The following is a 109,532-nucleotide window of genomic DNA, read 5'->3' as shown; positions in this document are numbered from 1 at the left end:
TTATTCCAAATCCGAAGAGATGCATGACAAAGTGGTAGGTACGTTCATTGAGCGTGAATACTATCTTTCATAACAGATCTAACTATTGGGAGCATGACCCATGCTCTGGCTGAATTTAAAGGACACGATGAAGCTATCGTTAAACAGGTCCAACAACATAAAGTATGGATAAAATCACTGTTGTTATCTATTTTCTCAACCAATCAGGGAAATGCAGAGAGCAAAGCAGAAGCACTGATAACATTTATAGAAGGAATGATAATAAGAGCTGAGTTTGGTGAGATTTCAGGTCAGGAAGAATGTTATCGAACAATGGCAGAACGATTCATTTAGAATGTGTTCCAATTGAAGGTTTTCCGGTCTCTTAGCCAGCAATGCTGACCAAGAGACCGATTACCATAAGAACAAAAAACGTTCAGAGATTACCCTGGTGTTGGGTTAGTTTAAAGCTAATTACCTTCCGTCTTTCAAGCTACTACTTTGTTGGCTTCGTTCACTTCCCCCCTGTCACATAGTTGACTATGCTCCTGAGAGTCTTTCCCTTACCGCCAGATGCAACTCGAAATCCATTAGGTATATTCAAAATAATGAAAATTATTTGTCTAAATAAAAGGCAGTGATAACTCACTCCCCGGTTATCTGACAAAATCTTAATTATAACTTATATTTTTACAGCCAAATTAATACACCAGACTCATGACAAAATCAACAAATAAAAGCTCAAATGTTGATTTAGCTACACAATATTCGCGTTTTTATTTAGCTATCAAAAAACACAAAATGATTAATGTTATTTTATCTAATTGATTTATATCAATAAAAATTTAAAATATTGTATTTATCACTAAATGCAAAAAAATAAGCATATTTTACAAAATTTATTGCATAGATAATGTGAATATGAAAAGTACTACTGTATAAATATACGGAATTTATAGTATCCTTTTAATCACGATAAAGTTTAAATTTAAGGCTAACCATCAACCATTTCATCAATATACCCCCATGAGTTTCGAGTTGTATTACGGCAATAAAGGAGCGCAGACAACAAAGAATTAACATGGAAAACAGTGGATATAGCAGGATATTATACTACATTAGGCAGGATTTTATCGATGAAATAGCATGGAGAAATGCTCTCCATGCGGTTGATTAATGTGCAGCCTTAACAACCCAGCGATTGAACAAATAACGCGAGCCATAGGCAGGAAAGACGTTAAACAAAGCAAAGAAGATTTTAATTAAGATCTGCACTACCATCATTCCAATGATCTGATTGGTAGGAAGTTTTCCGTAGAATGCAACAAAACAGAAAACAAAACTATCAAGGATTGAGGCTATAAACGTACTAAAAAACACCCTTAGTGCCAGAAACCGGGAGTTTGTCATGTCTTTTAACTTACACAAGACATACGAATTAACCAGCTCTGAGACTAAAAATGACAATGAAGAAGCAAAAATCGCCGACAGGATGTGATTCATCAAAGCATTATACTGCTCATTCAAACCCCAGCCCGGAATGGCCGGTAGAGCCGTCGATATACTTAATAACGAGACAATAATCAGGTTAGAAGCCAGAGACATGTATATAGCTTTTCTTGCCAGCCGGAATCCGTAAAACTCACTGAGCAAATCAATAACTAAAAATGAGAACGGATAAATGAAAGTACCCGGAGTCACAATAATATCAAAATATTCGATATAGACAGGTTTCGCTGCTGCTATATTACTGAAAGTATAGAAAATTGTTAGTAACAGAGCGAGAAGTGAATAAACAACCCAGGACTTTTCGTTACGCTCCTCAATTTCATAGATTGAGGGTGAATTTGGAAAACTAGAGTATATTTTTCTGTAGAGCGATTTCGTTTCGTGACTATCGAAGTCATCTGCTATTTCACTCTTTTCTAACTCCTTCACATTGATTTTTAAAACTTTTCCTGTTGATAAAATTAATACATTGGCTGTATTATCGTAACTGTTAAATCCCAATAATTTATATTTTTTTCCCATACCCAAACCGCTCTTCCATTATATCTCCAATCACTGCAAAATCGTCTGAATTCTCAACACAAGACTCATTGATATGAAACTTTTTCTGTTTTGGATCGAAACATAATTTAGGGTTGTCGCTCTGATAATTACCTCTCCTGACTATTAGTAAATCACCAGCATTATATTTACCCGAAAAATCATTCTCAAGTAAAATAGCGACAACATTAGGGCCAGAACCAAAATAATAAGTTAGTGTTCTTCCAACAATAAGTGTGCCAATTTTACTTTCATAAAACTCGGTAGTAACACACTCAGATTGCATAAACAGCGGGACAGCACACGGATTCATATTCCCTTCATAAGAAACAATTGCATCAATGCGCTCTTTTTCTGCAATATCAATCGCTTCGATCTCACTGTAAGAAATACCAAAAAAATTAGATACTTTTTGGATTGTTGAGGAGTGAACACTTTGTACTCGACCATCTAAAATATTGTAGATCGTTGTTCGATTAAGCCCCGTTCGGTCACAAAGTGACACCCGGGTTTCCCCTCTAGAATCAAGTAAATACTGTAAATTTTTTCTCAGGTATTCCATTTTTTGTTTTTTATACATAGCAATGCCTAGGAAAATATGTAACCATCTAATTTATATGACCTTTTAGAATAAACATTTTTTATCAAACTTCGGAAGAGTGAAGAACACTCTTGCCATAAGACATAAAAAATGATAGCAATTTATTTGCCAACCTTATTATTTAATAATACAACTAAATTGTTTTTTATGGAAAATATTAATTTTTCGGGTTATATTTTGATTAACACCATTAAAAAATAATAATAAAAATACAAAAATAATATTAAATAAAGTGAATATGACTTATGCCAATGCTTTTTATTAAAAACTCGCCCATTCCATCTCAAAATTATGACTTCTATTTAAAGATCAATGAGGAATAACATATAGATATATTGGTTACTATTTACAAAATAAAATTTACCACATGTAAACTATATGAGATAAAAATGAGTTCACTCTATAAAAATAATGAACCCTACTTGAAAGGGTTGATCGCTATGATGGAACATCTCAGCGATCCTTGGGGCATTAAGGATTTAGAGTCCCGTCATATCTATATGAATAAAGCAGCCTATCTATACACCAATACACCTGAAAATTTTGACGTAGAGGGTAAACTTGACTGTGAATTTCCAGCTCACTGGTCTGAAGATCAATTTACACAAGATTTAAAAGAGCATGACCGGAGAACCGAAGAATCAAAAGACAGGGTTTCCATCATCGAAACCCATTATTGGTATGGAAAAAATAGTCTCGCCCCTTTTATCAGCGAAAAATTTCCTGTGTACAACGATGAAAAAGAGTGCATTGGCATTGTCTGGAATGCCAAGCCACTCAGTAGCCTTTCTCCTCTAAAATATATTAATCAACATAAACCCAGCGTGTTAACAACAGAGGCCGAAACAAACTTGTTTACCAAAGGGGAACTGGATGTCATCTTTTTGATGTTGCAAAGGCGTTCAAGTAAGGAAATAGCTCAGATTTACAATGTCACTCCTAAGACAATAGAAAATCGGATATATAACATCTATCAGAAAGCGAATGTTCACTCGCATCAGCAATTTGAAGAATTTTGCAGGCATTTACAATTAGATAGTTATATTCCTGAACGTCTAATTGAGAAAGGCGTTCTATTTATCTAAAAATCAGGGAATGATCGATGGTAGTGGTCAAAATTGAACACAGCCCACTAAGCCGAGTACCACAACAACAACGTTTATCTTTGCTGAGCGTGGCTATCGTCCATATGGGCATGTTAACCGCATTGGATCAATTTATGTTAGGTGCTGTCCTCGGCAACGCTATGGCACTGATCGATGCATTTATTGCTATTTTTATTGGCAGTCTGATATTTGGTATTGTCACTTTTGGCCTCGGTTTTGCCGGCATGCGTGAAGGCTTATCCGGTAGTTTATTAGCCCGGTGGTGCGGTTTTGGACGAATAGGCTCCGTGTTGATCGGTCTTGTTATTGCCGTCAGTTTATTAGGCTGGTTTGGCATTCAGAATGCTATTTTTGCTAAATCCCTTAACTTTGCTTGCGGGGATAAACTTGGCTTTAGTCTTGCGGCAATCATATCCGGTGCTTCATTGACGACTCTTGTCGCTTTTGGTTTTAAAGCATTACGATTCACCGCCAGAATTGCTGTACCCATGTTTATCTTGTTAATTGTTTATATTTCCACCATTGTACTACCCGGTAATTCTGGCCAGAACTGGTATGAAATTATGCAACTACCTCATTCAGATGAAACTTTATCTATCAGTGCAGGTATCACCATAGTTGTTGGTGGCGCAATTGTCGCCAGTTTGATGACTCCTGATCTGACTCGTTATACCAAATCAGGGCAACATGTTTTTGGGATCACGCTGTTGACGATTCTTGCCGGTGAGTTTGTTATTAATGGGCTGGCTATTTTAATCGCGAAAGCACTAAATACAGCCGATGTTGTCACCATTATGTCCCAGGCCGCGGGTGGTGCAGGTTTGTTCGTCGTAGTGTTTTCAACATTAAGGGTGAATGACCTGAATCTGTACTCTTCATCATTGGGCGTTATCAATGCTATCGAAGGAATTTCTGGGAAAAAGCTACGTTACCCTCCAACAACAATAGTAATTGGGACATTGGGAACCCTATTTTCCATTTTGGGTATTCTAGATCGATTTGTGGATTTCCTCACTGTGCTCGGCGTTGTTTTCCCGCCAATTTTGGGAGTCATGTTGGTTGATTATTATATTTTACGCTCTTATCGAAAGGTATTGGATGAAAGTAGACAAAAAGGACAACTTCCTCCAGAAATATCGGTTATAGGCTGGGCTGCTATTATTGCCAGTCTCGTTGGCAGTATTATTGGGTTAACTATTGAGTGGGGAATACCAGCACTTAATTCATTACTAATAGCAAGTGGAGTTTACTGGTTCACTAAATCTGCTCTTAAACGCTTACCATAGTTATCCCCAAATATTGCTCCCTAATAAGGGAGCAATATACTTTTCGTCTTTCAATTTATTCTCTTACCAACAAGCCCTATCTTTAAGCTCATTGTGTTCGTAATAAAAAAACCTTAGCTCTTACTATGCTTTTCAGCGTATGTGTCACTATTAACCCATTGATGATCTGCTTCCCATGTAAACAGCCACTTACGCGTAGGCCCAGCCATTACGTTCAGGTAATAACTATCATATCCGGCAATTGTTGCTACAGGATGATACCCTTTCGGGACCATCACAACATCTTTGTTATACACCGCCATTGTTTCATCTAATAAGCGATCATCAGTGTAAACACGCTGTAAACAAAAGCCTTGTGGTGGGTTCAGACGATGATAATAAGTCTCCTCCAAATAGGTTTCCTGAGGTTCATTATCAGTATCATGTTTATGACTAGGATAGGAGCTGGTACAACCTTCATCAGTATAAACTTCCACGACCAATAAACTATCAGCTGGCTGATGATCAGGAAGGATGTTATGAACATAACGACGATTATTCCCATTCCCCCGCTGTTCAGCCCCAATATCCTGCGGTGTAATTAAGCGGGTTGGATAATTTCCTTTCCCTTTTGCCTGACAAACCGCCAGTTCTAAATGGGTTTGAGCAATAATCTCTATCACCTCATGTGGCGCGATATAAACAGCATAAGGTTTTTTACGCTCAAACGGACTCATACGATCACCAATCTGTTCAAATCTCTGCTGAGTAGTGCTCACTGTTGCTTTTCCTGCAACTAAAACCAGACAGGTTTCATTTTCAGAAGCAGCCAATGTTATTGACTCCCCCTCATCCAGCTCGTAAACATCAAAATGAACATATCCCCAGTTTGCGATTTCTGGCGAGATATGTTGTGTCCGCTTGTTTTGATCGGGTTTATGATATTTTGACAACAGCTTCGACATACAATCTACCTCAAGGTCACTTTTTAATGTCAGTGTTCACAGCAGCCCTGCCTCTTTAGCAAGCCGATGTAAATTTTTATACCCCAATGTGGCGTAAGTCAGCGGGTGTGCAACTGCAGGGTCCTGCTCTGCTTCAACAACCAGCCAGCCGTGATAGTCGTTGTTTCTCAATTCATTGAAAATAGCTGAATAATTTACACAACCATCACCCGGCACAGTAAAAACACCACTTAACACTGCATCCAGAAAACTGGTTTTCCGGTTTTTAACATCTTCCAGTACCTCCGGCCGTATATCTTTGCAATGTACGTGGTTAATTCGTTTACCCCAGCGTTTTGCTACAGTCAGTGGATCATCTCCGGCAAAGGTTAAATGTCCTGTATCCAGCAACAGCCCAACCTCTTCACTCGTGTTTTCCATCAGATGATTAATGTCTTCAGCACTTTCAATCACTGTGCCCATATGATGGTGGTAAGCAATCTGAACCCCATGAGACTGAGTATAACGGGCAAACTCTGTTAATTTTTCCCCATACTCCTGCCAGCGCTCTGCCGGAAAAAGGGGGCGTAAATACACGGGCTTAGTCTGGTCACCGTGTATGCAGTCTGTCACTTCGGCAAAAACCATCACCGTCGCTCCCAGTTCACGCAACAACGTTAAATGTGGCTGAACAGCTGCAATTTCTTCTTCGACGCTACGTGTCAACAATTGCCCGGAATACCAGCCAGATACCAATTTCAGATAATGAGAAGCCAAAATAGGCCCTAATATCTGCGGTTGGCGGGGGAATTTATTACCCAATTCAAAACCCGCAAACCCTGCCTGACGCCCTTCTGATAAACAGGTTTCCAACGATGTTTCTGCTCCCAGAGAAGGCAAATCATCATTAGTCCATGTCAGAGGGTTGATGCCAAGTTGAACGGTCATGACGGTTCTCCTGTATATTGAGGATTCAGTTCTTCTTTTACATTTTTCTCATCACGCTGACGCCAGTCGTTAATCAGATTGTGGTAGTTCTTTTTTACTTGGAGAACGAGTGTCTCATCATCAATTTCACCAGCCAGCCATTTCTGTGATGCTTTACCGAATAATGTGCGACCAACGGCAAAACCTTTGACAATGGATTTACCTGCTGCCGCATTAAAACCTGCCTTGAGTGTTTTTGCGGGTGCATCCAGCCCCAGGATCACAACTCCGCGACAATCAGGATCCCGTTGCATAATCAAATCTTCAATTTGATCCCACGTTGTAGACTGCATGGGAGGCAATTTCCACCAATCAGGCTTAATACTAAGATTGTAGAAACGCTTGAGTGCACGTAGATAAAATTCATCTGAACAAGTCATTCCGGATGGCAGGATCACCTCTAAGAGTAGCTCATGGCCTGACTGGCAACAGGCTGCATAAACTTCCTTCACTATTTCTTCCTGCCCCAGACGCAGAGTGCTGTTATCTTCAGGGTGGAAGAACACCAGACATTTCACGATATGTTCCAATGGCCAACTGACCAGCTGGGAACCAATATTTCCATGTTCTAAACAGAGTGGACGGGAGCCGGGTAATTCAATCGGACGCCCTATCCATAACCCCTGCCCGGTCGCAGCATCAAGAACGTCCTGCCCAAAAGTACTGTCACATAATATGCCTGAGTGACCTTTTAGATTAGCTTCTGCACTCACTTCTTGACTGGCTTGGAATAACAATTTTTTCAGAGGTGGAATGAGATCGAGACTAGCATTCACTTCACGGGCCATTTCAACAAACTGAATCCGGTGGTCAAACGCCATGACACACAATTCCTGCCATTGCTTATGATGGCTACTCACGCGATGAAGGTGATTCAGGTGAGTATCTAAATCAGGGCGATAACCTACTGTTGTTGGCGCAAGTTTTTTTGCTCGCACGATATAGTTATCTAGTTCTGTTTTATCCGGCATTGCAGGTGCACAGCCATGCCGTGAAACGACCAAAGCGCCGCAGGCATTTGCATAAGCACAACTTTGTTCCCAACTTTCGTTATTCAGATACCCTCGCAATAAGCCAGACATAAACGCATCCCCCGCCCCCAACACGTTCAGTATTTCTACTTTAACGCCTTGAATAGTGATCCCTTCATCAAGAGTTTCAGGAATATTCCTGGTAAATACAGAGCACCCTAGTGCCCCACGTTTACAGACCAGAGTGGCCGAACTCAGTTCCCTGATGCGGCGTAAGGCATCTACGGTATTTTTTGAGCCGCCAGCAATATGAAATTCTTCTTCTGTACCCACTATCAGATCAAATTGAGAGAGTACTTCCTGTAATTGAGTAGTCACCTGCTCCGAGGCAATATAGCGGGTTTCGCCATCACCCAGTGAAGTCAGCCCCCACAATACAGGGCGATAGTCGATATCAATAACTGTTCTTACACCATTACGGCGGGCATATTGTAATGCGGTTAGCACGGCATCTCTGGTTTTTGGGTGAGAAAGATGAGTTCCGGTAATCGCCAAACAGCGGGCAGAAGCAATATATTCCTCACTGAAATCATCGCGGGTAATCGCCATATCAGCACAATTGTCACGGTAGAAAATTAGCGGGAAAGTTTCTTTATCTTTTATACCGAGTAACACCAAAGCCGTAAGACGCTCTTTATCAGTAATTAAATGGCTGGTATCACACCCTACTCTCTCCAGCTCTTCACGCAGAAAACGCCCCATGTGTTCATCACCGACTCTGGCCAACATGGACGATTTTAATCCCTGACGCGCGGTACCATAAGCTACGTTGCCAGAAGAGCCTCCCAGATATTTAGAGAAACTCGTCATGTCCTCCAAACGGGCCCCTATCTGCTGACCATATAAATCAACCGCAATACGTCCCATACAGATAACATCAAACTTTTTATGTTGCTCCATCGCTCCACCTCTTACCCATGTGCGTTTTGCTAACTTATGTTGCTAACCCATGTATGTCGCTCACTGCGAGATTTAATTAATTTCAGTGACGTTAACCCAGCGTTTTTGTTCATGAGAGCAGACAATTGCATCCAGAATGCGAGAGACTTTCCAACCTTCGGTAAAGTCGGGCCAGATGTCCTGATCCAACGCAATACCATCAACTAAATCTTTCACTTCCACTGTTTTCTGGTCATTGAAGCCAATGCCATGCCCGGCGCCGTGACAGAAAGGAGCATAATCCGGATGTTCCGGCCCGACCAAAATGGTCTTAAACCCCTGGCGATTGGCCGGTTCATCGTGCCGATATAGTTTCAGCTCAGCCATTCGTTCCTGAGTAAAACTCAGAGTGCCTTTAGCCCCTGTGACGACATAAGTCAGCCCCATTTTGCGGCCACAGGCTATGCGGGAAGTTTCAATCACGCCTGTAGCCCCACTATCAAAACGTACCATTGCATGAGCCTGATCTTCGTTTTCAACGGGGATCAATACAGCAGAACCCGATATTTCAGGGCGTGCTTTCACAATTGTTTTCATATCACCACAAACAGTTGTGATATCTCCCACCAGATACTGCGCCATATTAATAATATGTGCGCCAAGATCACCCAATGCGCCCAAACCAGCCTCATTCTTAAAGCAGTGCCAATGAATCGGACTCAGGGGATCAGCCATATAATCTTCATTATGCGTACCGTAAAAATGCACAACTTCGCCAATCTCACCATTCGATATAATCTCTTTAGCCAGCTGAGCTGTCGGGTTTTTCATATAATTAAATCCCACCAGTGTCTTTACTCCGGCGATGTTGGCAGCTGCCACCATCTGTTTTGCATCATGGGAATTCAAGGCTAGTGGTTTTTCGCAATAAATATGTTTACCGTGCCTAATGGCTTCTAATGCCATTTCTTTGTGCAAAAAATTTGGTGTACATATATCAACGACATCAATATCAGGATGAGCAACCAGTTCTCGCCAATCGCCCGTTGAGCGTAGAAAACCGAGTTCTTTTGCTTGGGTCTGAGCAAGCTCCGGTGTGATCCCGGCAATCATTGCACGTACTAATTTTCCTTTTAATGGAAATACCGTCGGTGCTTGCGCATAGGCTATAGCATGGGCACGCCCGATATAGCCCGCACCAATCAGGCCAATCCGAATTTCTTTCATATTATTTGGATTCCCCGTCACTCAGATTTTCTAGGCGTTTTCACGATAAATGGAGCGCTTAGACAATATTTTACTGATTTGATAAGCGACATATCCCAGAATTCCGGCTGCAAGCAGATAGTAAAGTGTCATTACATAATTCGGCACATTCTGAGCCAGAAAAACGTACATTGAGACAGCAGCCAGTGTAATTAGCCATCCCATAGGTTTCACCATTGACCACGGAGTAATATCTACCTGTTTTGTATACACCTCTTCATAACTTTCAGCAGGGAAGAAATAACCGACTGTCAGCATAAAAATGACATTCAGCACAAATAAGATGCCGACTAAATGGAAGAAATGGATATCAATATGCAGGATAAAGTTACAAACAATATATGCTGACATACCAAACAGCAGCCCCAATTTTGCCGCAATCGGAGGAACACGTTTTGTCATCAACCCAACCAGCACGACACTGAGAATAGGAGCATTAAAAATCCCCTGTAATTGCTGGATTAGGTAAAACAAACCATCAGGTGCATTTGCAACGAGTGGAGCGATCAGCATAGTTACCAACGCCAGACCAATACCCAAATATTTTCCTACAGCTACACTTCGAGCTTCACTGGCATTCGGGTTAATTCTCTGTTTGTAAATATTGACGGTAAATAAAGTAACAGAGGAGTTCAGGCCACCACTGAATGTAGAGAATACCGCTCCAACAACTACCGCAGCAAAAAAGCCAACCAGAATTTTAGGCAAAACTAATTGTACTAATGCGGGGTAGGCATTATCGGGGTTATCTATTTGTCCATTGAAAATATGGAATGCAATAACACCCGGTAAAATAATGATAGAAGGAATAAGCAGTTTTAATACAGCGCATAACATTACCCCTTTTTGCCCTTCCGCCAGATTCTTTGCACCCAATGATTTTTGTACAATGGATTGGTTGGTGCACCAGAAGAACATGTTGGAAATGATCAATCCGGTAAATAGAGTTGAAAATGGAACAAGTGAATCTTCACTGCCAATGGAGTTAAATTTATCAGGGTGGGCCTGATAAACATCGGTCAGGCCTTGCCAGGCATTGCCATTCCCGACATACAGTAAGGCAAAAACAGTAACGATGCCTCCACCGATAATTAACCCGATACCGTTGATAGTGTCAGCCACTGCAATCGCTTTAATCCCGCCAAAAATAGCGTAAATTGCACCCAGTCCGCCGACACCCCAAACCATAATCCATAATGCAGTGGTTTTATCGACATTGAATACCTGAGAAACCTGAAATAAACTTTCCAGCGCAATAGCTCCGGTATATAACACGATAGGCAATAACGAAATAACATACATGGCCAGAAATAAAACAGAGGTAATTAGTAAAGTATTTTTGTCAAATCTCCGTTCTAAATATTCTGGAATTGTTGATATTCCCAATTTTAAATATTTGGGCAGGAAGTAAATGGCAAACAGTACAATAGTTAAGGCTGCTATAACTTCCCATGCCATAACAATAAATCCCGTTCTGAATGCCAGCCCATTTAAACCAACCAGATGTTCTGTAGACAAATTCATTAATAGCATGGAGCTGCCGATATAAACTCCAGTCAGAGAGCGCCCACCAAGAAAATAACCTTCAGTGGAATCAATTAAATGTTTATTCCTTGTTTTATAATAAGCAATCCCTGCCACCAGCAGGGTAAAACCAATAAAAGAAAGAAAAGCTGACATGTAATGTTCCCCTGTTTTTCTGTGGTCTATACACTTCGTCTTTCAAGTTGTCTCTTTGTTGGCTGTGCTCGCTCACCCCGGTCACCGTTTTTATAAACATACGGTTATCTATGCTCTAGGGGATGAACTCCCTTGCCGCCGCGATGCAGCTTGAAATTCATTGTGTATATAATTTGATTTCTTTACCGGACAAAAGGGATTCAAGCGCCTTATCAGCAAGATATAATGCCTGTTCGCCATCAAAACCGGTTGTTTCTGGAATGGCTCTGCCAGCCATAACATCGACAAAATGATCCCATTCCGCGATATATGCCTCACGATAACGTTGCAGGAAAAAATGTTCTGGTTTAGCGGAAAGACACCCGTTGTCTCCCCATAACTCCACACTGTTTTCCTTAATATTACCGGCTGTCAGTAAGCCTTTTTGACCATGCAGTTCAAGGCGCTGGTCATAGCCATACCCCGAACGGCGGCTGTTAGCGATGCTCACCATAGCGCCTGAAGGAAATTTCATCACAATAAACGCAGTATCAATATCACCGGCTGAGCCAATGGCAGGATCAACCAGATTACTGCCCTGTGCATAAATAGCACACGGCTCTTCTCCGATGATAAAACGGGCCATGTCAAAATCATGAATCGTCATATCCCGAAACATACCACCGGAAACCCGGATATATTCAGCGGGTGGCGGAGCAGGATCACGGGATGTGATCATCAGGGATTCTGCCTTACCGATTTTTCCTGCATGAAACAGATTTTTCATCTGACGGAACTGAGGGTCATAGCGACGATTAAAGCCGACAAACAGAGGAACCTGGCACGCTTTTACCACAGCAAGGCATTGCCGCACCCGTTCAAGCTCAAGGTGAACCGGCTTCTCACAGAAAATCATTTTATTATTGCGGGCAGCCTGTTCGATTAAATCAGCATGCGTATCTGTTGCTGAAGCAATCAGTACACCATGAACCTCCGGATCAGACATGGCTTCTTCGGTTGTTTGTATTTTAACCTGATATTTCTGTGCCAGTGTTTCAGCATTTACCTGATAAGGATCAACGACAGAGTAGAGACAGGTTTCTTTATGGCTGGCAATGCTAACCGCATGCACCAGACCAATTCTGCCAGCACCAAATAATGCAATATTAAACATGAATGCTCCTTGATACCTCTGTATCCCCGTCGTCTTTCAGATTGCTGCGTTAGGAGCCACCTTCTGAAATCCATCGGGTATATCTGCTTTGGGTTTGAATAAAAATATATCAACCAAAATATTTATTTCAATTTAACAAACATTGGAAATTTTATTTTTTAGAGGCGGTTAGCATTTTGAGATGAAAATGATGTAATTAGTGTTATATCTATCACGAAAAACAAGCTATCAGATCTGAATAAATCAATAAAAATACATTAAAATCATACGGTAATAGTAATAAAGCACTCAACTACAGAAAAGTTGAATGCATTGAAATTACAATTGTGGCGAAGAGATAAAGAAGGTGTTTGGAATGAAATAAACATTCCATTCCTTATATAAAAAGAGCTATTTCACGGCCAGATGAAAGGCATGAAGCAATATATAAGAATACTAGTACTGTCGAGTATATTTCTCCACATACCGCCTGATATTTTCAGCCGCAGTGGTAACCGCCGGGTTATCTGCAACCTGCGCTGTTCCTGTTCTCCACCATGATTCATAATCGTGGGTCATGGTTTTCGGCAACACTTTAATATCAATCAGAGTGGCACATGGTTGTTTACGGGCGTCCTGCAAAGCAGTAATCAATTGTTGTTCGTTATGCACCCGATAACTTTTGCAGCCGTAACTTTCTGCATTTTTGGCAAAATCCACCGGAACCAGTGCGCCATCCAGCCGACCACTTTGTTGATTACGATAACGATTTTCTGTCACAAAGCTGCCCATGCCCTGACTCATCTGTAAGTTATTGATGCAGCCAAACCCTGCATTATCAAATAACAGCACAGTAATTTTGATGTTTTCTTGAATCGCCGTTTGTAGCTCACTGTGTAACATCATATAAGACCCATCCCCCACCATTGCATAAACTGGCTGGTTAGGGCAGGCAATTTTTGCCCCCAGTGCTGCGGCAATTTCATATCCCATACAGGAATAGCCATATTCAAGGTGATAGGTATCCGGCTCTTTGGGTTGCCACAGGCGTTGCAAATCCCCCGGCAAAGAACCGGCTGCACCAACAATAATGGCGTTATCTTCCAGATACTGATCCATCAGCCCAAGTACACGCGTCTGCGCCAGATTAGTCTGCAATGCATCACTGTATTCATGTAATTTCTCATCCAGATGATCTGCAATTTCTGGTCTGTCTCCGGCCTGATACTGGATAGAAAACAGCCGTGACAGTTCCTCCTGCCAGACTGATTTAGCCTGAGCAACCTCCTGTTGCCAACCGGAATGCCATCCCGTTTTTGCTAATGCCTGAGTCATCGCAGATAACCCTTCTCTTGCATCAGAAATCACTGCGACAGCATCCAGTTTGTAGGCATCAAACTCTGCCACATTAATGGTAAGAAATTCAGCTTGCGGATTTTGAAACAAGGATTTGGATGCCGTTGTGAAATCAGTAAAACGTGTGCCGACACCAATGATTAAGTCCGCATCCTTAGCCAGCAAATTAGCCGCCAGACAGCCAGTTGTACCGATTCCACCGCAATTCAACGGATGTACCGCAACAATGGCACTTTTTCCTGCCTGTGTTTCTGCAAATGGGATATTAAAAGTTTCTGCAAACTGGCGGAAAGCTTCATGTGCGCCGGAGTAACGTACTCCTCCTCCGCAAATCAGTAATGGCTTTTTCTTACGTTTTATCAGCTCTACGGCATCCTGAATACGGGATAAGGAGGCAGGCCGGCGTTCAAGATGATGTACCCGTTTCTGGAAGAAGTAATCAGGGTAATCCCAAACTTCTCCCTGTACATCCTGTGGCAAGCAGACAGTCACTGCACCGGTATCCGCCGGATCAGTCAATACCCGCATGGCCTGAATCATCGCTGCCATTAATTGTTCAGGTCTGGATATGCGATCCCAGTAGCGAGAAACAGGCCGGAAACAATCGTTGGTACTGATAGTGCCATCCCAATACTGTTCAACCTGCTGTAAAACAGGATCCGGCTGGCGGCATGCAAAGGTATCTCCCGGTAATAACAGTAGTGGGATACGGTTAGCCGTCGCTGTAGCTGCGGCTGTAACCATATTGGCAGCGCCCGGCCCGACAGAGGAAGTGACAGCAAAAATCTGTTGCCGTTTTTTCTGCCGGGAAAAGCCGGTGGCTATGTGTGCCATTCCCTGTTCATTGCACCCCTGATAGATTCGAAGATGCCCCGGATCCTGTTCCAGAGCTTGCCCCAACCCCACAACATTACCGTGACCAAATATGGTGAAAACACCACAGACAAAGGGTAATTCCTCTCCATCAACGTTGATATACTGCTGATTGAGAAACCTGACCAAAGCCTGAGCCATAGTCATTTTTTGAGTGTGTCTTGTCTGGGAAGAGGTTGCCGATGCTTTCATGGAGCTGATATTTACAGAGCCAGTATTTATGGGCTTGGTATTCATAGGATTACTCCATCGTTGGCATGACAAAACTGCTGCTATGGTGTTCCAGACGAACGCTGGCAGGCCAACGGCTAGTGACTGTTTTCATGCGGGTATAAAAACGTACACCATCATTGCCATGTACATTCAGCGGACCGAAAATAGAACGTTTCCAGCCCCCAAAACTATGGAATGCCATAGGAACAGGAATAGGAATATTGATGCCAACCATACCAGTCTGTACATCTTCACTGAACTGACGGGCAGTTTCACCATCACGGGTAAAAATAGCAGCGCCATTACCGTATTCATGATGGTTAATCAATTTCAGTGCGGTGTGATAATCAGGTACGCGCACAATGGATAGTACAGGCCCAAAGATTTCTTCTTTATAAATTTTCATCTCTGGGGTGACATAATCAAACAAAGTTGGCCCCACGAAATAACCATTCTCATGGCCCGTAACCTGATATCCTCGCCCATCCACCAGTAGCTTTGCTCCCTGTTCCACACCACTGTTAATGTAATCACAGATTTTTGACCGATGTTGTTCAGAAATGACCGGCCCCATATCGTTTTCCCGCCCCTCGCTGATCCCTGCACCAACAACCATTCTGTCAATTTGCTGCTGAAGTTTTGTTACCAGCTCATCCGCTATTTCATCCCCTACGGCCAGAACAACAGACAGTGCCATACAGCGTTCTCCTGCGGCACCAAAGGCGGCCCCTATAATGGCATTTGCAGCCATTTCCAAATCAGCATCCGGCATAAGAATACTGTGGTTCTTCGCGCCACCCAGCGCCTGACAACGCTTACCATGTGCTGATGCCGTTGCATAAACATACTCGGCAACCAGTGTTGAGCCCACAAAACTTACAGCCTGAACATGCGGATCAGTCAGCAAGACATCAACGGCTTCCTTATCCCCTTGTACGACGTTGAATACACCATCCGGCAACCCCGCTTGTTGTAACAATTTAGCCAGTTCAATAGAGAGAGAGGGGTCTTTTTCGGAGGGTTTGAGAACAAACGTGTTTCCTGTTGCTAACGCTATCGGGAACATCCACATTGCAACCATAGCAGGAAAATTAAATGGGGTGATCCCTGCGCATACGCCCAGTGGCTGCATCAGGGAGTGGCTATCCACTCCTGCCCCTACATTGGCAGAGTGCTCGCCTTTTTGTAAGTGAGGAATACCACAGGCGAACTCAACCACTTCAAGGCCACGTGTCAGTTCCCCCACGGCATCAGAATAAATTTTCCCATGTTCTTCGGAAATCAGACGAGCCAGATGCGACTGATTTTCCTCAAGGAGGGACTTAAATTTGAACAAGATTCTGGCTCTTTTCAATGGCGAGGTTTTAGACCATTCCTGAAAAGCCTGATGGGCAGATTCGATAGCGAATTTTGTTTCATGAGCTGTGCTCAATGCAACCTGCCGAATGGATTGCCCCGTCGCAGGGTTAAAAACAGGTAAGGTTCGAACACTTTGACTACTGATAAGTTTCCCGCCAATAAAATTTTTAATCTGTTCCATTTTGAGCCTCTCTCAATACAATTATATGCACTTCGTCTTTCAAGTTGCCTCTTTGTTAGCTGCGCTCATTCACCCCGGTCACCGTTTTTATAAACATACGGCTATCTATGCTCCCGGGGATGAACTCCCTTGCCGCCGCGATGCAGCTTGAAATCCATTGTGTATAGGCCTAACCACATACAGGCTGAACCACGTAAGATGAGTTGAATCATTATGAATTGAATCACGATGCTAAAGATATATGAAATATACATTTCATTTTCAATGAGAATTGAAATACTATTTTATTAATGTGATCAACACGCTATTTTTTGTGCAATTACAATTTATTAGGGATACATTATGTCTGCTGCATCAAATCTGCCCGAACTACAAGAACAAATTCGCTCGCGTTATGACGAGTTAAGTAAGCGGTTACAGCAAGTTGCAAGGTATGTTCTGGATAATACCAATAGCGTGGCATTTGATACGGTTGCGGTTATTGCAAAAGAAGCCGATGTTCCACCTTCTACTCTTATCCGATTTGCCAATGCCTTTGACTTCAACGGATTCAATGAGATGAAACAGTTATTTCGCATAAATCTGGTAGAGGAAACCGCCAGTTATACCGACCGTGCCCGTCTGTTCAGAGCACTAGACGGTGATAACCAGCAAGTGGAAGACCCACTACATATTTTGCAGGAGTTTGCCCATTCCAATGCGCAGGCTATGCAGCAACTTGCCGCCCGAACCCCGGCAGAAGACTTAAATAAGGCAGTAGATTTACTGGCAATCGCTCAAAATATCTACATTATCGGGCTTCGCCGTTCGTTCAGTGTCGCATCATACTTAGCCTATGCCCTGAGCCATCTGGAATGTCGCCCGTTATTGGTAGATGGTCTGGGAGGTATGTTCCGCGAACAAATGAATATGATTGGGGCAAATGATGTAGTTGTTTCCATCAGCTTTACCCCCTATGCCGAAGAAACCGTGATGGTCAGTGAAAGAGCGGCACAGGCTGGAGCAAAACAGATTGTGATTACTGACAGCCAAATCAGCCCATTAGCAAGTTTCAACGATGTCTGTTTTGTGGTGAAGGAAGCAAAAGTTGATGCATTCCGCTCCCAGTCTGCCACGTTGTGTCTGGTGCAATCACTGGCTGTCGCTTTGGCTTACCGGCAGGAAAATGCCGGATAATTATCCTATATCCTATGGATTTCGAGTTGCATCGCGGCGGCAAGGGAGTTCATCCCCGGGAGCATAGATAGCCGTATGTTTATAAAAACAGTGACCGGGATGAATGAGCGCAGCCAACAAAGAGGCAACTTGAAAGACGACGGGGATATTAATTTCAGGTTGTTGGCTGACGGGTTGCAACCTGAAATATATTGCTTAATGAAACAGAAAATAATCCCTCATCAAAAACTAATTATTTCCATCAAATTATAAACTGTGATTATTTTTTCATTCCAATAATCACCAATCACGTTCTATTCATTCTTTAAGTCAATAATCAATATTTATTATGAGTTATTTCATACAGAGGTGTTTTAACATAAAAATATTTTATGAAAATACGGCATCATAAATAAAATCTATAATACGATCAGGCTGCAAAATTTTTCTTAAATCAAAGAAAACACCGCAATAAACTGTTCAAAAAAATAACAGCCAGTTTATTCCGGTGCTCTTTCTCTTATTATGGAGAGATTTGATTAATTAATATATTAATACAAATATGTGTTTACTATTCTTCGTTTTCATCTATATCGGTTTGGGATTGGTTGCCGATAGAAATAAGATCATCCAACAATTCTAACAACTGAGTTAATTTTTCTGGGGAAAAAGCAGCTTCAATTGCTTTATAGCCTTCATCGACTTCTCCTTTTGCCTGTTCATACAGCTCCTGACCTGCCGGAGTCAGAGAAACGTACAGCTTCCGCTGGTCATTCATTGGTTTTAAGCGAAAGATAAGACCGTCACGTTCCATGCGGGTCAGAATGCCCGTCAAACTTGGGCGTAAGATACAGGTAAGGTTAGCCAAATCATGAAAATCAATCGAGCGGCTGCTTGCGAGTACGCGAACAATACGCCATTGCTGTTCAGTCAAATTATAACTCTTCAATATCGGGCGGAAAAAACCCATCGAGGTTTCCCGAGCTTGAAGCAATGCTAATGTCAGGGATTCATGCATAAGTAAAGGTGACTCTTAAGTTAACCACGGGCAATTCTCTATAAGTTGAACGCATGCGCTACCGATTATAGACAACATTAAAGTCGAAAAGACTAACATGCTCATAACTATCCACAAAGGAAAAAGAATTCAATATTAACAAATAAATAAAATTATTTTGCCATAAAAAGTTAACAGAAAGTTAAACACAATACCAAATGACCCTGTTAGATAATATAACGGTTTGATCTTTATGTACTAAAAATAATCACGAACAGAATGTTGTTACAGAGATCACAATTAAAATTAACAATTGACTTAACATATTGAACATCATCGCTCCTTGATTTATTAATATATTAATAATTTATCTTGCGATACATCGCTCAGCTTGCAAGGAGTTGTTAATGAAAGGCACCGTCTTTGCCGTCGCTCTCAACCACAACAGTCAGCTCGATTTTTGGCGTAAGGCATTTCACGAAGCGCCATATAACGCGCCTCCTCAAACTCCAGTTTGGTTTATCAAACCCCGTAATACAGTGATTACGTCCGGTGATGTTATTCCCCACCCTATTGGGGAAACTGTGCAAAGCGGCGCGACGCTGGCACTGTTTATCAGCACAAATAAAGTCGGCAAAGCTGCCCGCAAAGTTTCTGCCAAAGATGCCGAACAATACATAGCCGGTTATGCACTGGCGAACGAAGTCAGCTTACCGGAAACTTCATTTTATCGCCCTGCCATAAAAGCAAAATGCCGCGATGGTTTTTGCCCAATTGGTCAAATGTCGGATGTAAAGACTATAAACTCACTGGATATCATCACCGAGATAAATGGGCAGGAAGTTGATCGCTGGTCAACTCATGATCTGGTGCGTTCCGCATCAGAGCTTTTATCCGCATTAAGCGATTTTACCACCCTGAATGAAGGGGATGTGATTCTGCTGGGAACGCCTCACCAGCGTGCCATTCTGCACCCCAATGATACTGTTACAATCAGGGCTGATGGTTTTCCCATTTTACAAAACACCGTTGTATTGGCCGGAGGTCAGGCATGAAACACGCCAGAATTCACTATCAGGGGCAGGATCTACATGTCACTGTTGATGAACAGGAGAATGTACTACTGCCTGATGGCAGCCGGATCAGCGGGCTTGATGTCGTATGGCTTCCGCCAGCCACCGGAACACTGTTCGCATTAGGTCTGAATTATGCCGACCATGCCACCGAACTGGAATTTAAGCCACCGGAGGAGCCTCTGGTATTTATCAAGGCAGCCAACAGCTTCACTGGCCACCGTCAGGTTTCCGTCCGTCCTGACCATGTGGAATATATGCATTATGAAGCAGAATTAGTTGTTGTCATTGGTAAGCCAGCCCACAAAGTTTCCAGAGCTAATGCCATGGATTACGTTGCAGGCTATACCCTCTGTAACGATTACGCCATTCGTGATTATCTGGAGAATTATTATCGCCCCAATCTGCGTGTAAAAAGCCGTGACACGTTAACGCCTATCGGGCCGTGGATTGTTGATAAGCAGGAGGTTGCTGATCCGCATAATCTGATCTTGAGTACTTGGGTTAATGGTGAATTACGCCAGCGTGGCACCACCGCAGATTTGATTTTTGATATCCCCTTCCTGATTACCTATCTGAGCGATTTCATGACATTACAGCCAGGAGACATGATCGCCACGGGCACACCCAAAGGTTTATCCGATGTAGTTCCCGGAGATGAAGTGATTGTGGAAATCGAAGGTATCGGACGTCTGGTAAATCATATTGTCAGCCAGCAAGCATATGAGGAAAACCTGTCATGACCACAATTAATCATTGGATCAACGGTAAAAACGTTGGCAGCAGTACCTATTTTGAAACAGTCAATCCCGCAACCGGTGAGGTATTGGCAGAAGTCGCTTCTGGCGGAAAAGAAGAAATTGATCAGGCGGTGGCTGCCGCAAAAGACGCTTTTCCTGAATGGGCAAATACCCCGATGAAAGAACGGGCGCGTCTGATGTGGCGTTTAGGCGAATTAATCGACCAGAATGTACCTGAAATTGCTGCGATGGAAACCAGTGATACGGGTTTGCCAATCCATCAGACAAAAAATGTCCTTATCCCACGTGCTTCCCACAATTTCGATTTTTTTGCGGAAACTTGTCAGCAGATGAACGGGCGCACTTATCCCGTCGATGACAAAATGCTGAATTATACCCTTATCCAGCCTGTAGGCGTCTGCGCACTGATTTCCCCGTGGAATGTGCCGTTCATGACTGCCACATGGAAAGTTGCCCCCTGTCTGGCTCTGGGAAACACCGCTGTTCTGAAAATGTCCGAGCTTTCCCCCCTGACCGCTAACCGTCTGGGAGAACTGGCTCTGGAAGCCGGTATCCCCGCAGGAGTACTGAATGTGGTACAGGGATATGGCAATACTGCCGGTGATGCGCTGGTAAAACATCATGATGTCCGTGCCGTTTCTTTCACCGGTGGGACAGCTACCGGTCGCCTGATTATGCAGAACTCAGGGCTGAAAAAATACTCTATGGAACTGGGCGGCAAATCGCCGGTACTGATTTTTGAAGATGCCGATATTGAACGTGCGTTAGATGCTGCCCTGTTCACCATTTTTTCCCTTAATGGCGAACGCTGTACAGCGGGCTCCCGTATTTTCATTCAGGAAAGCATCTATCCTGAATTTGTGAAGCGTTTTGCAGAACGCGCCAGCCGCCTGCGCGTCGGTGATCCGCAGGATCTGAATACCCAGGTCGGCAGCCTGATCAGCCACCAGCATTGGGAAAAAGTTTCCGGTTATATCCGATTGGGTATTGAAGAGGGCGCAACGTTGTTAACAGGAGGCCCGGACAAACCGGCAGACCTGCCTGATCATCTGAAAAATGGTCACTTCCTGCGGCCAACCGTCCTAGCCGATGTTGATAACCGGATGCGCGTGGCACAAGAAGAAATTTTCGGCCCGGTCGCTTGTCTGTTGCCATTCAAAAGTGAAGAAGACGGTCTTCGCATGGCTAACGATGTGGAATATGGGCTGGCATCTTATATCTGGACACAGGATGTGAGCAAAGTCCTGCGTCTGGCACAGGGAATTGAAGCCGGCATGGTCTTCGTCAATTCCCAGAACGTACGCGATCTGCGCCAGCCATTTGGTGGTATCAAAGCCTCTGGTGTCGGACGGGAAGGCGGAGAATATAGCTTTGAAGTTTTTGCTGAAGTGAAAAATGTTTGTATTTCAATGGGAAATCATCCTATTCCTCGCTGGGGACTTTGATCTTAAGAAAAGAGATATATCCGGAGGATTTCAGACTATAGCCTGAAAAAGCACGGGTATACCTCTTCCAGCGTTAACCGCTTTTCATCATCCTGATACTGAGTGAGGATTTATGGGCAAGTTAGCGTTAGCAGCAAAAATTACACATGTACCTTCTATGTATCTGTCCGAATTACCGGGTAAACACTACGGCTGTCGGCAAAGTGCAATTGACGGGCATAAGGAAATCAGCCGTCGCTGCCGGGAGTTGGGTGTCGATACCATTATCGTGTTTGATACTCACTGGCTGGTCAATAGTGCCTATCATATTAACTGTGCGGAACATTTCTCCGGTATTTATACCAGTAATGAATTACCGCATTTTATCCGCGATATGAGTTATGAGTATGACGGAAACCCCGAGCTGGGGCACATGATCGCAGAAGAAGCGCGCCAGATGGGGGTTCGTGCAAAATCACATGAGATTGCCAGCCTGACGCTGGAATATGGCACATTAGTGCCAATGCGCTATATGAATAGTGACCGTCATTTTAAAGTTATTTCGATTTCTGCCTTTTGTACTGTTCATGCTTTCGAAGATAGCCGTAAGTTGGGAGAAGCCATTTTACGGGCTATTGAGAAATATGATGGCACCGTTGCCGTACTGGCCAGCGGTTCACTCTCCCACAGCTTTATCGATGACCAACGTGCCGAAGAAGGCATGAACAGCTATACCCGCGAGTTTGATGAGCAGATGGATAACCGGGTTGTCAAACTGTGGAAAGAAGGTCGCTTCAGGGAATTTTGCGACATGCTGCCTGAATATGCCCTCTACTGTCGGGGGGAAGGCAATATGCACGATACCGTCATGTTACTCGGGTTACTTGGCTGGGATAAATATGACGGCAAAGTCGAGTTTCTCACGGAATTATTTGCCAGTTCAGGGACAGGACAGGTGAATGCTGTGTTCCCATTACCACATTCTGTTAACCAGACAACTTCCGTCTGACAGGAGTTAGCTATGCCACATTTTTATGCTGAATGTACCGAAAATATCCGCAAAGAAGCCAATTTACCGGAACTGTTTGCGAAAGTGAATCAGGCGCTTGCTGATACCGGCATTTTCCCTCAGGGCGGGATCCGCAGTCGAGCTATTTGGCTGGATACGTGGCAAATGGCAGATGGAAAACAAGATTACGCTTTTGTCCATATGACGCTGAAAATCGGTGCAGGACGCAGCACTGAAGATTGCCAGAAAGTCGGGGAAATGCTGTTTTCGCTCATCAAAGCTCATTTTGCCGATTTAATGGCACAGCGTTACCTTGGTCTCTCTTTTACAATGGAAGAACTTGATCCAATACTGAATTATAAATCCAATAATGTTCATAAGCTGTTTAAATCAAAAAATAAGACATTATGAGTGCCATAATTCAATATGACTGAAATTCAAAGTGACTGAAATTCAAAGTCATTGAAGTACAAAAACGTTAAGTTCACCTTTTTGTTAAATGAAGAGAAAACCATGACAAACCATCTTGATGCTGTATTACACGATTCCTTGTTATTACGTCAGCAGGGTTACATTGACGGAAAATGGCTTGATGCTGACAATAAAGCCACCTTTGCTGTGACAAATCCTGCCACTGGTGACATCATCGCCAATGTCAGTGATATGGGGGCAGCAGAAACTCATCGTGCGATTAAAGCTGCCGAAAAAGCGCTTCCTGCATGGCGTGCCCTGACAGCCAAAAAGCGTAGCCAGATACTCAGGCAGTGGTTCAATTTGGTCATCGATAACCAGAAAACATTGGCAGAACTGCTGAGTATTGAGCAAGGGAAGTCCCATGCTGAGGCGATGGGGGAAATTGCTTATGGTGCCAGTTTTATCGAATGGTTTGCAGAAGAAGGCAAACGCGTTTACGGCGAAACTATCCCTTCCCACATGCCCAGTTGCCGTACATCCACCATCAAGCAACCCATCGGCGTGGTTGCAGCCATTACTCCGTGGAATTTTCCTAATGCCATGATTACCCGCAAAGTCAGCCCGGCACTGGCCGCAGGTTGTACTGTCGTCCTGAAACCTGCCGCAGAAACCCCGCTTTCAGCACTGGCTTTGGTTGTTCTGGCTGAGCAGGCAGGAGTCCCGGCAGGGGTCTTTAATATTGTCACCGGAATGGACGCCAAAGCGATTGGGGAAGCCCTGACTTCAAGCCCTATCGTACGCAAACTCTCTTTTACCGGATCGACGCGTGTTGGGAAATTGCTCATGGCACAAAGCGCCGATACGGTGAAAAAACTCTCTCTTGAGTTAGGTGGCAATGCACCTTTTATTGTTTTTGATGATGCCGACTTAGATGCCGCAGTTAAAGGTGCAATGGCAGCGAAATTCCGTAACAGCGGTCAGACTTGTGTCTGCGCAAACCGGATCCTGGTTCAGGAAAACATTTACGAGGAATTTGCTGAACGTCTGGCTCAGGCGGCCAAGCAATTGCATGTCGGGCCAGCCAGTGATAGCTCATCACAGCAGGGCCCTCTGATTAATCAGGCTGCGATAGATAAAGTTCAGGCGCATGTCAGTGATGCCGTTTCCCGTGGTGCAAGGCTTCTGGTCGGAGGAAAATCCCACAAACTGGGTGGCCTGTTCTTTGAGCCAACCGTACTGGCTGATATTGATGAAACAATGCAAGTTGCCCATGAAGAAACATTCGGCCCTCTGGCTGCCCTGTTCAAATTCCGGGATGAAGAAGAGGCCATTCGCATTGCTAACAGCACAGAGTACGGGCTGGCAGCTTATTTTTATTCCCGCGATATCGGCAGAATTTACCGTGTAGCAGAAGCTCTGGAAAGCGGCATGGTCGGCATTAACGAAGGGCTGATTTCCAACGAAGCTGTTCCGTTCGGGGGCATAAAACAGTCTGGTCTGGGGCGTGAGGGTTCGCGCTACGGCATAGAAGATTATCTGGAAGTGAAATACCTCTGTTTCGGAGGATTATAAACCAAAGGAGTTTGACACATATGCTACAGCAAGAAGTCGTATCACAGGTTGCTCATCGTTTATATCTGGCAGAGAAAGACCGTAAACAGATCCGTCAAATCTCACTGGATTATCCGGAAATAACCATTGAGGATGCATACGCCATTCAGCGTGAATGGGTCAGTATGAAAATGGCGGAAGGCCGGGTATTGAAAGGGCATAAAATTGGCCTGACATCCAGAGCCATGCAGCTCAGTTCACAAATTGAAGAACCGGATTATGGCGCACTGCTGGATGATATGTTTTTTCAGAGCGGTAGCCATATCCCCTGCGAACGTTTTATTGTTCCGCGCATTGAGGTGGAATTGGCATTCGTACTGGCAAAACCGCTGCAAGGCCCGAACTGTACACTGTTTGATGTTTACAATGCGACAGATTACGTTATTCCGGCGCTGGAACTGATCGATGCCCGCTGTCATAACATCGATCCGGAAACCCAGCGCCCGCGTAAAGTCGTAGATACGATTTCTGATAATGCAGCAAATGGGGGCGTCATTATGGGAGGACGCCCCATCAAACCCCATGAGCTGGACTTAAGATGGGTCAGCGCTCTGCTCTATCGCAATGGTGTCGTTGAGGAATCCGGCGTAGCCGCAGCAGTGCTTGACCATCCCGCCAGTGGTGTTGCATGGCTTGCTAATAAACTGGCCCCACACGGTGTCCAGCTTGAAGCGGGCCAGATCATACTGAGTGGCTCTTTCACCCGGCCGGTTGCAGCCCGCAAAGGTGATACATTCCATGTGGATTACGGCGCATTAGGTTCAGTGAGTTGTTATTTTTCTTAAAAATCAGTCTGGTATAAAACATGAATTAAACATTTAATTAAAAATCAGGAGCATAAGGTGCACTCATGGATCAACTGACAAATAGATTCAAACAGGCCCTGCACTCGGGGCAGCCACAAATCGGTTTGTGGCTTGGGCTTTGTAGTTCATACAGCACTGAAATACTGGCGGGAACCGGTTTTGACTGGTTATTAATTGATGGCGAACATGCCCCTAATGATATTACTTCTGTCCTGAATCAGTTACAGGCTATTGCTGCTTACCCAAGCCAGCCGGTTGTGCGTCCGCCGTGGAACGATCCGGTAATTATCAAGCAACTGCTGGATATCGGTGCTCAGACACTGCTCATCCCGATGATTCAGAATGCTGAGCAGGCGCGTGAAGCTGTACGGGCTACCCGTTATCCACCGGAAGGCATTCGGGGTGTAGGCAGTGCGCTGGCAAGAGCTTCGCGCTGGAATCGTATCCCTAATTATCTGGCGCGTGCCAATGAAGAAATGTGTGTGCTGATTCAGGTGGAAACCCGTGAGGCTCTGAATAATTTGTCAGAGATGCTGACGGTTGAGGGTGTTGATGGTGTATTTATCGGCCCGGCAGATCTCAGTGCTGATATGGGGCACCACGGCAACCCCCAACATCCTGAGGTTAAGGCGGCGATCGAACAAGCTATCAGACAAATCAACACAGCAGGCAAAGCTGCCGGAATATTGATGACCAATACTGAAGCGGCAGAGCACTATCTGGATCTCGGTGTGAAGTTTATTGCTGTTGGTGTTGATACCACACTGCTCACCAACGCAGCCAATTCATTGGCGGCACATTTCGGTAAGGGACAGGAAAACACCGTATCGTCTGTATCCAACGCTGCATATTAATCAATAAAAAGGTCACAACCATGAGCAGCTCACCTGAAGCCATACAGAAGCATGATGCACCAGACTATTCACATAAAAACCTCACGGCACAGCAGCAAAGTGTTATCAAAAAATTATTTCGCCGCCTGATCCTGTTTCTGTTTGTCCTGTTCATCTTTTCTTTTCTGGATCGTATCAATATTGGTTTTGCCGGTTTAACGATGGGAAAAGATCTGGGTCTTACATCGACCATGTTCGGGTTAGCTGCAACACTGTTTTATGTGACTTATGTGGCTTTTGGTATTCCCAGTAATATCATGCTGGGTATTGTGGGAGCCAGACGCTGGATTGCCACGATTATGGTGCTGTGGGGGATTGCTTCCACCGCGACAATGTTTGCGACCGGCCCCACCAGCCTGTATATCCTGCGTATGCTGGTCGGAATTGCAGAAGCCGGCTTCCTGCCCGGTATTCTGGTCTATCTGACATATTGGTTTCCGGCTTATTACCGTGCCCGTGCTAATGCCCTGTTTATGATAGCTATGCCTGTCACGATGGCATTTGGCTCGCTCGCATCCGGTTATATTCTGGAAATGGACGGCATCTGGGATCTGCGTGGCTGGCAGTGGCTGTTTTTTCTGGAAGGCTTCCCTTCTGTTCTGCTGGGTATTGTCGTCTGGTTTTATCTGGATGATTCACCAGAGAAAGCAAAGTGGCTGACAAAGGAAGATAAAAAATGCCTACAGGAAATGATAGAGAACGATAAAGTTTCTTTAGCACACCCTGAACCTTCACACGCCAAAACCAGCCTGTGGCGTGAAATTTTTACCCCGATTGTCCTGATGTACACCTTCGCTTATTTCTGCCTGACCAATACGCTGAGCGCCATTAATATCTGGACGCCACAAATTATGCAGAGTTTCAATCAGGGAAGCAGTCACACTGTTATTGGCCTGCTAACAGCCATACCTCAGTTCTGTACCATTTTGGGGATGATCTACTGGAGCCGTCGGTCAGACCGCCTGCAAGAGCGAAAAATGCACACAGCGCTGCCTTTCCTGTTTGCTGCTGTGGGCTGGATCCTGACATCACTGACAGACAACAGCATGATACAGCTTTTAGGCATCATCATGGCATCAACCGGCTCGTTTACTGCGATGGCGGTATTCTGGACGACACCCGATCAATCCATCAGCCTGCGAGCGCGGGCTATTGGGATCGCGGTGATCAATGCCACGGGGAATGTGGGTTCGGCAGTCAGCCCTTTATTGATCGGATGGCTGAAAGATCAGACCGGCAGTTTTAACTCTGGTCTCTATTTTGTCGCCGGGCTGCTGGTGATCGGGGCACTGATAGTTCTGCTGATCCCGATGAAACACGCTAGAACATAAAAATCGGCCAAGTTCCGTCGTCTCAACAAAATATCCTGATTACCGGCTTAAAAGAGAATAAATTGATGTCAGACAGCCAGATAAACAGCGAAGTTATTAGCAATATTGATATCAGTAAAGATTATGATGAAACTCAGGGATCAGATGATGTCCATTATCAGACTTTTGGCCGAATGGCCGCGTTTTTTGGTCGTGATATGCAGGCCCATCGCCATGATGGTTTTTTCCAGCTGCACTATCTGGTCACCGGTCGGATTGAATTACAATTGGACGATCTCCGTTACTCGGTACAGGCTCCGCTGTTTATCCTGACCCCTCCCTCCGTACCTCATGCATTTTTTACGCAGGAAGGCACAGATGGTTATGTACTGACTGTGCGTCAGGAGTTAATTACCCCGCTACTTAACTCGCTCTATCCTGCACATCGGGAACTGATTGATATTCCGGCTTTCTGCCTTTCCATTGCCGATAAACCAGACGAATTGGAAACATTCAGCCACTATTGGGCATTAATTAGACGTGAATCAGCCAATCAATTTGCCGGTCGCGAACAGTCACTGGCTTTCTTGGCACAATCCCTGTTTACTTTTCTTTTACGCAGTATTCCCCTTGAAGATCATCGTGCTGGTGGTGTCAGAGGAGAACTGAAACTCTTCCAGCGCTTTAACCAACTGGTCGATCAGCATTACAGCCAACATCTTACTGTACCGGAGTATGCTCAGATTCTGGGAATTACAGAATCACGTCTGAAAGATATGTGTCGCCGGTTTGCAAATCGTCCACCTAAGAGATTGATCTTTGACCGTCAATTAAGGGAAGCAAAACGGTTACTGTTGTTCAGTGATAGCCCGGTATTTGAAGTGGCATACCAGTTAGGATTCAAAGATCCGGCTTATTTCGCCCGGTTTTTTAATCGTCTGGAAGGGTGTTCACCGAGTATCTGGCGAGAAAATAACGTCAAATAACCATAAAATACCATTATCATAAAATACAATCACATTCAGATATAACTTCTGATCGGGCACGCTTATATCAAAACACAAAGCTGATCACATTTACGTAACAAATTACCCATTTTACCGAAAAGTACCTGCGGTTCTTCTGAAAGTCTCTTCAGATATTCTCCCTCAGTCGCTTCAATTAAATATATAAATCAACATTTATTTAACACTCAACCTCCCATTAAGATAACAAATCAGAATGGAAGGCTTCGGATGATGAGGTAGCTATGAAACCAGAAGATTTTCGTGCCGATAAAACACGTCCGTTAACCAGTAAAGAATATATGCAGTCACTACAGGATGGGCGGGAAATTTATATCTATGGTAAACGGGTCAAGGATGTGACGACGCATCCCGCTTTTCGCAATGCTGCTGCCTCTATCAGCCAATTATATGACGCTCTGCATGATCCAAAGACTCATGACATTCTCTGTTGGAATACTGATACCGGTAGCGGCGGCTATACTCACAAATTCTTTCGTTTCGCAACCAGCCCAGATGACATCCGCCAGCAACGTGATGCCATTGCTGAATGGTCACGCCAGAGCTATGGCTGGATGGGTCGTACACCGGATTATAAAGCGGCATTTTGCTGTGCTTTAGGGGCTTATCCGGAGTTTTATGGGCAATTTTCCGATAATGCCCGCAGTTGGTATAAACGCATTCAGGAAAATGCGCTTTATTTTAACCATGCCATCGTCAACCCCCCGATTGATCGTCATAAACCCGCCGATCAGGTTAAAGATGTTTTTATCCAGATAGAAAAAGAAACGGATGCAGGAATTATTGTCAGCGGTGCCAAAGTCGTGGCAACCAATTCCGCCTTAACTCATTATAATTTTATCGGTTTCGGCTCGGCGCAGGTTATGGGTGATAACCCTGATTTTGCCCTGATGTTTGTCGCCCCAATGGATTCTGACGGCGTCAAATTAATCTCCCGAGCCTCCTATGAACTGACAGCAGGTGCGACCGGATCACCTTTTGATTACCCACTTTCCAGCCGGTTTGATGAAAATGATGCCATTCTGGTGATGGATAAAGTGTTAATTCCGTGGGAAAACGTGTTAATTTATCGTGACTTTGATCGCGCACGTAATTGGGCGGTTCAAAGTGGTTTTGCCCGTCTGTTTCCTATGCAGGCCTGTGTGCGTCTGGCCGTTAAACTGGACTTTATCACCGGATTACTGCAAAAGAGCCTGGAATGTACTGGCGTGGTGGATTTTAGGGGCGTTCAGGCTGATTTGGGTGAAGTCGTGGCGTGGCGCAATCTGTTCTGGTCGCTGACAGATGCAATGTGGGCAGAAGCAAAACCGTGGGAAGGTGGAGCCCACCTGCCGGACACTCAGGCAATACAGACTTATCGGGTCATGGCACCAATGGCTTATACAAAAATTAAAAATATCATTGAACGTAATGTCACCAGTGGATTAATTTATTTACCATCCAGTGTACGAGATATGAATAACCCTGAAATCAGTCAGTACCTTGAAAAATATGTCAGGGGTTCAAATGGCATTGATCATGTTGAACGCATTAAAATTCTGAAACTAATGTGGGATGCCATTGGCAGTGAATTTGGTGGACGCCATGAATTGTATGAAATCAACTATGCTGGTAGTCAGGATGAAATTCGCCTGCAATGCCTGCGCCATGCGTATGGTTCTGGCAATATGAAAAAAATGACTGAGCTGGTGGATCAGTGTCTCTCTGATTATGATGTAAATGGCTGGGTAAGCCCCCACTTACACAACAACAATGATATTAATTTATTAGATACGCTACTGAAATAAATGAGTAGCAGGAGACTTATAATGTCTTTAGAAAATGAACATCGCTTGCTATTCAGAGATGCGATGGCAAGCCTTTCCGCGGCGGTGAATATTATCACAACCGATGGCCCGGCCGGGCGCTGCGGTATGACAGCGACGGCAGTATGCTCCGTAACGGATACTCCGCCGACTTTGATGGTGTGCATAAACCGTAACAGTGCAATGAATCAGGTATTTCAGGGTAATGGCCAGCTATGTGTCAATATCCTGAATCATGAGCAGGAATTGCTGGCCCGCCATTTTGCGGGTATGACTGAAGCCAGTATGGAAGAGCGCTTCAGCTGGGATATCTGGCACACAGGCTCATTAGGGCAACCCATGCTGAAAGGAACACTCGCTAGTCTGGAAGGAAGCATCGAACAGGTACAGGAAATCGGCACACACAATGTTTACCTGGTCGAAATCAAACAGCTTCATGTTCTGGAAGAAGGCCACGGGCTGATCTACTTTAAGCGTGCTTTTCATCAGGTGATGAACAAAACTCTGGCTACCGCAGTTTGAAGTGAAGCTAAAAATTAAAATTAGGTATAAGGGCAAGGACGTAAAGCCCTTTACTTTCTCAACTGGCTTTTATCCGTTGTCTTTCAGGCAGTATCTTTGTTAGCTGGGCAAATGAATTCCTCGCTAATTTATCACTCTCATACCACCATGATTCAACTCAAAATTTATTAGGTATATAATCAAGGGGTCTCAACGTCATAGACATTCCGACAAGAGTCATTAATATACAGGTGGAATTTTGAATATTTCAGGCTTCATTCTTACGATATTACCTATCGCCTTATCTCCCGGAGCAAGTTTTACCCTCGGCATGACAAATGCTATTAACAGTGGAATAAAAGGTTTACTTTCCATCATAGTCGGGACAGCTTTAGGTATTTACACCCACGCATTACTGGTTGGTCTAGGTATTACCGGTATAGTGACAAAATATCCCCTTATTATGCATGCCATAAAAATCATTGGAACAATTTATCTAATCTATCTCTCTTGTATATTAATAAAAAACGGAATTTATTCCGGTAAAAAAATAACAGAAAAAGGGACGAAGGTTGCAACAATAAAAGACGCCTATATCGCCAACATTCTGAATATAAAAGCGATCCTACTCTACCTTACTGTAGTGCCTGGTTTTTTAACATCTGACTATATTAGTGTATTAAATTTTATCATTCTTGCTTCTATCCATATTATTATTACAACAATCTGGTTATTATCATTTGGTTATATTGTCATATTTGCTGCAAGAAAAATAAACTTCAGCATCGTAAGCCGGTTTGTTAATACAGTAGGTGGAGTTTGTTTATTATATTTTACTCTTGCTCCGTATATTCTATAGTGTCACTTCCGTGTTATATCACTATTGCCGTTAAAATGACCTCTTTGTTGGCAGCTCAATTCTCTTCCCTTCGCTAGAAAAACCGTTCCCAGTTTAGTTACTTCCTTCGATGATGCAACTCAAAATCCATTGAGCATAGCTGGTTTTCTGACTGAACCAACAATGATAAACCATCCCACGAACTGATTTATTATTTAATAAATATGATAAATTATATAAAACGTGTAGTTTTATGTAGCTCTATTTCATGCAGAAACAAACAAAAAAACCAAATACATAACATAAACTTAATATATTGATATTAGTGTTCAAAACTTTCCGCGTACACCTTTTGAGTAGTCACTTTAACCATCAGAATGGAGAACAAAGAGCAAACAAACATCAAATCGCTTTATTTACGAACACTTAAACCATTAATAAGTGATTTCTCCTATTAATTTAGTGAATATTCTGTCAAATCTGGTATTAATTTTTGCATTAGTGTGATCAACCACTGAGAAGATATTATGCCAGTATATTAACCTCCCGCGCTTTCGATCACTCTGAATAATTAAACAAAAACACAACCCGTGCAATACATTATGTTACTTTTATGTTAACAACAGTATAAACTCTGGATGTATTGTCCATTGGTATGACAACTAACAGAGGCAATTACTATGAATAAAACCGCTCCAGTCGGTTTATGGGATCAACCGAAGCCCTTTTTCATGATTTTTTTTGTAGAATTATGGGAAAGATTTGGCTACTACGGCGTTCAAGGCATTCTCGCTGTTTACTTCGTTAAACAGCTTGGTTTTTCAGAAACACAGGCATTTATTACCTTTGGTGCATTTACTGCGCTGGTTTATGGTTTGATTTCCATCGGTGGTTATGTAGGAGACCACTTGCTGGGAACAAAACGAACCATCATTCTGGGTGCTATTATACTGGCAATAGGCTACTTTCTGATTGGCCTTTCCATTATGGAACCAGAACTGATTTTTTATGCTTTGGGAACTGTCGCGGTTGGTAATGGTCTGTTCAAAGCTAACCCCGCAAGCCTGCTGGCTAAGTGCTACCAGCCACAAGATCCACGTTTAGATGGTGCTTTTACACTATTCTATATGTCCATCAATCTTGGTTCTCTGGTTTCTCTTTCTCTCGCTCCCGTTATTGCTGAAAAATATGGCTATGCTGTTACCTATAATATCTGTGGTATCGGCCTGATTATCGCTCTGTTGGTTTACATCGCCTGTCGCCGTATGGTACATGACATCGGTTCTGAGCCAGACCATGCTCCTCTTAACTACATAACCCTATTTTTAGTTTTACTCGGCTCAGCAGGGATGGTAGGGGTCTGTGCGTGGCTATTGCACAATATTGATATTGCTAATCTCGTTCTTATGGCAATTTCAGCTATCGTTGTGGTGATTTTCTTCTGGCAGGCATTCAAACAGGATAAAGTCGGCCGCAATAAAATGTTTGTGGCATTTATCCTGATGATTCAGGCTATTGTGTTCTTTATGCTGTACAACCAAATGCCAACCTCCCTCAACTTCTTTGCCATCAACAATGTTAATACCCAAATCTTCGGTTTTAATATTAACCCCATCAGCTTTCAGGCTCTGAACCCATTCTGGATCATCGTCGCCAGCCCGATTCTGGCTGTGCTTTACACCCGTCTGGGAGCAAAAGGCAAAGATTTTTCTATGCCAACGAAGTTTACCGTCGGTATGTTCCTGTGTTCTCTTGGCTTTCTGACGGCAGCCGCTGCCGGCCTGTTCGCCGATGAACATGGCATGACTTCACCGTGGTTTATCGTACTGGTTTACCTGTTCCAGAGTATCGGGGAGTTGATGATCAGTGCATTAGGGCTGGCAATGGTTGCTGCGTTTGTTCCCAGCTATCTGACAGGGTTTATTCTGGGTATGTGGTTCTTATCTCAGGCTGCTGCATCAGTACTGGGAAGCTATATAGCAACATTCACTGCCGCACCAGAAGGTGTTACTGACCCTCTGCAAACGCTGCCGATATATACGGGCGTATTCGGTAAAATAGGTATTGCCACTCTCATTGTTGCCGTGGTTATGGCTTTCATGGTGCCGTGGCTGAACCGTATTATGAAAGATGGCGCAAGAGCCTAACTGATTTAATTCGGTTTCATTAAAAAAATTCCCGCCCGTTAATCATGAAAATAACGGGCGGGAACTAAGAAACGTTAATCGACTAAAGCGACTTTAATCCATGCCAATCAGTATGGAAATTACAGTACATCAACCGCATTCAGTTCTTTGAAAGCCTGTTCCAGACGAACTTCCATTGAAACCTGACCAGCACGCAACCACACACGTGGATCATAGAATTTCTTATTAGGTTTATCCGCGCCTTCCGGGTTACCCAATTGACCTTGCAGATAACCTTCATTCTTCTTGTAGTAGTTCAGAATACCTTCCCAAGTAGCCCATTGGGTATCAGTGTCAATATTCATTTTAACTACGCCGTAGCTGACAGCTTCCTGAATCTCTTCTGCGGTAGAACCAGAACCACCGTGGAAAACAAAATCCAGACTATTGTGTGGCAGGTTGAATTTCTCTGAAACATAGTCCTGAGAATTACGCAGAATTTTTGGCGTCAGTTTAACGTTACCCGGTTTGTATACACCGTGAACGTTACCGAAAGAGGCCGCAATGGTAAAACGTGGGCTAATCGCGTTCAGTTTTTCATACGCATAAGCTACATCTTCTGGCTGAGTGTACAAAGAGGAGCTATCCAGATGGCTGTTATCAACACCATCTTCTTCACCACCCGTACAACCCAATTCGATTTCCAGCGTCATGTCAATTTTCGCCATACGCGCCAGATACTGGCTGCAAATCTCGATATTTTCTTCCAGAGATTCTTCTGACAGATCAATCATATGGGAAGAGAACAGAGGCTTGCCTGTCTGAGCATAGTGTTTCTCACCCGCGTCTAACAGACCATCAATCCACGGCAGCAATTTGCGTGCACAGTGGTCAGTATGCAGGATCACCGGCACACCATAATGCTCTGCCATCTGATGCACATGATAAGCACCAGAAATTGCACCCAGAATTGCTGCCTGCTGACCTTCCACTTTCAGGCCTTTACCTGCTACAAATGCTGCACCGCCATTGGAAAACTGGATGATTACCGGAGCACGTACTTTTGCCGCTGTTTCTAACACAGCATTGATAGAATCAGTACCGACACAGTTAACTGCCGGTAAGGCAAAATTATGTTCTTTTGCGATGGCAAAGACTTTTTGAACATCATCACCAGTGATGACACCCGGTTTTACGAAATCAAAAATTTTAGACATGTTACGTGGTCCTGTATTGACATTGAGCAGGCAGTATTTACTGCCTGCTATCACAACGAGTTACTCAACTTAGTTACTGTTAGCACGTTCTTCCAGCATCACAACGGCGGGGGGTTTTTTGCCTTCAACAAACTCAAGGAAAGCACCACCACCTGTAGAGATGTAAGAGATTTTGTCAGCAATCTCAAAAAGATCGATTGCCGCTAAAGTATCACCGCCACCTGCAATTGAGAAAGCATCGCTCTCTGCAATCGCACGGGCAATAATTTCGGTTCCTTTGCGGAAATTCGGGAATTCAAATACACCAACCGGGCCATTCCAGAGAATGGTTTTTGCACCTTGCAGGATTTCAGCCAGACGTTCAGCGGAAGCATCACCCAAATCGAGGATCTGCTCTTCATCTTTAATTTCACTGGTTGATTTCAACGTGGCTTCAGCTGTTTCAGAGAACTCTGTCGCAACACGAACATCCGTAGGTACCGGAATATCACAGCATTCCAGCAGTTTTTTCGCTTCCGGGATCAAATCATCTTCGTACAGGGAACGACCAACATTGTGGCCTTCAGCAGCAACAAAAGTATTGGCAATTCCACCACCAACGATAAGCTGATCAGCAATTTTGGACAGTGAATCAAGAACAGTCAGTTTAGTAGAAACTTTAGAGCCACCCACAATCGCGACCATTGGGCGAGCAGGGTTATGTAATGCTTTCCCCAAAGCTTCCAGTTCACCGGATAACAATGGACCTGCACAGGCAATTGGCGCAAATTTAGCAACGCCGTGAGTTGAAGCCTGAGCACGATGGGCTGTACCAAAGGCATCCATGACATAAACATCACACAATGCGGCATACTGTTTTGATAATGTTTCGTCGTCTTTTTTCTCACCTTTGTTAAAGCGAACGTTCTCCAGAACAACTAATTCGCCTTCCGCCACTTCAACGCCATTCAGATAATTTTTTTCCAGGCGGACAGGAGAAGAAAGTGCTGCTTTCAGGTAATCAACGACAGGTTGTAGTGAAAACTCTTCGTTGTACTCTCCCTCAGTCGGGCGTCCCAGGTGAGAAGTAACCATGACTTTGGCTCCCTGACTCAGCGCAGCCTCGATCGTCGGCAAAGACGCACGAATACGTGCATCTGAGGTAACTTTGCCATCTTTTACAGGCACATTCAGATCAGCCCGGATCAGAACTCGTTTACCCGCCAGATCTAAATCAGTCATCTTAATTACAGACATGGTGAATCCTCTCATTGATTCTCTATAAAATTACTCAATCCCCTGCTGTATGCCATTTGTTCAACCATATTTAATTTAATAACATCTGATCTCACAAAATCCGACACAATATTATCGATACAACAGACGATTTATTTGAAACCCGTTTATTTGAAACCTTTAGAAGCCATTGCCAGCGTTGTGTCAAGCATACGATTGGCAAAGCCCCACTCATTATCACACCAAACAAGTGTTTTAATCAGGTGGTTTCCGCTCACTCTTGTTTGTGTGCCATCCACGATGGCGCTGTGAGGGTCGTGGTTAAAATCCGTTGAGACCAACGGCAAATCGGTGAAATCCACTATACCACGAAACGAACTCACTGCTGATTTTTGCAGTAGTTGGTTTACCTCACTGACATTAACGGCAGCACTGACTGTAACACTCAAATCAATCGCAGTGACGTTGATGGTGGGAACCCGTACAGAAATAGCTTCAAACCGGTTACTGAATTTGGGAAAGATACGAGTGATCCCCGCGGCCAGTTTAGTATCGACAGGTATAATCGACTGGCTGGCTGCCCGGGTTCGACGCAGGTCACTGTGATAGGCATCAATTACTGGTTGATCATTCATGGATGCGTGGATTGTTGTCACCGTTCCTGATTCAATATTGAACGCATCATCCAACACCTTAATAATCGGGATAATGCAATTTGTCGTACAGGATGCATTCGAAACTATGCAATCTTCCGCAGACAACAGTTCATGATTCACACCGTATACCACAGTCGCATCCAGATCGTTTCCTCCCGGATGGGCAAACAGTACTTTTTTAGCACCACTAGCGAGATGGGCTTCCCCATCGGCGCGTTCACCATACTGACCGGTACAATCGAGTACAATATCAATACCCAGTTCTTTCCACGGTAAAGCCGAAATATCGGGTTGATGAAACAGCCGGATACTGTCATCCCCCACATGCAAGACTGTATTATTCAAACCTATCTTGTTCAGGCACACATCCCATGCAAAACGCCCATGGCTGGAATCATATTTCAATAAGTGAGCGATACCTTCTGCATCAGCCAACTCATTGATGGCGATAACTTCAATTTCAGCCCGACGCCCGGATTCGTAGAGCGCACGCAGGACACTGCGGCCTATTCTCCCAAACCCGTTAATCGCTACCCTGATTGTCATGTTACTCCCTGAATTTCTCTGTTGTCACGCAACGGCTTAGGATAACTGAGCAGGTGCAAATTGTACGGATGATTCATCATAAAATTAATCAGATTGTGACAGACAAGACATTTTGCATGCGATAACTGAAACGGTTCAGCTAATTATAAGGGAAGACTACGAGAAAAAAGGGCTAATAGCAAGGATCGTTAATAGCATAACAAAAGCATTTTGAACAAAAAAAGAGCGCATCGGATCAAAGTTTGATGCAGATGCGCTTAATTCCCTTCATCTTTCAAGTTGCCTCTTTGTAGGCTTCGCCTAGAAGCAACCCGAAATCCATTGAAGGTATACTGTTATTTCAGCAGTGCTGCCGCTTTCGCGACGACATTTTCAACCGTAAAACCAAACTCTTTGAACAGTGCGTCAGCCGGTGCTGATTCACCAAAGCTGTTCATACCAACGATAGCACCATTGATACCAACATATTTGAACCAGTAATCAGCAATGCCTGCTTCAACCGCAACACGCGCGGAAACGGCGGCAGGAAGTACGGCTTCACGATATGCTGCATCTTGTTTGTCGAATGCATCAGTAGATGGCATGGAAACAACGCGGATTTTACGGCCTTCTGCACTCAGTTGATCAGCGGCTTTCACTGCCAGTTCAACTTCAGAGCCAGTTGCGATCAGGATCAATTCAGGCTGACCTGCGCAATCTTTCAGAATGTAAGCACCTTTCTCAATGTTGGCCAGCTGTTCAGCCGTGCGCTCCTGCTGTGCCAGATTCTGGCGGGAGAAGATCAGAGAAGTCGGGCCATCCTTACGCTCAATCGCATATTTCCATGCAACCGCAGATTCCACCTGATCACATGGACGCCATGTGCTCATATTTGGTGTGACACGCAAGCTGGCAATCTGCTCAACAGGCTGATGGGTCGGGCCATCTTCACCCAGGCCGATAGAGTCATGGGTATATACAAAGATGCTACGGATTTTCATCAGCGCAGCCATACGCACTGCATTACGGGCATACTCAACAAACATCAGGAATGTCGCACCATAAGGCACAAAACCACCATGCAGAGCGATACCGTTCATGATGGCAGACATACCGAATTCACGAACACCGTAATGAATGTAGTTACCGTCCTGAACTTCGTTCAGAGGCTTGGAGCCAGACCACATAGTCAGGTTACTTGGTGCCAGGTCAGCAGAACCACCCATGAATTCAGGCAGAACCTTACCAAATGCTTCCAGAGCATTTTGTGACGCTTTACGGCTGGCAATAGAAGCTGGATTCTGTTGCAGGTTTTCAATAAATGCCTTGGATTCTGCTTCCCAGTTTTCTGGCAGTTCACCGCTGGTACGACGGCTGAATTCTGCTGCCAGTTCAGGATGTGCTTCAGCATAAGCGGCAAATTTTGCATCCCATGCACTTTCTTTTGCTTTACCGGCTTCTTTCGCATCCCAGCCAGCGTAAATATCCTGAGGAATTTCAAAAGCAGGGTGTTCCCAGCCCAGTGCTTTGCGGGTTGCTTCGATTTCAGCATCTCCCAATGGCGCACCGTGACACTCTTCTTTACCTGCTTTGTTTGGCGAACCAAAACCAATGACAGTTTTGCACATTAACAGAGATGGTTTGCCTGTTTCTTTACGTGCTTCTTCGATTGCTGCTGTAATTGCGTCAGAATCATGGCCATCTACACCACGAATAACATGCCAGCCATATGCTTCAAAGCGGGCAGCAGTATCATCAGTGAACCAGCCTTCAACTTCACCATCAATAGAGATGCCATTGTCATCATAGAAAGCAATCAGCTTGCCCAGCTTCAGTGTACCCGCCAAAGAGCAAACTTCATGGGAAATGCCTTCCATCATACAACCGTCGCCCATGAATACATAAGTATGGTGATCGACGATATCGTGGCCCGGACGGTTAAACTGTGCTGCCAGTGTGCGTTCTGCGATTGCGAAACCAACTGCATTAGCAATACCCTGCCCCAGTGGGCCGGTTGTTGTTTCTACACCCGCTGTATAGCCATATTCAGGGTGACCCGGGGTTTTGGAATGCAGTTGACGGAAATTTTTCAGATCGTCGATGGAAACATCGTAACCAGTCAGGTGCAACAAGCTGTAAATCAGCATAGAACCGTGGCCATTGGACAATACAAAACGGTCACGATCGGCCCAGTGAGGATTGACAGGGTTATGGTTCAGATAGTCGCGCCACAGAACTTCAGCAATGTCAGCCATTCCCATCGGTGCACCAGGATGCCCTGATTTTGCTTTCTGCACAGCATCCATGCTCAAGAAGCGGATAGCATTAGCAAGGGTTTTACGAGTGGTCATTCTTTACTCCAAGTCGGATAAAAGCGTTAGTGAACTAGAACTAATTTTCGCAGCGCAGCATACAAACCGCAATCATTAATGCCATATAAACGAAAACTATCTTAATTTCCGTTTAGCATCAATTCTTTGATTTATCCCGCCGTTTTGACGTATTTTCAAGTGAATACACCTATACACTTCGTCTTTCAAGTTGCCTCTTTGTTGGCTACGCTCGTTCACCCCAGTCACATAGTTATCTATGCTCCCGGGGATTTACTCCCTTGCCGCCGCGACGCATCTTGAAATCCATTGTGTATAACCGGAGGTTAGTTTGCGCAAATTCAGAGTGATTTCACCTCGTGATTTGCGCAATAAGAAACCATGTATTAGACACGATAATTAATGAACGAATCAAGATCGGAAAAGCCTGTTTTTCTGCTGATTTGGAGCATGATAGCAAGCCAGCTATGATAATTTCCTCTGACTAAAAATACTTTGTGATCCAAATAACAATTTGATGCAGGTAACTGTCTAATTTAAAGAACGATAGATGTCATAATTTTCATCATCGAAACAAATGAGGTTCACCTGTAATATATTTTGATTATCAAACAGACGGGAGTGAATCACTTCCAAAGCAATTTCTGCTGCCAGTTTTTTTGGAAAACGGTAAATGCCTGTGCTGATATTGGGGAAAGAAACTGTCTCAATATTGTATTGCTCAATAAGATCAAAACAGCTTACATAGGCCTTTTTCAATAATTCAGGTTCATTATCGGTTCCCCCGTTCCAGCAAGGGCCGACTGTATGGATCACATACTTTGCCGGTAAATTCCCTGCTCCGGTGATAACCGCATCCCCAATATCACAACCCCCCTGCTTTGCCCTAATTTGCATGCACTCTTCCAGAATGGCCTTTCCACCAGCCCGATGAATAGCACCATCAACGCCTCCCCCCCCCCAACAAAGAGCTATTCGCCGCGTTAACAATCGCTTCAACAGCAATTTTGGTGATATCGCCATGTATTATTTTAATTCTGTTTTTCATTTCGTTATTCCTTCTTACATTTTCTTATGTGCAGAATAGATTTACTTATATAGTGTTTAATCGTTACTCATTCTGGACTTAACAATAAATGTTAAAAAACAACCCTCCGTTGAATTCAATGTCAGTTACGAATATCACGCTATTAAACTCCATCAATACTAAATGCCATGAACTAATCAAATTACTGAATAACTGTGTCGAAAATGGTGCATCTATCGGCTTTATTTCACCATTGGAAGTCAATGAAGCAGAGCAATACTGGCAAGATGTCGAAACAGATGTTGTATCTGGTCATCGCTTGCTATTAGTGGCAATGGAAGGTGACAAAATCGCGGGTTCGGTACAACTTAGCCTTTGCAGAAAAAAGAATGGGAAACATCGAGCTGATGTAGAAAAACTAATGGTACACACAGCCTATCGCCGGCGTGGAATTGGCAATATGTTAATGGAAGAACTGGAATGTGTGGCAAAGCAGCATCAACGTAGTTTGCTGGTACTGGATACCCGCACAAATGATCCCGCCTCTGCCCTTTATCAGAAATGTGGCTTTGTTGAAGCCGGGCAAATACCAAATTATTCCATTAATTCGAATGGCGAACTCTCAGGAACAACCTATTTCTATAAAATGATTTGAGATTTTTGCCGATCAGGAAAACGAAAAAGCCCTGAGTTTTAAACTCAGGGCTTATAAATTCTGGCGGTGCGGACGGGACTCGAACCCGCGACCCCCGGCGTGACAGGCCGGTATTCTAACCAACTGAACTACCGCACCGCTATGGTGTTCTGGTTTAGAACGGGGTGGATAATACGAACTCCGGCACAATACGTCAATCGATTTTTATAATAAAATAGCGCGCTTGGATAATTTTTCACCTTAATGGTAAATTTATTGTCATCTAGTACCGTTCCCGTCAGTGTAATTGTTCAGGTTTTGTCCTCCACAGGCAACTCCCCCCTTTCTTCTCTACTAAATCTAAACGGGATTCATGCTGAAGCAATTCCTCATCAGAGGCGTAAATTATTTTCAGCCCAGCCTGTGGGCGGGTAATTTTTTGAATTTCCGCAACCTGTGCATTGTTGGATGTTTCCCCTTCCATCGAAAAAGCCAGCGATGTCTGACCACCGGTCATTGCCAGATAGACATCTGCCAAAATCTCGGCATCGAGTAATGCCCCATGGAGAGTTCGTTTGGCGTTATCAATATGGTAACGATCACACAGCGCATCAAGGTTATTACGCTTACCGGGGAAAAGCTTCCTTGCCATCGTCAGGCTATCGGTAATGGTACAAAATTCAGCAGTTGGCGGGATGCCTCGATTAAGTTTGCTGAATTCATAATCCATAAAACCAATATCAAACGTTGCGTTATGAATGATCAACTCAGCGCCACGGATAAATTCAATAAATTCATCGGCTATATCAGCAAATACGGGTTTATCCTGTAAAAATTCATCGCTAATACCATGTACTTCAAATGCTTCCGGATCAACCAGACGATCCGGCTTAATATAAATGTGAAAATGACGCCCTGTCAGACGACGGTTAATCACTTCCACCGCGCCGACTTCAATGATGTTATGCCCCTCGTAGTGAACTCCCAGTTTATTCATACCGGTTGTTTCAGTATCAAGGACGATTTGACGGGTAATTGCAGTGCTCATAGTGTTTTTTTGTGTCAGACTTAGAGTTTTGAATAAAGATGATATAGGAAGAGTCTACCAAATATGAATAAACAGGTAGAAATTTTCACCGATGGTTCCTGCCTCGGTAATCCGGGTCCCGGCGGATATGGTGTTTTACTTCGTTATAAACAAAAGGAAAAAACCTTAAATGAAGGTTATTTCCGTACAACCAACAACCGGATGGAGCTGATGGCCGCTATTGCCGCGCTGGAAGCACTTAAAGAGCCATGCTCAATCATTCTTACCACTGACAGTCAATATGTTCGTCAGGGAATTACCCAGTGGATACATAACTGGAAAAAACGGGGCTGGAAAAAAGCAGATAAATCCCCGGTGATCAATGTTGATCTGTGGCAACGGCTGGATAAAGCCATTTCTCCCCACGAAATCGAATGGCATTGGGTCAAGGGGCATACCGGTCATCGTGAAAACGAATTGTGTGATGAACTCGCTCGTACAGCGGCTAACGCCCCGACCCAAACCGACAGTGGCTATATTGAATAAAGCCACGCACTTCGTCTTTCAAAAGCTAATCGCGCTGATGAGAATTTTTCACTACTCCCAGTGCATTACTGAATTTCGGTTTCAACAATCTTGCCCGCATGGGATTGAGAGTCAGTGGTATTGTCCGCTTGCGGGCAATAATCACATTCAGGCAACCAAATATTGATGACGAAGGTTCATGCGCATTATTGGCACTCTTCCACGGTAAAACATGGAAGTTAGCATGATGAAGCACTTCATAGTTCAGCAAGCGAAGCCAATCCAGCTGACGCAGTCTGGAAAACATTTGGGTTCGATAAAGCCGCTTGCGGCATACAACTGAAATAGGTTTTCTCAAACCCAACAGGCTGATAGGATTAAATCCAGAGATAATGAGCCAGCCATCATCAATCATGATCCTATCCACTTCTCTAAGCAGCCAGTGAGGATCAACACTATACGTCAGCATATGTGCCAGTAAACAGGCATCAACCGACTTAGCCTCAAAAGGGAGGTAATGAGGATCGGCAATCACATTCATGCTTTCGCCTTTCAGTCCCACATTAACCTGATGGCTGATTAAGCACGAGCGGCTGTCAATTTCTACACTTAAATTACCGACTTTCACTAAATGAAAACCAAAAATTTTCGGCCACCACGGTTCCAATTGATGTTCCAAAGCGACACGGTAATACTCACCCCATGGTAATTCAGCCCAGGAAGCAGGCAGGGTTATTTGTTTGATTGCACGTGCTGATTGCATGTCATCTTCCTTCCAACCTACTATACTCTCCGTCTTTCAAGTTGCCTCTTTGTTGGTGGCGCTCACTTGCCTCCACGACGCATCTTGAAACCCATTAAGAATAAAATCGATTGCTAAACGAGGCATATCATGAAGCTTATCAGGCTCCCGGCCCTTTCAGATAACTACATTTGGTTACTTTGTGACGAGAACAAGCATTGTGTCATTATCGATCCCGCTGAATCACAACCTGTTATGGATACTTTAGCAGCTAACCAACTTATTCCCATCGCTATCCTGTTGACACACCATCACCACGATCACGTTGGCGGTGTTGCTGGACTACTTAAGCAATATCCAACATTACCTGTATATGGCCCGGAAGAGACCCAAAGTAAAGGGGCAACTCACGTTGTTCATGAAAATGATCTTATTGTGACAGGTAATTTTTCTTTTCAGGTTCTTGCTCTACCGGGTCATACCCTTGGACATATTGCTTTCTATCAGGCCCCTTATCTATTTTGTGGAGATACCTTGTTTTCGGCAGGTTGTGGCAGACTCTTCGAAGGTACCGCTGAACAGATGTTTTCTTCCCTTGAGAAAATTGCCTCGCTGCCTGATGAAACGTTGATCTGCTGCGCCCATGAGTATACTGCCGCGAATATGAAATTTGCGCTGGCTGTATTACCTGAAAATCAGGCTATTAGCGATTATCATAAGAAAATTATCGAGTTACGTGGAAAAGATCAGGCAACAGTTCCTACCACATTGAAAATAGAGAAGAAAATTAACGTTTTTCTAAATTGTCACGATATTGATTTACAAAAAAATATCGGTATTAAACCTAATTCAATACCACTTTCTTCTGTTTTTCAGCAATTAAGGGCCTATAAAGATCGATTTTGACTTTTTCGGGTTGTCTTCTGTGTAATAGGTCAGTATGATTGCTCACCTTTTAGGCAAACATCAAAGCAGAATATGAAGACAAAAGCGATCCTATTCGCATCTGTCTTGCTTGCCGGGTGTCAGTCGGGGCTACAACCAAAGTCTCCTTCCCAGCAGCATACACAGAAGATGTCTTCGACGAATCAGAAAACAAACGGTATTGCAGTACCAGAGGAGACTGCAAACTGGAAGGAGAGTCCGACAGCTCAACAAGATTTGTGGGGACATATCCGTGATGAGTTGAAGATGGAAATTCCTGATAATAACAGGGTGCGTGAACAGCAGAATTATTACCTGAAACACAAGAGTTATCTCCAAAATGTGGCGTTACGCTCGGAACCATATATGTATTGGATCGTTGAGCAGATTGATCAGCGAAATATGCCTATGGAAGTGGCCTTGCTTCCCATAGTGGAGAGTGCTTTTAATCCTCATGCGACATCTTACGCCAACGCGGTTGGCTTATGGCAGATTATTCCCAGCACAGGCCGGCATTATGGTCTGACGCAGGATAAATGGTACGATGCACGTCGTGATGTTGCGGCATCTACAACTGCTGCCCTGAATATGCTTGAGCGTTTGAATGTACGTTTTAACGGGGATTGGTTACTCACTATAGCCGCTTATAACAGTGGTGAAGGCCGCGTTGCACGGGCAATCAGAGAAAATCAGTCTAAGGGGAAACCAACAGATTTTTGGTCATTGGAATTGCCACGTGAAACGATGCATTACGTTCCTAAGATACTGGCACTCAGTAATGTCATTCGTCAAAACGAAAAATATAGCTTTACACTACCGAAACCCAATATTCAGCAGGCACTTGCCAAAGTTGAGGTAGGGCAGCAAATCACGCTATCACAGGCTGCTGAGTTGTCCGGGCTTTCCCTGACCTCCATGAAAGCTTATAACCCCGGCTATAAGCAGGGCATGACCTCTCCTCATGGGCCGCATTACATTATGTTGCCAAAGGAGAATGCTGGTCAGCTTAAACACTCACTGGCAGATAAAAGTGTTTTGAAAGAGATTAGGCTGGCCGTTGCGAAAAATCTTCGTCAGTTACATCAACAAAGCCATTACACCGTTCGTTCAGGTGATACCTTATCTGCGATTGCAAAACGCTTTAAGACATCTCACCATCAACTACAGAAATTGAACGGTCTGAAGACCGCTGACAGACTCAAAATCGGGCAGGTTCTGAAAGTGAATATCAGTGAACCGATTAAATATCAGGTTCGCAAAGGGGATTCTTTTACCAGCATTGCTAAGCGGCATGGTGTGAATCTTAATGATCTGATGAGCTGGAATAAGGGCATCAAGCTCAAAGATATGAAACCGGGTCTGGCGCTGACGCTGTATCTGAACTGATTTCATTTCCAATATATATCGGATAAATATCGCTCTCTGATCGAAAGGCAGGGAGCGATTCTTTTTTAAGATATATACACTTCGTCTTTCAAGTTGCCTCTTTGTTGGCTGCGCTCGCTCACCCCTGTCACCGTTTTTATAAACAGACGGTTATCTATGCTCCCGGGGATTTACTCCCTTGCCGCCGCGACGCATCTTGAAATTCATTGTGTATACTCAGCCAACCTCAAAACCAATAAAGGAATACTATCTTGTCATCATCTGATTTCGATAAAAATAACGTCCCAGATAGCTTTCAGGAAATATACAACCAATTATTGCTCCCTGCTGATTTCCGCCTGAATGCCCCGCCCAGCAAAGAAAATGAAAGCCGTGATTATGAAGCAATGCGATTCATTCTGAATGGAAAATTAATCCTTTTTCGTCAGGCTAAAATCACGCCACGCAAAATTGGTCAATTCGTTACATTATGGAAAAGACCTTCTCCTGACGCAGAAATAATGCCATTAGATGCCAGAGATAATATTGATTTTTGCCTGATAGCTACTTTTACAGAGGATAAAAAAGGTATTTTTCTGTTTTATTCAGATGTTCTGATGAGGAAAGGTGTATTTTCTTCCTCCACGAAAGAGGGGAAAAGAGCTATTCGAGTATACCCTTCCTGGGATTTTCCCAATTCTAAACAGGCAATTCAAACCCAAAAATGGCAGTCATCTTATTTTATCAACTTAGATAATCCATTAGCTGCAATTGAGAAATTAAAGAATATATTATCCAACTAAAAAAGTAACATAGGCATATTATTGAAATGTAAAAATCATTTGAAATAACAATTAAACTTAGGTATACCGGTATTCTTCCCCAAATAAGGATGTCATACATGTATAAAAATGGTTATTTTGTTACAGCAGAAATTAGAGCTAAAGAAAATACAGATCTTAATGTCGTTATCAGAGAGTTAAAAGTCTTACAAGAAAAAACACTATTAGAACCGGGGTGTGAAATATTTTTCATTCACCAATCAAACGAAAATCCAAACACATTTATTATATGGGAGAAATTCACCAGCCCGGATGCGTTAAAAAAACATTTTGAATATGACCATACTAAGTATTATTTATCACTCGACTTAACAGAAGTTATTCAGGTTTTTACTACCGATACGATTTAACCACATTCAAATACTCTACACTGCTAATCTTATATAAGGAGTCTCTCATGGTTACTCGAATAAATTATTCCAGCCTCCCACAAGTGAAAGGCCCTTATGTACATGCGGTAAAACATCAAGGCTTGCTGTATATTTCAGGGCTGACCGCACTGGGTACAGAGTCACAACAGCATGGTGTTGAAGCACAGACTTTGACTATTCTCCGGCAAATAACATCCGTTCTTGAACAAGAAAAATGTCACAAATCTGATCTCATTAAATTTACGATCTTCGTCAAGGATATCAAGCAGCTCCCTCTTATCCGTCCTTTATTATTTAACTTCTGTGAAGGAAATTTACCCGCGTGTTCTCTGGTAGAAATATCAAATCTTATTCATCAGGATTTGCAAATAGAAATTGAATTAATTGTTGCTGTCAGGGACTGATTCATATTAAGCAAGCGGTAAGTAGGTAATCGGTTTGTATTAATTCTGCTGCCCTGCTGTGCAATACAGTAAGGCAGCATATTTGTGCTGTCTCGTTTAAGTTCTCAGCCCTCTGCCGGATTCAATTAAATACCAAGCCAGTAGGTAAAATCCAAGTATAAATGCGCCCAGCATACCCAATGTCATAGCCAGAGAGACATCCGAAATACCGAGGAAACCATAACGGAACCCACTGATCATATATACGATTGGGTTTAGCTTCGATACCATCTGCCAAAATTCCGGCAACAGCGTCAGAGAATAAAAGACACCGCCCAAATAGGTCAGCGGAGTCAGAACAAACGTTGGGATAATACTAATATCATCAAATGTTTTCGCAAAAATGGCATTCAGTAATCCAGCCAATGCAAATAAGATTGATGTTGCTAACAGAGTTATTACCACCATTCCCCATGAGTGAATCTCTAATGGCACGAAAAACAGGGAAACCAGCGTCACCAAAATACCGACACACACACCACGGGCTACACCACCACCGACAAATCCGGCAATAATCACATGAGTCGGTACAGGAGCAACCAAAACTTCCTCAATACTGCGCTGAAATTTAGCACCAAAGAAAGAAGAGGAAACATTTGCATATGAGTTAGTGATCACCGACATCATAATCAGCCCGGGAACAATAAACTGCATATATGTGAATCCCCCCATTTCACCAATACGGGAACCGACTAAGTTACCGAAAATAACAAAATAGAGAGACATGGTAATCACAGGAGGCAGCAGGGTTTGCACCCAAATTCGACCAAAGCGGGTAATTTCCTTAATCCAGATGGTTTTCAATGCCACCCAATAAAGTTGGATCATGAACGAGCTCCTTGGCTATTATTTGTTAACCCAACAAACAGCTCTTCCAAACGATTCGCCTTGTTGCGCATACTGTTAATCTGAATACCCTGCGTACTTAATTGGGAGAAAACATCATTTAGTCCCTGCCCTCGTTTCACATCTACTTCTAGCGTAACTGTGTCAACCAAGCGATAGCTATAGCCTTCAAGCGTAGGCATGTTTCCTTCAGGCGCTAAATCGAGTAAAAATGTTTCTACCTCAAGTTGGCTGAGTAGATCTTTCATGCTGGTATTTTCCACCAGCTCACCATGCTGGATAATGCCAATATTGCGACAAAGCATTTCTGCTTCTTCCAGATAGTGAGTCGTCAGAATAATCGTGGTTCCCTGCTCATTAAGAGACTTCAGAAAGTCCCACATAGAGCGGCGTAGTTCGATGTCAACACCCGCAGTCGGTTCATCCAGAATTAATAACTTTGGCTGATGCATCAAAGCGCGGGCGATCATCAGGCGGCGTTTCATTCCCCCTGACAGACGATTTGCCCGTTCATTACGTTTACCCCAGAGATCGAGTTGTGACAGATAGGTTTCCGCCCTGCTTTGTGCCACATTACGTGGTACGCCGTAGTATCCCGCCTGATTCAGCACAATCTGAATCACGGTTTCAAATGGGTTAAAATTAAATTCCTGCGGGACTAACCCCAGTTGCCGTTTAGCATTGACTAAATCCGTATCAATATCGTAACCGAATACATTAACCTTACCGCTGCTTTTATTGACCAGAGAACTAATGATGCCGATAGTCGTTGATTTCCCGGCACCATTCGGCCCCAACAGAGCGTAAAAATCGCCGGTTTCCACTCGCAGATCAATCCCACGCAGCGCTTTTACTCCACCGTTATAGGTCTTCGTAAGCTGCGTCAATTCCAATGCATAAGCCATAAGTAAACAACACCTTTATTTTTCTGCTATTTTTGAGTGCAAGGGACAGATTATGCCATTCTTTTCCCTGCACTTCTTTTCAATGATAGGGATCAACTCAAAAACATTACTCAATTAAATATTAAATTCTCAATTAATGTTGTATATGATTCTATCTCAAAAATGTTGCCAGGCTATTAGTCATGATGAGAAAAATTGAAGAGCTGTTTGCCCGGAACAAGCAGTGGTCAGAGTCTGTAAATGAAGAAAATCCTCATTTCTTCAAGGAATTATCAAAAGCACAAAAGCCACACTTTCTATGGATAGGCTGTTCTGATAGCCGTGTGCCTGCTGAAAAACTGATTGATGCTGCACCGGGTGATCTTTTCGTTCACCGGAATGTTGCAAATCTAGTGATACACACCGATTTAAATTGTTTATCTGTTGTACAGTATGCTGTCGATGTTTTACAGGTTGAACATATAATCATTTGTGGTCATTACGGATGCGGTGGTATTGAAGCAGCAGTAAACGGAACTGAATTAGGTTTAATCAATAACTGGCTGCTCCACATTCGTGATTTGTGGTACAAACACAGCTCAATGCTTGGTGAATTGCCACCTAATGATCGACTGAATCGCCTGTGTGAGCTGAATGTGATTGAACAGGTTTATAACCTTGGTCATTCAACCATTATGCAATCCGCGTGGAAACGTGGACAAAAAGTCATGATCCATGGCTGGGTATATGGTTTGAAAGATGGCGAACTGCATGATTTGGATATTACCGCAGACAGCCGTGAAAAACTGGAGCTTAATTACCGTCAGGCTATCTCTAAGCTGGCTCGTAAAAAGTAACAAGTTTCCGTAAAAATAAATGGCAGCCTTTGCTGCCATTTATTTACTACATCGGCACCTGTTTGCATTATTGCAAAAATTTACTCTTCCAGCAGAGTAACATGGCCGATATAAGGCAGATGGCGATAGCGCTGAGCATAATCAATGCCATAACCCACCACAAATTTATCTTCAATCGAGTAACCGATCCACTCAACCGGAACATCAACTTCACGACGGGATGGTTTGTTCAGTAACGTACAAATTGCCAGAGAATTTGGTTCACGAAGAGACAGAATCTCACGGATTTTATTCAGTGTATTCCCGGAGTCGATAATATCTTCAACGATTAACACATCTTTACCACGAATATCTTCATCCAGATCCTTTAGGATCTTCACATCGCGGGTAGAATCCATTCCATTGCCGTAGCTGGATGCAGTCATAAAATCCACTTCATGAGAAACCTGAATTTCACGGCACAAATCTGCCATGAAAATAAACGATCCTCTCAGCAGGCCAACCAATACCAGTTCACGATCGCTATTGCGATAATGTTCTGTAATCTGTTGCCCTAATTCAGCAATACGTTGTTTAACCTCTTGCTCGGAGATCATCACTTCTACAATATGTTTCAATTTCACATACCTATTTGTTTTAAAACAATAAACCCATCTTTAATTATGTGATAAATCACCAATATTGATACACCAAGTGATATACAGTTAGTCGCACGAAGACGGACACATAAGAAAACATGAGAACAAAATATTTGCGGAGTATACCAGAAGGAATCGATTGCGGTAAAAGAAGAAGCCAGACTTAGTACTCCAGCCGCAACCCGCATTGTGTCATGATGGCCCTTCCCTTCTTTCTAACACTAAGGGAGGTGTCACATCAATTACGTAGACTCAACGCATCGAAATACCAACGAACACATTGGGAATGATAACGGCGGAGCAGTGGAAACTGATTTGCTTGAACGTTCTGTTCTCACTCAAAAATAGGCCGCATAATGAGCGGCCTATCTTACTAATGTGTCCTCATCCCGGCACTGTACATTAATAATTTAAACAGTGTTGCAACGATCCCCAAGCTTAACACACTTGCTGACCAGATAGTTATCATCCACCCCAGTTTCTTATACCAACGGGAGTCATTCCGATTTTCTATCTGAGGTAAATGAAGATTAGTGATAGTTTTCACCTGATTTAACTTTTCCTCGGAAAACATAATAACTCCAACTTGTGTAACCTAAGACAACGGGAATAATTAATAACCCACCCACTAACATAAACCCTTGGCTTTGTGGTGGAGAAGCGGCATCCCAAATAGAAACAGATGGTGGAATAATATTAGGCCACAGGCTGATACCTAAACCGGAGAAGCCTAAAAATATCAATAACAAGGTCAGGAAAAATGGCGCGTAGTTACCATAGTTATAGGCACTACGAACAAGGCACCATGTGCTGGCTAAAACTAATAGCGGGACCGGTAGCAAGAAGTAGAAATTAGGTAAACTGAACCAGCGCAAAGCAATATCTGCATGTGCCAAAGGTGTCCAGATACTAATGACAGCAATGACTGCCAATAAAGCGAGGGCTAAGTAAACGGTCAACGAGCACATCTTACGATGCAACCGGTACTCCGTTTTCATTATTAACCATGAGCTGCCTAATAAAGCATAAGCAATAATCAACCCAAAACCACAAAATAGCGGAAAAGGTGCAAGCCATGAGAGTGCGGAGCCACTAAAATGACGGCCTGTGATCTCAAAGCCATTAATCACCGTACCAACAGTAATCCCCTGACAAAATGTCGTTAATAGTGAACCACCAATAAAAGCACGATCCCAGAAAGTGCGATGTTCTGGCAGTGCTTTAAAGCGGAATTCAAAAGCAACTCCACGGAAAATAAGCCCGACTAGCATCAGTGTCAGCGGAATAGTTAACGCATCAATAATAACGGAGTAAGCCAGTGGAAAAGCGCCATATAGCGCAGCACCACCTAATACCAGCCACGTTTCATTTCCATCCCATACAGGGGCGACAGTATTAACCATCACATCTCGTTCGGTAGGATCTTTGGTAAAAGGCAATATGATCCCGATACCCAAATCAAAGCCATCAGCAACAATGTACATTAATGTGGCGAAGATAATGATGACAAACCAGATAATAGAAAGATCAATACCCATTCTGTTTTTCTCCACTAATCGGTTGCTGCATTTCCGAGTGACTTGGAGATGCTATTTCTTCGGGCCCCTGTTTCACCAGACGCATCATATAAAAGTACCCAATACCGAAAACAGAAAAATAGACCAAAATAAAGAGCAATAAACTTAAGCTCATTTGCATATCGCCGTGCGCTGAAACAGCATCTTTTGTACGCTGTAACCCATAGACCACCCACGGTTGTCGGCCAATTTCAGTCGTAAACCAACCAGCGAGAATAGCGATTAAACCAGAAGGCCCCATGCAAAGAGCAAAACGTAAAAATGCACGAGAATGGTATATTTTCTGTTTTTTTCGCAGTAAAACACCGGCTACCCCTAATAAAATCATCAGCATACCGAGACCTGCCATGATTCGGAATGACCAGAAAATAATGGTCGCGTTAGGCCTGTCTTCGGGAGGGAAAGACTTAAGAGCGGGAATTTGTTTTTCCAGGCTATGGGTCAGGATAAGGCTACCCAGATAAGGGACTTCCAGCGCATATTTTGTTTTCTCTTCATTCATGTCTGGAATACCAAATAAGATCAGTGGCGTTGCTTCACTCGATGTATTACTCCAATGCCCTTCAATAGCAGCAATTTTTGCTGGCTGATGTTCAAGGGTATTCAGTCCATGTGCATCACCGATAACCGCCTGAATGGGAGCAATAATTAAAATTAGCCATAACGCCATAGAAAGCATTTTACGTACAGGGGCTGTGTCCTTTCCACGCAGCAATAACCAGGCCGCACAGGCTGCGATAAACAGGGCGCTGGCAAGGAATGCACCGACAGACATGTGTAATAGGCGGTAAGGAAATGAAGGATTAAATATTATCTGTAACCAGTTATCAGGAATAACAATACCATTTTCGATGTGATATCCCTGAGGTGTTTGCATCCAGCTGTTTGAAGAGAGGATCCAGAAAGTAGAAATAATGGTTCCTACTGCCACCATGCAAGTGGCAAAAAAGTGCAGTTTTCTACCGACCTTATTCCAACCAAATAACATAATGCCGAGGAAACCAGCTTCAAGAAAGAAGGCGGTAAGCACCTCATAAGTCAATAACGGGCCTGTAATGCTGCCGGCAAATTGTGAGAAACCACTCCAGTTTGTGCCGAACTGATAGGCCATTACCAAACCGGAAACAACCCCCATCCCAAAGTTAACGGCAAAAATTTTTATCCAGAAGTGGTATAGACTCAGATAACTTTCCTCTTTTGTTTTTAGCCATAAACCTTCTAGGATTGCAAGAAAACTGGCCAGGCCAATGGTTAAAGCCGGAAAGATAATATGAAATGATACAGTGAAAGCGAATTGGATTCTGGCAAGATGAAAAGCGTCTAGTCCGAACATAACGCCTCCATCAGCATTAATATATGTGCGATGATATTTTTCATTATTTATTTTACCTTATTGTTAGTTTGTTTTTAATAAAAACAAACCTCAATATTGAGATTTTATAATGTCTACCAATAGATATTATAAGATTAACTTTTTAATGAGCAGGTGACTTCCATTAATACATTAACCCAAGTTCTCCTTTTGTTATTTATCATTTTCAATATTCATTGAACCCAATAACACCAATATATATTAAGTCATATAACGCCATGCATTTTTGTTACATTAATCTTTATGCACTCCATTAATTTACAAGTGTTTTTTAATCCTTTTGTTTTATTTTTATAGTGATACGTATTTTTAACGCATTGTATCTCAGAGTCAAATAAATTAAGTTTATCGAATGATAGATGGTATCTATGATAAAGATAAGTCAAAATCATTTTGGTTGACTTCACAAATATCTTGTTCTAATGTTTCTAAGGAACAGAAAAGAGTGTTTATATTTAAAACCTTCTCAAAAGTAAATTTAATATTTTTTATTCATTTTTTGTAAAGCAAAGTTAATATTTACTTATCTTTTTATATATGACTTATCTTTTTTATTTTGTAATATCTATTCGTTGATATACCTATCTCGATTCAAATATTCACCTGCATATTTTTATAAAAAAGATTATTAATAAATGTTAGGAATGTAGATATGAGTAAAAATAAATCAACCGTGCCGGGTGTACATCCTTACCATGGCCCCGCGGGCGGATGGGGAGCATTAAAAGCAACGGCGACTGCTGTTCGTACTCAGATGGATGCTTTTGTTGCGCCAAAGACCTTGCTAAATACTAACCAACCCGACGGTTTTGATTGCCCCGGATGTGCCTGGCCTGATAAAGAACACAACTCTACATTCCAGTTTTGTGAGAATGGCGCAAAAGCTGTGACGTGGGAAGCCACCAAAAAACGTGTCACGCCTGAGTTTCTGGCTGAAAATACCGTGAGCACTTTACTGGAAAAATCAGATTATGAATTGGAAGGATATGGGCGTTTAACTCATCCACTGGCTTATGATACTGCCACTGATACACTGGTTCCTGTTTCGTGGGAAGCTGCCTGCCGTCGTATCGGTGAAATTTTAAGAGAAATACCATCACCTTCTGAGGTCGAATTTTACACATCAGGACGAGCTTCGAATGAAGCTGCCTATTTATTTCAGCTCTTCGCCAGAGAATACGGCACAAATAATTTCCCGGATTGCTCCAATATGTGCCATGAACCCACCAGTGTGGGTCTGCCTCAATCCATTGGCATTGGTAAAGGCACTGTTTCATTAGATGACTTTGATAAAACTCAGCTGATTATTTCTATCGGTCATAATCCCGGGACTAACCACCCACGAATGATGGGAACATTGCATGAGGCTGCTCGCCGTGGTGTGCCTATAGTGGTGTTTAATCCACTACGTGAACGCGCATTAGAACGTTTCACCGATCCGCAAAATATGATTGAAATGGCGACCTATAGCTCAACGAATATCGCCTCTTCTTACTATCAGGTAAAAGCGGGAGGTGATGCAGCAGCACTGAAAGGCATCATGAAAGTCTTATTAGAATGGGATGAAAAACGCGGGGATATTCTCGATCATGAGTTTATTGCAACACATACCTTGGGATTTGATGCAGTCAAAGAAGAACTGCGCTGTACTTCCTGGAAAGATATTGAGAATGAAAGTGGTATTTCTCAAGCCGATATTGAAAATGTCGCGCTGTTGTACGCTAATTCAGATGCGACCATCGTCACTTATGGTATGGGAATAACTCAGCATAATAAAGGAACCGCGAATGTCCGGTTAATTGCCGATTTGCTACTCATGAAAGGCAATATCGGCAAATCCGGGGCTGGAATATGCCCTCTTCGTGGTCACTCTAATGTTCAGGGTAACCGCACCGTTGGTATTACAGAAAAACCATCGCCGGAATTCTTACAAAAACTGGAAGAAGTTTTCGGGTTTAAGCCCCCTTATGAACACGGGCACGATGCGGTTAAAGCGATGCAGGCGATGGTGGACGGGCGCGTGAAGGCACTGCTTTGTCTTGGCGGAAACTTTGCAGTGGCATTACCTGATCCTGAGTTATCATTTTCAGCAATGAAAAAACTCGATTTGAGTGTGCATATCGGAACTAAGCTTAATCGTTCTCATTTACTCGTGGCGAAAGAAACCTTTATTTTACCTTGTTTAGGTAGAACTGAATTAGATATCAGGGAATTAGGGCGTCAATCTATTACTGTCGAAGATTCCATGTCGATGGTTCATGCATCATCGGGAAAATTAACGCCAGCATCACCACTGTTAAAATCTGAGCCTGTTATTGTGGCTGAAATGGCGGCAGCCACTTTACTGAAGAGTAAAACACCGTGGTTACGCTATACCGAAAGCTACGATCTTATCCGTGATTTGATTGAGAAAACTATTCCTGGCTTTGATAACTACAATCAACGTATCCGGACTCCGGGGGGATTTCGTATGCCATTGCCACCAACAGAGCGAATTTGGCCAACCCCAACGGGCAAGGCAATGTTTTCTGTGTTTAAAGGGGTGAAAGAAAACGCAGATGTGCTGGGTGAAGATGTATTGCGTCTAATGACTATTCGTAGTCATGACCAATATAATACAACCATTTATGCATTAGATGATCGTTATCGTGGAGTATTTGGACGACGTGATGTGCTGTTTATGAATGATGTTGATCTGGAAGCTCGTGGTTTAAAGCATGGGGATAAAATCATTATTGAAACAGTGAGCCAAAACCGGAAGTTATTTCTCAAAGATATAACTGTCATTTCATTCAGTATTGCTCCGGGCACTGTTGCTGCTTATTATCCAGAAGCAAATGTTTTAATTCCATTAGATTATATTGATAAAGAAAGTGGTACACCTTCTTATAAATCAGTGCCGGTAAGAGTTTTTTCACAACAGGAAAAATCAGCTTAATTACCGAAAGTCTTTTTCAATGAAAATAGTCGCACGTATTATTGTGCGACTATTATTCTCGTGAGCTTAACTATTTATTATCTTCTAAGGTAAAATAATATTTACATTCCTAAATGTTTATCTTTTCTACATAGTCGCACATATTAGCAAAGCAGGTTTCAATTAATACCGAACGAGGCTCTTCTCGGCGGATCAATATACCAAGTGAAGCATTAATAACAGCATCCTCTATTGGAATAATATCGATATTATCACTTAGTTTTTCCATTTTTTTAGTAATAGGAATGATAGAGGCACAAAAGCCAGAATTGACTGACTGAATAAGATGCAGTGTAGAATCACTTTCAAGAATTATTTTAGGTTGAAGATTATAACGCTGAAAAGCAAGATCGATCGATTGGCGAAAATAATTCGCCTGACTGATAAGTGCCAGTGGTAATGTTGCTACCATTTCCCACGTGACTGTTGGTGTGGCAGGAGTAAATTGTGTTCGGTTAAATAAAAGCCCGAGCTTTGTTTTCTTCAGGGAATAAATATCATGTTGATGAGTATCCGCCTTTTCCAGATAACAAATACCAATATCTAAACGGTTACTATTAAGATCATCAATAATTTTTTCACTGTGGCCCGAACTTACTTGAAAGCGTATTTCAGTAAATGTTTCAGAAAGATGTTGTAACATTAGCATTGGCTCAATATTAGTCAGAGGAACAATGCCAATACGAAGCTGGCCTAACAATTGCTGGCGAAAATTAGCTGCTTCTGCCTGTAGCCCTTCATAGGCTGACTGCATAGTTTTAGCCCACTTTAATATTTTTTCACCTTCTTCTGTAAATCCTTCAAAGCGCGAGCTTCGTTTTATCAAAATAACATCAAGCTCTTTTTCAAGATTCCTTAGTCGCATAGAGAGCGTTGGCTGAGTGACATGACACATTTCTGCCGCTTGTCCAAAGTGCTGAGTTTTATCTAATGCGATTAAATAAAATAACTGTTTAATATCGATGGGATTTTCCTCGGCGATGAGCAGGTAAGTGGCTGTAAGTAAAAGATTTACTAATTATATGGTGCTTCACCTGCTTCAAAAAATTATCAATATCATTGATGTAATACTATCTGCTCTTTTATCTACAAGCTGTAGAACTATGGTTGATCCTGTGGTGCCTAAAATCAAGCAATTAAAACTGCTCACATCTGACTCATCATCACTGGAAAAATGATCGACATAGATGATATATCAGAGTAAATTTTAGGACCGGTAACGGATAATAATACACATGATTTTGCTTCCGGAATTGCCTTAGTATAAATTGGGGCCTATCGCGTTAGCAGAGAAATTTCGCTCGAAAATATCTTGATTGATTTTTCTTGTTACCGACAAACACCCATTATTCATCAACTTCGCATATGATTTGAATTTCATCTCCACGAGATTTTCCCCAATTCAGGGAAATAAAGTTTGGCTAATGAATATATTAATATGTTAACTTAGGCAAAACAGTAGAAAATCAATATAATAGGAACTATGAGAAAATTTGCATTATTGGCTTACGCCCTGGTTCTATTTGGTTTCACACAACCTGTGAAAGCTTTGTCCGAAAGTGAAGCGGAAGATCTTGCTGATCTCACAGCAGTTTACATCTACCTAAAATATGATTGTGGCTATAGCCAGATCCCAGATAGAGAAATCAGACGTACGGTTGTCTATTTTGCCCAGCGTAATAAATGGGATCTCGGGAATTATGATGGTCAGTTAATGGAGGAACTGAATCAACAGGGCTACAACGATCTGAAGGGAATCGACCTTCCTCATGGGGTAAAATGCCGCTCTCTTGCACGCCGCTCCCTCAGCCTGCTTGCTTATGTAAAATAATTTTATTGTCACTCTCTGGCAAATATCACAGTGCAACTAATTCTGTTGTTGGCTATTATGTGCGCCTCATAATTATGGGGACCACAATGGGGGAATACCAATAGATGTCACAGAAAAACACTTGGTATGAAACATTACATACCAATTTTGGTCAGTATTTCACGGTTGAAAATGTGCTCTATCACAATAAAACCGAGCATCAGGATCTCATTATTTTTGAAAATGCGGAACTGGGTCGCATTATGGCTCTTGATGGCGTAGTACAAACGACTGAACGCGATGAGTTTATTTATCACGAAATGATGGCCCATGTACCACTATTTGCTCATGGAAATGCCAAACGCGTTTTGATTATCGGTGGTGGAGATGGTGGCATGTTGCGTGAAGTTTGCCGCCATCAATATCTCGAAAACATCACTATGGTAGAAATTGATGCCGGAGTTATCGAATTCTGCCGCCAATACTTACCAAACCATAATGCAGGGGCGTACGATGATCCCCGTTTCAAACTTGTTATTGATGATGGCGTCAACTTTGTCAATACAACTTCTGATAAGTTTGATGTCATCATCTCCGATTGTACCGATCCAGAAGGACCCGGCGAAAGTTTATTCACATCTGAATTTTATGAAGGCTGTGCTCGCTGCCTGAATGAAGGAGGCGTTTTTGTCGCCCAGAATGGTGTTTGTTTCCTGCAACAAGACGAAGCCATTACCAGCCACAAAAAACTGAACCACTATTTTGCTGACAGCAGTTTTTATCAGGCCGCTATTCCTACTTATTACGGCGGGATCATGACGTTTGCATGGGCAACACAAAACCCAGCCCTACGTCAGACGCCTCTGGAAATCCTGCAACAGCGTTTCGATAATGCGGCGATAACCTGTCGTTACTATACCCCAGCCATACATGCAGGTAGCTTTGCCCTGCCACAGTATTTGCTGGATTCTCTATCTGGAAACCAATAGTCACCCATGCCGGGAGGTGAAGTAAATTGCGTAAACTGAAATTGCACGGCTTTAACAATCTCACAAAAAGCTTAAGTTTCTGTATTTACGATATTTGTTATGCAAAAACGAAAGCCGATCGCGACAGTTATATCGCGTACATTGATGAACAGTACAATGCAAACCGCTTAACTGAAATCCTCAGTGAAACCTGTTCAATCATTGGTGCAAACATTCTTAATATTGCCCGTCAAGACTATGACCCTCAAGGGGCAAGCGTAACCATTCTGATTAGTGAAGAACCCGTAGATCCCAAACTGGTGGATAATACAGAAAACCCGGGGCCTCTTCCTGATTCTGTCGTCGCCCATCTGGATAAGAGCCATATCTGTGTACATACCTATCCGGAAAGCCATCCTGATGGCGGCATATGCACATTCAGGGCAGATATTGAAGTCTCTACTTGTGGTGTAATTTCACCCCTTAAGGCACTTAATTATCTGATCCATGAATTGGAATCTGACATTGTAACAATGGATTACCGTGTTCGCGGTTTTACCCGGGATATTAACGGAGTAAAACTGTATATCGATCACGAGATTAGCTCCATTCAAAATTACGTGACTGAAGAGATCCAGTCTCAATACCATATGATGGATGTGAATATTTTTCAGGAAAATCTTTTTCATACCAAAATGATGCTGAAAAAATTTGATCTGAATGAATATTTATTCAATACCACAGCTGAAGAGTTAAACGAAACAGAAAAGCAGGAAATTATCCACCTGCTTAAAAAAGAGATACAGGAAATCTACTACGGTCGTAATTTACCAGAGATTTAAATATTATCCTTTCGTTTCAGTAAATTTACTGGCAGATAAAATATCTGCCAGTCATATTATTCGTTTCATGCCCATTGTATTTCCAGTTATCCAGCCAATAAAATCTCAATCTGAAATATGAAAAGTTAATCCAAATATAAAGGGTTTAATTCATCAAATAGTTATCACGAATATACACCAAGCTCTGTACTTGTTGTAATTTCAACACCATAAATTGATTTAAGATAATTAAGTGCTTCATTCTGATCTGCTTGCAGAAAAACATAAACAGCATCAGATAATACTTTAATACCATAGCCACGAACAAATGCGCCATAAGCTGTGTGCCGAACGCAACAATCGGTATGCTGGCCAGTCAATACCACTTCTGTCACACCATATTGTTCGAAAATAGCGCCAAGATTTGTACCATCAAAAGCACCATAAAACCGTTTAGGGGAGACGATTTCACGCTTTGCTCCGATGGGAGCCAGAGCATCAATAACATCAGCACCAGATGTCCCCCTCATGGCATGCCTACCCCAAATAGCTATCTCCCGGTCATCTTCCCAATGTGAATCATTGGCATACACAACTAACCAATCAGGATTAGTTCTAGCATGATTAAGCATTTTCTGTATTACAGGAACAATGGGAATTACATTCGCTTCATTTGCGAGAGCGCCAGTTACAAAATCATTCAACATGTCAATTACGATAAGTGCTTTCATTTAGCCAACCTTGTTTTTACATGAAGAAATATTAGTATGAAATGAAACTACTGTTTATAATTCACTATATATAAGAAAATAGCCACTATAATATCGCGTTATTTAAATAACATATAAAATTCCTTTTATATCAACAAATAACAAATTTATTTTTATTATTAGATAAAGAAAACACCGCTATTCGTAGTATATTCAGCCTTCCCGGATTGTGGAATAAATAATCTAATAAAAACCCATTCTTATTTTATATATTCAGGTTAATTTAATGACAGATAACATCAAAAAAACAGATAAATAAAAAAAGAAATAATAACCAACATAAATTAAAAACAATGTAATTAACCAGAATAACAATCTAATTTGTTATCTTCATTGCAAATTTAACGCATTTAGTTGCACTAATTTTTTTTCATGAACATCATGATATATAAATAATTTATAATAAATACCCTATAACGAAAAATGAAGATAAAAGTTGCACTTATTGATGATCATGTTGTAGTTCGTTCAGGGTTTGCCCAACTACTGACACTTGAAGATGATATTACAATAGTAGGACAATACAGCAATAGTATAGAAGCATGGCCCGCGCTGCTGAAAAAGAAAATTGATATTGTCATCATGGATATCGCCATGCCACATGAAAATGGTTTGCAGCTCCTTGCACGGCTACGTCCCCAAAAGCCCAATTTTCGTACTATTATGCTTAGTATTTATGATACGGCTGCTCTTGTGCAAACTGCGCTTGATTCGGGAGCTCGTGGCTATCTGACAAAATGCTGTGGAGCAGAAGAACTCGTGCAGGCCGTACGTACAGTCCATAAGGGAGAAATTTACCTTTGTGCTGATGCAATGAAGGCATTACGCCAAAAGCCACAAGAATTGGATGTACTACAAGTACTAACCCCCCGAGAACGAGAAATTTTTAATCTTTTAATCAATGGGATGAATGCCAAAAGTATCGCAGAACAACTTAAACTGAGCCCTAAAACTGTCCATGTCCACCGCGCAAATATTCTCAGTAAATTACAGTGTGACTCCACCATTGAGCTCGTCCATTACGCATTAAAAAATCAGATTATTGCGGGTTAGTGAATGAATTGTAAAATACGCTTTAGCTTGCAAGCTCTGTTTCTACTGATTTTTTACTCATTTACCTGGATCTCTCTATGGATAATCAGTTTTTATCTGAGTAAAAATGGGCAACAGGCGGCACTATTTTTACCTCAGGGACTGAGGCTGGTATTAATGATTTTATTATGGCGACGTTATATCGCTATTCTTATTATAAGTGAAATCAGCATATTAATGTGGTTCTATCATGAGCAACTTATTACGAACATAAGTATATTACTCTCTCCATTTATCAGCTTGGCTACAATCATCATTGTAAAAAAGATATGGAAAAACTATTCTCTTTATTGGCAACAAATATCTATATTATTATCTGGCGTAATAGCCAATAGCCTTTTACAGACCCTTTTCTTAATTTTTTTATTACCCAGTAAGGCTAACCTCATTTTTCTCACATCGCTAACAGGTGGGGTTCTTCTATCTCCTTTTATTTATCTTATATATATCTATTTATACGAGCAAAACCTTAAAAGGAAAAATATTACTGATAACTCCTCTTATCCACAATTACATACATCATTACTGATGTGGTGTTTCCTATTCAGCTTACTTGGTGTAAGTGGTCAATTCTTTTTATCACCTAAAATTGAAGGAATTCTGTCAATTTTAGTCTTTATTCCTAATGTATTTATGGCCTATCGTTACGGCTGGCAAGGAGGAGTTTTCTCCGCTTTATTAGGCAGCCTGATAGTAACATCTGCTCGCCACTTCAGTGGCTCTTTCAGTGAACTACAGGAACTGGAAATTTTCTTAACAACACAAGCTCTATTGGGTATAGGACTTGGTATTGCCATCAGCCGTCAACAGCAATTAGCTGGCAATCTTATCCATCAACAGCGATTAACAGAAAATCTCAATCGTTATCGCACACAACTGGAACAGGAATTAGCTGCACGACAAATTCTAATGCAAAAGATAGTCCATATCGAAGAAAACATTCGTAAAAATATTGCCAGAGAATTACATGATGAAATTGGACAAAATATTACTGCAATTCAAATTCAATCTACCTTAGTGAAACGAACAGCAAATTCTCCGTTAACAATAAAAGCCGCTGATCAGATTAAATCCATTGCTCAGAAAATACACCACTCGACCCGCCAACTTCTTCGCGAATTACGCCCTCCTGTCTTGGATGAAATGTCATTTGAACAGGCAATTTGCCATCTGGTAAATGAGTTTGCTTTCGAAGAGAGGAATATTGCCTGTCAGTTCAATTATCAATTATCACATGAACCTCAAGATAGCACTATCATTTTGACTCTATATAGATTCATTCAAGAGCTTCTAAATAATATAAATAAGCATTCGGGTGCTGATATAATAATTATTACATTAAAACAAAAAGGGAAGTTTATTAAACTTCGTATAAGTGACAATGGAGTCGGAATCACTGAAGGAAATAAAAATGCAGGTTTTGGATTAAAAGGCATTGAAGAGCGAGTTCAGATACTTGGTGGAAACTGGTTATTAAAATCACAAAAAGGAACACATATTGTGATTAACTTGCCCATAAATTATCATGAGAACATTAAACCATCAGATTGATTTTTTACATGTAATAACATGTAAAAAATCAAATTTAAAAATGAGATGAGTTATTTATCAATAAAAAGTTACTTTCATGGAGAAATATTATTATGCTAGCCGATAGCAATAGCTGGGTCTCACAAGAATATCGTTATTGGCGAGTTCATTTATTGCTATCAATATTGATTGGTTATGCTACATTTCAGCTTACACGCAGAAGTTTAAATGTTGTTATGCCAGCAATGCAAATAGAGCTAGTATTAGATAAAAATGATATTGGCTGGATCGCCAGCCTATTTTATCTTGCTTACGGAGTTTCAAAATTTATATCCGGAATTTTCCATGATCGCACAGGCTATCGCTGGTTTATGGGCGTAGGATTATTAATAACCGGAGTACTTAATGTTGCCCTTGCATTTTGTTCTTCATTGTCGGCCATATTAATTATCTGGACACTGAATGGTTTTTTTCAGGGCTGGGGCTGGCCTCCATGTGCTCGCTTACTAACTTACTGGTATTCTCGTAACGAACGGGGATTCTGGTGGGGATGTTGGAATATTTCAATTAATATAAGCGGGATCCTCCTGACGCTATTATCAACGCTATTAGCGACACTATATAGTTGGAAGGCAGCATTGCTGCTTCCCGGAGTCATTAGTATATTACTTGGAATTTGGCTATGCCAGCAATTACGTGGAACTCCGCAAGAGCATGGATTACCCAGTATCGGGAGTTGGCGACAAGATCATCTGGAACTGAGGCAAGAGCAACTATCCCCACCAATGCCAATGATAAAAATTTTAAAAGAAACAATTGTGTTTAATCGCATTATCTGGTTGCTTGGTATTTCCTATATTCTGATCTATTTCATCAGAACAGCAATACATGACTGGGGAAGTCTTTGGCTAATAGAAAAACATGGTTCTGATTTACTCAACACAAATACGATTCTCTCATTATTTGAATTAGGAGGATTATTGGGAGCACTCTGCTCAGGATGGGGATCAGACTTACTTTTTCGTAGCCAGCGAGCTCCTATGATTTTATTATTTTCTCTGGGCTTATTCTTTTCAGTTACAGCACTTTGGCTAGTCCCCATACAAAATAGTGCCTTACTAGCTACTTGTATTTTTAGTATTGGCTTTTTTGTTTTCGGCCCACAAATGTTAATTGGGCTGGCAGCGACAGAATATTGTCATAAGAATGCTGCGGGTACTGTTACAGGCTACCTCGGATTATATTCCTATCTGAGTGCAGCTATCGCAGGCTGGCCATTGAGTCAGGTGATTAATCATTATGACTGGTCTGGTATGTTTGCTCTAATTACGTTGGCGTCTGCATTGATGGGGTTATTACTGATGCCACTATTAATATCTAATTCGAGTAAATTCAATAGCCCATCTTAAAAAAATTTGTTCCATTTTTTATTTCAATAGAAACCTTAAATATTATTTATATAAATACAAAATAGAATGGCTTTCTGAATAAATCACTTATCCATTTGGCCTTCCATCTAAAAAATGAAACGATAACATAGTTAAATATAAATACTATGTTATCGTTTCATTATCAATACAAAAAACACTCTATACTTATATCGAAAAATTAAAAATATCAGTCTAAAAACACCGGCGACCTTTCATAAACCCAACGGCATAAATGCTATATAGAACACATTTCTGAAATTTATTATCATTCTTATTTACGGCTATTTTCCTTCATGGAAATACCATCTACCATCATCAATACATTGATAAAAAAAGAAAATAAAACAACAACAAAATAAAACACTACCTGATACCCCATCCTACACTCGAATATTTACTATATAGCAAAAAATCAAAACATTATGTAACTTCCGTTGCTCTGTATTAGAAGGAGAAACTATGTTAACTAAAAAACAAAACGGAAGTCGCTTTCTACGAACAGTGGAGTGGCTAGGAAATGCTTTACCTCATCCTGTTATTCTTTTTATTATCCTGATTGCTATTTTGTTAGTCTCTTCAGCAATCGGGCAATATTTTGACATCACAGTTCTTGATCCACGCCCTGAAGGGGTAAAAGGCCGGGCGGCAGATGGAGTGATCCATATTGTCAGCTTACTTGACGCAGATGGAATTCGTAAAATTCTCTCTAATTTGGTAACAAACTTTACTGGCTTTGCTCCCTTGGGAACAGTGTTAGTTGCCATGCTTGGTGTCGGTATTGCAGAACGCTCAGGATTGCTGTCTGCTCTGATGAGGTTGGTCGTGGTAAAAGCGCCACCCAAATTAACCACTTTAGCCATTGTGTTTGCCGGTATTATGTCAAATACTGCCTCCGAACTGGGTTATGTGGTACTGATTCCACTAGCCGCTATCATCTTCCACTCCCTTGGGCGCCACCCACTTGCGGGTCTGGCAGCAGCATTTGCCGGCGTATCCGGCGGTTATTCTGCCAACCTATTACTGGGAACGGTTGATCCTCTGCTTTCGGGAATTACACAGCAAGCGGCACAGATCATCGATCCGTCTTATACTGTTGGGGCTGAAGCTAACTGGTATTTCATGTTTGCCAGCACCTTCCTGATTTCTATTCTGGGTTATTTGGTGACTGAAAAAATTGTTGAACCACAATTAGGCCCATATACAAATACCCTGAATGAAGATGAAAGTACGTTTAAAAGTTCCGCTGAAATCACTCCCCAGGAAAAGAAAGCGCTTATAGCCGCTTCACTAACGTTTGCTGCTCTCAGTGTCATTTTGGCACTGAACGTTATACCGGAAAACAGTATATTACGTAATCAGGAAACTGGGCTAGTCGGCAATTCACCCTTCCTGAAATCTATTGTTGTCTTTATTTTTATCTTCTTTGCTGTGCCTGGCATTGTCTACGGCTATGTCGCAAAAACCATCAAATCCAATAAAGATGTAGTCGATGGCATGGCACAATCCATGAGTAATCTGGGTTTATATCTGGTTATTATTTTCTTCGCCTCCCAATTTGTTGCCTTCTTTGGCTGGACAAATATCGGTCAAATTATTGCAGTAAAAGGAGCAAACTTCCTTAATGAAATTAACCTACACGGTGGCCTATTATTTATCTGCTTCATCCTGATTTGTGCTTTTATTAATCTGATGATTGGTTCAGCATCTGCACAATGGGCCGTAACCGCCCCCATATTTGTACCTATGCTGATGCTGGCAGGTTATGCTCCAGAAACTATTCAGGCTGCTTACCGTATTGGTGATTCTGTCACCAATATCATCACCCCGATGATGAGTTACTTTGGACTGATTATGGCAATTACCGTAAGATATAAAAAAGATGCCGGTATCGGGACAATGATCACCATGATGCTACCTTATTCCGTGGTATTTATGGTGGGTTGGTCACTATTCTTCTATCTCTGGGTCTTTGTTCTTGGTTTGCCTGTCGGCCCAGGTTCGCCCATTTACTATACGCCCGCTGGTTAATACCTTTAGATTCATTATTGCCCTGAGTATTTACAGGGCAATAATTTCTATATTTTTCATTATCAAATAAGCACTAAACTATTTTTCATAATTCAATTAAAACAAAATATTAAATGCTCCCTCAAAATTTTTATCACAAATTGACTAAAACCTGATTGCTATATTATGGATCGAGGTTAGATTGATTTTTATACTAAGGAGGCTGCTATGAATACCTTTTCAAATCCCACCAGCGTTCCTGATAATTACCGTGAAAAAATTCGCCAGATGAAACCAATTCTGCGCAAGCAAATCGGGGATGTGGAAGCGTTATTTTTGCAGGTATGTGACAAGATAAAAAAAGAGTTGGCCGAAGCTAAAAAAGATGAAAAAAATCTCGGCAGTGCCTGGCCTGAACTACACTGGCATGATTTGGCTGAAGGTAAAGTATCAGAAGAAGCCATCCAGAAAATCAAGCGCCGTGGCTGTTTAGTCATCAGGCAAAATTTTCCACGCTCTCAGGCGATAGAGTGGGATAAATCAATGCTTGATTACCTTGATATCAATGAGTTTGATCGTATTTATCAAGGGCCAAAAGATAATTACTTCGGCACTCTTAAAACATCCCGTCCGGAAATTTATCCTATTTACTGGTCGCAGGCACAGATGCAGGCCAGACAAAGTGAAAGAATGGCGCTGGCACAATCTTTCCTGAATCATCTGTGGAAATTTGAATCAACCGGAGTGAGTTGGTTTAATCCTAATGTCAGTATGATTTATCCTGACCGTATTCGTCACAAGCCTCCGGGTACTAACTCCAAAGGGCTGGGAGCTCATATCGATTCTGGCTCTTTAGAACGCTGGTTACTGCCTGCTTATCAAAACGTATTCCAAAATATTTTTACTAACCGATTTGCAGAATATGATCCCTGGGATGCCGCCTATCGCCCCGATGTAAATGAATTCGATCATAAAACAAGATGCTCTGTTTTCAGAACATTTCAGGGTTGGACGGCATTGTCTGACATATTGACCGGTCAGGGGCTTTTGCATGTTGTCCCTGTTCCCGAAGCAATAGCCTATATCCTGTTGCGCCCACTGCTGAATGATGTTCCCGAAGATGAGTTGTGTGATGTGGTTCCCGGTAAAGCGCTTCCTATCTCAGAGCAATGGCATCCTCATCTCATTCGAGGATTATGCAGTATTCCGGCACTACAGGCCGGTGATTCAGTCTGGTGGCATTGTGACCTGATTCACTCCGTTGCCCCTGTCGTAAATCAACAGGGCTGGGGAAATGTGATGTATATTCCCGCGGCACCGTTATGTGATAAAAATCTGGCCTATGCTCATCATGTCGCAACAGCACTTGACGAAGGTATATCTCCGGCAGATTTTGCTCCGGAGCATTATGAAAAAAACTGGAAGAACCGTTTTACTTCCGCAGAACTCAATGCAATCGGTCTACAGGGGCTTGGCCTAAAAAATAAGGCATTTTGAGATAATGTAATGCCTAAAGCAGTCTTGCAGCTAGTCGGCACGGAACGCCTTTGCTTTTACCAAGTTACGGTAAGCTACAGGCGTCAATTCAAAATGTTTCTCAAACACTTTACTGAAATAATGGGGATCCCTGAATCCGACTAATTGTGCAACATTCAATAAATTCAGGTTATTGTCTTTCAACAACTGTTTTGCCGTCGATAAACGGTAATTAAGCATGTATTTATGCGGAGAAACGCCAATCTGCGCCATGAAATTACGTGTCAGCGTTCTCTCAGAAACCCCAACATAGTTGGCAATTTCCTTAATGGTGATTGATGAAGTTATATTTTTCTGAATATAACTCTGAGCTATTGATACCACCTCATCAAATTGTGTATTCCCCCCCATCTGAAAGAAGGGCTCAGACTGAAAGTCAGAGACTTCGTGCATGAAATGTTTCTCAATCACTCTGGCAATTTTCAGACCAAAGAACTGCGAAATAAGGTAAACCAGCAACTCCGTTTGAGAATTAATACTTCTGACACAATAAATATTATCATTATAAGTAATGCCAGCTTTACGATTAACCTTAACATCCGGGAAACCACAAATAAGCTTGTCATAAAATGACCAATGCGTTGTTGCTGTTTTTCCGTTCAGTAAACCCGCCTGTGCCAGCCAGAATACGCCTGTGCCAGTTGCAACAATAACTGCATTATTATCTTTTTGCCGGCGTAACCATGCAAAAATATCCTCTCTATTTCCCATTGCAGGAAATGGATTTCCCCACATCGGTGGCAAAAAAACCAAATCAAAATCAACGGGGTCTGAAAAGGTATGGTGGGTATGTAACATAATTTGCGGTGTCTGTTGATGCTTTTTCTGCTCACTTCCCACAACAGACATACAAAGTGGCTGCTTTTTTTGCGCAGTATGGCTTCTCAGGCTACTGGCACTATTCAGCATATCTGATGCAAACGTAATTCCGCTTTGTAATGCTCTATCATATAAGACAAACGCTATTTTCATACCCAGTCTCCGGACATCATGTACCCTTCTTACCTATTCCTTACGGAGTTTCGGGATACTGCCAACAAAGCTAAAACTTAAAAAATAACGGGGATATAATATTTAATATTTAGTTTCAATAAAGCCGAATGGCAATATTCTCAGTTTTAATGACCAATATATCAGAGTATTAATTTACACCAATTGCTAAACTGCAAAGAAAACCTTTCGGAGTTCACAATGAGTAAATTACCTGTAATTGTTGGTTTAGGTGGTATCAATGCGGCAGGACGAAGTTCTGGATTCCACGGATATAAACGTATTGTATACGACAGCCTTAATGACACAGTAATGAAAGACACATGGAGTGATTTATGCCATCGAATGGGGATTATTAGCGATACTGGATCTGTCACAGCCTCCCAGATTGAACAGGCGAAAAATGGCACTCTCATTAGAAAAATAACACTTTTTGATCCACATAACGTACCAGTTAATAAAATAATTACTACTTCTGATAAAAACTCAGTTCAGCTATTACAGCCAGCTTATACCTCACTCTCTGTATCCAGCTCCGGGCAAATACCAGAAGGGTTTGAAATGGGAGATTTATATCATGCCCATCACCACCCACGCGGCTTGCGTCTTACTGTATATGGAGCCTCAGACTTACTTAACTCAATCGGGATGTCATGGTCTGAGATATCCGCATTGGTAGACCCCGATCAAATCTCTGTTTATGCCAGCTGTGCTGTAGGTCAGGTGGATCAGTTTTCACTATCAGGATTAATCGGTAATCGGCTGAATGGGTTGCGTGCCAGTTCCAAAATGTTGCCGCTTTCCTTACCCGATATGCCAGCCGCTTTTATTAACAGTTATATTATCAATAGCATAGGAAGCACATCTGCCAATATCGGTGCCTGCGCCAGTTTTCTGTATAACCTAAAACAGGGTGTTAATGATATCAGGCAGGGGAAAGCTAAAATTTGTTTAGTTGGATGTGCCGAAGCCCCTGTTGTTCCTGAAGTTCTGGAAGGGTTCAGTGCTATGGGAGCTATGGCAGAAGACCATCAGTTATGTAAACTGGATAAAACCGATACGGTTAACAACCGTCGTGCCTGCCGCCCATTCTCAACTAATGTCGGACTGACACTTTCTGAGGCATCACAGTTCGTACTGCTAATGAGTGATGAGCTTGCTCTGCAATGTGGTGCTAATATCCTTGGTTCTGTACCTGATGTTTTCGTAAATGCCGATGCGAATAAGAAATCCATCTCTTCTCCGGGAGTGGGTAACTATATTACGATGATGAAAGCAGCGTCTCTGACTAACAGCATTCTGGACGGAAAATTACAGCACTCTTACGTTCAAGCACATGGTACAGGAACTCCCCAAAATAGAGTGACTGAAAGCCATATTCTCAATGAAGTCGCGAAAGTTTTTGGACTCAGCCATTGGGATGTTACCGCTATTAAATCATATGTCGGGCACTCTTTCTCTGCTTCTGCCGGTGATCAGTTAGCTAACACACTGGGGGTTTGGCGATATGGCTGGATACCCGGTATTAAGACAATCGACCATATTGCTGAAGATGTACACGCTTCCAACCTGAATATCTTAATGCAGGACAAGTTTGCTGGTGAACAGGGCGATGATATGCGTGCCACAATTATTAACTCAAAAGGTTTTGGCGGTAATAATGCCAGTGCGGTTGTTTTATCCCCACAACAGACAATGCAGATGTTGGCGAAAAAGCATGGCAATGCAGCTATCAATAGTTATCACAATATTAATCAGCCAGTGAAAGAAATTAGTGAACAGCAGGATCAGGCCATTTGCCGCGGTGAAGAATCTGTGATTTATAATTTCGGTAACTCAGTGCTACAGCCTTCAGATATCGAACTCTCACGTCAGGAAGTGAAACTGGCGGGTTTCAAACAGACTATAAAGCTACCGAATGCCGATGAATTCAGCGAATTTCTGTAAGAGTTTTGATATTACGCATTCTGGATGCTTAGAATTTGTTTGAAATAATCTGACCGCCATCAGAGCAAAATTAATGACGGTCAGATACAGCCAATTAAAGCTGTCTGTTTATAACTTCAATCTCCTGCCGCCACTTTTCCTGTAAAGCTGGCTTTTGGTGTTTCGATTTTCTGTTTAAATCTTCCTGCAAAAGCCGCTCCAGCTCAATCAGACGTTGCAACAAAACTTCTTCATTCCAACCCGATGCTGTTGTTTTTTGTTGTTTACGATCAATACACTGCTGTTGAGGTTTAAATGGACTATTCCCACGTTCAAGCAAAGTATAGATCTCTTCAACATTGTGATATTCGGCTAATTCACCATCGTTAATCAGCCAAAAACGATTACAGCTTTGTTCGATAAGACTTCTGTCATGACTGACAATCAAGGCCCCACCTTTGTACTCTTTCAGAGTGTCAAAGAGTTCTTCTTTGCCTTCCAAATCAAGATGGTTAGTCGGCTCATCAAGCAGCAACAGGTGATAACGCGCCAGCGTCAAGCCCACGAATAATAAGCGGGCTCGTTCACCACCACTCAATGATGCCACCTTCTGTTGATGTCGTTTATATTCAAAACCTGCACTGATAAGTGCCCGTTTACGCTGATCATCAATGGTTGGTGCAAAACGAAGCAGTGCATCGCTCAGTGTGTCATCATCCTGAATCTGCTCCAGCGATTGATCGTAGTAACCAAGCCGGCATTGTGGATGGTAAGCCACATCCTGCAATGTCTTTTCCAGATACTCCTGATGCAAGGCTTTTAATAACGTGGATTTCCCACTTCCGTTATTACCCAGAATAGCTACTCTGTCGCCACTTTTGATCTGCTTTGACAACACATTAAACAGAACAACATCAGTTCCTAAAGGCATGACAGCCATTTGTTCGATATTCAGTAACCGGTTAGCCGGTAATGAATCTCCCTGTAGAGTCAGCCTCCATGGTGTACCCTGTGTCAGTTTGGTTTGCTGCTCAGCAAGGCGCTGCTTACGTGCTTGCATTGTCTTCGCTTTACGGGAAAGATCAGGGTTGTCATAAACTTTTCCCCATACCGCCAGCCGTTCAGCACTTTGTTCCAGCCTGTCTATCTCTTTTTGCTCGCTGGCATGACGTTGTAGATCAGCCTGATCACGCTCTAGCAGAGCCTGCCTTGCCTGCGAACAAGCCATGCCAAAATGATGCAGGGTTTTATCCCGCATTATCCAAGTCGTATTCGTCACCTTATCCAACAACGTTTGGTCATGTGACACCACAACAAACGACCCTTTCCACTGAATCAGAAAAGATTCCAGCCATAAAAGGGAGGTTAAATCCAGATGGTTACTCGGCTCATCCAGTAACAATAAATCAGGTTGTTGGATCACCGCACGCCCAAGCAACAAACGCATATGCTGGCCGCCACTGAGATTCCCGATAGGTGTCTGCCAATCCTGTTGGGAAAAACCCAGTTCAGATAACAGAAGTTCAGCCCGCCAAATTTCATCAACCTTAATTTTTTCGGCAATGGCTTCGATCAACGTCGCATCATGCAGAGATAAAGGGAGATGCTGTTCGACATAGGCCAGTACACACTGATTCGCAACCGTCATCTGACCGCCGTAATCTTCCAGATTACCGCTAAGTAATTTCATCAGGGTGCTTTTGCCACAGCCGTTATGGCCAATAAGCCCTATCTTGTCACCTTTATTCAGTGTAAATGTCACGTCCTCAAATAAAGAAGACGAAGAAAAAGCAATAGAAAGTGATTGTGCAAATAAATAAGTACTCATAGATAAACTCAAGAATTTTGGGTGTAAAACACCGTTGTCAGGTGCTGACAATAATTCTTCGAGCTTGAGTGAAGATAATCCGAACTATCAATTTACTGCTTTAGAGCAGTAATCAAAATTTTTCGCTCAAACTGAGATTATCGCAGCGTATGCCACAAACTCTTGAGCAAGCTTCTGTCGCCAAATAAGCGAGCGTTAAAGAAACGCTGCACAAACATCAGAAACCTCCTTTTCTTATCAGGGAAAGTAATGATACCTTCTGGTTATTCGGTGTACAAAGAATATAAAGACTCTTCCAGTAAAAGCAAATAAATCAGACGTAAAGTATAAAAAATGCGTTCTGGTTCGCATATGTTCAGCAAAATTAACTCATCAGCTGAATATAAATGTGAGAAAACTATGTCCGCATAAAAAATCAAACAGATTTATCAACGATATTCGGCATCAAATATGCATGAATAAAAAGTAATGCTATAGTCAGCAGCGTCATTATTGTCACAACAAAAATCAGCCCCACCCAACCAAGTAACTCGTAGATCCCTCCAGATGCAAGCGCAAATACCATTGATACTAAGGCCAATAAAGTTTCACTTGCCCCTTGAACACGCACTTTATCCATACCATCAGACATTCCGTTGATGATATGTGTTCCCCCAAGAAACATAAAGTTCCACCCTAAACCAGCAAAAATGAGAGGAGCTCCAAGAATTATCATCTTTGTTTCACTGATGAGTCCTGTCAGGAACCCAGCCAGATTCAGGATCGCTCCTAACAAAATAATGCGATTTGCTCCCATTTTTGATATCAGCATACCGGTGATCATACCGGGAGCGAACATTGCGACAAGATGAGCACCAATTAACATACCGGTTTCTGAATTTCCCAACCCATAGCCGGCAGAAGCAATTGAGGCAGCTGACATCACTATAATCATAATTGCATGGCCCAGCACCATTGCCACAATTCCAAAAAATAAAGAGGGATTGGAAATAATGAACGCAAATCCTGATGTTTTACTAACATCAGAATCTATTTGATAAATTGAATACCTAAACCCTCCATTAAGTTGGCTAAAAGCCAAAGCGGCACACCCGCCAATAGCAGAGATAATCAAATATATTCCGACAAATGGAAGCTCAAACCTCAGATTATTTCCTTGTCCGTAGAGTTCGCTACCAATGATGACACCAATTATTCCTGAAGCCAGCAATATAGAACTTGCTGTTGCAGCTCGGTTTTTGGGAACACTTTCAGCAGCAGCATACCGCAGGAAATTAACACCGACCATAGAAATACCAATCAAAAAATGCCCTCCGAGCAAAAGAATAAAACTATATAAATAAATAGCAATCGCTGAAATAAATCCACCCAATATCATTGTGATACCAGACAGAATAAATCCAGCTCTACGGCTGTAGCGCGCCATTAAGTTTGAAAATGGAATGGAACAGACAGTACCAGCAGCCATTTGTACCGCAATCGGCAATGTTGCCAACCAAGAAAGCGGAGCAAGATACAGACCGGCCAGCCCGCCAACAGCAAAAAGTAATGGCATTGAACTTTCTAATGCGATATTCCCCAAAATAATTAAGCTGAAATTACGCATGGATGAGCCTCTATAGGAGATACAAGCAGATATGCCCTTCATCTTTCCGGCTATAGCAGTGCATAACTTAAGATGAAGGACATAAATCGATATTGAATTATTACTCAAATCTTAAAGGTAACAATATTTATATATCAAATAGCAATATCACAATATTACTGTAATTTTACTAAGGCTCTATTCATAGAGTAAGTCTGATATATTCTCTAATATATCAGAATCCATATAAAAATCACTCACACCTTTGCTATTAACAATTCTTACTCGTTTATCATGCTGGTGAATTTCTTGTTCAATTTTCATTCTGAAAATATTATTTCTGTTTTCAATAACTGCAATACCATGATAAGGAAGATAAGGTGAGTAACTCTTATAACCGGGATATATCCTTACCCCGATTACAGGTATTGTTTTATGGTGAATAGTAGCTCGTATGGCATTAGGAAATAATATTTTTTCCCATTGAATACTCGCCATTGATTCTTTCATAGCTCTGTAATGAATAAAAGCTGAGTGAACTCTATTCATGATCTCACGCTTTATAGCCTGATCAGGAAAAATGGAATCACAAAATATCGATTTTTTTTGATTATATGTTAAAGAGAGATCTGAAATATTCACAGTACTTCCAACACTCGCATTAAAACGAATGGCTTCTTCATGGCTAATTCCTAGAGACGGATTCAATGTGAAAATTTTTATTTGTTCAGATAAAGCCCGATCATAATCATCCTGAAGTAACCCAACGATATCGGATATATCAATAACATTGACTATTTCGTCAATTTTTCTTACTCGGGTAAACTCCTTCAGATCCTGAATATATTTTTCCGCCGCATCCATAGGATCACCAAAAATCCCGGCATAAAATGTAGCATCTGAAAGAATGTTGAAACGTATGCTGACTCCAGTATTTTCTTCAAGATATGAGGAAATCTTCGCCAGATGTAGTAAAGAGACCTCTTCCGCCATCGTCATGGACGTTATATCATGTCTTTTTTGCCAGTTACTTATAACGCAGAAAACAGGAAGAAGAATATCAACTTTTCCATTTTCATTAATACTGATTTTAATCTTTTCCAACGTTTCAGTACTGGATGAAAAAATAGTTTTTGAATTAAACTGAATAGAAGGATGATTGAGATAATCTCTGACTAATATATGTAAAGGTAAATCTTTTTTTCGTTTCTCTTTCCACCATTGTTCAGTCGGTAATGATTTTGAAACGGAACACTTATTAAGTAATAACTCTCGTAATTCTGGCGAAATGAAATTACCATTAAGTGTCATATCAGGCTCATATTCAGGCCAGCCAAATTGACCAAACATAATTGAATTTTCGATGATTGAACCGTTTGTACTAACAGATATACTTTCCAAACTTGCCTCCTAAATAACATAGGAACATCCCGTAAAATCTATAGACTCTGAATGGTTCAGTATTTAATATATCTAGAAATACTTATGAAATATTTTATTTGGTTTTTTCTTTTCTTAAAATCATCACTGACATTGAAGTCACATACTGACATAAAAGAGAATAACGAGTAATAACCAGAATAGTCGATATCATTATCTGATAGTTTGTGAATATAATTTGTGCAAGATTTTATTTCTTATAATATTATAAAAATATGTTCTACCTGATTAGTTGAAAATTATAAAAGGGGATATGCTATGTCAAATCCAACTTGGTTAAGTAAACTTGAAACTCCTTTCCTTTTAATTGATGAATCACGTTTTATCCGCAATATTGACCGGCTCTATAACCGTATTGGGCTTCTTGGCAGTCAAATACGCCCACACCTGAAAACCCTACGCTCTCCCGAAGCCGCACAATATCTACTGAAAGACTCTTCATCTCCTGCTACTGTTTCCACGCTAGCAGAAGCTGAAGGTTTTGTTAAAGCTGGTTACACCAATATTTTGTACGCTGTAGGTATTGCACCCCATAAGCTGGATCGTGTGGCAAATCTTCTTAATAAAGGGATCAATATTCACATCCTGCTTGATACGCCAGAACAAGCCTTAGCGGTAGCTGAATATGCAAAAGCCAATAGTGTGATCTTTTCCGTATTTATTGAAATTGACTGTGACGACCATCGGAGCGGGCTCCAGCCGGGTAGTGATGAACTCATTAAACTGGCAAAGATGGTTGACGGCAATGGTGCCACTCTGACAGGCCTGCTGACTCATGCAGGAGGGTCTTACTCATGCCGGACGAGGGAGCAACTCAAGGCTGCAGCTAAGACAGAATGCGATGCCGTTAGGCAAGCCGCCAGACGCATCAGAGAAGCGGGTATTGCCTGTCCGATTTTGAGTGTAGGTTCTACACCAACTGCACACTATGTCGAAGATTTGACTGGTATTACTGAAGTAAGGGCTGGCGTTTTTTCTACTTTTGATTTGGTCATGAAAAACGTGGGAGTCTGTACGTTAGATGATATTGCTATGTCTGTTGTGACAACCGTTATCGGTCGCAATAAAGAAAAAGGCTGGATTCTGATTGATGCCGGCTGGATGGCAATGTCCAGAGATCGCGGTACTGCTGAAGGCCCGATAGATTATGGTTATGGGCAGGTTTGCAATCTGGATGGACACCCTTACCCTGATTTATGTGTCTCGATGACGAATCAGGAACATGGCATCATTGTATTACCTTCCGAATCAAACATGAAAACAGAAGATTTCCCTGTAGGTATGAGGTTACGTATCCTGCCTAACCATGCCTGTGCAACCGCCTCCATGCACTTACAATATCAGGTTCTGAAGCAAGGTTCGTCGGAACAGGAAACATGGCATCGTATTACTGGATGGTGATATTAATACAAACTGAACTTGAAAAAAGCTAACCCTAGTCAATCCAAAAAATAAATATATTTTATAAATTACGATAAAAAACCCCGTAAAAACGGGGTGTTAAATACTCTTCTTTATAGAAGTGTTCTATGGTATCCCTTAGAACGGGATATCATCATCAAAATCCATTGGTGGCTCATTGCTCTGCGGAGCCGGAGACTGTGCCGGACGAGATGATTGCGCACCACCACTGAACTGCTGAGATGCCTGTGGCTGTTGTGGTTGACCCCAGCCGCCTTGTGCCGGAGCATCCTGTGATGCGCCACCACGGCCACCTAACATCTGCATTGTGCCGCCGATTGGGTTAACCACGACTTCAGTGGTGTAACGATCCTGACCACTTTGATCCTGCCATTTGCGGGTCTGCAACGCACCTTCGATGTAAACCTGAGAACCTTTACGCAGATATTCACCGGCTACTTCTGCCAGTTTGCCGAACATGACCACACGGTGCCATTCGGTCTTCTCTCTCATCTCACCGGTTTGCTTATCACGCCAGCTCTCGGACGTGGCCAGAGTAATGTTGGCAACCGCACCGCCGTTCGGCATATAGCGAACTTCCGGATCCTGCCCCAAATTACCCACTAAAATAACTTTGTTTACGCCTCTGCTGGCCATTGGGAATACTCCTGATGAAATGATTTTTTGCTAAAAACGGACTTCTGTAATTATAAGCAACGTAGTTTATCATGCGAGGCTTAACTTTAAATAAAAACCCGTTATCTTAATTCTTTGCGAAGCGCATCGTACTTTATTCCACTTATCTTTCAAGCAACTTCTTGAATTAGATTGGTTGCGCTCACTTCCCTCAGTCACATTCGATGCCTTTGCTCATCCCTTTGCTATCTCTTATCTTACTGAAATTCAAAGGATATATACCCTTGAGAATTTTTTTGACCATTACTTGTCCCCCCAAAACGGCCTATATAGCAATCGAAATTGCTTGATATACACTGTAATGGTTACGCATAAATCCTGTTAAATACTGTATATCCATTCAGCAGGGTTTGTGCAATAATACCGCGTTTATTTGTTGAGCACGATCAATATAATCTGGGTAATGGTAAATGGATAACATCGAAGTTCGGGGCGCCCGCACCCATAATCTCAAGAATATCAATCTGGTAATCCCCCGTGACAAGCTGATAGTCATCACAGGGTTGTCTGGCTCCGGTAAGTCTTCTCTGGCTTTCGATACACTGTATGCGGAAGGTCAGCGTCGCTATGTAGAGTCTCTCTCTGCATATGCCCGCCAGTTTTTATCACTGATGGAAAAACCGGATGTCGACCACATTGAAGGCCTGTCTCCTGCCATTTCCATTGAACAGAAATCAACTTCCCATAACCCGCGTTCAACTGTCGGCACAATTACCGAAATTCACGATTATCTTCGCCTGCTGTTTGCTCGTGTCGGTGAGCCTCGCTGTCCTGAACATGATATTCCGCTGGCTGCACAAACAATCAGTCAGATGGTAGATAATGTGCTGATGCTGCCGGAAGGGCAACGCCTGATGTTACTTGCTCCTGTGGTTAAAGAGCGTAAAGGGGAACATTCTAAGCTGTTGGATAATCTTGCAGCACAAGGTTATATCCGTGCCCGTATTGATGGTGAAGTGTGTGACCTTTCCGAACCTCCCAAACTGGAATTACAGAAAAAACACACGATTGAAGTCGTCATCGACCGTTTTAAAGTACGCCCTGATTTAGTTCAGCGTCTGGCTGAATCGTTCGAGACAGCATTAGAGCTTTCTGGCGGTACAGCGGTTGTTGCCAATATGGATGATGAGAAGGCTGAAGAGCTTATTTTCTCCGCCAATTTCGCCTGCCCAATGTGTGGCTACAGCATGAGCGAACTGGAACCACGCCTGTTTTCTTTCAACAACCCTGCCGGAGCCTGTTCGACTTGTGATGGTTTAGGTGTCCAGCAATTCTTCGATCCTGATCGTGTTGTACAAAATGGCGGTATTTCCCTCGCCGGTGGAGCAATCCGTGGATGGGATCGTCGTAATTTTTATTACTTTCAGATGCTGAAATCTCTGGCAGACCATTACAAATTTGATATAGAAACGCCGTTTGATGAATTAAGTGCTTCCATTAAAAAGGCCGTTTTATATGGCTCAGGCAAAGAAACCATCGAGTTCAGATATACCAATGATCGTGGTGATATCACTGTCCGCAAGCACCCGTTTGAAGGTGTTCTGCACAATATGGAGCGCCGCTATAAAGAAACCGAATCTTCTGCTGTACGAGAAGAGTTAGCCAAATATATCAGCAATCGCTCCTGTATTTCGTGTGAAGGCACCCGGCTACGCAAAGAAGCGCGTTTTGTCTTTATTGAGAATACGACCTTGCCCCAGATCTCTGATTTCAGCATCGGCCATGCGATGGAGTTTTTCCAGAACATCAAATTAAGTGGCCAGCGCGCAAAGATTGCCGAGAAAGTGCTGAAGGAGATCGGTGATCGCCTGAAATTTCTGGTCAATGTTGGCCTGAATTATCTGACTCTTTCCCGCTCAGCTGAAACTCTTTCCGGTGGTGAAGCTCAGCGTATCCGTCTGGCAAGCCAGATTGGTGCCGGTCTGGTTGGTGTGATGTATGTGCTGGATGAACCTTCGATTGGCCTCCACCAGCGTGATAATGAGCGCTTACTGGAGACGTTGCTGCACCTGCGTAATCTGGGTAATACCGTTATTGTCGTTGAGCATGATGAAGATGCCATCCGTGCCGCCGATCATATTATTGATATCGGGCCGGGAGCGGGTGTACATGGCGGTGAGGTTGTTGCTGAAGGCTCTATCGATAACATTATGGCAAGTAAGGAATCTCTCACAGGAAAATTCCTGAGTGGTGAGCGTAAGATTGTCATCCCGGAACAGCGTATCGTTGCTGATCCTGACAAAATGCTGAAATTGATTGGCGCAAAAGGCAATAATCTGAAAAAAGTGACATTAAACTTGCCTGTTGGCTTGTTCACATGTGTTACTGGGGTTTCAGGCTCCGGTAAATCGACATTGATCAACGATACGTTATTCCCAATTGCGCAACGCCAGTTAAACGGTGCTACCAACATCAATCCCGCGCCTTATGTAGATATTCAGGGTCTGGAACATTTCGACAAAGTCATTGATATTGACCAAAGCCCTATCGGCAGAACACCCCGCTCAAACCCGGCCACTTATACCGGGGTATTTACCCCAGTAAGAGAATTGTTTGCCGGTGTGCCCGAATCCCGTACTCGCGGCTATACTCCAGGGCGTTTTAGTTTCAATGTCAAAGGTGGGCGCTGTGAGGCCTGTCAGGGTGACGGGGTCATTAAAGTTGAAATGCATTTCTTGCCGGATATTTATGTGCCCTGTGATCATTGTAAAGGGAAGCGCTATAACCGTGAAACTCTGGAAATTAAATACAAGGGCAAAAATATTAATGAAGTGCTGAATATGACTATCGAAGAAGCACGCGAGTTTTTCGATGCAGTCCCAGCCCTTGCCCGCAAATTACAAACACTGATAGATGTCGGTCTCTCCTATATTCGGCTTGGGCAATCCGCTACTACCCTTTCAGGTGGTGAAGCCCAGCGAGTTAAATTAGCACGCGAACTATCCAAACGGGGCACAGGCCAGACACTCTATATTCTTGATGAACCAACAACCGGGTTACATTTTGCCGATATTCAACAGTTACTGGCTGTCCTGCATCAACTGCGAGATCAGGGAAATACCATTGTTGTTATCGAACATAATCTGGATGTGATTAAAACTTCGGACTGGATTGTCGACCTTGGCCCGGAAGGCGGCAGCGGTGGTGGTGAAATATTAGTAGCAGGAACGCCAGAAGAAGTCGCGAAGTGTAAAAACTCCCATACTGCACGTTTCCTGAAAGGAATACTTAATAATAATTAATGTTACAATCAAGGTGACAATCAATAAAAAACCTCTCTTCTGTGGGAGGTTTTTTTTAAGTTAATATTTTCTAACGCCTCATATACCTTCATCTATGTATTTAGAATAATAATAAACTTAATTATATCAGTGAACTATTCTTACATTGACTTCATCATTGCATTTAACAGATATGAGTAATCATATTAGATGTGCAATTATTCCATAATGATATAACATATTCTATGAACTTATAATGGAGATTAAATATGTATATGTTTTTACCATTTTTGATTGCGCTAGTTATTATTATCACTGTCGTGGCTGGCAAGAAAAAACTCACTTATGCGCTTTGGTTTGCTTTATTAATCATCACGGTATTTTGGTTTAAATATCATGCTACTGATGCACTGAATCTTTCTTTTTAACCGGAGGCCGTAATGAGTAATTCTATGTCAGCATCTCGCAACCTAAATCCAGCTATTACCTTGAATATTCTTGGTTTGTTTGGCATCTGTGTCATTTTAATTGTCGCTTTTTATTATCAGCTGGCACGTTTTGAACTTCCTTGCCCATTATGTCTGTTACAACGTGCAGGCATCATTATGATCGGCTTTGGCTTTCTATTTAATATTTATTTCGGTGTCAAAAACGCTCACTACAGCTTCTCTCTAATAGGCTGTATCATAACTGGCTTTGTTGCCATGCGTCAGGTTTCTTTGCATATCCTGCCGGGAGATACAGGGTATGGTTCCACTTTCCTTGGGTTGCACTTCTATACTTGGGCAGCGGTTATATCCATTCTTACTATTATCGCTATTGCTGTCATTATGCCTTTGAAAGCAGGTAATCATGATCCGGTAAAATCTTCACCGCATATACTCGGCAAACTTGCTATGGGATTATTCGCTATTTTAATCGCCGCGAATCTGGTTTCTACCATTCTGGAATGCGGTAGCGGACAATGTGATGATAACCCAACATTTTATCAGTTATTACAGAATTAACTGTTTTTCATTGTTATCGTTATAGAAAAAAGAAGGCTGATACACTTAGCCTTCTCCTATTCTACCAAAGGGAACTCAGCAACAACTTATCCCGATATTGATAATCCATTGATAAAATAACAAACTTCATGTGCTTCTTCAGGAGTAGGCACTTCCAGCTTGGAAAGCATTCTGTCCATCACTTTATCCGGTACGACATATTGGCGATGGTTATTTTGCTGCCGCCACTGTTTATTCCCCTGTTCGATATAAACAATCTTAACTCTCGCGTTGTAACTGACAAATAACTTGATGAGCTGCTGACGTATTTGCACTGTTAGATTAGTCGCATTCCAGATAAAGTCCTGCTGGTTACGCAATTTTTCTCTGGCCTGTTTTTTCGCCTGTTGCACAACCCAACCAGTAGCATTTTTATCTTCTGGACTTATTTGGTGCTGACGGCGAATTGCATCCAGACTAATGACAGCTCTGTCTGGATAATATTGTCTGATAAAATGATCCTTTCCCATGCCCGGCAATCCACATAATAGAATGACCTGACTGCCATAATTATCGTAAGGCTGGTAATCCGGCTGTTCACTTTCTGTAGAAAAATAATGAAAATGGGCTTCTGACGAAGGAAATTGCCGTGCATTACGCCAACAATTCTGCTCACGACAATAAAGTTCAAATAGTTCTATACGCTCCAGCAGCTCCTGTGCATCATGGCATTCTCGGCCTAAAACATCCGCTTTTGCCAACAAAGCTAATAGGTAAGTATCAACACGAAGTGACGCTGCCAGTAGGGCTTTCTGTGGCTCAGGTTTCTCCATCAGCCATAATGGCAAGCCATGAAAACGAACCAAAGCAGCAAATTGTTCACGTATCGCAAATGGTGTCGCTACTTGCTGGAACAAAATCTGCCTGACAGTTAATTCACCTTTACGGGCATGGCCGGGGGAAATAATTCGCCCATCCCAATCCATCCGCGTAGTACTTCGCTTTTCCACATCATGCAATAAAGCCGACACCCAGAGAATTTCCTGATCTTCTTTCTCCAGTGCTTGATATTCAGGCAGTTGCTCCAGCGCAGACAATACCATTTGTGTATGAGTGGCAACATCACCTTCGGCATGGTGAATAGGATCCTGCTGAACGCCACTCATATCCGCGATAAAAGAAAATGTGTCAGATAAATAATGCCATGTTTTATTTTCACTGAATAACCAGTTCATTATCTCTCTCCATTCATATATTCAAAGTAGAGAGGTGCCCGTTGCCAGTGTCGCTTCCAGTGAATGTCGGTTTTCACATGATTTTTGCGTACATATTTAAAAACATTGTGTGAAAAATCAGTAACTGAATATTCACCTGCATTACGGCTGACGATCCCTTCCATTGAGCAAGGCCGTTTTGTTTTTGTATCCCATGAAGAGAAATAACTTTCTTGTTTTGCTGTTTGAATAATATTGTCAATAAATGCAGATTCATTCCGTGTGTCAGGAATAACAATTTCCGGGATAGTGGAAAAATCAAATAAATCAGCGTAAAACTTTACTTCTTCCCAACTCAGCCACATATCTTTCATACGCACAGCAAAAACAAAGAAATATTCTTCGAGATGCCGATACTCAATAGAATGAATCGCATACAGGTTCTCGCCAAAAATCTCAATATTACCGAGATCGCCCTTCATTAATTGCCAACGCTGACGGATTTGTTGTGTCCATGCCGATTGCGTTGGAGCAGCATGAGAACGAGCAAAGACACCGTGCTGATTCAAACAGTTATTTTCACCATCTAACTTTTCGGTGTGAATAAGATGAGTAATATTGTGTATATCCTGCCACCAGTCATGATTAATACGATCATCGCTGGTTGTCCCCGGAGAAAACGGATAATGAAATGTTCTACCGTACTTTCTTGATTGCATATCCATAATGCTTTAGCTCTTTTAAATTATCCCAATAAAAGCGAATTACGCTTTTACAGATTAATATTTATCTCAATCTTTACTGAAAGAGTTCAAGAGTTAGCATTACATTTTCTTTATTCCCGGCAGATGAATATTTTAAATTAAAAGACCAGATATAATATTCAGATATATTAAATAGGAGTGAGTGAAAAATATCACAATGCCGCTACTATATAGAAAGTGATTATAAATTAACACAATAATTAATTTATAATCATAAAATAACAGATAAAAATCTATTATTATCATTTTAATTAGTGATATCTATCACATCAGGAAAAGTCCCTTATTCAATACCAGAACAAGGGACTATACATATCGTATTTAAAGTTGCCTCTCTAATTAGCTACGGTGCAACTCGATACCTATTAGATAGATATAGTGAATGCTTAACGACTCACCGCCACAAATGCTTCAACAACACGTTGTACATTATGATGATTCACACCCGCCATACAAACCCGGCCGGATTCAATCAGATAAACAGCAAATTCTTCACGCAGACGAACAACCTGTTCAGTGCTAAATCCGGTATAACTGAACATCCCACGCTGTTTAAGCAAGTGATCAAAGTTTTTCTCCGGTAATGCTTCTTTCAATGCAGATACCAGCACAGTGCGCATTTCCCGAATACGCAAACGCATCTGTTCAACTTCTCTCAGCCACTGTTCCCTCAGTAATGGATCAGCTAATACTCTCGCCACAACCTGACCGCCAAAATTAGGCGGACTGGAATAGATACGACGTACGCAGGCTTTTAGCTGCCCCAAGACACATTCTTTCGTTTCTTTATCGTCGCAAATAACCGATAAGCCACCAACGCGCTCGCCATATAAGGAAAATATTTTTGAGAATGAATTACTGACAAAGCAAGGTAGTTCAGCACTCGCCATCGCCCTAATTGCATAAACATCTTCTTCAATGCCTTCAGCAAACCCCTGATAAGCGATATCAAGAAATGGAATTAACTTTTGCTCTTTAACTACCTGAATGACCTGATCCCACTGGTCATTAGTCAGATCAGAACCCGTTGGGTTATGACAACAAGGGTGCATCAGGATAATACTTTTTGCTGGTAATTGCCGGAACGTTGCCAGCATTTCATCAAATTTTACCCCTTTGGTTTTATCATCAAAGTAAGGGTAATAATTTACTTTTATCCCTGCCCCAGAGAATATTGAAGCATGGTTTTCCCATGTAGGGTCACTGCACCACACTTCAGAATCAGGGAAATAACGATGTAAAAAGTCAGCACCGACTTTCAGTGCCCCTGACCCGCCGACTGTCTGGATCGTTGCAATACGATTTTGCTGCAACATTAAATGATCTTTACCGAATAATAATTCCTGAACTGCCAGCCGGTAAGCCATTAAACCTTCTATTGGAAGATAAAGAGAAGCAGACTGTGGCAGAGCACTTATTTGTTCTTCTGCGGTTGCAACAGCCTGCAATTGGGGAGTTATACCCTGCTCATCGTAATAAAGCCCAATGCTCAAGTTAACCTTTTCTGGACGGGGATCTTTTTTAAACGCTTCCGATAACGAAAGAATAGGATCACCTGCGTAAGCATCAACATTCTGGAACACTATGTTATACCTCTATTACCTAAATGATATTAAAGACACGGTAACAGACAATATAACTGAACCCGACTATTCGTCCAGATATTCCATCGCAACGCGTGAAGTTAATTTTGTGATGAGTTCATAGGCACTAATCCCTGTATATTCAGCGACTTTTTCCACTGGCAGGACTTTACCCCAGAGGATAACATCATCACCTACTTTATCCTGACAGTCCGGTCCTAAATCTACCGTGATCATATCCATGGATACCCGCCCAACAAGGGAGACTTTACGTCCATTAATAAATACCGGTGTGCCCGATAATGCACTACGGGGATAACCATCACCATATCCGATAGCTACAACGCCTAAATAGGTATCACGTTCACTGACCCAAGTGCCGCCGTAACCTACCGCTTCACCTGCTTTGTGTTTACGTACAGCGATTAAACTGGATTTCAATGTCATTGCGGGCATCAAGCTGAAATCATCCGCGGTCTTATCCGCCATCGGTGATGCGCCATACATCATAATGCCGGGGCGAACCCAGTCCAGATGAGCCTGTGGCCACAACAGAATTCCGCCGGATGCTGAAATGGATTTTTCACCCGCTTTATCTGCAACAAATAACTTAAATTGCTCAATTTGCTGATAAGTGGTATCCACCAGAGGTTCATCTGCCTGACTAAAATGGCTAATAATATTCACAGGCTGTTCAATATTACGGCAACGGCTCAAACGTTGGTAAAAATCTTCTGCTTCATCAATACGAACGCCAAGACGGTGCATACCCGTATCCAATTTCATCCATACTTTAATTGGGTGAGGTAAATCGGCTTGTTCCAGAGCTTCCAGCTGTTCGATACTGTGCACTACGGTTTCAATATGATTGACAACCAAAATAGGTAAGTCAGACGCCCCCAAAAAACCTTCCAGTAGCAGAATGGGTTTGATAACCCCACCACTACGCAAAGCCAGAGCTTCCCCTATTCGTGCAACACCAAAACAATCTGCGCTTTCCATCGTATACGCAGTTTCCAATAAACCATGTCCATAGGCGTTTGCTTTCACAACTGCAATGATTTTACTGCCCGGAGCTTTCACCCGAACCTGTTGCAGATTGTGTCGCAGAGCGCGGCGGTCGATAACAGCAGTTGCCGCTTTCATTTTTTCCCCTTTTTTATACTTTTTTCCAATCAATTGGTTTGAATAAATAGGCTTATTTTTAAACTGGGTTATTCATCGCTATAGCTTGGCCCAGCATAGTTATCAAATCGCGACCATTGACCGTTGAATGTCAGCCTTACCGTACCGATTGGGCCGTTACGCTGCTTACCAAGGATAATTTCCGCTACACCTTTCAGTTCACTGTTATCGTGATATACCTCATCACGATAGATAAACATGATTAAGTCAGCATCCTGCTCGATAGAGCCTGATTCACGCAGATCAGAGTTCACCGGACGCTTGTCAGCGCGCTGCTCCAGACTACGGTTAAGCTGAGAAAGGGCTACAACCGGCACCTGTAATTCTTTCGCCAATGCTTTGAGGGAGCGGGATATTTCTGCAATTTCCAGCGTTCGGTTATCAGAAAGAGAAGGCACTCGCATTAATTGCAGGTAATCAATCATAATCATGCTAAGCCCGCCATGTTCACGGAAAACTCTTCTTGCTCGGGAGCGTACTTCAGTAGGAGTCAGGCCGGATGAATCATCAATATACATATTGCGTTTTTCCAGCAAAATACCCATAGTGCTGGAAATTCGGGCCCAGTCCTCATCATCAAGCTGACCGGTTCGAATACGCGTCTGATCCACGCGGGAAAGCGACGCCAGCATACGCATCATGATCTGATTACCGGGCATCTCCAGACTAAAAATCAAAACCGGTTTATCCTGCATCATCGCTGCGTTTTCACACAAGTTCATCGCAAAGGTTGTTTTACCCATCGAAGGACGTGCAGCAACGATGATCAGGTCTGATTTTTGCAGACCCGCCGTTTTCTTATCCAGATCCTGATAGCCCGTGGAAACCCCGGTTACGCCATCATGTGGGCGCTGATAAAGCTGCTCAATGCGCTCAACGGTTTCTTCAAGGATTTGTTCAATACCTTTCGGGCCTTCATCTTTATTTGCCCGGGTTTCTGCTATCTGGAATACACGAGATTCAGCCAGATCCAACAATTCTTCACTGGTTCGGCCTTGTGGGTCATATCCTGCATCGGCGATTTCATTAGCAACCGCAATCATATCGCGAACGACAGCACGTTCACGGACAATATCTGCATAAGCATTGATATTTGCGGCACTTGGCGTATTTTTTGACAATTCTGCCAGATAGCCAAAACCACCGACATTATCCAGCTCCCCATTCAACTCCAGAGATTCTGATAATGTAATCAAGTCAATAGGTTTGCCTGTTTCAAGCAAACGCTGCATTTCAGAAAAAATGCGCCGATGTGGGCGGCTGAAAAAATCATTGCTGGTGACACGCTCGGATACGTTATCCCAACGTTCATTATCCAGCATCAAACCGCCCAACACGGATTGCTCTGCTTCCAAAGAGTGTGGTGGAAGTTTCAGCCCTTCCACTTGGCGATCTTTTGGTTCAGCCATACTGTTGTTAGTTGGTTTTCTTCCAGCCATGTAGTACATCAATCCACTAAACAAGAACGAAATAGCGCATCAGTATACGCCATGAAAACAACCTTGAGTAATTATATATAGTCTATACTCGTAATTTAAATACAACCGATTGATATTGAATAAATAAACCTCATTTTTAAACGCATTTGTTCTTGTTTGTTTATATAATTGTTTATACATAGAACACTGAACAAATCTATAAACAAAGCATAAGATAAAAACAAGGCAAAAGAAAAGAAAGAATGAGAGTGAATGCATGATCAGTAAAACGTGGTCAGTACGTTTAACGTTCCAAGCTATGAGGGTTATGTGTATTCAGTTGAAAACTATTAAAGTGATAATTGCAAATGATACTGCTAGTGAGAAGATACCCCGTTACGGCTATCTTCCCGATGATTTTTAAATGGAACTGATTATTTTTATGATTTATCCCGAACCTTGCGTTCAATCAATTCACCATACGAATCAAAATAGCGACTCGGCCAGATTTCAGATGGGTGTATTTCGAGATAGTTAGCGATGATCCATTCGCCTTTCGGCCACGGACGGCTAAGAGTATTTGCCAGTGTAGATGAACTGAGTCCCGCTTCACGGGAAACTGCGGCTAAGGTAGTACCACGCTTACGTAATGCGGCGATGATGTCGGCTTGATGCCAGTCATTTTTAACATTGAACATTCCTGCTACCCCTTCCATTAATTGATCATTGATGGTGGCGATTCAGACAGGGTTCGCAGTACCGGAACATACCCATCCGGCGAGGCCGAAACCTCCCCTATCAGAACCGCCATTGAGTAGGCGATAGCAGACACACTGGTAGAAATTTCCTACCAGTGGGGTATGTTTACAAGGCTGCGAAACCCTGACCACTGGATTTTGCCAATGGCGGGGCTACTTTAACTGATTGGTTTATCGTTCTCAATAAGCGAACCAGTAAAAACAGCTTACCTTTTTGCGTTATATGCGATTAAACAGCCCATGTAAGCTAATACTCTTGCTACTCAGGATTCAAGCAAATATAACAGTCAGCTCAGTGCCAAAAGCGGACATTACTAACACATAAATCTTAGTATGATGGTAAATCAACATATTAAAATAAAATTAACAATAAAATGTATTCACTGACCCAAAATTACATTTTATATAGTCTGTACCCATTATAGCTGTATAATTATTAACTTTGCGTTTTTAATTTAACATTAAAAACGGAGGGTTCTGTAAATAATATTCATGGTTTATAGACTGAGTTCTATTCAGTCGTGTTTAGATAATTCACTTTGCCATAGTATGCAAAAATGATACAATTCATTACGGTTAATTACTGTATTATCGGATAAATAAAATGATAAAGGAAATTGATACATTAAAACAGATTAATGAAATTGGGAATGCATCATCAATCGTTGAAGCAATGAATCAATATGAAGAGTGTAAGCATGAATTAAAAGACTGGAGAATACTTTTTTCGCATGAATCCACTAACGGACCATTTTATTTACCCAAGAAGGAGTTGTCGCCAAAATGTTATCTATTAACACCATTTAGAGGTAACTCATTATACGTTATTGATAAGGAAGTTATTGAGAGTAAGGGTGAAACCTTGCATTTTATTTCAACAGCAATATATGTCGATAGCAATACTGCCAGTTATATACGCTCACTTGCCTATGCTCCTCAACCATCAGAAAGAGTTTATCAAGTATGCAACTCTATATCTGAGCATATATCACAAGAAAATGTCAATGTATTAAACATGGCTTTGTATCTTTCTGAAATAGAAAGTAATTTAAAGGATACTGACATTAAAAAAGTTAAAGAAACAGTTTCCGCCTTGAAATCTATTCCCATGATAAATTCGTACTTTAATTCATCATGGAGAGAAAAATTTTTAAATGTATACAGATCAACTGCTGAGAAAGTAGCAGATAATCTTCTATTCGACTTTTATAACAAAAATGATTATCAGTTTGGGAAATTCTCGCAAATAGCAGATCTAATGGAATTGTTATTACTGAAAACGAAAATAATTGAGTACAGCTCAAAGCGCTCTTCCGAAAATAAACTCATGGATCTTTTTTCGGTAATTGATAAAGAAATTTCCATTATGATGCCAAAAGAAATAGCTGTTTGTGTCGATATCCTTTTTCACAAAAATAAACTAAAAACAACAAGAAAACTCAATAGCCTTCAAAACACCTCTGAACCTATTCAGTTAATTAGAAATTGTGCGATGGATTTGTTTATGGCCAGAATGTTGGATTTATTAACCAATACTAATGCTGATGATAATGGCACGCAATTTCACCTCGCGCAGATATTAACTTGTGATATTGATGTGTGGGATATATTAAACCTTACTGGACTTAATGCGGTTGCTGTTCATCGAGGCTCTAGTAATACGCTTCCAATTTATAGTAATGATTTCATGGAATGGATTGCCGATACTCTTGGAAATAAAAAACTAGAGACTATCTCGAAAATATTCACACCTCAGGGGGTAATTGATAGGAAAAAAAGACGTTCACATAATGACTTGAAATCTAATCTGCATAGATCTCGAGATGAATTGCTGCAAATATTAAAAGATAAAAGAGCAAAATGAAATATTATTAATATCGAATTAACACTTTCCCACTCTGATGTAGCAGTCTACATAGATAGTTTGTTATTCTGCGATACGTCAGCTCTTCGCTCATAGCTGGCTGTCAGATTTAGCCGCACTTTTCTACAGAACACGGTCAGATAAAGTAGCAACTAATCCCCAAAAAGTGTGTGATATCTAACCTTCTGAGCATTTGATTTAATTTCATTAATTCCCATACTGCACAGGCATTAAAAAAATCAATTAGTTATCTAAATCCCGTCAAAGTTATCCAGTCGCTGCTGCTGTTCTTCACTCAAGCTAAACGCAAACTCTTCATGCTCTGCCTGCCATGTACCAAAGCTTATCAGGAATGCAATTGCCGGGTCGATTTTGTTCGCCGATTTCTTCTTGTTCGGTTTGATATTAGCGTTAGCGTCCGTTTCCATCGCGACATTAGACATCGCCCATGCCAGTACCGGATCGCCGTTGTGACGAATAATCTTGCGGTTAACGAATACCTCAGCCGATTTTGCCACCGGGCTAAAGCGCATATAGGTTTGCGGGAAGGGTTCAACATCCAAGCCTGCGCCCTGTAATTGAGTACGTAGGTGCGTGGCGTTCCATGTATCAAAGCCCACAAGCTTAATATCAAAATGCTGGCTGTCTTTGAGAATATCATCACGGATACGGTCATAATCAATGCAATCGCCTACAGTGGTGCGTATCCAGCCTGCCTGTACCCATTGGCGATAAACAGCCCGATTCTTATTGGCAGGATTCTGTAACTGGGCTTCAGGCAGATAATGGCGGGTCAGTAATAACAATTCGTTATCCACGGGGAACGTGTAGCAGATACTGGTGATATCACCTGTGGAAGATAAATCCAATCCAGCGTAACACTCCAGCCCTTTCAGGTCGTTTTCGTCATAGTCGAGTTGGCAGGCTTTCCAAGCCCCTTCCCCCATCCACGGTGTTTCACCCTGACACCAGATATTAAAGCGTTTGGTTAACATTTCCGTCCATTGTGAGGGAATACCCCGCGCTTTCTGGATAGTGTCATGCAAAGCGGCACTGTCCACGGAGATATTCAGATTGGGATTGGCCTTTATCCAAAGTGATTCATCATCAATCTCGTTCTCGTCGTCCAGCTCGTAGATCAACGCAAACAGCGATTCGTTCAGTTCTTCTCCGCTCAGAATCTGGCAACAATAATCATAATGCTGTTTACAGGCTGAAATAACGTTACTACCTGCTGTCGTGATGGCAAACAGAATGCCTTCGGGACGTGCGCCCATACCCAACTCAAGGGCAGAGTAGACTGCGTTATCGGGGTGTAAATGATACTCATCGACAATTGCCAGACTGGGGTTAGTACCCTCAATCGTGGCGGCTTTGGCTGCCAGTGGTTTTAACAGGCTGTTGCTCTTGGCATAGGTTACTTTATGCTGTTGGACAGTTACCCGTTTTTTAAGCGGTTTTGATAACAAGCACATCTGGCGGGCATCATCGAATACAATACGTGCCTGATCGCGACTCACGGCGGCGGTGTAGATATCCTGCTGGCCTTGCTCCATCACCAGAAACCAGTTAGCCAGTATCGCGGCAACGGTGGATTTGGCATTTTTTCGCGGCACCTGAATATAAGCACTGCGATATTTTCGACGCACGGTTGCCTTAACTTTGAAGCCAAGCAAATTGGCAAACGCGAATTGCTGCCACGGTTCGAGAATGATGGGCTTACCGCGCAAGTGGCCTTTGACGTGCGGACAGTAACGGGAAAAGGCAATAAACCGCGCCACAACCTCCGTATCAAACACATAAAGCGGGTTATTCAGGTCGTTAAAGTAGCGTTTCACGGCCTGTTTTACCCGTTTACAGGCCGGAATTGTGCCGTTTTCGATATCAAAAGCGTATTGTTCCCATGTGTTCATAGTCGGTCTAGCTCGTCCTCTTCTTCTGTTTCCACCGGATTTTTCCGCCGTGATACGGGGTCAAAACCCAGCAATGAGGACATTTTTATCATGATTTTTTCAGCATCAGCCTTTGCGCTGAGTGAAGGATTGCGGCTTTCGCTGCCCTGACTATTCACGATGCTAAAGCCTCGGATATCAAGGTCTGCCACCGCTTTTCGGTAAATGGCATAGTTGACGCAATACAGCTCTAAGTTGTTCCAGTCGGCGGCGTTCAGGTCTTCCCGTTCACTTAAAATTTTACCTTTGGCTCTCCATTGACTGGCGGCAATCTCATTTAAATAAGTGGGTGGTTTGGGTGCTCTTGCCATAATGTTCGCTGTTCCTTGTGATTTATTTTCAAAAAAATCGCTGTGCGTAAAAATTGAAGGAGGGGGCGGTTCCGCTCAGAGGGGTGTTTGTCATTTTTGATACCCCCACCCCGTTATTTCATTTAGTTATTATTCTTGTGATAAATAATCGTGCCGCTTCTGCTTCCTGCTCGCGATAAGCACCTTGTTTGTGCCTCGCTTTGATGAGTGGGTCTGCCTGTACCGTCTTACGGTTGTGGCAGGCATGGCATAGTGCTTGATGATTGGATGCAGGCCAGAACAGCACATCTGCTTCACCTTGTATCGGGATGATATGATCCACAATGGTTGCAGGTATGTAGCAGTTCAGCTTGAGGCAATGCACACATAAGGGATGCGTTTTAAGATACATCAATCTGTATCTGCCCCATCGGTTACTGTAGCCACGTTCGGTACGTGTACCGCGCTGCCTGTTCTGTTCCCGCCGATGTTCCTCACAGCGACCAGACTTTACCCGTTGCTTACAACTGGGATAACTACAACGTCTTAACGGTTGCCACGGCATCAGTAGATCCCCACATCACGATAGATAGACCACAGTGATTTGATGGTAAAAGGCACTTCTTTTAGCTCAATATCGGTTGCCATTTCCCGATTCTCATACAGCAAGCCGATATACAGCAGGCAACCGACTTTAATCGCCGGGGTAAAAGCCAGATCATCACCAAACCGATTACCGATATGTTGCTGACAGACTTCCAGCGCAGCATCGGCATAGCCCGTTAATAAGCTATCATCAAGGGTGTAATCTTCCTCCAGTCGGCAATGCTGTTTGATTTCACTCAGGGGAATTTCAATCCGGCTCATCGGAATATCCCTCCCTTGCAAAGCAACTCTAAGCGGGTGTATTTCGCATCGGGGATGACCGCCATAATGCTAAAAGCGGTGCCTGTCGTGTTCGCTCCGTGAAAGGTAATGCTGTTCGCTGTGGTCACATCAGCACGATAACGCAGCCAGATACGCACGGTGGCTTCTGAGAACACGGCGCCGGATGCCACCAGTTCCCGCCCGCTAATGGCTTGGACTTCTGCCCAGACCGTGGCTAAATCCACCCAGTTGTTGAGTACTTCACCGAATTTACCCCGACTGGCTTCATTTTTTCGGATTGTCACCCGATGCCGTAATCTGCCTGCTCTCATTCGTTACTCTCCTTGTCTTGTTTGATTTCCACGGTTTGCTTCCATGCCTGACTGAATTCATCGCCACCGGCACGGGGTGATAAACCTTCCCGTTCACGGGCTTCATTCGGGCACATCACGCCGGATTTAATCGCGGTTTCATAACTCTGGAAGCGTTCTTTCGGATTGGCTCGCAGTAGGTCAGCAGTATCAAATTCGACTTGGTAGCGAATGCCTTTTGTTGGTGATGCCATCAGCAAAGCCGATTTGATTTGCTGCTCAAAATTGGCAAGCCACGGGCGCATGGTGATTGTCAGAAAAGCACGGGAGGCCTCACTAAAGTTGCTGTAGGTACTGTTCGAATACTCTTGCAGAAAGATAGGACTGACATTGAACATCCGGGCGATATCTTCAATGGTGAAACGACGGGAGGCCAGCCATTCGGCATCCTGATTGCTCATCCCTAATTGCTGATATTCCATCCCACCCTCAAGAATGGGCGTTTTGCCTGCATTGCGAGCACCTTTATAACGTTCGAGGGCTTCCAGCGCCTTATTACCTTTGATGCCATCCAGCCAGTCAGCGGCTTTAATCACGCCCGCCGCCATCATGCCGTCTTTCATGATACTTGCGCCGTGGCGCTGTTGTGCCAGCCCTAAACCCAACGTTTCACGGCAAATAGTGACAGGCGAGCGCCCTAAAAAGCCATCTTCGGTGGCATAGCGCAAATGCAACACTTCTTCTTGCAGATAGGTTTTCACTTTGCCGCTATAAGGTTCGGTGATGGTGTAAGCAAACCGGTGAGCGGATAATCGTTGCGCTACCACGGCTGACGGCGGGTAAGGGTGTAATGATTGTGGCTGACCATCACGCCCCCAGACTATGACCGCATAGGCATTACCATTTAACAGACAATGGCGCATCAGTGTTCGCTTAAACTGAAACGGGGTCTGACAATCGTTAGGGCATTCATTGAGTAAATAATCTACAGGGTGATCGCTCAACCATTCGCGGGATTCTTTGCCGTGCTGGTGCTGCACCCGATAGAGATAACAGGGCATGGTGGCAACGGCTTCACTAATCACTGTGACGGCGTTCATCACGGCAGGTAAACCCTCGGCGGTCGAGGGGGAAACATGTTCGCCTGATTTAGTATTAGGTATGCCTGCCAGAGAAAACAATTCATCAATGGTTATACTACGAGTCTCAGCGGCTTTACGCTTAAAAGGCCACATAATCACACCTCGGACAGTTGCAACCAGTAATGGCGCAAATCCACATTACAGGGCTTGACTGCGTTTAATGAGCGTTTGGCAATTTCAACGCCACTTTCAGGGTAAGCAGGCAAACTGGTGATGGTGATTTCCCGCAATTCGGCTTCTAAAACAGTTCTGACATACGGTGTTTGGCTGGTATCCCACCGATCTTTGAGTGCCCTGAATCCAAAACTCATTCCGGCAATATCACCACGTTCAACCAGTGTCAGCACATCGCGGCCTAACTGCGTATCTGGCGGGGTTAATTCGAAGCGTAATCCGGTGGCATCTTCGCTCAATTGCAACGTGCCGGACGTGGTTCGGCCTAATAGGTTCATGTGATCATGCTCATACAGTGCCCTGATATCTGCCCCCACTGTTAAACTGTCACGAAAGGCATTGGGGGCGAATTGTTCTACAAATTCATCCCACAAAACTTGTGATCGGCTGTTCCACTTAATCACATAGCCTGTCAGTTTCTTATCATTGGCAGATAATGAAGCGGTACGGATTTCAAAATCATTCTTCATCGATAAACTCCAAGATTATCAAGAGGCTTTGATTTCCAGCACTTTGATTGCGTTGGAATCCACCAACCCACCCCCCAGATATTTATCAGTGTGTACCTTATAAAATCCCGGTTCGGTGATATTGTCAGGACGGGTACGAATGCCCGTTTGATGGTCAACAATGAAGTAACCGCGCTTGAAGTCACCCAGCGCAATGATGTTATCGGGCATAAATTCGAGATAATGGACAGGCAAGCCCAGCAACATATCAGGATCACCCGCTTGCAGACGTTCGCGCCAGATATAATCTCCGTTGCCGTTTTTCAGCTTCTGCACGTTGGCTGCTGTTGTCGAATTCATCACCCACACGGCGTTTTTGCGGTATTTGTTTTTGAGCAAGAATTTCAGGTCAATCAGGCTATCGGCTTCAAGACTGGTTGCTTCCAATTTTTGCAACGTACCGAATGCACGTACCTTGTCGGCTTGGGTGTCACGAGGGTAAGACAGAAAGCCTTTCGCTTTCTTGCTGCCGTCACCGCTCACCAGATCGGTTTCTTCGATACCGACGAACGTATCTGCGATCTCAGCAGTCAGCCAGCCTAAAATATCGACATCACTAAAGTCGATAATTTCCTGTGTGGTTTTGGGGTAGGCATAGATAGGAAACAACTTGATGCTGACTTCTTCCATCTTCGGCGTGGTAGTCTCACCGCGTACCTTGCCTTCTTCTCCATGTACCACGGCTGCGCCACCGACCGAAACAAGCTGTTTATATTCATTGCTGCGTGTGGTCTTAATCGTACAGATTCGGCGCATAACCGACTCATCAGCCAATTGCTGCATGATCTGTTTGTTCAGTTCAGGGATAACGGTATAGCCGCCCTCTGAGGGTACGCCTGTAGACAGGGAACGAGTTTCACCCGTCAGAATATAGTGGCGTAGCCCATCATTATTGAGTGTTTCACTGATTGGCTGGTTCTTTGCCTGATTACGTTCTTCATCAGATAAAGCCTCATAACGGGCAATTTCCGTATTCAGGTTATCGGATTGGCTACGCAGTTCGTCGAACTGTTTGGCTTCATCGGTAGACAGTGAGCGCTTTTCGTCTTCGGCTTTGGTCAGCAGTGAGCGCATTTGTTGGGTTAAATCAGCTTTTTGTTGGCGTAATTCGAGTAATTTCTTCATGATGCCTCTGCATGTAGGTTAAGGGTTCGCTGTCATGCAGGTTTGAGGAAGCGGTCGCGGGTTAGCACTACCGCCTTTGAGGACTTGCTACAGAGCAATTGAAATCAAGATGAGCCTACATGGTTCAGCAATAACTATTTAACACCATGAAAAATAATAAAAAAGACCTCTAAACAAGAGGTCTCAACAAGGAGAAACATGAGGACAGAATACTTACAAATTTTTACTTATTTTTATTGTCATCCACTTTCCCCCAAACGACTATTCCCGCATTTAATGCTACTAATAACGCGAATAATCCCACGAAAGGAGTAACCCAAGAACCTATTTCATTACCAAAAATATTAACTATATATAAAACATTTACTGCACCTATCACTAAAAATAATAATGTGCACAAGTTATATATCCCTTTTACCCATATATTAATTTGTTTTGTTTTTTTTATATCCTTTTGCTTTGCTTGATATATAGCAAAGCTAGCGACAAAGGAAAAAAAAGACCATGTTAGATAATTTGCTGATCCGTTGAATGCTAAATTTAATGACTCTATAAATTCCATCATATTTACTCACTTATCACTCTGCCATTCAGACGCTTCATTCATAATTTCTCTGAACGCCTGTAATTGCTCAATTAATACATCTAACTGCTCTTTATTGGTTGCCAGTATTTCCTCAGAAAATGTGTGACGCAGACTACCACCTGAATCCTGAAAGAAAAAAGCATGACCATTGACCAACTGGCGGTACTCGCTTGTATGTAAATCGTCTAACTGCGTAATACCGTAATAATCGTAGTGTTTTCTGATATCTTCTTGCGTAATCGGCATAATATTTCCCTTATATAATTATTCTGCTTCTCTGAATAGGGTTACTTGGAAAGTTTCTAGTGCCTCAGCTATCCCTCGAATGTTCATAGCTAACTCATCTCGTGCCGCTGTCTTCATGAATGCGGCTATAAGCTCTGGGTGCTGTTTAGCATACCCCTCACCGAACAAAGCATCTATTTCTTTGACTGCTCTTTCCATCCAGTACGCCGCTGAATTAGCTGCCTGTCTTTCAATCGTTGTTGCATCTAACATATGTTCTCCATTTTTGTATATATAGTGAAAAGTTACCGACAACACCGACAAACCGACAATGTTCTAAAATAGAATTTAATATCAATTAGATACAGTGTTAAATCGTTATCGGTCAATTGTCACTCAATTTTTTGATATCTCAAAAATTAAAGTATTATCATTATATTTCAACTTGATAGATGTAATCTCCTGTTGTCGGTTTTCGACAATCCGACCTACTAATAAACTCCCTCTATGTGTCTCTGAATTCTTTTGCCTGCCAAGAAAAGAAAGTTTTTCTTCTGGCAGGTACTTTGTTTTAAGTCCAACAATGAAACGACAAACCGACAACGTACCGACAAACATTTAACATTTTACTATATTGATTTATAAGATATTTATATATGTATTGTCGATTTGTCGGTGTTGTCGGTCAGTTTTACGTATATGAGAGAATTTATTCTTCCATCCCATCAGCAGAATACATCACGACATAGTACTTACGGGATGAACCGTTATGTTTCATGCCCTGTACTTTAAAACCGCCATTAGCGGCCTTTTTCAACATGCCTGATTCTGCCAGTACCCGCGCAAACATCTTCGGCTCAAAGCCCTCTGATACTTCTGTCTCGAACACATCAGGAAACGTATAAAAATGAATCAACCCACCATTATTGGGAATATCACTGGTATCTTTCCGGTAGCCTGCAAGATTAGAGATAGTGGCATGATCGTAAGTGTACGGCTCCGGCGCATAACGATTTAACCCGAAGCGGTCTAAAAATGCCTCGGTTTGTTCCCTAATCTGTTGGTGCTCCTTATTGGCAGTACCAAATTCAGCCACCCACGCATTGAAGCAGTGCTGTATTGCGTCCCGGCTCTCCTGTTCTGTCCATCCGGTAAGGTGTGTCGCTGTGATAAGAGCGCCTTCTAAGATGGCAAACCGTTCAGCCACACGGGGAAGTTGCGCCCCAGCTCCTTTGGGGATCAACCCATTCCAGCGGGTTTTAGCTTCTTCAATGATGTTTCTGGTTACCTTTTGATTCTGAGTCAGATATTCGCACCATACCCGGCCGATAGCACCATGATTATCGGCAATGGCTTTTTCAATTGCCTTAGCGTGTTCTCTGGCATCCTGATAGCCATGAAAAACAGTCGGACTACTGAATGGAATATTCAGCAACCGGACAAGCTGACCCGCTTTCAGGCGTTTGCCCTCACTTCTGACAAACGTATCAAGATCAACCTCACCAGTACTGATAGCAATCGTTTTAAACTGGAGAATGTCACGATTTCCACCACCTTTTGCTCCCTGTAGCTTTCCCTTACCGTTAAACAGCGCATAAGACGCATTAGCCACATCTTTAACAGATGAGCCTTGTCCGACTTCATCAAGGGGTAGTAGATTGTTGTTGTGTGCTGCGGCTTCATTAATCAACCCTAATGTCGTTGCAAACCACGTCAAACGCATCGCAGAAGGTTCACCAAAAACACTACAGCCCACGCTTTGCGCCGTAGTTTTCCCGGCTGTACTCTGATCATAGAAGTGAACCCCAAAGCCATCATCACGCAGCAAGCCGATAACCGGTGATGCTAGCGCGGATGCTATGGACAGCATCATAAAGGGATTGCCTTTGGCTAATTTTGCTACGGAATCACGCCAGCTTTCCGGCGTTCCTGCTACGGTATACCCTCTTATTGATGAAGTTCTGCCACAAAAGATAACGGGTTTCTCTGGTTTGCCGATCACTTCGCCTGTCGGGAAGATATAAGCCCCATGCTGCCAGCCTGTTGAGTGGGTAATATGCCAGTCAGTCTTTTTGGCGCGGCGTTGTAACCAATCCGATAGCGTGTGACGTAAAAAAGGTTTAGTGGCAATATTCAACCCTGCGGCTTTGAGCTGCCGCCAGCCTTCATTTGCGCCAACATCACCTGTTTTCACTGCCTCTGTGTAAATTGTCCCGTCTTCTTCCCACTGGATAATAAGATAAAATTCAATATCATCACGACCACGCCCAATCACCTTCATAGCATCACTGAGCCATTGCTCATGGTGGATGATTTCGCCACTTTCTTTATCTACCTTTGGCGTGACGTAATAAATCCCGTTCTTACGCGAATCAATAAAGGGCTTTAACGGATCACGTTCTTTCTCCTGGTGCTCATCCAAATTAATGACTACAGATTTTGCTACTGACATTTTCTCACCCACCTGATACAACCCGTTACTGAATACCTGCTTTGCTGCCTCGATGCCGTGATGCTGGCGATAATCGTCCCAATCAGATTTTAATGCCGTAGGCGGTAGCGTGACCCAGCCGTTAATCGCTATAGCGGCTTTCTCTGCTGCTATCTTGCCGACATTCTTTTTTAGCCTGCCGTTTTTGTCCCGTTCTTCCAGTTCGTGCCAATCGTTATCAGCGGCAAGGATGATTTTTGCGTTAGGCCACTGTGTTCTGACCTGTTCGGCAATGGTGAACAAATTGCTTTCATCAATGGCTGCCAATACCACGCCCTCATGTAATTGGCTAACCGTTAACGCCGTGGCGTAACCTTCGGTAATGATGAAAGTATCCGGCGTTCCAGTAATCTCGGATACAGGAATAAAACTGCCTTTCTTCTGAGTCCCTGAGACAAGGCGTTTTTCACCATTAGGCTTGATGGTTTGCCCGCCTGTGATCGTGCCGTCCAGCGTTTGAACCACCAGCAATAAAGAGCCATCTTTCAATAATCGCTGATTGGAGCATTGAAGCCCCTTTTTCACCAGATACTGAGATTCACCCGTGGCAGAAGTTGCAACCAGCGCAGCGATGCGTTCTGCAATCGGTTTTATTGTTCGGGGCTGCTCTTTAGCTGGCTTAGATTCAGGCAAAGGCAGTGCCAGTGCATCAGCTACCAACTTAGCGGCGGCAAAGACCGTGATCCCGTTGGTTCTTGCCACTAAATCCAGACCATCACCGTGATTAGGTTTATCGCACTGGCGACAATGCCAGTCGCCATGATGGTTATCATCGATAAAGTGAAAACGATCAGTGCCGCCGCATATCGGGCAGGCGCCATGTTTACCCTTTGCCGGAACATCAACACCACAAGCAGGCAACAGGCTTTGCCAGTGATTGATGGCTGATTTTTTCACTGTTCGAATAACATCTAACGGGCGGCTTTTCTGATTATTATTTCCCTGACTCATGATCACTCGTCCTCGCCATTAACCGCTGCATAGAGCGAATAGTAAACTTCCTGATTAATATCACAGGCTAGCGACAGCAAATCGTGTAACTCTTCCGAACAGTGTTGGCTTGCCTGTTCAAGAATGACCTCATATAAAGAGGTACATAAACCCGCACGAAACGAGGATTGCCCTAATGGATCTCTCTCCCTGCGTACAAGGCAATTAACTAATTTATTCACTGGATTCTGTGGGGCATGTTTCGACAGGTCGCGATAAACCTCCTGATGAATGCCGTGCGCCAATGCAATCAGATTATTTAAATTGATTTCACAGTGTTCATCTTTGGCTTTTTGGGTAATGAACGTGAAAAGTGAAATACCCAAACTTGCACGATGCAGCGCCTGTTTTAATGAGATTGGTTTATGACTCATGGCATGCCCCCTGACGTGATACGAAGATCAAAGAGGACATATCAGCCAGCCACTGAGTACCGGATACAATTAGGAATATAAATTTTGGGCGAGTTTGGTTAGACTGTGTATCAGCCATAGCATTAGCTCCAATAATGTTGTGGTCAGACGCCCTACATGTGTTGCGATCACTGTGGGGCGTTGTTCTATTAGGCTCTGCCGTGATAAGGTGTGTACCTAATGTAGATGATACTATTCCGATAGGTACACACATGTCAACGGTAAAAAGAGATAAAAGCCCTAAAGGTGAAGGCAAAGCGCCAGCTTTCCAAATACGGATGCAGCCTGAATTTAAGAAACAATTATCAGAATTAGCCAAAAATGAAGGCATGAGTCTGGGAAATTGGTTTAAGGAATTAGCCCGTAAGGAATTACAATCACAGGGAATTGAACCCAAAGGTTGAGCCGCCCGGCAATAAACCCAGTTATTAATTAATCCTCTCAAAAAAGTAACTATCTCAAATTGGTGACTCCTTAAATAAAAGGAGTCTTTATAGTTAATAACCGCCATCACATCCCTTATCCGAAAAAATCAGATTATTTTTAGAGTGAGTTTGTCCACTACCAATTAAGGCAGTTAATTTTTCCATTACGTTATTATTTAATTGGCAGGTTTACGGCTATATGGATTATTTATATTTTCTACGATTGGCGGATTTCGTACCCAATGAAGTAGATCACTGAGTAACCAAGCACAGGAATTACGCCCCAATGGCTTACGGGCAGGGAAGCGGCCTTCATTTTCCAGTTTCCATGCTGATGTTCTGGAAATAGAGGTAATATGTTGGCGTTCTTTTTCACGAATAAGACGATCATAAGGTTCGCCATATTCGGAAAGGATAATGCGGCGTTCTTCAGGTGTAGGAGTGTTATATTGAATGGTCATGCTACCCTCACTATTTCATTGTTTTTGTGAGGGTATTTTACTTAATGGAAATTATTACTAAAGAAAGCAACTTTGTTGTGTATATATTACAATTGTGCTGTTTTTAATATAACCACATTCTCATAATTACCCGCTAATACATCCAATCGCTCACACCACTTGTTTAAAGCATCTAATTTCTCTGGTAGGTATTGGCTCTTATTATATATCGCCATAACACCCGGCAAAGCATGGCCTATAAGCTGCTCTACTACATGTGGGGCAACCCCTAAGTTATTAAGTTTAGTTGAAAAGGTTCGTCTTAAATCATGCAAAGACCATTCCTCGTCATGCTCTAATTTTTTCCATATTTTTCTGCCATATTGTGCGACTGCTTCAAGTTTTTTAATTTCCCCTAAGAGATAACCGCTTTTATGGTTTTGGTGAATAATATCCATTAAAAATGGCTTCATATATTCTGGTATTGGACGAATGATTTTCTCACCTGTCTTGCTATTTTCTTTTGGGACAGTCCATAACATAGAATTCAAATTCCATTCTGAACATTTAGATAACCTGATCTCCCGTGTCCGACAGCCAAATACAACCAAAATTTTCAATAAATTATTATAATAAGGTAGGTAAATACCTGTATTTATAGAGTCCCATAATTGACCAAGTTCATGATCGTCTAAATATCGCTGGCCTTTATTTTGTTTTTTCCCAACATCCTGAATAGTTAAATCATCCAATACATGGCTGACTGCATACCTTCTTACCCGGCAAAATTTTAGAGTTTGCTTGCACAATTGAAATACAGAACCAGCAGCCACCGGAGCTTTCTTTTTCATTCTATCAAAGCATTGTAGCCAATATATTGTTTCGCAGTCAGACAATGCCATTTCACCAATATAAGGATAAATATGTTTTTCTAATTGCAGAATGAGGGTATCAATATTGACTCGATTTTCTCTTCCGTAGTGCTCTATCCAATATTCGATAGCGTCTTTCACAGTGACTGGTTTTAGTGATTCCTGCATCACTAAATTAAATTGCAGCTTTGGATCTTTACCAGATGCTAACCAACTACGACATTTATCCCGCGTTTCACGAGCTTGCTTGAGAGACACATCAGGATAGCGCCCAATGGTAAGGCGGTTTAACTTTTTTCCATCAAGTCGGTACGTAAAAACCCAACTAACTCCACCAGCTTTAGATGCTTTGGCGCTCAACCCCGCACCATCGGCAAAAAATTCAATATTGCCCCTTTCTTTTCCGTGCAGGGTTCTAAGTTTTTTGTCACTGAGCTTGTTTAGTTCGGCAGCCATGATCGCTAAAAGTATTTATACAATTGTTTATACGCAGTGTGCTGCAAGAGAGGCAAAACGTCAATAAACACTGTAACAATATACAGTTTAATGATTAATTAATTATTTGATATTTATATAAAAATAATAATCATGGACAAACTTCAAAACACAAAGTAAATATATATAGTCTGCAATGATTTCAGATACATTTACGCTGTTTGCAGCGATTTCTTTGCAAACGTGCGAGGCTGTTCCCAATATTTCCAGAATGATAAGAGAGCAACCATGGCAAAACACATCATATTTTCCGCCACCGGCGGCCCAGAAGTACTCAAATATAGTGAATTTACCCCTGTTGATCCTGCGCCTGATGAAGTCCAAATCGAAAATAAAGCTATCGGAATTAATTATATTGATACTTATGTCCGCAGTGGGCTTTACCCAACGGCAAATCTTCCCAGTGGCTTAGGTACTGAAGCTGCCGGAATTGTCACAAAAGTTGGCTCGAGTGTGTCGAACATCAAAATCGGGGATCGTGTAGCGTATGCTCAATCCGGTCTGGGTGCATATAGTGAAGTACACAATGTACCTGCCAGCAAGTTAACTATCCTTCCTGATACTATTTCATTTGAACAGGCTGCCGCTTCCCTTTTGAAAGGGTTGACCGTTTATTACCTTTTCTATCAGACATATAAGATTCTTGAAGGTGAAACTTTTCTGTTCCATGCTGCAGCCGGTGGGGTGGGGTTGATTGCCTGTCAGTGGGCAAAAGCATTAGGTGCAAAATTGATTGGCACCGTTGGTTCAGATGAAAAAGCCCGCCTTGCTCAAAACGCAGGCGCGTGGCAGACCATCAATTATAATCGTGAAAATATTGTGGAACGCGTTTTAGAACTTACCAACGGACAAAAAGTTGATGTCGTTTATGATTCCGTCGGTCAGGCTACATGGCTGGATTCACTTGATTCGCTGGCACCAAGGGGGTTGATGGTCAGTTTCGGAAACGCTTCGGGGGCAGTAACGGGTGTAAATGTCGGGCTTCTCAACCAGAAAGGTTCGCTATTCCTTACCCGCCCTTCTATTAACGGCTATATCACTACACGGGAAGAGTTAGCAGAAGCGAGCAAAACATTATTTGACTTCATTGCCAATGGAAAAATCAAAGTCGATGTGCCAGAAAACCAAAAATTTCCACTGAGCGAGGCAGTCAGGGCACACCAAATACTTGAAAGCCGCGCAACTCACGGTTCCAGCTTATTAATCCCGTAATTTCTAAAACACCTGAGCGGATCACATCCGCTCTGTTACCATTCCCAGTGCTTTTTCAACAACCATAATATCCGAACCAGGTTTATGTGCGTTTTCGCTCAGATGACGACGCCATTGGCGCGCGCCGGGAATACCCTGAAAAATGCCCAGAATATGGCGGGTAATGTGGCCTAAATAAGTACCGTTTGACAATTCCTGCTCTATATAGGGATAAAGAGCTTTAATCACATCTACCGTATTCGTTACCTGAGCGTTTTCGTCAAATAATTCACGATCCACATGCGCCAGAATCGATGGATTCTGATAGGCTTCCCGCCCAACCATCACACCATCAACATATTGCAAATGTTGTTTCGCTTCTTCCAAGGTCTTAATCCCACCATTAATGGAAAGCGTCAGTTGTGGAAAATCCTTTTTCAGTTGATAGACTCGAGGATAATCCAGCGGTGGAATTTCGCGGTTTTCTTTAGGACTCAAACCAGATAACCACGCCTTGCGCGCATGGATGACAAAATTATCACAGGCACTGTTTTGCACAACAGTATCAATAAAATCGCACAGAAACGCGTAACTATCTTGTTCATCAATACCGATACGAGTTTTTACTGTGACTGGGATATCCACCACATCCTGCATTGCTTTGACGCAATCAGCAACCAATGTAGCGTCCCCCATCAGACAGGCACCAAAACGACCATTTTGTACACGATCAGACGGACAACCAACATTCAAATTGATTTCATCATAACCACGCTCCTGCGCGATCTTGGCACACTGCGCCAATGCCTGAGGCTCACTACCGCCCAATTGCAATGCCAATGGGTGCTCCTGCTCGTTATAAGCCAGATAATTTCCTTTACCGTGAATAATCGCACCTGTAGTGACCATTTCAGTGTAAAGCAAAGCTTCTTTACTTAGCAGGCGATGGAAGTATCGACAATGACGATCCGTCCAATCCAGCATCGGCGCAACGGAGAAGCGAGAGGGCTTAAATTTTCCTAAACTTCCCTTTGCTATACTGCTTACTACAGGTTTTTCTGTTTTTCTATTTTCGTGCATTTTAATACGTTTTAGGCTATTTTCGGTTTATCGGTACACCATCCAGTACACCACACTCAATGGTGTACTGGTGCCTGAGAGGTAAATCATGGCCTATTATAACATAGTGAAGCGCCCTCGCGCTGATGGCACTATAAGATATCGTTGCACAGCTGGTATAAAAGAAGGCGGCAAGCATCTTCATCGTGAAACGAAAACATTTGGTAAGATGACTCAAGCCAAAAGTTGGGGGGCTAAACGGGCAGCGGAACTTGAGGAAAGCGGGATTCCCTCAAGTGGTGATACTACCGGTATAACTGTAAGGGATTTATTGTATAAATATATCCACGATCCCAACTTAGGGGGAAAAGCAGGAAGAACAAAAAAGTATGTGTTAAACATGCTGATGGATTGTCATATCGCAAGTATATACTTATCTGAACTATCAGAAAGCCATGTTATTGATCATTGCCGCTACAGAATGGAAAGCGGGGCATCCCCAGCAACAATTAATCATGATGTCAGCTACTTAACCTCTGTTATCGCATCTGCCAAACCTGTTTATGGCATAAATTACACGTCAAATCCTTCACATGAAGCTAGGCCATTATTGATAAAAATGGGGTTGATTGGAAAATCAAACCGCCGCAGTCGTCGTCCTGTTAATGATGAGCTTGATAGATTAATAGAAGGACTACGTAAACGTGCAGATCATAGGGCAGCCCATATTCCATACTTGGATATTTTAAATTTTTCTATTCTCAGCTGTATGCGTATAGGTGAGATTTGCAAAATCAGGTGGGATGATATTAATGAGAAACAAAAATCAGTCATTGTAAGAGATAGGAAAGATCCAAGGAAAAAGGCAGGCAATCACATGTCAGTTCCACTCCTAGGTGATGCATGGGAAATAGTGCAGCGTCAGCCCAAAAAGGGAGAATTAATATTTCCCTATAATCCTAGAAGCGTATCTGCTGGATTTCAACGAGTTCGTAATGCTCTGGGGATAGAAGATATTCGATATCACGACATGCGAAGAGAAGGTGCTAGCCGTCTTTTTGAGGCTGGTTTTTCAATCGAGGAAGTTGCTCAAGTGACTGGACACCGATATTTGAATGTACTTTGGCAAGTTTATACAGAACTGTATCCGAAATCACTTCATGATAAGTTTGGGGAACTGATGAAAAAACAAAGTGACACATGATTCGGAATTAAAAAAGCCGCATTACGCGGCTTATTCCATCGATTGTTCTATATATTGACATAGAACCTGTGACCTACGGCTTAGAAGAGAGTAAGCCCATCTTTTAAATCAACGAATTACCGCATTTATCAGTGCTCACACGTCCCACCTTACCGAAGGTTACCCGTAGTTACGTGCGGTTGCCTTTCGATACCTGTCCCAAATCCGGTCATGCTCCCAATGATTAGATCTTGTGATAAACTCCCTACTTTTTATTCTGGGTGAGATATGGCTAAAGTGGATGTGATTTGTCGTTACTGTCATAA

General features: G+C 42.6%; 99 protein-coding genes, 1 tRNA gene and 1 pseudogene. 46 read left to right on the top strand and 55 right to left on the bottom strand.

From position 1 onward, the window contains the following. Positions 1–93 precede the first annotated feature (93 nt). Complete coding sequence (locus AACS92_RS06350) at positions 94–333, top strand: hypothetical protein (RefSeq protein WP_099110510.1); 240 nt, start codon at positions 94–96, stop codon at positions 331–333. 819 nt (positions 334–1,152) lie between these two features. On the opposite strand, the gene AACS92_RS06345 is transcribed toward AACS92_RS06350, so the two are convergent. Next, positions 1,153–2,010 (bottom strand): queuosine precursor transporter, encoded by an 858-nt coding sequence (locus tag AACS92_RS06345; RefSeq protein WP_099110509.1) that lies wholly within the window; start codon positions 2,008–2,010, stop codon positions 1,153–1,155. Continuing rightward, positions 1,994–2,608 (bottom strand): helix-turn-helix domain-containing protein, encoded by a 615-nt coding sequence (locus AACS92_RS06340; RefSeq protein ID WP_099110508.1) that lies wholly within the window; start codon positions 2,606–2,608, stop codon positions 1,994–1,996. The genes AACS92_RS06345 and AACS92_RS06340 overlap by 17 nt, the downstream gene beginning before the upstream one ends. Before the next feature lie 410 nt (positions 2,609–3,018). Here AACS92_RS06340 and AACS92_RS06335 point away from each other — a divergent pair, with 410 nt between their 5' ends. Together AACS92_RS06335 and AACS92_RS06330 are read left to right on the top strand one after the other, a co-directional pair. Then, on the top strand, positions 3,019–3,714 hold the full coding sequence (locus tag AACS92_RS06335; RefSeq protein ID WP_099110506.1) for a helix-turn-helix transcriptional regulator: 696 nt from the start codon (positions 3,019–3,021) through the stop codon (positions 3,712–3,714). 23 nt (positions 3,715–3,737) lie between these two features. Beyond that, positions 3,738–5,021: a cytosine permease gene (locus tag AACS92_RS06330; protein ID WP_099110518.1), complete on the top strand. Its 1,284-nt coding sequence runs from the start codon at positions 3,738–3,740 to the stop codon at positions 5,019–5,021. 113 nt (positions 5,022–5,134) lie between these two features. Here AACS92_RS06330 and iolB read toward each other — a convergent pair whose 3' ends face one another. From iolB to AACS92_RS06290, 8 genes are all read right to left on the bottom strand, one after another. Further along, positions 5,135–5,965 carry a 5-deoxy-glucuronate isomerase gene (gene iolB / locus AACS92_RS06325; RefSeq protein ID WP_099110505.1) on the bottom strand — a complete coding sequence of 277 codons (831 nt, stop codon included), beginning with the start codon at positions 5,963–5,965 and terminating at the stop codon, positions 5,135–5,137. 36 nt (positions 5,966–6,001) lie between these two features. Further along, on the bottom strand, positions 6,002–6,892 hold the full coding sequence (gene iolE, locus AACS92_RS06320; RefSeq protein WP_099110504.1) for a myo-inosose-2 dehydratase: 891 nt from the start codon (positions 6,890–6,892) through the stop codon (positions 6,002–6,004). Next, positions 6,889–8,862, bottom strand: coding sequence for a bifunctional 5-dehydro-2-deoxygluconokinase/5-dehydro-2-deoxyphosphogluconate aldolase (locus AACS92_RS06315; protein WP_099110502.1), 1,974 nt, complete (start codon positions 8,860–8,862; stop codon positions 6,889–6,891). The genes iolE and AACS92_RS06315 overlap by 4 nt, the downstream gene beginning before the upstream one ends. A 72-nt stretch (positions 8,863–8,934) precedes the next feature. Beyond that, the gene (locus AACS92_RS06310) at positions 8,935–10,068 is read right to left on the bottom strand and encodes a Gfo/Idh/MocA family protein (protein WP_099110501.1); all 1,134 of its coding nucleotides are present in this window, start codon (positions 10,066–10,068) and stop codon (positions 8,935–8,937) included. A 30-nt stretch (positions 10,069–10,098) separates the two neighbouring features. After that, positions 10,099–11,787 (bottom strand): solute:sodium symporter family transporter, encoded by a 1,689-nt coding sequence (locus tag AACS92_RS06305; protein WP_099110500.1) that lies wholly within the window; start codon positions 11,785–11,787, stop codon positions 10,099–10,101. 157 nt (positions 11,788–11,944) lie between these two features. Then, complete coding sequence (gene iolG, locus AACS92_RS06300; RefSeq protein ID WP_099110498.1) at positions 11,945–12,940, bottom strand: inositol 2-dehydrogenase; 996 nt, start codon at positions 12,938–12,940, stop codon at positions 11,945–11,947. A 435-nt stretch (positions 12,941–13,375) separates the two neighbouring features. Further along, positions 13,376–15,340 (bottom strand): 3D-(3,5/4)-trihydroxycyclohexane-1,2-dione acylhydrolase (decyclizing), encoded by a 1,965-nt coding sequence (gene iolD / locus AACS92_RS06295; protein ID WP_099110517.1) that lies wholly within the window; start codon positions 15,338–15,340, stop codon positions 13,376–13,378. A gap of 49 nt (positions 15,341–15,389) precedes the next feature. After that, positions 15,390–16,901, bottom strand: a complete 1,512-nt coding sequence (locus tag AACS92_RS06290) for a CoA-acylating methylmalonate-semialdehyde dehydrogenase (protein WP_099110497.1) — start codon at positions 16,899–16,901, stop codon at positions 15,390–15,392. A gap of 342 nt (positions 16,902–17,243) precedes the next feature. Here AACS92_RS06290 and AACS92_RS06285 point away from each other — a divergent pair, with 342 nt between their 5' ends. Beyond that, a complete protein-coding gene (locus AACS92_RS06285; protein WP_099110495.1) occupies positions 17,244–18,077 on the top strand; it encodes a MurR/RpiR family transcriptional regulator in 834 nt (277 codons plus the stop codon). 550 nt (positions 18,078–18,627) lie between these two features. On the opposite strand, the gene hpaR is transcribed toward AACS92_RS06285, so the two are convergent. Beyond that, positions 18,628–19,074: a homoprotocatechuate degradation operon regulator HpaR gene (gene hpaR / locus AACS92_RS06280; RefSeq protein WP_099110494.1), complete on the bottom strand. Its 447-nt coding sequence runs from the start codon at positions 19,072–19,074 to the stop codon at positions 18,628–18,630. A gap of 386 nt (positions 19,075–19,460) precedes the next feature. Between hpaR and AACS92_RS06275 the strand changes: the two genes are divergently transcribed. The 14 genes from AACS92_RS06275 to dtpB all read left to right on the top strand — a co-directional run bounded on the left by AACS92_RS06275 (position 19,461) and on the right by dtpB (position 34,670). Beyond that, on the top strand, positions 19,461–20,108 hold the full coding sequence (locus tag AACS92_RS06275) for a fumarylacetoacetate hydrolase family protein (RefSeq protein ID WP_099110493.1): 648 nt from the start codon (positions 19,461–19,463) through the stop codon (positions 20,106–20,108). Next, positions 20,105–20,869: a fumarylacetoacetate hydrolase family protein gene (locus tag AACS92_RS06270; protein WP_099110492.1), complete on the top strand. Its 765-nt coding sequence runs from the start codon at positions 20,105–20,107 to the stop codon at positions 20,867–20,869. Before AACS92_RS06275 ends, AACS92_RS06270 begins: the two co-directional genes overlap by 4 nt. After that, a complete protein-coding gene (gene hpaE / locus AACS92_RS06265) occupies positions 20,866–22,332 on the top strand; it encodes a 5-carboxymethyl-2-hydroxymuconate semialdehyde dehydrogenase (protein WP_099110491.1) in 1,467 nt (488 codons plus the stop codon). Before AACS92_RS06270 ends, hpaE begins: the two co-directional genes overlap by 4 nt. A gap of 112 nt (positions 22,333–22,444) precedes the next feature. Further along, positions 22,445–23,320: a 3,4-dihydroxyphenylacetate 2,3-dioxygenase gene (gene hpaD, locus AACS92_RS06260; RefSeq protein ID WP_099110489.1), complete on the top strand. Its 876-nt coding sequence runs from the start codon at positions 22,445–22,447 to the stop codon at positions 23,318–23,320. Between the two features lie 12 nt (positions 23,321–23,332). Continuing rightward, on the top strand, positions 23,333–23,731 hold the full coding sequence (locus AACS92_RS06255) for a 5-carboxymethyl-2-hydroxymuconate Delta-isomerase (RefSeq protein WP_099110488.1): 399 nt from the start codon (positions 23,333–23,335) through the stop codon (positions 23,729–23,731). Positions 23,732–23,833: 102 nt separating this feature from the next. Then, positions 23,834–25,306: an NAD-dependent succinate-semialdehyde dehydrogenase gene (locus tag AACS92_RS06250; protein ID WP_099110486.1), complete on the top strand. Its 1,473-nt coding sequence runs from the start codon at positions 23,834–23,836 to the stop codon at positions 25,304–25,306. A 20-nt stretch (positions 25,307–25,326) separates the two neighbouring features. Beyond that, a complete protein-coding gene (gene hpaH / locus AACS92_RS06245) occupies positions 25,327–26,130 on the top strand; it encodes a 2-oxo-hept-4-ene-1,7-dioate hydratase (RefSeq protein ID WP_099110485.1) in 804 nt (267 codons plus the stop codon). 65 nt (positions 26,131–26,195) lie between these two features. After that, positions 26,196–27,005, top strand: a complete 810-nt coding sequence (gene hpaI, locus AACS92_RS06240) for a 4-hydroxy-2-oxoheptanedioate aldolase (protein WP_099110484.1) — start codon at positions 26,196–26,198, stop codon at positions 27,003–27,005. A gap of 20 nt (positions 27,006–27,025) precedes the next feature. Beyond that, positions 27,026–28,375, top strand: coding sequence for a 4-hydroxyphenylacetate permease (gene hpaX / locus AACS92_RS06235; RefSeq protein WP_099110482.1), 1,350 nt, complete (start codon positions 27,026–27,028; stop codon positions 28,373–28,375). Positions 28,376–28,440: 65 nt separating this feature from the next. Next, complete coding sequence (gene hpaA, locus AACS92_RS06230) at positions 28,441–29,340, top strand: 4-hydroxyphenylacetate catabolism regulatory protein HpaA (protein WP_099110481.1); 900 nt, start codon at positions 28,441–28,443, stop codon at positions 29,338–29,340. Between the two features lie 263 nt (positions 29,341–29,603). Then, a complete protein-coding gene (gene hpaB / locus AACS92_RS06225; protein ID WP_099110480.1) occupies positions 29,604–31,166 on the top strand; it encodes a 4-hydroxyphenylacetate 3-monooxygenase, oxygenase component in 1,563 nt (520 codons plus the stop codon). Positions 31,167–31,187: 21 nt separating this feature from the next. Then, positions 31,188–31,706, top strand: coding sequence for a 4-hydroxyphenylacetate 3-monooxygenase, reductase component (gene hpaC / locus AACS92_RS06220; protein ID WP_099110478.1), 519 nt, complete (start codon positions 31,188–31,190; stop codon positions 31,704–31,706). A 238-nt stretch (positions 31,707–31,944) separates the two neighbouring features. Further along, positions 31,945–32,544, top strand: a complete 600-nt coding sequence (locus tag AACS92_RS06215; RefSeq protein ID WP_099110477.1) for a LysE family translocator — start codon at positions 31,945–31,947, stop codon at positions 32,542–32,544. Positions 32,545–33,203: 659 nt separating this feature from the next. Further along, complete coding sequence (gene dtpB, locus AACS92_RS06210; RefSeq protein ID WP_099110476.1) at positions 33,204–34,670, top strand: dipeptide/tripeptide permease DtpB; 1,467 nt, start codon at positions 33,204–33,206, stop codon at positions 34,668–34,670. Between the two features lie 119 nt (positions 34,671–34,789). Here dtpB and fbaA read toward each other — a convergent pair whose 3' ends face one another. The 5 genes and pseudogenes from fbaA to AACS92_RS06185 all read right to left on the bottom strand — a co-directional run bounded on the left by fbaA (position 34,790) and on the right by AACS92_RS06185 (position 41,640). Next, positions 34,790–35,866 carry a class II fructose-bisphosphate aldolase gene (fbaA, locus tag AACS92_RS06205; protein ID WP_099110475.1) on the bottom strand — a complete coding sequence of 359 codons (1,077 nt, stop codon included), beginning with the start codon at positions 35,864–35,866 and terminating at the stop codon, positions 34,790–34,792. Between the two features lie 69 nt (positions 35,867–35,935). Beyond that, positions 35,936–37,102 (bottom strand): phosphoglycerate kinase, encoded by a 1,167-nt coding sequence (gene pgk / locus AACS92_RS06200; protein WP_099110473.1) that lies wholly within the window; start codon positions 37,100–37,102, stop codon positions 35,936–35,938. A gap of 146 nt (positions 37,103–37,248) precedes the next feature. Next, a complete protein-coding gene (epd, locus tag AACS92_RS06195; RefSeq protein WP_099110472.1) occupies positions 37,249–38,283 on the bottom strand; it encodes an erythrose-4-phosphate dehydrogenase in 1,035 nt (344 codons plus the stop codon). Positions 38,284–38,618: 335 nt separating this feature from the next. Further along, positions 38,619–40,613 carry a transketolase gene (tkt, locus tag AACS92_RS06190; protein WP_099110471.1) on the bottom strand — a complete coding sequence of 665 codons (1,995 nt, stop codon included), beginning with the start codon at positions 40,611–40,613 and terminating at the stop codon, positions 38,619–38,621. Positions 40,614–41,123: 510 nt separating this feature from the next. Next, positions 41,124–41,640, bottom strand: a pseudogene (locus AACS92_RS06185) (O-acetyl-ADP-ribose deacetylase). 88 nt (positions 41,641–41,728) lie between these two features. Here AACS92_RS06185 and AACS92_RS06180 point away from each other — a divergent pair. Further along, positions 41,729–42,274: a GNAT family N-acetyltransferase gene (locus AACS92_RS06180; protein WP_206602250.1), complete on the top strand. Its 546-nt coding sequence runs from the start codon at positions 41,729–41,731 to the stop codon at positions 42,272–42,274. Between the two features lie 61 nt (positions 42,275–42,335). Here AACS92_RS06180 and AACS92_RS06175 read toward each other — a convergent pair. After that, a tRNA-Asp gene (locus tag AACS92_RS06175) sits at positions 42,336–42,412 on the bottom strand. 139 nt (positions 42,413–42,551) lie between these two features. Continuing rightward, a complete protein-coding gene (gene dnaQ, locus AACS92_RS06170) occupies positions 42,552–43,301 on the bottom strand; it encodes a DNA polymerase III subunit epsilon (protein WP_099110469.1) in 750 nt (249 codons plus the stop codon). A gap of 63 nt (positions 43,302–43,364) precedes the next feature. Here dnaQ and rnhA point away from each other — a divergent pair, with 63 nt between their 5' ends. Continuing rightward, positions 43,365–43,826, top strand: a complete 462-nt coding sequence (gene rnhA / locus AACS92_RS06165; protein WP_099110468.1) for a ribonuclease HI — start codon at positions 43,365–43,367, stop codon at positions 43,824–43,826. Positions 43,827–43,851: 25 nt separating this feature from the next. Here rnhA and AACS92_RS06160 read toward each other — a convergent pair whose 3' ends face one another. Beyond that, the gene (locus AACS92_RS06160) at positions 43,852–44,568 is read right to left on the bottom strand and encodes a methyltransferase domain-containing protein (RefSeq protein ID WP_099110467.1); all 717 of its coding nucleotides are present in this window, start codon (positions 44,566–44,568) and stop codon (positions 43,852–43,854) included. Between the two features lie 129 nt (positions 44,569–44,697). Between AACS92_RS06160 and gloB the strand changes: the two genes are divergently transcribed. The 5 genes from gloB to AACS92_RS06135 all read left to right on the top strand — a co-directional run bounded on the left by gloB (position 44,698) and on the right by AACS92_RS06135 (position 48,453). After that, positions 44,698–45,453: a hydroxyacylglutathione hydrolase gene (gene gloB / locus AACS92_RS06155; protein ID WP_099110466.1), complete on the top strand. Its 756-nt coding sequence runs from the start codon at positions 44,698–44,700 to the stop codon at positions 45,451–45,453. A 72-nt stretch (positions 45,454–45,525) separates the two neighbouring features. Beyond that, positions 45,526–46,857, top strand: a complete 1,332-nt coding sequence (gene mltD / locus AACS92_RS06150) for a murein transglycosylase D (protein WP_099110464.1) — start codon at positions 45,526–45,528, stop codon at positions 46,855–46,857. Between the two features lie 251 nt (positions 46,858–47,108). Further along, positions 47,109–47,639, top strand: a complete 531-nt coding sequence (locus AACS92_RS06145; protein ID WP_206602249.1) for a MepB family protein — start codon at positions 47,109–47,111, stop codon at positions 47,637–47,639. A 98-nt stretch (positions 47,640–47,737) separates the two neighbouring features. Next, positions 47,738–48,028, top strand: coding sequence for a putative quinol monooxygenase (locus AACS92_RS06140; protein ID WP_193756946.1), 291 nt, complete (start codon positions 47,738–47,740; stop codon positions 48,026–48,028). 47 nt (positions 48,029–48,075) lie between these two features. Further along, positions 48,076–48,453 carry a RidA family protein gene (locus AACS92_RS06135; RefSeq protein WP_099110462.1) on the top strand — a complete coding sequence of 126 codons (378 nt, stop codon included), beginning with the start codon at positions 48,076–48,078 and terminating at the stop codon, positions 48,451–48,453. A 96-nt stretch (positions 48,454–48,549) separates the two neighbouring features. Here the strand turns inward: AACS92_RS06135 and AACS92_RS06130 are convergent, their stop codons facing one another. Further along, the gene (locus AACS92_RS06130) at positions 48,550–49,320 is read right to left on the bottom strand and encodes an ABC transporter permease (protein ID WP_099110461.1); all 771 of its coding nucleotides are present in this window, start codon (positions 49,318–49,320) and stop codon (positions 48,550–48,552) included. After that, the gene (locus AACS92_RS06125; protein ID WP_099110460.1) at positions 49,317–50,243 is read right to left on the bottom strand and encodes an ABC transporter ATP-binding protein; all 927 of its coding nucleotides are present in this window, start codon (positions 50,241–50,243) and stop codon (positions 49,317–49,319) included. The genes AACS92_RS06130 and AACS92_RS06125 overlap by 4 nt, the downstream gene beginning before the upstream one ends. A 182-nt stretch (positions 50,244–50,425) precedes the next feature. On the opposite strand from AACS92_RS06125, the gene can reads away from it, so the two are divergent. Then, positions 50,426–51,079, top strand: coding sequence for a carbonate dehydratase (can, locus tag AACS92_RS06120; RefSeq protein WP_099110459.1), 654 nt, complete (start codon positions 50,426–50,428; stop codon positions 51,077–51,079). 80 nt (positions 51,080–51,159) lie between these two features. On the opposite strand, the gene hpt is transcribed toward can, so the two are convergent. From hpt to AACS92_RS06100, 4 genes are all read right to left on the bottom strand, one after another. After that, positions 51,160–51,696: a hypoxanthine phosphoribosyltransferase gene (gene hpt, locus AACS92_RS06115; RefSeq protein ID WP_099110457.1), complete on the bottom strand. Its 537-nt coding sequence runs from the start codon at positions 51,694–51,696 to the stop codon at positions 51,160–51,162. A gap of 394 nt (positions 51,697–52,090) precedes the next feature. Beyond that, positions 52,091–52,291, bottom strand: a complete 201-nt coding sequence (locus AACS92_RS06110) for a DUF2474 domain-containing protein (RefSeq protein ID WP_099110513.1) — start codon at positions 52,289–52,291, stop codon at positions 52,091–52,093. Further along, complete coding sequence (gene cydB / locus AACS92_RS06105) at positions 52,248–53,255, bottom strand: cytochrome d ubiquinol oxidase subunit II (protein WP_099110456.1); 1,008 nt, start codon at positions 53,253–53,255, stop codon at positions 52,248–52,250. The genes AACS92_RS06110 and cydB overlap by 44 nt, the downstream gene beginning before the upstream one ends. After that, on the bottom strand, positions 53,245–54,627 hold the full coding sequence (locus tag AACS92_RS06100; RefSeq protein ID WP_099110455.1) for a cytochrome ubiquinol oxidase subunit I: 1,383 nt from the start codon (positions 54,625–54,627) through the stop codon (positions 53,245–53,247). The genes cydB and AACS92_RS06100 overlap by 11 nt, the downstream gene beginning before the upstream one ends. A 691-nt stretch (positions 54,628–55,318) precedes the next feature. Here AACS92_RS06100 and AACS92_RS06095 point away from each other — a divergent pair. Further along, on the top strand, positions 55,319–57,604 hold the full coding sequence (locus tag AACS92_RS06095) for an FdhF/YdeP family oxidoreductase (protein ID WP_099110454.1): 2,286 nt from the start codon (positions 55,319–55,321) through the stop codon (positions 57,602–57,604). A gap of 109 nt (positions 57,605–57,713) precedes the next feature. Here AACS92_RS06095 and AACS92_RS06090 read toward each other — a convergent pair whose 3' ends face one another. Next, on the bottom strand, positions 57,714–58,601 hold the full coding sequence (locus AACS92_RS06090; protein WP_255398517.1) for a LysR family transcriptional regulator: 888 nt from the start codon (positions 58,599–58,601) through the stop codon (positions 57,714–57,716). A 34-nt stretch (positions 58,602–58,635) separates the two neighbouring features. On the opposite strand from AACS92_RS06090, the gene AACS92_RS06085 reads away from it, so the two are divergent. The 4 genes from AACS92_RS06085 to speD all read left to right on the top strand — a co-directional run bounded on the left by AACS92_RS06085 (position 58,636) and on the right by speD (position 61,263). Continuing rightward, positions 58,636–58,821 carry a hypothetical protein gene (locus AACS92_RS06085; protein WP_153044771.1) on the top strand — a complete coding sequence of 62 codons (186 nt, stop codon included), beginning with the start codon at positions 58,636–58,638 and terminating at the stop codon, positions 58,819–58,821. 305 nt (positions 58,822–59,126) lie between these two features. After that, the gene (locus tag AACS92_RS06080; protein WP_099110452.1) at positions 59,127–59,474 is read left to right on the top strand and encodes a YacC family pilotin-like protein; all 348 of its coding nucleotides are present in this window, start codon (positions 59,127–59,129) and stop codon (positions 59,472–59,474) included. A 104-nt stretch (positions 59,475–59,578) separates the two neighbouring features. Continuing rightward, positions 59,579–60,442 carry a polyamine aminopropyltransferase gene (gene speE / locus AACS92_RS06075; protein WP_099110451.1) on the top strand — a complete coding sequence of 288 codons (864 nt, stop codon included), beginning with the start codon at positions 59,579–59,581 and terminating at the stop codon, positions 60,440–60,442. 26 nt (positions 60,443–60,468) lie between these two features. Further along, complete coding sequence (gene speD / locus AACS92_RS06070) at positions 60,469–61,263, top strand: adenosylmethionine decarboxylase (RefSeq protein ID WP_099110449.1); 795 nt, start codon at positions 60,469–60,471, stop codon at positions 61,261–61,263. 164 nt (positions 61,264–61,427) lie between these two features. On the opposite strand, the gene AACS92_RS06065 is transcribed toward speD, so the two are convergent. Then, entirely contained in the window at positions 61,428–61,973 is a 546-nt protein-coding gene (locus AACS92_RS06065) for a cysteine hydrolase family protein (protein ID WP_099110448.1), read from the bottom strand. 462 nt (positions 61,974–62,435) lie between these two features. Here AACS92_RS06065 and AACS92_RS06060 point away from each other — a divergent pair, with 462 nt between their 5' ends. From AACS92_RS06060 to AACS92_RS06040, 5 genes are all read left to right on the top strand, one after another. Then, the gene (locus AACS92_RS06060; protein ID WP_099110447.1) at positions 62,436–63,065 is read left to right on the top strand and encodes a response regulator transcription factor; all 630 of its coding nucleotides are present in this window, start codon (positions 62,436–62,438) and stop codon (positions 63,063–63,065) included. Positions 63,066–63,068: 3 nt separating this feature from the next. Continuing rightward, positions 63,069–64,655, top strand: a complete 1,587-nt coding sequence (locus AACS92_RS06055; RefSeq protein ID WP_099110446.1) for an MASE1 domain-containing sensor histidine kinase — start codon at positions 63,069–63,071, stop codon at positions 64,653–64,655. Positions 64,656–64,747: 92 nt separating this feature from the next. Continuing rightward, positions 64,748–66,043: an MFS transporter family glucose-6-phosphate receptor UhpC gene (uhpC, locus tag AACS92_RS06050; RefSeq protein ID WP_099110444.1), complete on the top strand. Its 1,296-nt coding sequence runs from the start codon at positions 64,748–64,750 to the stop codon at positions 66,041–66,043. 480 nt (positions 66,044–66,523) lie between these two features. After that, positions 66,524–68,092: an AbgT family transporter gene (locus AACS92_RS06045; protein WP_099110443.1), complete on the top strand. Its 1,569-nt coding sequence runs from the start codon at positions 66,524–66,526 to the stop codon at positions 68,090–68,092. Between the two features lie 207 nt (positions 68,093–68,299). Further along, a complete protein-coding gene (locus AACS92_RS06040; RefSeq protein ID WP_099110442.1) occupies positions 68,300–69,568 on the top strand; it encodes a YbiU family protein in 1,269 nt (422 codons plus the stop codon). A gap of 30 nt (positions 69,569–69,598) precedes the next feature. On the opposite strand, the gene AACS92_RS06035 is transcribed toward AACS92_RS06040, so the two are convergent. Next, positions 69,599–70,579: a GlxA family transcriptional regulator gene (locus tag AACS92_RS06035; protein WP_099110440.1), complete on the bottom strand. Its 981-nt coding sequence runs from the start codon at positions 70,577–70,579 to the stop codon at positions 69,599–69,601. 219 nt (positions 70,580–70,798) lie between these two features. Here AACS92_RS06035 and AACS92_RS06030 point away from each other — a divergent pair, with 219 nt between their 5' ends. Further along, the gene (locus AACS92_RS06030; protein WP_099110439.1) at positions 70,799–72,544 is read left to right on the top strand and encodes a beta-ketoacyl synthase; all 1,746 of its coding nucleotides are present in this window, start codon (positions 70,799–70,801) and stop codon (positions 72,542–72,544) included. A gap of 94 nt (positions 72,545–72,638) precedes the next feature. Here the strand turns inward: AACS92_RS06030 and AACS92_RS06025 are convergent, their stop codons facing one another. Together AACS92_RS06025 and AACS92_RS06020 are read right to left on the bottom strand one after the other, a co-directional pair. Next, the gene (locus AACS92_RS06025; RefSeq protein ID WP_099110438.1) at positions 72,639–74,351 is read right to left on the bottom strand and encodes an ABC-F family ATP-binding cassette domain-containing protein; all 1,713 of its coding nucleotides are present in this window, start codon (positions 74,349–74,351) and stop codon (positions 72,639–72,641) included. Between the two features lie 415 nt (positions 74,352–74,766). After that, positions 74,767–75,819: a hypothetical protein gene (locus tag AACS92_RS06020; RefSeq protein WP_339373546.1), complete on the bottom strand. Its 1,053-nt coding sequence runs from the start codon at positions 75,817–75,819 to the stop codon at positions 74,767–74,769. Between AACS92_RS06020 and AACS92_RS06015 the strand changes: the two genes are divergently transcribed. Continuing rightward, on the top strand, positions 75,794–75,973 hold the full coding sequence (locus AACS92_RS06015; RefSeq protein ID WP_339373545.1) for a hypothetical protein: 180 nt from the start codon (positions 75,794–75,796) through the stop codon (positions 75,971–75,973). The two genes, AACS92_RS06020 and AACS92_RS06015, sit on opposite strands and share 26 nt — an antisense overlap. A gap of 161 nt (positions 75,974–76,134) precedes the next feature. Here AACS92_RS06015 and AACS92_RS06010 read toward each other — a convergent pair whose 3' ends face one another. Next, the gene (locus tag AACS92_RS06010; protein ID WP_153044769.1) at positions 76,135–77,337 is read right to left on the bottom strand and encodes an L-tyrosine/L-tryptophan isonitrile synthase family protein; all 1,203 of its coding nucleotides are present in this window, start codon (positions 77,335–77,337) and stop codon (positions 76,135–76,137) included. A gap of 297 nt (positions 77,338–77,634) precedes the next feature. On the opposite strand from AACS92_RS06010, the gene AACS92_RS06005 reads away from it, so the two are divergent. Further along, complete coding sequence (locus AACS92_RS06005; RefSeq protein WP_099110435.1) at positions 77,635–78,777, top strand: DSD1 family PLP-dependent enzyme; 1,143 nt, start codon at positions 77,635–77,637, stop codon at positions 78,775–78,777. Between the two features lie 138 nt (positions 78,778–78,915). Here AACS92_RS06005 and ssb1 read toward each other — a convergent pair whose 3' ends face one another. Continuing rightward, positions 78,916–79,434 (bottom strand): single-stranded DNA-binding protein SSB1, encoded by a 519-nt coding sequence (gene ssb1 / locus AACS92_RS06000; RefSeq protein WP_099110434.1) that lies wholly within the window; start codon positions 79,432–79,434, stop codon positions 78,916–78,918. 449 nt (positions 79,435–79,883) lie between these two features. Between ssb1 and uvrA the strand changes: the two genes are divergently transcribed. The 3 genes from uvrA (at position 79,884) to AACS92_RS05985 (ending at position 83,701) form a co-directional block, all read left to right on the top strand. Beyond that, the gene (gene uvrA / locus AACS92_RS05995) at positions 79,884–82,715 is read left to right on the top strand and encodes an excinuclease ABC subunit UvrA (RefSeq protein WP_099110432.1); all 2,832 of its coding nucleotides are present in this window, start codon (positions 79,884–79,886) and stop codon (positions 82,713–82,715) included. A gap of 248 nt (positions 82,716–82,963) precedes the next feature. Then, entirely contained in the window at positions 82,964–83,122 is a 159-nt protein-coding gene (locus AACS92_RS05990) for a DUF5993 family protein (RefSeq protein WP_169926676.1), read from the top strand. Between the two features lie 24 nt (positions 83,123–83,146). Further along, positions 83,147–83,701 carry a disulfide bond formation protein B gene (locus AACS92_RS05985; RefSeq protein WP_369800392.1) on the top strand — a complete coding sequence of 185 codons (555 nt, stop codon included), beginning with the start codon at positions 83,147–83,149 and terminating at the stop codon, positions 83,699–83,701. Positions 83,702–83,787: 86 nt separating this feature from the next. Here the strand turns inward: AACS92_RS05985 and AACS92_RS05980 are convergent, their stop codons facing one another. The 6 genes from AACS92_RS05980 to AACS92_RS05955 form a co-directional block, all read right to left on the bottom strand. Next, positions 83,788–84,915, bottom strand: a complete 1,128-nt coding sequence (locus AACS92_RS05980) for an AAA family ATPase (protein WP_099110430.1) — start codon at positions 84,913–84,915, stop codon at positions 83,788–83,790. Then, entirely contained in the window at positions 84,915–85,619 is a 705-nt protein-coding gene (locus tag AACS92_RS05975; protein ID WP_099110429.1) for an RNA ligase family protein, read from the bottom strand. Before AACS92_RS05975 ends, AACS92_RS05980 begins: the two co-directional genes overlap by 1 nt. Before the next feature lie 425 nt (positions 85,620–86,044). Next, complete coding sequence (locus AACS92_RS05970; protein WP_099110427.1) at positions 86,045–87,241, bottom strand: amino acid aminotransferase; 1,197 nt, start codon at positions 87,239–87,241, stop codon at positions 86,045–86,047. Between the two features lie 66 nt (positions 87,242–87,307). After that, positions 87,308–88,387, bottom strand: coding sequence for an alanine racemase (gene alr / locus AACS92_RS05965; protein WP_099110426.1), 1,080 nt, complete (start codon positions 88,385–88,387; stop codon positions 87,308–87,310). A gap of 68 nt (positions 88,388–88,455) precedes the next feature. Further along, positions 88,456–89,865 carry a replicative DNA helicase gene (gene dnaB, locus AACS92_RS05960; RefSeq protein WP_099110424.1) on the bottom strand — a complete coding sequence of 470 codons (1,410 nt, stop codon included), beginning with the start codon at positions 89,863–89,865 and terminating at the stop codon, positions 88,456–88,458. 419 nt (positions 89,866–90,284) lie between these two features. Beyond that, complete coding sequence (locus AACS92_RS05955) at positions 90,285–90,542, bottom strand: helix-turn-helix domain-containing protein (protein ID WP_099110423.1); 258 nt, start codon at positions 90,540–90,542, stop codon at positions 90,285–90,287. A gap of 664 nt (positions 90,543–91,206) precedes the next feature. Here AACS92_RS05955 and AACS92_RS05950 point away from each other — a divergent pair. After that, on the top strand, positions 91,207–92,466 hold the full coding sequence (locus AACS92_RS05950) for a hypothetical protein (protein ID WP_099110422.1): 1,260 nt from the start codon (positions 91,207–91,209) through the stop codon (positions 92,464–92,466). A 251-nt stretch (positions 92,467–92,717) separates the two neighbouring features. Here the strand turns inward: AACS92_RS05950 and AACS92_RS05945 are convergent, their stop codons facing one another. From AACS92_RS05945 to AACS92_RS05880, 14 genes are all read right to left on the bottom strand, one after another. Beyond that, a complete protein-coding gene (locus tag AACS92_RS05945; RefSeq protein WP_099110421.1) occupies positions 92,718–94,379 on the bottom strand; it encodes a terminase large subunit in 1,662 nt (553 codons plus the stop codon). Next, positions 94,376–94,729 (bottom strand): phage terminase small subunit P27 family, encoded by a 354-nt coding sequence (locus AACS92_RS05940; RefSeq protein WP_099110419.1) that lies wholly within the window; start codon positions 94,727–94,729, stop codon positions 94,376–94,378. Before AACS92_RS05940 ends, AACS92_RS05945 begins: the two co-directional genes overlap by 4 nt. 118 nt (positions 94,730–94,847) lie before the next feature. Continuing rightward, positions 94,848–95,273, bottom strand: a complete 426-nt coding sequence (locus AACS92_RS05935) for an HNH endonuclease signature motif containing protein (protein ID WP_099110418.1) — start codon at positions 95,271–95,273, stop codon at positions 94,848–94,850. After that, on the bottom strand, positions 95,273–95,575 hold the full coding sequence (locus AACS92_RS05930) for a head-tail connector protein (RefSeq protein ID WP_099110417.1): 303 nt from the start codon (positions 95,573–95,575) through the stop codon (positions 95,273–95,275). The genes AACS92_RS05935 and AACS92_RS05930 overlap by 1 nt, the downstream gene beginning before the upstream one ends. Then, positions 95,572–95,907 (bottom strand): phage head closure protein, encoded by a 336-nt coding sequence (locus AACS92_RS05925; protein ID WP_099110415.1) that lies wholly within the window; start codon positions 95,905–95,907, stop codon positions 95,572–95,574. The genes AACS92_RS05930 and AACS92_RS05925 overlap by 4 nt, the downstream gene beginning before the upstream one ends. Beyond that, positions 95,904–97,121 (bottom strand): phage portal protein, encoded by a 1,218-nt coding sequence (locus AACS92_RS05920; protein ID WP_099110414.1) that lies wholly within the window; start codon positions 97,119–97,121, stop codon positions 95,904–95,906. Before AACS92_RS05920 ends, AACS92_RS05925 begins: the two co-directional genes overlap by 4 nt. A 2-nt stretch (positions 97,122–97,123) precedes the next feature. Further along, on the bottom strand, positions 97,124–97,672 hold the full coding sequence (locus AACS92_RS05915) for an HK97 family phage prohead protease (protein ID WP_099110413.1): 549 nt from the start codon (positions 97,670–97,672) through the stop codon (positions 97,124–97,126). 18 nt (positions 97,673–97,690) lie between these two features. Beyond that, positions 97,691–98,836 (bottom strand): phage major capsid protein, encoded by a 1,146-nt coding sequence (locus AACS92_RS05910; protein ID WP_099110412.1) that lies wholly within the window; start codon positions 98,834–98,836, stop codon positions 97,691–97,693. 223 nt (positions 98,837–99,059) lie between these two features. Next, the gene (locus tag AACS92_RS05905; RefSeq protein ID WP_099110411.1) at positions 99,060–99,401 is read right to left on the bottom strand and encodes a hypothetical protein; all 342 of its coding nucleotides are present in this window, start codon (positions 99,399–99,401) and stop codon (positions 99,060–99,062) included. A gap of 6 nt (positions 99,402–99,407) precedes the next feature. Further along, complete coding sequence (locus tag AACS92_RS05900) at positions 99,408–99,668, bottom strand: hypothetical protein (RefSeq protein ID WP_099110409.1); 261 nt, start codon at positions 99,666–99,668, stop codon at positions 99,408–99,410. A gap of 18 nt (positions 99,669–99,686) precedes the next feature. Beyond that, positions 99,687–99,920: a hypothetical protein gene (locus tag AACS92_RS05895; protein WP_099110408.1), complete on the bottom strand. Its 234-nt coding sequence runs from the start codon at positions 99,918–99,920 to the stop codon at positions 99,687–99,689. 436 nt (positions 99,921–100,356) lie between these two features. Further along, the gene (locus AACS92_RS05890; RefSeq protein ID WP_099110407.1) at positions 100,357–103,089 is read right to left on the bottom strand and encodes a DUF927 domain-containing protein; all 2,733 of its coding nucleotides are present in this window, start codon (positions 103,087–103,089) and stop codon (positions 100,357–100,359) included. Between the two features lie 2 nt (positions 103,090–103,091). After that, the gene (locus tag AACS92_RS05885) at positions 103,092–103,502 is read right to left on the bottom strand and encodes a hypothetical protein (protein WP_099110405.1); all 411 of its coding nucleotides are present in this window, start codon (positions 103,500–103,502) and stop codon (positions 103,092–103,094) included. Continuing rightward, positions 103,492–103,620: a hypothetical protein gene (locus AACS92_RS05880; protein WP_255398516.1), complete on the bottom strand. Its 129-nt coding sequence runs from the start codon at positions 103,618–103,620 to the stop codon at positions 103,492–103,494. The genes AACS92_RS05885 and AACS92_RS05880 overlap by 11 nt, the downstream gene beginning before the upstream one ends. 133 nt (positions 103,621–103,753) lie before the next feature. Here AACS92_RS05880 and AACS92_RS05875 point away from each other — a divergent pair, with 133 nt between their 5' ends. Continuing rightward, positions 103,754–103,945: a toxin-antitoxin system HicB family antitoxin gene (locus AACS92_RS05875; protein ID WP_099110404.1), complete on the top strand. Its 192-nt coding sequence runs from the start codon at positions 103,754–103,756 to the stop codon at positions 103,943–103,945. A gap of 197 nt (positions 103,946–104,142) precedes the next feature. On the opposite strand, the gene AACS92_RS05870 is transcribed toward AACS92_RS05875, so the two are convergent. Together AACS92_RS05870 and AACS92_RS05865 are read right to left on the bottom strand one after the other, a co-directional pair. After that, the gene (locus AACS92_RS05870) at positions 104,143–104,427 is read right to left on the bottom strand and encodes a helix-turn-helix transcriptional regulator (RefSeq protein WP_099110403.1); all 285 of its coding nucleotides are present in this window, start codon (positions 104,425–104,427) and stop codon (positions 104,143–104,145) included. A gap of 86 nt (positions 104,428–104,513) precedes the next feature. Beyond that, positions 104,514–105,734, bottom strand: a complete 1,221-nt coding sequence (locus tag AACS92_RS05865; protein WP_099110401.1) for a tyrosine-type recombinase/integrase — start codon at positions 105,732–105,734, stop codon at positions 104,514–104,516. A 267-nt stretch (positions 105,735–106,001) separates the two neighbouring features. Here AACS92_RS05865 and AACS92_RS05860 point away from each other — a divergent pair, with 267 nt between their 5' ends. Then, the gene (locus tag AACS92_RS05860; RefSeq protein ID WP_099110400.1) at positions 106,002–106,985 is read left to right on the top strand and encodes a quinone oxidoreductase; all 984 of its coding nucleotides are present in this window, start codon (positions 106,002–106,004) and stop codon (positions 106,983–106,985) included. Positions 106,986–107,006: 21 nt separating this feature from the next. On the opposite strand, the gene dusA is transcribed toward AACS92_RS05860, so the two are convergent. After that, the gene (gene dusA, locus AACS92_RS05855) at positions 107,007–108,044 is read right to left on the bottom strand and encodes a tRNA dihydrouridine(20/20a) synthase DusA (protein ID WP_099110399.1); all 1,038 of its coding nucleotides are present in this window, start codon (positions 108,042–108,044) and stop codon (positions 107,007–107,009) included. Positions 108,045–108,132: 88 nt separating this feature from the next. Between dusA and AACS92_RS05850 the strand changes: the two genes are divergently transcribed. Then, positions 108,133–109,227, top strand: a complete 1,095-nt coding sequence (locus tag AACS92_RS05850; protein WP_099110398.1) for a tyrosine-type recombinase/integrase — start codon at positions 108,133–108,135, stop codon at positions 109,225–109,227. The last annotated feature ends 305 nt before the right edge of the window (positions 109,228–109,532 follow it).

The sequence above is a fragment of the Xenorhabdus sp. KJ12.1 genome (assembly GCF_963876495.1).
In the GTDB taxonomy this organism is placed as follows: domain Bacteria; phylum Pseudomonadota; class Gammaproteobacteria; order Enterobacterales; family Enterobacteriaceae; genus Xenorhabdus; species Xenorhabdus stockiae.
Note: the sequence above shows the minus strand (reverse complement) of the source record. Positions and strands in the feature narration are given on the sequence as shown.

Excerpts from the sequence above, each read along its gene's own strand:
- AACS92_RS06350 (WP_099110510.1), top strand. The coding sequence starts at position 94 with ATGACCCATGCTCTGGCTGAATTTAAAGGACACGATGAAGCTATCGTT.
- AACS92_RS06345 (WP_099110509.1), bottom strand. The coding sequence starts at position 2,010 with ATGGGAAAAAAATATAAATTATTGGGATTTAACAGTTACGATAATACA.
- AACS92_RS06340 (WP_099110508.1), bottom strand. The coding sequence starts at position 2,608 with ATGTATAAAAAACAAAAAATGGAATACCTGAGAAAAAATTTACAGTAT.
- AACS92_RS06335 (WP_099110506.1), top strand. The coding sequence starts at position 3,019 with ATGAGTTCACTCTATAAAAATAATGAACCCTACTTGAAAGGGTTGATC.
- iolB (WP_099110505.1), bottom strand. The coding sequence starts at position 5,965 with ATGTCGAAGCTGTTGTCAAAATATCATAAACCCGATCAAAACAAGCGG.
- iolE (WP_099110504.1), bottom strand. The coding sequence starts at position 6,892 with ATGACCGTTCAACTTGGCATCAACCCTCTGACATGGACTAATGATGAT.
- AACS92_RS06315 (WP_099110502.1), bottom strand. The coding sequence starts at position 8,862 with ATGGAGCAACATAAAAAGTTTGATGTTATCTGTATGGGACGTATTGCG.
- AACS92_RS06310 (WP_099110501.1), bottom strand. The coding sequence starts at position 10,068 with ATGAAAGAAATTCGGATTGGCCTGATTGGTGCGGGCTATATCGGGCGT.
- AACS92_RS06305 (WP_099110500.1), bottom strand. The coding sequence starts at position 11,787 with ATGTCAGCTTTTCTTTCTTTTATTGGTTTTACCCTGCTGGTGGCAGGG.
- iolG (WP_099110498.1), bottom strand. The coding sequence starts at position 12,940 with ATGTTTAATATTGCATTATTTGGTGCTGGCAGAATTGGTCTGGTGCAT.
- iolD (WP_099110517.1), bottom strand. The coding sequence starts at position 15,340 with ATGAAAGCATCGGCAACCTCTTCCCAGACAAGACACACTCAAAAAATG.
- AACS92_RS06290 (WP_099110497.1), bottom strand. The coding sequence starts at position 16,901 with ATGGAACAGATTAAAAATTTTATTGGCGGGAAACTTATCAGTAGTCAA.
- AACS92_RS06285 (WP_099110495.1), top strand. The coding sequence starts at position 17,244 with ATGTCTGCTGCATCAAATCTGCCCGAACTACAAGAACAAATTCGCTCG.
- hpaR (WP_099110494.1), bottom strand. The coding sequence starts at position 19,074 with ATGCATGAATCCCTGACATTAGCATTGCTTCAAGCTCGGGAAACCTCG.
- AACS92_RS06275 (WP_099110493.1), top strand. The coding sequence starts at position 19,461 with ATGAAAGGCACCGTCTTTGCCGTCGCTCTCAACCACAACAGTCAGCTC.
- AACS92_RS06270 (WP_099110492.1), top strand. The coding sequence starts at position 20,105 with ATGAAACACGCCAGAATTCACTATCAGGGGCAGGATCTACATGTCACT.
- hpaE (WP_099110491.1), top strand. The coding sequence starts at position 20,866 with ATGACCACAATTAATCATTGGATCAACGGTAAAAACGTTGGCAGCAGT.
- hpaD (WP_099110489.1), top strand. The coding sequence starts at position 22,445 with ATGGGCAAGTTAGCGTTAGCAGCAAAAATTACACATGTACCTTCTATG.
- AACS92_RS06255 (WP_099110488.1), top strand. The coding sequence starts at position 23,333 with ATGCCACATTTTTATGCTGAATGTACCGAAAATATCCGCAAAGAAGCC.
- AACS92_RS06250 (WP_099110486.1), top strand. The coding sequence starts at position 23,834 with ATGACAAACCATCTTGATGCTGTATTACACGATTCCTTGTTATTACGT.
- hpaH (WP_099110485.1), top strand. The coding sequence starts at position 25,327 with ATGCTACAGCAAGAAGTCGTATCACAGGTTGCTCATCGTTTATATCTG.
- hpaI (WP_099110484.1), top strand. The coding sequence starts at position 26,196 with ATGGATCAACTGACAAATAGATTCAAACAGGCCCTGCACTCGGGGCAG.
- hpaX (WP_099110482.1), top strand. The coding sequence starts at position 27,026 with ATGAGCAGCTCACCTGAAGCCATACAGAAGCATGATGCACCAGACTAT.
- hpaA (WP_099110481.1), top strand. The coding sequence starts at position 28,441 with ATGTCAGACAGCCAGATAAACAGCGAAGTTATTAGCAATATTGATATC.
- hpaB (WP_099110480.1), top strand. The coding sequence starts at position 29,604 with ATGAAACCAGAAGATTTTCGTGCCGATAAAACACGTCCGTTAACCAGT.
- hpaC (WP_099110478.1), top strand. The coding sequence starts at position 31,188 with ATGTCTTTAGAAAATGAACATCGCTTGCTATTCAGAGATGCGATGGCA.
- dtpB (WP_099110476.1), top strand. The coding sequence starts at position 33,204 with ATGAATAAAACCGCTCCAGTCGGTTTATGGGATCAACCGAAGCCCTTT.
- fbaA (WP_099110475.1), bottom strand. The coding sequence starts at position 35,866 with ATGTCTAAAATTTTTGATTTCGTAAAACCGGGTGTCATCACTGGTGAT.
- pgk (WP_099110473.1), bottom strand. The coding sequence starts at position 37,102 with ATGTCTGTAATTAAGATGACTGATTTAGATCTGGCGGGTAAACGAGTT.
- epd (WP_099110472.1), bottom strand. The coding sequence starts at position 38,283 with ATGACAATCAGGGTAGCGATTAACGGGTTTGGGAGAATAGGCCGCAGT.
- tkt (WP_099110471.1), bottom strand. The coding sequence starts at position 40,613 with ATGACCACTCGTAAAACCCTTGCTAATGCTATCCGCTTCTTGAGCATG.
- AACS92_RS06180 (WP_206602250.1), top strand. The coding sequence starts at position 41,729 with ATGTTAAAAAACAACCCTCCGTTGAATTCAATGTCAGTTACGAATATC.
- dnaQ (WP_099110469.1), bottom strand. The coding sequence starts at position 43,301 with ATGAGCACTGCAATTACCCGTCAAATCGTCCTTGATACTGAAACAACC.
- rnhA (WP_099110468.1), top strand. The coding sequence starts at position 43,365 with ATGAATAAACAGGTAGAAATTTTCACCGATGGTTCCTGCCTCGGTAAT.
- AACS92_RS06160 (WP_099110467.1), bottom strand. The coding sequence starts at position 44,568 with ATGCAATCAGCACGTGCAATCAAACAAATAACCCTGCCTGCTTCCTGG.
- gloB (WP_099110466.1), top strand. The coding sequence starts at position 44,698 with ATGAAGCTTATCAGGCTCCCGGCCCTTTCAGATAACTACATTTGGTTA.
- mltD (WP_099110464.1), top strand. The coding sequence starts at position 45,526 with ATGAAGACAAAAGCGATCCTATTCGCATCTGTCTTGCTTGCCGGGTGT.
- AACS92_RS06140 (WP_193756946.1), top strand. The coding sequence starts at position 47,738 with ATGTATAAAAATGGTTATTTTGTTACAGCAGAAATTAGAGCTAAAGAA.
- AACS92_RS06135 (WP_099110462.1), top strand. The coding sequence starts at position 48,076 with ATGGTTACTCGAATAAATTATTCCAGCCTCCCACAAGTGAAAGGCCCT.
- AACS92_RS06130 (WP_099110461.1), bottom strand. The coding sequence starts at position 49,320 with ATGATCCAACTTTATTGGGTGGCATTGAAAACCATCTGGATTAAGGAA.
- AACS92_RS06125 (WP_099110460.1), bottom strand. The coding sequence starts at position 50,243 with ATGGCTTATGCATTGGAATTGACGCAGCTTACGAAGACCTATAACGGT.
- can (WP_099110459.1), top strand. The coding sequence starts at position 50,426 with ATGATGAGAAAAATTGAAGAGCTGTTTGCCCGGAACAAGCAGTGGTCA.
- AACS92_RS06110 (WP_099110513.1), bottom strand. The coding sequence starts at position 52,291 with ATGTTTTCCGAGGAAAAGTTAAATCAGGTGAAAACTATCACTAATCTT.
- cydB (WP_099110456.1), bottom strand. The coding sequence starts at position 53,255 with ATGGGTATTGATCTTTCTATTATCTGGTTTGTCATCATTATCTTCGCC.
- AACS92_RS06100 (WP_099110455.1), bottom strand. The coding sequence starts at position 54,627 with ATGTTCGGACTAGACGCTTTTCATCTTGCCAGAATCCAATTCGCTTTC.
- AACS92_RS06095 (WP_099110454.1), top strand. The coding sequence starts at position 55,319 with ATGAGTAAAAATAAATCAACCGTGCCGGGTGTACATCCTTACCATGGC.
- AACS92_RS06080 (WP_099110452.1), top strand. The coding sequence starts at position 59,127 with ATGAGAAAATTTGCATTATTGGCTTACGCCCTGGTTCTATTTGGTTTC.
- speE (WP_099110451.1), top strand. The coding sequence starts at position 59,579 with ATGTCACAGAAAAACACTTGGTATGAAACATTACATACCAATTTTGGT.
- AACS92_RS06065 (WP_099110448.1), bottom strand. The coding sequence starts at position 61,973 with ATGAAAGCACTTATCGTAATTGACATGTTGAATGATTTTGTAACTGGC.
- AACS92_RS06060 (WP_099110447.1), top strand. The coding sequence starts at position 62,436 with ATGAAGATAAAAGTTGCACTTATTGATGATCATGTTGTAGTTCGTTCA.
- AACS92_RS06055 (WP_099110446.1), top strand. The coding sequence starts at position 63,069 with ATGAATTGTAAAATACGCTTTAGCTTGCAAGCTCTGTTTCTACTGATT.
- uhpC (WP_099110444.1), top strand. The coding sequence starts at position 64,748 with ATGCTAGCCGATAGCAATAGCTGGGTCTCACAAGAATATCGTTATTGG.
- AACS92_RS06045 (WP_099110443.1), top strand. The coding sequence starts at position 66,524 with ATGTTAACTAAAAAACAAAACGGAAGTCGCTTTCTACGAACAGTGGAG.
- AACS92_RS06040 (WP_099110442.1), top strand. The coding sequence starts at position 68,300 with ATGAATACCTTTTCAAATCCCACCAGCGTTCCTGATAATTACCGTGAA.
- AACS92_RS06035 (WP_099110440.1), bottom strand. The coding sequence starts at position 70,579 with ATGAAAATAGCGTTTGTCTTATATGATAGAGCATTACAAAGCGGAATT.
- AACS92_RS06030 (WP_099110439.1), top strand. The coding sequence starts at position 70,799 with ATGAGTAAATTACCTGTAATTGTTGGTTTAGGTGGTATCAATGCGGCA.
- AACS92_RS06025 (WP_099110438.1), bottom strand. The coding sequence starts at position 74,351 with ATGAGTACTTATTTATTTGCACAATCACTTTCTATTGCTTTTTCTTCG.
- AACS92_RS06015 (WP_339373545.1), top strand. The coding sequence starts at position 75,794 with ATGGAACAGACAGTACCAGCAGCCATTTGTACCGCAATCGGCAATGTT.
- AACS92_RS06020 (WP_339373546.1), bottom strand. The coding sequence starts at position 75,819 with ATGGCTGCTGGTACTGTCTGTTCCATTCCATTTTCAAACTTAATGGCG.
- AACS92_RS06005 (WP_099110435.1), top strand. The coding sequence starts at position 77,635 with ATGTCAAATCCAACTTGGTTAAGTAAACTTGAAACTCCTTTCCTTTTA.
- ssb1 (WP_099110434.1), bottom strand. The coding sequence starts at position 79,434 with ATGGCCAGCAGAGGCGTAAACAAAGTTATTTTAGTGGGTAATTTGGGG.
- uvrA (WP_099110432.1), top strand. The coding sequence starts at position 79,884 with ATGGATAACATCGAAGTTCGGGGCGCCCGCACCCATAATCTCAAGAAT.
- AACS92_RS05990 (WP_169926676.1), top strand. The coding sequence starts at position 82,964 with ATGTATATGTTTTTACCATTTTTGATTGCGCTAGTTATTATTATCACT.
- AACS92_RS05985 (WP_369800392.1), top strand. The coding sequence starts at position 83,147 with ATGTCAGCATCTCGCAACCTAAATCCAGCTATTACCTTGAATATTCTT.
- AACS92_RS05980 (WP_099110430.1), bottom strand. The coding sequence starts at position 84,915 with ATGAACTGGTTATTCAGTGAAAATAAAACATGGCATTATTTATCTGAC.
- AACS92_RS05975 (WP_099110429.1), bottom strand. The coding sequence starts at position 85,619 with ATGGATATGCAATCAAGAAAGTACGGTAGAACATTTCATTATCCGTTT.
- alr (WP_099110426.1), bottom strand. The coding sequence starts at position 88,387 with ATGAAAGCGGCAACTGCTGTTATCGACCGCCGCGCTCTGCGACACAAT.
- dnaB (WP_099110424.1), bottom strand. The coding sequence starts at position 89,865 with ATGGCTGGAAGAAAACCAACTAACAACAGTATGGCTGAACCAAAAGAT.
- AACS92_RS05955 (WP_099110423.1), bottom strand. The coding sequence starts at position 90,542 with ATGTTCAATGTTAAAAATGACTGGCATCAAGCCGACATCATCGCCGCA.
- AACS92_RS05950 (WP_099110422.1), top strand. The coding sequence starts at position 91,207 with ATGATAAAGGAAATTGATACATTAAAACAGATTAATGAAATTGGGAAT.
- AACS92_RS05945 (WP_099110421.1), bottom strand. The coding sequence starts at position 94,379 with ATGAACACATGGGAACAATACGCTTTTGATATCGAAAACGGCACAATT.
- AACS92_RS05940 (WP_099110419.1), bottom strand. The coding sequence starts at position 94,729 with ATGGCAAGAGCACCCAAACCACCCACTTATTTAAATGAGATTGCCGCC.
- AACS92_RS05935 (WP_099110418.1), bottom strand. The coding sequence starts at position 95,273 with ATGCCGTGGCAACCGTTAAGACGTTGTAGTTATCCCAGTTGTAAGCAA.
- AACS92_RS05930 (WP_099110417.1), bottom strand. The coding sequence starts at position 95,575 with ATGAGCCGGATTGAAATTCCCCTGAGTGAAATCAAACAGCATTGCCGA.
- AACS92_RS05925 (WP_099110415.1), bottom strand. The coding sequence starts at position 95,907 with ATGAGAGCAGGCAGATTACGGCATCGGGTGACAATCCGAAAAAATGAA.
- AACS92_RS05920 (WP_099110414.1), bottom strand. The coding sequence starts at position 97,121 with ATGTGGCCTTTTAAGCGTAAAGCCGCTGAGACTCGTAGTATAACCATT.
- AACS92_RS05915 (WP_099110413.1), bottom strand. The coding sequence starts at position 97,672 with ATGAAGAATGATTTTGAAATCCGTACCGCTTCATTATCTGCCAATGAT.
- AACS92_RS05910 (WP_099110412.1), bottom strand. The coding sequence starts at position 98,836 with ATGAAGAAATTACTCGAATTACGCCAACAAAAAGCTGATTTAACCCAA.
- AACS92_RS05905 (WP_099110411.1), bottom strand. The coding sequence starts at position 99,401 with ATGATGGAATTTATAGAGTCATTAAATTTAGCATTCAACGGATCAGCA.
- AACS92_RS05900 (WP_099110409.1), bottom strand. The coding sequence starts at position 99,668 with ATGCCGATTACGCAAGAAGATATCAGAAAACACTACGATTATTACGGT.
- AACS92_RS05895 (WP_099110408.1), bottom strand. The coding sequence starts at position 99,920 with ATGTTAGATGCAACAACGATTGAAAGACAGGCAGCTAATTCAGCGGCG.
- AACS92_RS05890 (WP_099110407.1), bottom strand. The coding sequence starts at position 103,089 with ATGAGTCAGGGAAATAATAATCAGAAAAGCCGCCCGTTAGATGTTATT.
- AACS92_RS05885 (WP_099110405.1), bottom strand. The coding sequence starts at position 103,502 with ATGAGTCATAAACCAATCTCATTAAAACAGGCGCTGCATCGTGCAAGT.
- AACS92_RS05880 (WP_255398516.1), bottom strand. The coding sequence starts at position 103,620 with ATGGCTGATACACAGTCTAACCAAACTCGCCCAAAATTTATATTCCTA.
- AACS92_RS05875 (WP_099110404.1), top strand. The coding sequence starts at position 103,754 with ATGTCAACGGTAAAAAGAGATAAAAGCCCTAAAGGTGAAGGCAAAGCG.
- AACS92_RS05870 (WP_099110403.1), bottom strand. The coding sequence starts at position 104,427 with ATGACCATTCAATATAACACTCCTACACCTGAAGAACGCCGCATTATC.
- AACS92_RS05865 (WP_099110401.1), bottom strand. The coding sequence starts at position 105,734 with ATGGCTGCCGAACTAAACAAGCTCAGTGACAAAAAACTTAGAACCCTG.
- AACS92_RS05860 (WP_099110400.1), top strand. The coding sequence starts at position 106,002 with ATGGCAAAACACATCATATTTTCCGCCACCGGCGGCCCAGAAGTACTC.
- dusA (WP_099110399.1), bottom strand. The coding sequence starts at position 108,044 with ATGCACGAAAATAGAAAAACAGAAAAACCTGTAGTAAGCAGTATAGCA.
- AACS92_RS05850 (WP_099110398.1), top strand. The coding sequence starts at position 108,133 with ATGGCCTATTATAACATAGTGAAGCGCCCTCGCGCTGATGGCACTATA.